Here is a 112,583-nt window from a genome sequence, read left to right as displayed (position 1 = left end):
CGCGTGCAGTTCAAACTCGTTTTGCCACTGGGTGATCATGGTCACCATGCCGGTGTCGTGCGGGCGCGGGCTCACTTCGCTGAACCACACCTGGTCGCCTTTGACGAACAGCTCCACGCCGTACAGCCCCTGGCCGCCGAGGTCGTCGGTCACGGCCTTGGCCACCCGGCGCGACTCGGCCAGCGCAGCCGGCGTCATGGGGTGCGGCTGCCAGCTCTCCACGTAGTCGCCGCTCACCTGCACATGGCCGATGGGGTCGCAGAAGTGGGTTTCGATCTGGCCATTGGCGCCGAGCGCGCGCACGGTGAGCTGGGTGATCTCGTAGTCGAAATCGATGAAGCCTTCCACGATGATGCGGCCCGGGCCGACACGGCCGCCCGACATCGCGTAGTCCCAGGCTTTTTGCACGTCGGCCGGGCCGTCGATCTTGCTTTGACCCTTGCCGCTGCTGCTCATCACGGGTTTGACGATGCAGGGATACCCAATCCCCCCGTCAATCGCAGCCTGCAACTCGTCCAGAGAGTCGCAGAACTTGTACGGGCTGGTGGGCAGACCCAGCGTTTCAGCGGCCAGGCGGCGGATGCCCTCGCGGTCCATGGTCAGGCGCGCGGCGCGTGCGGTGGGGATCACGCGCACCACGCCAGCGGCTTCCAGCTCCTGCAGCATGGGCGTGGCGATGGCCTCGATCTCGGGCACCACCAGGTGCGGGCGCTCGGCCTCGATCAGCGCTTTCAGTTGCGCCGGGTCGCTCATGGTGATGGTGCGGGCGTGGTGCGCCACCTGCTGGCCCGGGGCGTTGTCGTAGCGGTCGACCGCGATGGTCTCCACCCCCAGGCGCTGCAGCGCGATCAGCACCTCCTTGCCCAGCTCACCCGAGCCAAGCAGCATGACCTTGGTGGCCGAGGGGGACAAAGGAGTGCCGAGGGTGGTCATGTGGAGGCTCCAGAAAAAGGAAAAAATCAGAGGGCGCTGCCCATGGCCTCGCCCAGGCGCACGGCGTTGCCGCTCGCCCAGTCGGGGTTGAAGGCGATGGTGTCGCGCGGCCAGAGCAGCACCACGGTGGAGCCGAGCAGGAAGCGGCCCATTTCCTCGCCGCGCTGCAGGTGCACCGGGCTGTCGTCGTAGGTCCACTCGCGCACCGTGCCCGGGCGCGGCGGGTTCACCACGCCATGCCAGGTGGTGGCCATGCTGCCAACAATGGTGGCGCCCACCAGCACCTGCACAAAAGGCACGGTGGTCTCGCCCACCTGCAGGTCGAACACACACACCACGCGTTCGTTGCGCGCGAACAGCCCCGGCACGCCCTGGGCCGTGGCTGGGTTCACGGAAAACAGATCCCCCGGCACATGGACCATGCGGCGCAGCGTGGCCGCCGCCGGCATGTGGATGCGGTGGTAGTCCTTGGGACTGAGGTAAATGGTGGCAAACGCGCCTTCGTCGAACAGCGCGGCCAGCGCGGCATCACCACCGACCAGCGCGCGCGTGCTGTAGGTGTGGCCCTTGGCCTGGTAGATCTGGTCGCGCGTGATCGCGCCAAACTGGCTGATGGCGCCGTCCACCGGGCAGACGAAGGCCGCGTTGGACAGCGGGCGGGCGTCGGTGCGCAGGGCGCGGGTGAAGAACTCGTTGAAGCTGGCGTAGGCCGTCGGTTCCGGGTTCGCGGCCTCGGCCATGTTGACGCCGTACTTGCGGATGAAGCGGCGGATGATCCATTGCGTGATGGCACCCCAGCGGCCGTTGGCGACCCAGCCTCCGAACTCGGTGAGCGCGCGCTTCGGGAACACGTATTGCAGGGAAACGGCGAGGGACATGGGCGTGGAGCAGAGGGGGGCAGGACCCTGGCGGGCGGCCACGCATTGTAGGGGTGGCCCCCGGCGGCACGCGGCCACGGGGCACAATGCCGCAACATGACGCAAGCCCTGTTTGAATGCCACCACCTCGTCAAACGCTACGGCGGGACCACCGTGGTGGACGACCTGAGTTTCTCCCTCGACCCCGGCGAATGCCTGGGCGTGATCGGGCCCAACGGCGCCGGCAAGACCACGACCATCCGCATGTGCCTGGGCCTGACAGCGCCCGACGCCGGCAGCATCACCGCCTTTGGCCTTGACATGCCGCGCGACGCGCTCGCCATCAAGGCGCAGCTGGGCGTGGTGAGCCAGATGGACACGCTGGACCCCGACTTCGACTGCACGGAGAACCTGCTGGTCTACGGCCGCTACTTCGGCCTGCCGGCGGCCCAGGTGCGCGCGCGCATTCCGCAACTGCTGGAGTTCGCCGCGCTCACGCACAAGGCGCAGGCCAGGCCCGGTGAACTCTCGGGCGGCATGAAGCGGCGCCTGTCGCTGGCGCGCGCGCTGGTGAATGATCCCCGCCTGCTCATGCTGGACGAGCCCACCACCGGCCTGGACCCGCAGGCCCGCCACCTGATGTGGGAGCGCCTGCAGATGCTGCTGCAGCAAGGCAAGAGCATCTTGCTGACCACGCACTTCATGGACGAGGCCGAGCGCCTGTGTTCGCGCCTGCTGGTGCTGGACCACGGCCGCAAGATCGCTGAAGGCCGGCCGCGCGAACTGATCGCACAACACCTGGAGCCCGATGTGGTGGAGGTGTACGGCCAGGGCGCGCTCGCGCTGGCCCAGGCCGAAGAACATGCCGCCATCCGCGCACTGGCGGCGCGCGTGGAGGTGAGCGGCGAGACGGTGTTTTTCTACACCGCGCAGGCCATGCCACTGCTGGCCGCGCTGGGCGCGCATCCGCAGCTGCGCACGCTGCACCGGCCGGCGAACCTGGAGGACCTGTTCCTCAAGCTCACGGGCCGACAGATTCGAGAGGATGGCTAGACCATGAACACCACCGCCGTCGCAGCCGCGCCATCGCATTGGTCAGCCCCACGCATCTCCATGAGATGGTGGCCTGTTTTTCTGCGCAACCTGCTGGTCTGGAAGAAGCTCGCCATCCCCAGCTTGGTGGGCAACATCGCAGAGCCACTCATGTGGCTGGTGGCCTTCGGCTACGGCATGGGCGCACTGGTCGGGCAGGTGCCGATGAACACGCCGCAAGGCACCGTGGCCGTGCCCTACATCCTGTTTCTCGCCAGCGGCAGCATCTGCATGAGCGCCATGAACGCGGCCAGCTTCGAGGCCCTGTACTCGGCCTTCTCGCGCATGCACGTACAGAAAACCTGGGACGGCATCATGAACGCGCCGGTGAGCCTGGACGACGTGGTGCTGGCGGAGATGTTGTGGGCCGGCTTCAAGGCCCTGTTTTCGGTCACCGCCATCATGGGCGTGATGCTTGCGCTGGGCATCAGCCATTCCCCAAAACTGCTGCTGGCCTGGCCGGTGCTGCTGGGGGTGGGCATCACGTTCTCGTGCATCGCCCTGGTGTTCAATGCCCTCGCCAAAGGCTACGACTTCTTCACCTACTACTTCACGCTGTTCCTGACGCCGATGATGTTCTTGTCGGGCGTCTTCTTTCCGCGGGAGCAATTGCCGGTGCTGGTGCGGCACATCTCCGACTGGCTGCCCCTGACCAACGCGGTGGAACTGGTGCGGCCCTTGTTCATGGACCAGTGGCCCACACAGGCCTGGCTGCACGGTGGCGTTTTACTCGCCTATACCGTGGGCGCCTTTTGGTTAGCCCTTGCTTTAACTCGCAAACGCTTCGCCAAATGACGCTCAGTGAACCGTCTGCAGCGCAGGCTGGGCGTCCATGTACAGCTCGGCGCCGGAGTCCATGAACTCTTCGGCTTCGATCACGGCATCGAAGTCGCGGGCGGCATCAAAAATCTTGGGGATCAGGGGCTTGTCCAGCGGGCGGCAGACACGGTGGCGCAGGCCGCGCAGGTTGGCGCTGGTCTCCATGGCGTGGATCACAGCTTCCGGATCGAGCATGAGGACGAAGGGATTGAGGCGGCTGGATGGGGTGGACATGGTGGGCTCCTGGGGGAATGAAGCGGGTGTTTCAAATGGGGTGTCGATGAAACAAACTGTATCGGGGCACCCCCGGGGCGTTAAGTCGGCGCAGCCCCATTCCCTCTGTAAGAAGTTGCCTGACACGGCGTCCGGGACACCTACAAGCCCGGCGTGACCAAAGTCACGGGCCGGTGCGCAAGGCTTCCACGCTGGCGCGCACCACCGACTGCACGCTGCCCGACTCCCTGTACTGGTTGCGGAGAAAGGTGGCGTGGTTGCCCACGCGCCCTGCCGTGCGCTCGATCTCGTCGAGTGCGGCCATCGAGTTGAGCGCCTGACCATGCGGCGCAATTTTGCGCAGCGTGGCCAGGATGTCCTCGCGGATGCTGATCTGCTCGCGTGTCTTGGGGTTGACCATCATGCCGTCCAGGCCAAAGCGGCAGGCCTGAAAACGGTTGTAGGTGTAGACGAGGTAATCGTCTTCTTCGGGCGGCGGCTCGCTGCGCTCCAGCAGGTGGCGGCACAGCGCCTGCAGATAACACGCAAGGCTCGCTGCGCGCTCCACAGTGAGCGGCGTGTCGCACACACGAAGCTCGATCGTTCCGTACTCGGGCTTGGGCCGGATGTCCCAGTAAAAGTCCTTCATCGACTTGACCACGCCGGTGCTCTCCATCTTGGTGAAGTACACGTTGGCGAACTCGTCCCAGCTCAGCGTGAACGGTGCGCGGCCGCTGAGCGGAAACGCAAACACCGAGTTCAACCGTGCCGAATCGAACAAGGTGTCCACCCCCTGCGAGAACGGCGACGAGGCCGACAGCGCAATGAAATGCGGCACGTAGCGGTTGAGCGAGTGCAGCAGGAACAGTGCCTCGTCGGCGTTGGAGCAGCCGATGTGCACGTGTTGCCCGAACACGGTGAACTGTTTGGCCAGGTAGCCATAGAGGCCCGAGAGCTCCTGGAAGCGGGGCTTGGAGAAGATGCGCTGCTCGAACCAGCGCTGGAACGGGTGCGTGCCGCCACCCGCGATCTCGATGTTGAGCCGGTCACCGGCGCGCACCAGCGTGTCTCGGATCTGCTGCAGCTGCGCCAGCAGCGGGCCGTGTTCGCGCTGCACATCGGTGGCGATCTCGATCATGCTTTGTGTCATCTCGGGCGTGACCACGCCCGGAAACGGTTTGCGCTTGAGCAGTTCCAGCAGGTCGTTGGCGCTGCTGGAGAGGTCCAGGTCGTAGGTGTTGACGAGCTGCAGTTCGAGCTCCACGCCCATGGTCAGCGAATCGGACGATTTGAATGTTTCCAACGGCATGGGAGCTCCTATTCCTTGGTCACATGGGTTTCATGAGCGGTCATCAGCGCGCGCTGCGTGACCACCGGCCCCAGCAGTTCCTGCACCAGCATCATTCCGGCCATGGCCGAGAGCACCGCCACCGCCGGCGCGAAGCCGTAGAGGCGGGTCTGCTCCAGCAACAAAATGGCAAACGCCGACATGGGCGTGAGCGCCAGGCCCGTGAGCAGGCCCTTGCGCTCGGTGATGCCCGACAGACGCGCGGCCACCAGGTTGCACCCCACCTTGGAGGCCGTGCGCACCGCAATCAGCAGCAGCCCCATGAGCATGCCGGCGCCCACGTCGGCCCAGTTCAGCAGCGAGGCGATGTAGACGAACAGGAAGACCGAGAGCAGGTCGCCCGCAGTGCCGAAGTCGCGCTGCGCGTTGGTGAGGTGCACCCGCCGCTCGCGCGCCACGATGCCGAAGAACAGCGCTGCCAGCAGGGGTGAGAGCTTGAGGCCGTAGGCGGCGGTGGTGAGCAGCAGCACAGCCAGAGCGAACACCACCGTGACGCCGCGCTCGTGGGTGCTGCGCTGGCGCAGCAGCCAGGGCACCGCCACGCCCATCAGCGCGCCCACGGCCACCGAGGTGGCCACCACATACATGCTGCCGAACGCGGCCATCACCAGATCACCCGAGGTGCTGAGGTACCAGTAACCCACCACCAGCTTGAGCGCCACCACCGACAAGATGCAATTGATGGCACACAGGTGCATCACCCGTTCGGTGACCTGGCCGGCGCTGCGCAGCTCGTTGGCCACACGCACCACGCCGGCGGGTGAGGCGGAGATGGAGAGCGCCGCGATGATCAGGCGGTGGTCCACCGGCAAATCAAACCAGCCGCTCACCCAATAGATGACGCCGAAGGTGACGAAGGACTCCACCACGCCGAGCGCCAGCATCCAGGGGTTGTGGCGAAACCAGCGCAGGTTGATGCGGTAGCCCAGCTCGAACAACACCAGCGAGAGCGCCACGTTGGCCAGGAACGGCAGACCCGGCACGTCGGTGGTGAGACCGGGCAGGTTGATCAGGCCGCCCACCAGGCCCACCGCCACATAGCTGGTGACGCGCGGAATGCGCCAGCGCTCGAACAGCAGTTCGGCCAGCAACCAGGCCAGCAACAGCACCAGCGGCCAGGCGATGGACTGCAACAGAAAAGCGAAATCGGTAACCATGGGCAAGCGCTCCTGGATGGGGTCTGTGGGATGGTGGCCTCCGGGGTGCAAACCACCTCGGGACCACCAGGCAAACCGGCATCAGCGTGGCGCTGACTTGTACACCGGGAAGGTGGCAAACAGGCGACCATGTCGGTCGCCGCGATCAATCAGGCCGGTGCGTGCACCGGGCTTGGACCGACCGAAAATCGCGCCTTGAGTTCGGGCAGGCCCAGCTCGTCGAGCACCTGCGTCAATCGCTGCCGGGCCCGCTCGCGCAGCCCGTTTCGGTCGTCGGCCATTCTACGGGCCAGGATCAGTTCGTTCTTCATCGAATGCTCCCAGCCGACGAGCTCGGTCACCGTCACGTTGTAACCATGCGCTTCCAGTTGCAAGCAACGCAACACATTGGTGATCTGGCTGCCGAATTCGCGTGTGTGCAGGGGATGTCGCCACAGTTCGGCCAGCGGTGAGCGCGACAGGCTCAGCGCCTTGTGCTGGCGCAGCACGCCGGCCACCTCGGCCTGGCAGCACGGCACCAGCACCATGTGGCTGGCATGTTTGGCCAGGCCGAAGGCAATGGCGTCGTCGGTGGCGGTGTCGCAGGCGTGCAGCGCAGTCACCATGTCGATGCGCTCGGGCAGGTCGGGGTGTGTGAGCGCCTCCTGCACGGTGGTGGCCAGAAAGTCCATGCGCTCGAAGCCCAGCTTGGCCGCCAGCGCGCGCGACTTGTCGACCAGCTCGGCACGGGTCTCCACGCCGATCACGCGGCCCACCGGCCTGGACTTGAAGAACAGGTCGTACAGGATGAAGCCCAGGTAGGACTTGCCCGCGCCGTGGTCGGCCAGGATCACGTCGCCGCGCGCGGCCAGCACCTCGGCCAGCAACGGCTCGATGAACTGCACCAGGTGGTAGACCTGCTTGAGCTTGCGGCGCGTGTCCTGGTTGAGCTTGCCCTCGCGGGTGAGGATGTGCAGCTCCTGCAGCAAGGCCACCGACTGGCCTTCGCGCAGCTCGGGCAGTTGCTCCTGCAGCGTGGGGACGGCACGGGGGGAAGGTTTCGGTTTTGCCATGGGTCGATGATAGGTGCGCTGCGACGATGGACATGCGTGCAACGGTGACAATTGCCCATGACTTCCGATCACCCAAGCACCCACCCCTACAGCGCCCTCACCCCCGACGTGGTGCAGGACGCGCTGGCCAGCATCGGCCTGTGGGGCGACGGGCGCATGGCCGCGCTCAACAGCTTCGAGAACCGCGTGTACCAGATCCACCTGGAGTCGCCGCTGGACGGCGTGGACCAGGTGGTGGCCAAGTTCTACCGGCCCGGGCGCTGGAGCGATGCGCAGATTGCCGAGGAGCACGCATTTGCCGAAGAACTGGTGGCCGCAGAAATACCGGCCGTGCCACCGCTGCGCGTGCAAGGCGAGACGCTGCACCACTTCGGCGGGTTCACCTTTGCGGTGAGCCCTCGGCGCGGTGGGCGCCGGCCCGAGCTCGACAACTTCGAGGTGCTCGAATGGATCGGGCGCTTCCTGGGGCGCATCCACAGCGTGGGCGCCAGCGAGGCTTTCAAGGTGCGCCCGGCGCTGGACGCCGCCAGCTTCGCCCACGAACCGCGCGACTGGTTAATGGAGCACGCCGCCGTGGCGCCCGAGGTGCGCACCGCCTGGTCGGCCGCGCTGGCCGAAGCACTGGCCCTGATCGAAGCCCACCCGGTGCTCAAACACGGCGCGCTGCTGGACGAAGACAGCATTCGCCGCATCCGCCTGCACGGCGATTGCCACCCCGGCAACATCCTCTGGACACCCGAGGGCCAGCCTGGCGCCGGCCCGCACTTTGTAGACCTGGACGACGCGCGCACCGGGCCGGCGGTGCAAGACCTCTGGATGCTGCTCAGCGGCGACCGCCGCCAGCAGACGCAGCAGCTCGGCGCGCTGGTCGACGGCTACGAGCAGTTCCGCGCGTTTGACCGGCGCGAGCTCGCGCTGATCGAGCCGCTGCGCACGCTGCGCCTGATCCACTACAGCGCCTGGGTGGCGCGCCGCTGGGACGACCCGGCCTTCCCGATCAACTTCCCCTGGTTCGGCAGCCGCGACTACTGGCAGGGACAGGTGGACATGCTGGTGGAGCAGATCGAAGAGATGCAGGGTGCGCCTTTGATGGCGTGAGGTTTGTTTTTGGGGATTTTGTTCGGCGACCTCGCGCCGGGACGGTGGCGGCGCCCAGCCTGGTGAGGCACCTCCCCACCACAGCGGAAAGAAACCCGACAGATCGGCCACCGCAAAACCCGGCAGTCATCGTGGTTGCTCACAATTAAATTGCACACAATTTAATTGCCAACTACATTAACAACCCATGAACACCCCGCGCTTCTCCAGCGACCAGGCCCTCCAGCTCGACCACCAGTTGTGCTTCGCGCTCTACTCGGCCTCGCTGGCCATGACCAAGCTGTACAAGCCGCTGCTCGACGAGCTGGGACTGACCTACCCGCAGTACCTGGCCATGCTGGTGCTGTGGGAACACGACGGCGTGGCCGTCTCCGAACTCGGTGAACGCCTGCACCTCGATTCCGGCACCCTCACGCCGTTGCTCAAGCGGCTGGAGTCCGCGGAACTCGTGACCCGCCTGCGCGACGTGCAGGACGAGCGCCGCGTGCTGATCCGCCTCACCGCCTCTGGCCGCAAGCTCAAGGCCCGCGCCGCGCGCATCCCCGGCTGCGTGCTGCAGGCCACGCAATGCGACGTGTCCGAGGTGCTCGCGCTCACCCGGCAGGTGCAGGCCCTGCGTGACCGCCTCTCCGCCTGATCCAGCTTCCTTTTTTACCCCCCCGCTTCCCGCAAGCGACTCAACCCCCAGGAGCCCCACCATGCCCACTTCCCTCGACAAAGTCGTCTACACCGCCCGCGCCCACACCACCGGTGGCCGCGAAGGCACTTCACGTTCCGACGACGGCATGCTCGACGTCAAGCTCTCGCCCCCCAAAGCCATGGGCGGCTCGGGCGCGGCCACCAACCCCGAGCAGCTCTTCGCTGCCGGCTACTCAGCCTGCTTCATGGGTGCCCTGAAGCACGTGGCCGGCATGAAAAAAGTGGCCGTGCCGGCCGACGCATCGATCGACGCTGAAGTCGACATCGGCCCGATCCCGGCCGGCTTCGGCATCGCCGCCCGCCTCAACGTGAACCTGCCCGGCCTGGACCGCGCCGTGGCGCAGGACCTCCTGGACACCGCCCACCAGGTGTGCCCGTACTCCAATGCCACCCGCGGCAACATCAACGTGACCATCACGCTGGTCTGAGCTTCGGCTCACCCGGCAAAAAGCCCGTCTGGCTTGCGCCAGACGGGCTTTTTTGTGTGCGTTCGGTGCGCTCAGCGGTGCTGATCCGGATCGTAGATGGTGGTGCTGGTGCCCACACCCACACCCACCCGCGCATTGCTGTTGCCGATGGGGGTGCTGGCGCCCACGCCGGCACCGGCGCTCACCGCTCCACGCTGGTTCACCCCCACACCCACGCCGACCGGTCCGACGCCGGTGCTGATGCCGGCATTCACACCGCCGGTGCCCACACCCACGCCAATGGAAAAAGGCCCGATCGGGATGCCCACGCCCACGCCGGCCGAACAGCCGCTGAGCAAAACGCCGGCGCAGAGCCAGGCCGCCAGACGCGACGCGTGTGCGAGCCGCTGATGGGAGAAGTGGGCAAGGTTCATCATGGATTCCCCAAAAAAATCAGGATCGAGGGTACTTCAACCCCTGCCTGCATGACTGTTCCCGCCCGCCGTGGTTCCACCGTTCCGACGAACCGACCTCAGGCCGGGTCTTTACCGAGTCGCTCCATCGCATCGGCCAGCCAGTCCGCACGCAAGGCGTCCGACGCCGTGGGGCGCACCAGCCAGCCGCCCTGCGCGGGTGTCACGCGGGCCAGGCCGGCCTGCCAGAGCAGCCAGGCCAGCCAGGCGCATTGCGTTGCGGTGGGCGTCTCGCCCGCAGGAGACACGAGCAGCGCGGTGAACACGGTGGCGTTGGCCACCAGCACCCCATCGCCGCTGACCTCACCGCCGACCGAGCGCGCCAGCGCCAACAGTGCGTCACCCGCATCGCCCCTCGGGCCCAGCGCCTGCAGGGCCTCACGCAGGTGCGCCGCGATGGCCGCGCCGCGCTGGGCCTCGGCCTGCAGCAGGTCGGCGTGGTCCCAGCGGTTCCAGTCCACCATGGGCTCGGCGCCACCCACCGCGCGCGCCGCCTCGGCGTAGCGGTAGAGCGCCTGTTCATGGCCGTCGGCATGGACAGCCGAACCCACCATGAGCAAGGCGGCAAGCCGATTCGCCAGCAGCCGGCTTTGCTGGGCCAGCAAGCGGTCGCGCATCAGGCCGTCGCGTTCGCTGCGCAAGGCCGCGAGCTCCAGCGCGTTCTTCAGGTCGGCGCGCAGGCTCTCCAGCTCCCAGGGCTTGTTGATGTAGCGGTAAATCTCGCCGGTGTTGATGGCCTCGATCGCGTCGCCCAGTTCCGAGTAGGCGGTGGTCAACATCCGCACGATGCCGGGGTAGTACTCGCGGGCATGGCGCAGCAGCTCGTTGCCGCGTTCGCCGGGCATGCGCTGGTCGCACACCAGCACGGCCACGTCCGCACCATGGGCCAGCAGCACGGCGCGGCCTTCTTCGACCGAGCCGGCGGTGAGCACAGGGGCAAGTGGACTGACCAGGCGCTCGAAGTACTTGAGCGCCATGGCCTCGTCGTCCACGTACAGGATCTTCGTCGGTGTCATCGGGTCTCCTCGACCGGGGTGTCGTCAGGCGACGGTGGGAAATAAAGTGTCACGGTCGTGCCCTGGCCCAGGGTGGAGTGCACGGCGATGTCGCCACCCAGGGTGGTCATCACGCGCTGGCAAAACAGCAGGCCCATGCCGCTGCCGCCGCTTTCCGCACGCGTGGTCACGGGCTCGCGCGTGAGGCGCTTGAGCACCTCGGGCGGGATGCCCGGGCCGTTGTCGGTCACGCGGATGGCCGCCTGAGGGCTCAGGCCAGGCAGCATGGCGAGCTGGTCCAGCGCAATGCGCACCTCGGGCCGCTGGGGTGGCTGGGCGCGCAGGGCGATCAGGGCGTTCTTGACCAGCGTGCAGAGCACGAGGTAGAGCAGGTCGCGGCGACCGGGCAGCGTGAAATCGGTCGCCAGCTCGACGGACAACCAGCCGGCCTCCGTGGTTTCAAAAGGATATTCGTCCTGCACCGCTCGCACGAGTTCGCTGGCGCGCAGGCTGGCCGAGGTATCACCGCGGCTGGCGTCGCGCGCGGTCTGCACGAAGGTGGACACCAGCGATTGCGCGTACTCCGCGCGACGCTGGGCGGCTTCGATCATGAACAGCACATCACCCGGCTTCTGCTGGGCGATGTAGGCCATGCCACCACTGCCTTCGGGGCTGACACGGTGGTTCTCGCGCATGGCCGAGAGGTAGCCGCGCACCGTGGCCAGCGGCGAGGTGACTTCGTGGGCCAGGAAACCCAGCGTCTCGCGCAAGGCCGACTCGCGCCGAGCGATCAGCGAACGCTCGCGGCCGCGGCGCACGCTGGCCTCCAGTGCCTCGCGCAGGGCCTGGCGGGTGATCGTGTCATCCAGGGGCTTTTCCAGGATCTTCTCCACATGGCCCTGGTTCACCGCCGACATGGCGACGTCCTTGTCGGCATAGGCCGACACCAGCAGGCGAGCCACATGCGGGTAGAGCCGCCGCACCTCGCTGAGCAGCGTCACGCCGTCGCGCACCGGCATCGCGTAGTCGGTGAGCAGCACCGCCACCTCGTGGCTGCGCTCTCCAAGCAAGACCAGCGCCTCGTCCACGCTGAAGGCGGTCAACACGGTGAACTCCGTGCCATACAGGCGGGCAAACCATTTGCACGCCTGCGGCTCGTCGTCCACCATCAGGATTGCGTGAGGCCCCTGAAGGCCTCGCACCGCACCGGGGTCTTGCATGTTCATGGTGGCCTCGGCAAATCAAAAGTGAATTCGGTCCAGGCGCCCAGCTCGCTGTCCACCGCCAGGGTTCCGCCATGACGCTGCACGATGCCGTAGCTCACGCTCAGCCCGAGTCCGAGGCCGGCGCCCACATCGCGGGTGGTGAAGAACGGTTCGAACACGCGGCCCACGTTCTCGGGCGCAATGCCCGAACCGTTGTCGCGCACCGACACGACCAGGCGCTTGTCTCGCGAGACCACCGTCACCGCAATGCGCGGCTGCTCGCGCCTGGCCGCCTGCAAGGCATGGGCCGCGTTGCTCAGCAAGTTGATCAACACGCCGATGATGGCCGGCTCGTCGCCCAGCACGTGCGTGTCTTGCGGCAGCTCCACCGGCACGTCGATGCCCTTGAGTTCGTAGCCGGCCAGGCGCAGCGCCGAGCGCAAGGCGTTTCCCAGCAGGAAGGGGCGCTGGGCGTCCTGTCCGGGCTTCTGGTAGGCGAAGGTCTTGAGGTCGGAGACGATGTTCTGGATGCGCTGCATGCCCTCGCGCGCATCGCCCAGGCTCTCCTTGAGCATGGCGTCGCTCTCCACGCCCGGGCAGGTCAGGCCCATGTCGATCGCCATCAGGCTGTAGTTCACCGGGTTGTTGAGCTCGTGCAGCAGGCCGGCCGACAGCGTGCCGATGGCGGCCATCTTTTCGCGCTGGATCAGTTGCCCCTTGACCTCGGTCAAAGTACGGTTGGTCTCTTGCAACCTGGCATTTTGCTCAGCCACCTGCTCCCTCAGGGCAAACAGGCGAAGTCGACTAAGTTCAGCGAAGTAAGTGCAGCCCACACAGATGATCGCCGAGAAAGCCGTGAACAGCAGGTGCGCGATGAACTGACCCGTCGAAACGACGCCGCCCGCGTGCCAGAAGCAAGCAGCCACATAGATGAGACAGGTGAACACCCCGAAGCCCAGACCCTCGAGGTAGCTGATGGGCACAATCATGCCCACCGCGTACAGCGCCAAGTGGAGGCCCACGAAGTAAATGGAGGCTGCACCCTCTGTCTGGGCAATCATCCAAGCAATCATGATCTGCGGAAGGGCAAGCCACAAAAGCGTCAGCACCCTCACGTGGCGCCGTCCGAACTCCCCTTGGATGATCCAAAGGATCAGCAAGGTAGCCACAGCGACCACAGCACGCACGAGAAGGAACGTGGGTGCTTTTTCGGGATAAACGGCCAGGTCCAGACCCACACCAGCCAAGACCAGTACGGCCGATGTCAGGCATCCGGTCTTGCTGAACGCCAGACGCACATCCTCAACGGCCACGCGCAAGGACCGTGCCGTGGCTGCCGTCATCTGACATCTGCCCGCTCAAGTGCGGGCACGAAGAAAGACGCGAACACATTCACACCGGTGGTATCAGTGAAGATTTTCTCGTCGCTGCGACCAGTCGGCAGAACACTTTGCAAGCGGGCTTCATCGCGGTAGATCAGGTACCACTCCAGCACGTGCTCCATCACACCGCGCTGCGAATTGCTCGAATGCACGTTGGTGACCAGGACCTGCCCACCCGGACGTGTCCTGGCGTACAGATACTCCAGCAGACGACTGCAGACCTTGTCGGAGAGGTAGTCGAACAATCCGGCACAGTAGGCAAAGTCATAGGCTTCCGATGCCGGCGATGCATCTGACCTGGTGGCACGCTTGAGCAAGTTGTGAACAGAATCGTTGACGAGTTCAAACCGAACAGGCTTGCCCAAGCGCCGGCCGACTTCCTCCAGCTTTGCGCGTGTGTGTTCCAGGGTCACCTCACTGAAATCCACCAGGGTGAAATGCGCGCTGTCGGGATCTCCACCGCTCAGCAGAAAACGCTCAATTTCAACCGCCGGCCCACAGCCAATGTTGAGCACGCGCAGTGGTCTGCCCAGGGTACGAGCCTGCTCGGTGACATCCTTCAGATGCTTCACCAGAATTTCGATGCGGTTGCGGTGCGCCTGCGCCACTGCAGACTGCAGGAACAAGGCATTGATCATCTGAAAATAAGTTGTACCGCCCTGCTGCGGATCGGACAGGATCTGATTCACCATTTCGTAGTCGCCGGCATAGCCCAACGGCTTGGCGAACGTGCGGTATACGAAAGGTGCACGCAGCAGCAGAGGGTGCAGGGAAGCCTGTGCAAAGTTGCGGTAGGTCGGCAGGTCTCCTTCAGGCACGTCTTGTGTCTCTGCTTCCAGCGCCGCGAAGTAGTTGGACGCAACCAACATCAACGGTGACGATATTTCTTCGAACACCGACGAGATCACTCGCCCATCTTCACCCCTGGGCAAGGCGCTGGAGAAATCGGCATGGTCGGTCCATCGAGACACTTCGGCAAGATAGGCTCGGATCTCGCTCACTGCTACCAGATACCCTCGCTTAATCTTGAACCGCTCGAACCAGCCCTGCACGAACTGCTGGGCCTGTTGACCCACGCCGGCCGACTCACCACGCGTCAAGGTCAAGTCAGACCACTCGTCGATCAGGGCAAGCGACACCACTGCCATCAAGCCGGTGTTCAGCAGACTCACCACCACGGCCTTGCCCTTGTAAATGCTGCGATCCCCTGAGCGGATGGTGAGGTCGCTGAGCACCTCGCTCACTTGCACTATGGAATAGGGGTTGTAGACCTCCATCACCAGCGAGCGGCGCTGCAGGTTGGTCAGCGTTCCTCTGGCACTCTCTCCCTGGCTGTTGCGAAAGGTGACGACGTGGTCGAATGGGCGCTGAAGGTACACGGTGTGAGCGGTTGAGTGCGTGGGGGAACGGGTGCGTTGCCCCATTCCGGAAGGAACCCCCCGGGGCACAGTGTAGTCAACCACCCATGCGCCTTGAGCGCACCGGTCTTTCGGTCAGATCAGCAGGGCATTCACACGCTTGACATACGCCGCCGGATCGTCCGGCAGGCCACCTTCGGCCAGCAGCGCCTGGTCAAACAGGATGTGCGCGAGGTCGTCGAAATGCTCGCTGCTCTCCAGCTTTTTCACCAGCGCGTGCTCGGCGTTCACTTCCAGGATCGGCTTGACCTCGGGCGCGGGCTGGCCGGCTTGCTTGAGCATGCGCGCCAGCTGGGTGGACAGGTCACCGTCTTCCACCACGAGGCAAGCCGGTGAATCCACCAGGCGCGAGGTCACACGCACGTCCTTGGCCTTGTCTTTCAGGCTCTCTTTCAGACGCTCCAGCACGGGCTTGAAAACTTCGGCTGCTGCCTCGGCAGCCTTCTTCTCGTCCTCGTCCTGCAGTGCCCCAAGGTCCACCGCACCCTTGGCCACGCTCTGCAGCGGTGTGCCCTCGAACTCGGTGAGGAATGAGAGCGCCCACTCGTCCACACGGTCGGTCATCAGCAGCACCTCGATGCCCTTCTTGCGGAACACCTCCAGCTGCGGGCTGTTGCGCGCGGCGGCCAGGTTGTCGGCGGTGATGTAGTAGATGGTGGCCTGACCTTCCTTCATGCGGGCCTTGTAGTCGGCCAGCGACACCAATCCATCCGTTCGCCCTGAGCTTGTCGAAGGGCTCGCGGGGGCTTCGACCGGCTCAGCCCGAACGGAACCTGTGCTGGCAAAGCGCAGCAGCTTGGCCAGCTTCTCGCGGTTGGCGAAATCTTCGCCCAGGCCCTCTTTGAGCACCGCGCCGAACTCGGCGTAGAAGCCGGTGTACTTCTCGACGTCCTTGCTCATGTCGTCCAGCATGGCCAGCACACGCCGAGTGTTGCCCTCGCGGATCGCCTTCACGTCGCGGCTCTCCTGCAGCAACTCACGGCTCACGTTGAGCGGCAGGTCGGCCGAGTCGACCACGCCCTTGACCCAGCGCAGGTAGGCTGGCATGAGCGCTTCGGCCTCGTCCATGATGAAGACGCGCTTCACATACAGCTTGATGCCGGCCTTGCGGTCGCGGTTCCACAAGTCCTGCGGCGCCTTGGCCGGGATGTAGAGCAGCTGGGTGTATTCGGTGCTGCCCTCCACGCGGTTGTGGCTCCAGGCCAGTGGCGCCTCGGTGTCGTAGCTCAGGTTCTTGTAGAACTCGGCGTACTGCTCGTCGCTGATGTCCTTCTTGCTGCGCGCCCACAGGGCGTTGGCCGAGTTCACCGCCTCCCATTCGTCCTGCTTCACATAGGCGCTCTTCTCGGCGTCCCATTCTTCTTTCTGCATCAGGATGGGCAGGCTGATGTGGTCCGAGTACTTGGCGATGATGGACTTGAGCTTCCAGCGGTCAAGGTAGTCGCCTGCGTCCTCGCGCAGGTGCAGGATGACGCTGGTGCCCCGAGCGGCACGCTCGATGGTCTCCACTTCGAAGTCACCCGTACCACCACTCACCCAGCGCACACCCTCGGCCGCAGGCAAGCCCGCGCGGCGGCTTTCCACGGTGATCTTGTCGGCCACGATGAAGCCCGAGTAGAAGCCCACACCGAACTGGCCGATGAGCTGCGCGTCCTGCTTCTGGTCACCACTCAGGCGGCCCATGAAGTCCTTGGTACCGCTCTTGGCGATGGTGCCCAGGTGGTCGATGGCCTCCTGCGCGCTCATGCCGATGCCGTTGTCGGTGATGGTGATGGTGCGGGCCTCGGTGTCAAAGGCCACGCGCACGTCCAGGTTGGGTGCGTCTTCGAACAAGGCCGCGTTGTTCAGGCCTTCAAACCGCAGCTTGTCGCAGGCGTCCGATGCGTTGGACACCAGCTCGCGCAAAAAGATGTCGGGGTTGGAATACAGCGAATGGGTGACCAGGTGCAGCAGCTGCGCCACTTCGGCCTGGAACGACAGGGTTTGTTTGCTCATGGGAGTTCGTTGGAAAGAAAGAGGGGGGAGGCCCTGGAGGGCCGGCGCGAGGCGGAATTATGGGCGGCGGCGGTGATTTCAAGCTTCGCGCCGCTCCCCGCAGTCGAGTAAGGCCATTCCAAATTACTGCATCGGTGGTATTTCCGGCATCCCCTCGCCCTCCTAGCCTCCTCTGGCTTTGCGCCAGAAACAAGCCACGAGGGAGGACCGGAATTGTCATCACACCACGATGTGAGGCTCACGCATGCCCTGAGCACGGAAGAAGCCGTCTGGCTGCTGGGCAGCCTGGCGGGCTTGCACCGCAAGCCCTTTGACGTCGAACTGCTGATCAAGCGTTTTGCCCCGCCGTGGGATCTGCCTACGCTGATCGAAGCTCTGGCCGGTCTCGGGCTCAAGGCGCAGACCGTTCCCTGGCCAGACCCTGCGCATCCACCCCCACCTTTTCCGGTGGTTGCCTTTGCGCGCAGCACCGGCAAGGGCAGCGCGGGTCCGCCGCTGCTGATGGCAAGCCGCAGCGACGGGCAACTGGGCTTGTTCCGCCCGTGCGAAGCACCGAGTGAACTGGACGACCTGCACACCCTGAGCCATGAAGCCCAGCCATGGCTCTTGCTCTGCGCCGCGCAAGACCCCACCGCCCCAGCGGGAGACGAAGACGGCGCCACGCACGCCGAAGCGCGCCAAGGCGGCACCGCCAGCCCGGGCAGACGCCCGGGCTTCGGCTTTGCGTGGTTCATCCCCGAACTGCTGCGCCACCGCCGCCTGTGGCGCGATGTACTGCTGGCCAGCCTGGCCATCCAGCTGGTGGGCCTGGCCACGCCGCTTTTCACGCAGGTCATCATCGACAAAGTGATCGCTCACCACAGCGTGAGCACGCTCTGGGTGCTGGGTGTGGCGCTGGTGGTGTTCATGCTGTTCACCAGCACCATGAGCTGGCTGCGCCAATACCTGGTGCTGCACACCGGCAGCCGCATGGACGCTGTGCTGGGCGAACAGGTGATGCGCCACCTGCTGCGCCTGCCCCTGCCCTACTTTGAAGCCCGCCCCACCGGCACGCTGGTGGCGCGGCTGCAGGGCGTGGAGACGCTGCGCGAGTTCGTCTCGGGCGCTGCCGTCACGCTGCTGCTGGACCTGCCCTTCCTGTTCATCTTTCTGGCGGTGATGTTCTGGTACAGCTGGGTGCTCTCGCTGGTGGCGGTCGGCCTGCTGCTGCTCATCGTGGGGGTGAGCCTGCTCATGGTGCCGGTGTTTCGCCAGCGGCTGGGCGTCACGAAGTACGCGAGCGACGATGGTGAATGGCTCTATGGAACGGCGCAGTCTGACCGTCTCATCGGGGGAGAAGGGGATGACCAGCTCTTTGGCAACGGCGGCCACGACAGGCTGGCAGGTGGAGTGGGGTCGGATGGGTACCACGTGGACGCGAGCGCCACGCCCGATGAGCCTGCGCAAACCGTGATCGCCGAGGTCTGGCGCGAGCAAGACAGCAACGTGCTTTTCATTCACGGAGATGTGAGCGGCAGCGACCTGTGGCTGGCGCTGGAGGGAGACGACCTTGTCCTGCGCATGGGTGCAGATGGCGACAGCGTGCGCTTCGTCGGGTTCGATCCGCGCGTTCCCGGCATGCCGGCGCCGGTGGAGCGCATCGAGCTGTGGAACACGGATGAGGCTGTGCAGTTCTCCGACCTGCTGGCGCTGGGCGTGTACGACCCGCAGGCAGACCCTGCGGACTTGGTGGTGAACGTCGGAGATGGCGCGGTCGACATCGACATCGGCAGCGCTGCCTACGAGGCCGGCAGCGTGGCGTTCGGGGACGGGATCGACCCCGGCGACCTTCAGTCCCAGCTGACGTTCGAGGCTGATGGTCGCGGAGGCCATTGGCTGGTGCTCAATTACGGTGAGCCCGGTGATGTGCTGCGCCTCTCGGGCTTCGACCCCGAAGCCGTGCTGGACGGTGGTCATGCCATCGACCGGTTCGAATTCGCCAATGGTGTGGTGTTGGACTACGCCACGCTGGTGTCCGAAGGCTTTTTGGTCGAGGGCAATGCGCAAGCCGACACGCTGCGCGGAACGAACGTCGTGGACAGGCTGTTCGGGAACGATGGCGGCGACGCCCTTGACGGCGGCGCTGGAAGCGATGAACTGCACGGTGGACGCGGCCAGGACCAGCTCACTGGTGGTGACGGCGACGACGCTTACGTCTTTCATTTGGGCGATGGTGTCGACAGCCTCATTGACAGCGGGTCCACCGACTTCAACTTCATCCGCTTCGGAGCGGGCATTCGCCCGGAAGACATTCGTCAAGCGTGGGACGGAACCACCTTGGTCGTGCACTACAGCGATGCGGACACGGTGCGAATCGTCGATTACCGCGGCATGGACGGCAACCCGGCCATCCTGGCCCTGGTGTTCGACGACGGCCAAGTGCGCTCGCTCACAGAGGAGACCAACCGGGCACCCGAGCTGACGGGCTCCCTGCCCAACGCCACGGCCATGGAAGACGCCGTGTTTCAGATGGTCCTGCCGACCGACCTGTTCCGCGATCTCGATGCGGCAGACGAGCTTCGACTGACGATCCGCCGATCCGACGGCAGCCCGCTTCCCGCTTGGTTGAGCTTCAATGCCGAACGCAGAATCTTGAGCGGTCGACCCGACAGCGATGACCTCGGGGTCATGCAGCTCGTGGTGGAGGCGCGGGACCACTTCGGTGCATCGGTTTCCACGGGGTTTTCATTGAACGTGTTGAGTGAACCCACGGGTCATGAAAACAAGGCGCCCGTGGCGGTGCAAGACACCGCCACCCTGCGCGCCAACACCACCGAGCCCGCCACCGGCAACGTGCTCGCGAACGACACCGACCCCGACGGCGAGACGCTCAGCCTGCTGCGTCCGGCGGTGCAACGGGGCATTCTGGGCGTGATCGGTTGGCAGGCTGATGGCGCGTACACCTACTTGCTCAACGACCTGCTGCCGGAGGTTCGCGCGCTCGCTGCCGGCCAGACCGCCACCGATCGCTTTGTCTATACCGTCACCGACGGTCAGGCTCAGGCGCAAGGAAACTTGCTGATCACGGTGCAGGGGGTGAACGATGCACCCACCAGCCAGCAGCCGCTGGGCAACAGGCTGGTGATCAAGAAGGAAACCAGCACATGGTCGGTGCCCGCCTCCGCTTTCACTGATCCGGATCAAGGCGACAGCCTGAGCTACTCGGCAGCGCTGGCCGGGGGCGCGGCTTTGCCTGCCTGGATGGTGTTCGATGCCGCCTCCCGCAGCTTTGTGGCCAAACCACCCGCCAGCGCCAAGGGCGAACTGTCGGTGAAGGTGACCGCCACCGACCTGCACGGCGCAACAGCGTCGCAGGTGTTCCAGGTCCGCGTGGGCAACCCGGGCGACAAGCCCAAGGGCAACGAGGGTCTGGGCAACGGTGAAGACCCACCGCCACCCGGCCACGACACCGACTTCAACGACGGGCCCGGCACGGGCCCAGGGAACCCGGGCACCAGCGAAGGGAGGCATGCTCAGCCAGCTGTCCCGGTTGAGGCCTTGCAGACCGCTATGAATCCTGCGCCTGTTGAACTGGTGGACTGGGCGGCTTGGGACACCCCGCAAGAACCTGCGACAGCCAGCAACGCACCCACGTCGGGCGACGTGGACATCGAACACCACTGGCAGCAACTGCTGGCAACCTTGCAGCAACTGGATGCGCAACGAAGCGCCAACGACTTCTGGAGCGATCCGAACCAGAGCGCGGGCTTCGGTCTGACAGGTCTGGCGGCGGGAGACTCCCAGGTCGGTCTGTCGGGCGCCAGCGCCGTCGGACTCACGGCGGGCTCCGGCACGCACCTGACCAGCTTCAGCGGGTTGAAGGAAGGGCTGGCTAGCCTGGCCTGATGTCCCCAGGCCACAGCGACCCGGTGCCAACAGCCGGGTCGCTGTGGCTGTATCTGAGCCTTGAAACAAGAACAACATGACGAATTCCTCACCTGCCCCATCCACCCATTCAACAAACTCCGATCACCTCGCCTTCCACCCACCCCTGATCCGACTGCAACAGCAAGCCCCCTCCCCCATCGGCCGGCGCGTGCTGTGGTGCCTGCTGGCTCTGCTGGTGTTCCTCATCGTCTGGGCTTCGGTAGGTCGGCTCGACATCGTGGCCGTGGCCGAAGGCAAACTGGTGCCCGAGGACTACCTCAAGATCGTGCAGCCCTCAGAGGCGGGCATCGTCAGCGCCATCCTCGTGCGTGAAGGGCAAACGGTACACAAAGATCAAGTGCTCATGCGCATGGACGCGCTCACCACCGAAACCGATCTCAACGCGCTGACCACCGAGCGTGGGCGCAAGCGGCTTGCGTTGCGCCGCCTGGACGCTGAACTGGCCGAGCAACGGCTGACCATCGACGCAGATGAACCGCAACCCCTGGCGCAAGAGGCCGTAGCCCAACAACTGGCGAACGAAGCGGCACTGGCAAGCGCACTGGCCGAAGAGCGCAGCCGCATGCTCAAGGCGCAGCAAGAGCTGGCTGCCGCTCAGCAGCAAAGCCAGCGGCTGCAGGCGGTGCTGCCCCACTTCCAGGCCCAGGAAACCGCCTACGCACAGCTCGCCGACCAGGGTTTCACTGGCCAACTCATGGTCAGCGACAAGCGCCGCGAGCGCATCGAAAAAGAACAGGAACTCGCCACCCAGCAGCACGTGATCGCCTCGGCGCGGGCGAGCATCGACCAGTCGCTGAAAAAGCTGGAGCAAATCAAGGCCGAGCACCGCCAGCGCCTGCACACCGAGCGCGCGGAGACCCGTTCGCAGCTGGAACGGCTGGAGGCGGACTGGCAGAAACAGCAGCACCGCCGCGCCCTGATGGAGCTGCGCGCGCCACACGAGGGAATCGTGAAGGAGTTGGCCACGCACACCGTGGGCACAGTGGTGCAACCCGGCACCGTGCTGGCCACGCTGGTGCCGCAGCAGGCGCCGCTGAAAGTGGAGGTGTGGGTGTCCAACGAAGACGTCGGCTTTGTTCGGTCGGGCCAGCCGGTCAAGCTGAAGTTTGCGGCCTACCCGTTTCAGAAGTACGGCATGGCACATGGCGAGCTGCAATGGGTCAACGCCGATGCCCAAACCGAAGATCCAGCCAGAGCGACAGCGCCCGATGGCGCGTCACCGCCGCCACGCTACAAGGCCACGGTGGCCTTGAAGGAAGCAGCGCTGGTGCGGGACGATCGGCGCCACGAACTCACCGCCGGCATGCAGGCCCAAGCCGAAATCCTGCTGGGACAACGCACCGTCTTGCAGTACCTGCTGTCACCGGTGCAGCGGGCGTGGCACGAGGCCGGGCGCGAGCGCTGAGACGGCTCAGTCGACTTCAACCATCGACGGTGCCAACCACTGCACCAGCTGCTGCGCCACCACCGCGCTGGAGAGCAACTCCAGGTGACCCGTGCGGTACACGGTGCGCTGGCTGTCCTTGGCAAACACCAGCCTTCGCGCGGCTTCGTCGTGCTGACCCAGCGCGCTGCGCAGCGGCACCAGCCCATCGCCGGTGAGGCGGTCGGCCAGCAGGCCGCGCTGGGGAGCAAGCGTGCCTGCCACGGTGAAGCAGGCCACACCCTCGGGCAGGGGCAAGGGGACGCGGTGGTCGTGGGGGGAATCAAACCGTCCCCGTCCCTGCCAGTCGTCGTCCAGCACATGGCCGTGGCGCAGGTCGGTGATGCCAGCGCTGCGCAGCATGCCCAGGCGTGTGAAGGGCAGGGTGAAGGGCGAGGCCGCGAGCAACACGTCCACCCCATGCCCGGCGCGCTCCAGCGGCGCGCCGTGGTGCGGCGTGCCCAAAAACACCAGGTGCCTGAGTTGCGCGGGCCACCGGTGACCCATCTGGCGGCCATAAAAAACGGCGGCGCGCGCCAGCAGCCCACCCATGCTGTGGCCCAGCACGGTGATGGATTCGATGGCGGGCGACTGCGCGACCAGGCGTTCCAGCTGGCCGGCGAGTTCGCGGCCGTTGATGGAGGTGTGCAGGCCGCTGTTGTAGCGCGCATAAACCGGCGTACAGCCCAGCGCTTGCGCGAGGAAGGCGCCGTGATCGTGGCCACTGCGCAGCCACTGCGTGTCGTTCATGCACAGGCCGTGCACCAGCAGCAGCAGGTGGGGCGAGGCGCCCGCAAGCCGCTCGCGCAACGGTGCGGGTCGGTCCATGGGCAGGGCTTGGCCGGCCAGGCGCAGTTCCATGCGCTGGGCCAGGGGGTTGTCCTGCGCCAGCAGGCGGTCGCCCATCACGCCGTTGAGCGCGGCCAGCACGGCTTCGCGTCCGGGTGAGGGCTCGGGGTGGGTCGACGGGTCGTCCAGCAGCGGCAGCAGGGTCGCGAGCGCCCCGTCCAGCCCGTGACCGACCAGCTCGGTGACGCCACGAATGCCCCGGTAGACCTGACCGGTGAAGCCACCGGTGCGGTCGGGCTCGGTGCCTGCCGACAGGCCCAGCTTGCGGCGCACCGACTGGTGCACGCCCTCGGCAATGCCAATGACGCCGGTGGTGGCCTGCGTGGCGAGCCTCACGGCGGCCTGCAGGTCGCTGGGCCGCAGGTGGCGCAGCACGGCCTGGCGGGTGGCGTTGGGTTTGGGGCGGGTCATGGGCCATTGTGACCCTGGTGTCCCGCCTTTTGCGTGAAAGTGATCGGCTTGCTCGGGTTTCGCGCCGATGTCCAAGCGAGGTCTCGCAGCGAGACCTGAAGGCTCAGAAGCCCTCGTCGGCCCGCAAGTACCGCCACTGCCCCACCGGCAGATTGCCCAGCACCACCCGCCCGATGCGCACACGCTTCAGACCCACCACGTGCAAGCCCACCTGCTCGCACATGCGCCGGATCTGACGCTTCTTGCCCTCGACCAGCACGAAACGCAGTTGCTCGGGGTTTTGCCACTCCACCTGCGCGGGTTTGAGGGGCTGGTCGTCCAGGCTCAGGCCGTGGCGCAGCCGGGCCAGCTGGTGCGGCGGAAAGATCGCCTGCACGTTCTCGGCGATCACGCCCGCGCCCATCGGGCCGTTGGGCGCGAACTGCACGCGCACCAGGTATTCCTTTTCCACACCGCTGCTCTCACCAATCAGCGTGCGCGCCACACGGCCGTCCTGCGTGAGCACGAGCAGGCCGGTGGAGTCGATGTCGAGCCGGCCGGCCGGGGCCAGGCCGCGCGTGTGTTCGGGCGCGAAGCGGCGGCCGTCCGCCGGGTTCTTGGCGTCACCGCGCCACTGGCTGGGCGCGCCGATCAGCGTGGCGGCGGCTTCGTGCCCGTCTTCGGGTTGGCCGCTCACATAACCCACCGGCTTGTGCAGCAGGATGGTGACCTGCCCCGCCTGCTGGTGGCGCGCCTGGGGCAGCACCTCCACTTGCGCATCGGGCGCCACGGGCATGCCCATCACGGCCGGCTCGCCATTGACCAGCACCCAGCCGCGCGCGATCCATTCGTCGGCCTCGCGGCGCGAGCACAGGCCGAGGTCGGCCATGCGTTTGTTGAGGCGGATTTCACCGCGCACGTTGCCGACGCGGGCCAGGTCAGGCCGGTGGGGCGGCGGCGGGCGCGGTGCGGCGGACGGACCGCGCGGTGGGCGCTCAGCGGCACCGAAACGGTCGTCGCCGCGCGGCGCAGCCGCGGGGCCCGAGCGCGGGCGGTCTGCTGCAAAGCGCGGGCGCTCGGAGCGCTCACCCTCGGGGCCACCGCGCGGCGCGCCGTAAGGTTTGGAGGGTTCACGCGGCGGCTTGGGAGCCGAGGCTGAAACGCTTTTGGCGCGCGCCGGGCCGGGTGGGCGCACCGGGGCACGGCGCGGCGCGAAAGGGTCGGCGGGTTTTTTCTGCGCGGCGCCCGGGTTGAGCTTGAGCGTGCGGGCGGGTTTGTCGGTTGTCATGGGTCGATCATCCCAGATGGGCCGCCGCGCCGGGCCGCCTCCAAGCAAGGCCAGCCCCCGCAGGGGGCAGCGACCCGCGCAGCGGTGGAGCGTGGGGGTCACGATTCATCAAGTTGGCCAGATCTCAGGGCGACGAGATCAAGCACGCGCAAACCACCGTACTCCACCCGTATCCATCCCTTGGCGGCCAGCGTGGTGAGCGCCTCGTTGGTGCGCTGGCGCGACAGGCCCACCAGGTAGGCCAGTTCCTGCTGCGTGATGCGCAGAATGCCCCCCACGTTGGGCGAGAGCAGCGGGTGGAACAGCGAAGCCAGGTTGCGCGCCACGCGCAGGTCGGGGCTGTTCAGGCGGTCGATCTCGCGCGCCGCGATGAACTGACCCAGGCGTTCGTTGAGCTGGTGCATCACGAAACGGTTGAAGCCGATCGAGTGGTCGAGCAGCCAGTCAAACGTTTGCACTGGCAGGCCCGCCACGCGGCTCTTGCGCAGCGCCTGGATGTTGTAGCGGTACTGCTCGTGCTTGAGCACCGTGCCTTCGCCAAACCAGCCACCGGGCGCCACGCCGGTGAAGGTGATCACCGGCCCTTGCGAATCGTCGTTGCTCATCTTGAGCAGGCCGTCGACCAGGCCGAACCAGTACGTCACCGGTCGGCCAAAGCGACAGATGTAGTCCCCCGCGTCGGCCTCACCCACCACCAGCGCGTCCACAGCACGCGCCTGCTCGATCGGCGTCAGGCGTTGCAACCACGGAATTTCGGCCAGTTCGGCCTCGGTGGGCGGGCGGGCGCGGTCGCGCAGATCGCTGCCGGAACGGTGGGGCGTGAAGGGGTTCATGGCGGGGTGAGAAGTGCAAACCCGTAGGGGAAAGTCCTAGGAGGGATGACCCGCAATTGTCGTCGCACCGACAACATGACGTCAAATGAAGTCCTACGATCCGCTGCATCAAGACGTGTCCTGTGCGGGACACGCCAGACGCCGGCGGCCCTGATCGGCCCCAGGAGACACACATGCAAACGACGTTCCCCCAGCTGCTGCTGGACCACGCCCAGCGACGCCCCGGCGCCCCGGCGATGCGCGAGAAGGAATACGGCATCTGGCAGACCACCCGCTGGAGCGACATGGCGCGGCTGGTCGAAGCGCTGGCTTGCGGCCTGCACCAGGCCGGCCTGAAGCGCGGCGAACACATGGTGGTGATCGGCGCCAACCGGCCCCGGCTCTACGCCACCATGCTGGCCGCGCAGTCGCTCGGCGCCATTCCGATTCCGCTCTACCAGGACGCGGTGGGCGGTGAATGCGTTTTCCCCATCAACAACGCCGAGGTGCGCTTCTGTGTGGTGGAAGACCAGGAGCAGGTCGACAAGATGCTGGAGATCCGCGATCAGTGCCCGCAGCTCTCGAACATTTACTACGACGACCCGCGTGGCCTGCGCAACTACGACCAGCCCGGCCTGGGCGGCGTGGAAGAGTTGATCGCCGCAGGACAGGCCCACGCCAAGGCGCATCCGCAGCTGTTTCGCGAGCAGGTGGCGGCATGCAAACCCGACGACGTGGCCGCGATGTTCTTCACCAGCGGCACCACCGGCAACCCCAAGGGCGTGGTGCACACCCACCACACGCTGATCAACCGCGCCGACGTGGGCGCGCGCTTCGACAAGCTCACCCCCGCCGACGAAGTGCTGGCCTACATGCCGCCGGCCTGGATCGGGCAGAACATCTTTTCCTATGCGCAGTGGCTGGTGGCGGGCTACGTGGTGAACTGCCCCGAATCCGGCGCCACCGTCACCATCGACCTGAAGGAAGTCGGCCCCACCTATTACTTCGCGCCACCGCGCGTGTTTGAAGGCCTGCTCACCAGCGTGATGATCCGCATGGAAGACGCTGGCGCACTGAAGCGCGGCATGTTCCATTACTTCATGGACGTGGCCCAGCGCGTGGGCCCCGCGCGCATGGACGGCAAGTCCATCGGCCTGGTGGATGCCATCAAATACAAGCTGGGCGACTGGCTGGTGTATGGCCCGCTGCGCAACAACCTCGGCATGAGTCGCGTGCGCGTGGCCTACACCGCAGGCGAGGCCATCGGCCCCGACCTCTTCAGCTTCTACCGCTCCATCGGCATCAATCTGAAGCAGCTCTACGGCTCCACCGAGACCGCCGTGTTTGTCTGCCTGCAACCCGACAACGAGGCCCGCGCCGACACCGTGGGCGTGCCTTGCGAGGGGGTGGAGATCAAGCTCAGCGAGAGCGGCGAGATTCTGGTGAAGTCGCCCGGTTTGCTCAAGGGCTACTACAAGAACCCGACCGCCACCGCCGAGGTGCTCACGGCCGATGGCTGGTACCACACCAGCGACGCCGGCTTCATCGACGCTGCGGGGCACCTGAAGATCATCGACCGCGTGAAAGATGTGGGCCGCATCCTGGGCGGCGTTCACGACGGCGCCATGTTCGCGCCCAAGTACGTGGAGAACAAGCTGAAGTTCTTCTCCTACATCAAGGAGGCGGTGGCCCTGGGCGACAAGCGCGAGCGCGTGTGCGTGATGCTCAACATCGACTTCGAGGCCGTGGGCAACTGGGCCGAGCGGCGCAACCTGTCTTACGCCGGCTACACCGACCTGGCGCAAAAGCCCGAGGTGTACGAACTCATCCGCGACTGCGTGGAAAAGGTCAACGCCGACCTCTCGCGCGACGAGCTGCTCGCGGGCAGCCAGATCAGCCGCTTCCTGGTGCTGCACAAGGAGCTGGACGCCGACGACGGCGAACTCACACGAACGAACAAGGTGCGCCGAGGGTTCATCAGCGAGCGCTACGCCGCGCTGGTGGACGCGCTCTACAGCGACAAGACCGAGCAGTACATCGAGACCCAGGTGAAGTTCGAAGACGGGCGCAGCGGCTCGGTGAGCGCCACCTTGAAGCTGGGTGACGCCAAGACATTTGCCCCGGTAAAAGCCGCAGCCTGAACACCATCCCATGAGCAAAAAAATCGGCGACGTCGTCCTCGACGTCAACAACATCAGCCTTCGGTTCGGCGGCGTCAAGGCGCTCACCGACATCAGTTTCAACGTGCGCGAACACGAGGTGCGCGCCATCATCGGGCCCAACGGCGCAGGCAAGAGCTCCATGCTCAACTGCATCAATGGCGTCTACCAGCCGCAGGAAGGCTCCATCAGCTTTCGGGGCCAGACCTTCAAGCACATGAACAGCCGCCAGGTGGCCGAGATGGGCATTGCGCGCACCTTCCAGAACCTCGCGCTCTTCAAGGGCATGAGCGTGATCGACAACATCATGACCGGGCGCAACCTGCGCATCAAAAGCAACCTCTTTGCGCAGGCGTTCCGCAACCCCTTCGGCATTGGCGGCGCGCAGAAGGAAGAGGAAACGCACCGCGAGTTCGTCGAACACATCATCGACTTCCTGGAGATCCAGGCCTTTCGCAAGACGCCGGTGGGCACCCTGCCCTACGGCCTGCAAAAGCGCGTGGACCTGGGTCGGGCGCTGGCCATGGAGCCGCAGGTGCTGCTGCTCGACGAGCCCATGGCCGGCATGAACCTGGAGGAGAAGCAGGACATGAGCCGCTTCATCCTCGATGTGAACGACGAGTTCGGCACCACCATCGTGCTGATCGAGCACGACATGGGCGTGGTGATGGACATCTCCGACCGCGTGGTGGTGCTGGACTACGGCAAGAAGATCGGCGACGGCACGCCCGAAGAAGTGCGCAACAACGAGGAGGTCATCAGCGCCTACCTCGGAACCTCCCACTGAGCGAGAAACATCATGGCGTTTTTTCTAGAAGCACTTCTCGGCGGCCTGATGGCCGGCATGCTGTATTCGCTGGTGGCGCTGGGCTTCGTGCTCATTTTCAAGGCCTCGGGCGTCTTCAACTTCGCGCAGGGCGCCATGGTGCTGTTCGCGGCACTGGCCATGGCGCGCTTCTCGGGCTGGGTGCCCGGCTGGCTGGGCATCGAGGACAAGTTCCTGGGCAACCTGATCGCCTTCGTGATGGCCGGTGCGCTCATGTTCGTGCTGGCCTGGCTGATCGAGCGCCTGGTGCTGCGCCACCTGGTCAACCAGGAAGGCGTGACGCTGCTGATGGCCACGCTGGGCATCACCTACTTCCTGGACGGCTTGGGCCAGACCATCTTCGGCTCGGACATTTACCAGATCGACGTGGGCATGCCCAAGGACCCGGTCTTCCTGTTCGAGGGCATCTTCGAAGGTGGTGTGCTGGTCAATCTGGAAGATGTGTACGCGGCCTGCGTGGCCGCCCTGCTGGTGGCCGTGCTCTCGCTCTTCTTCCAGAAGACCGCCACCGGGCGCGCACTGCGCGCCGTGGCCGACGACCACCAGGCCGCGCAATCCATCGGCATTCCGCTCAACCGCATCTGGGTCATCGTCTGGTTCGTCGCCGGCATCACCGCGCTGGTGGCCGGGATCATCTGGGGTTCCAAGCTCGGTGTGCAGTTCTCGCTCACCACGGTGGCCCTGCGCGCCCTGCCTGTGATCATTCTGGGAGGCCTCACCTCGGTGCCCGGCGCCATCATCGGCGGCCTGATCATCGGCGTGGGCGAGAAGCTCTCCGAGGTCTACCTCGGCCCCTATGTGGGCGGGGGCATCGAGATCTGGTTTGCGTATGTGCTGGCTCTTGTCTTCTTGCTCTTCAGGCCGCAAGGGCTGTTCGGCGAGAAGATCATCGATCGCGTCTGAGTCCGAATACCTTGTGGGTCAGATCACGATTTGCGCAGCAAATGTGCTCTGACCCCAACTGATTGAAAACACCATGTTCTATCGTGAAAACGGTCAATTCAAGACCTCCTACCGCGCCGACCAGCAGATCTTCCCGATCGCACAGGACCGCTGGGTCATCCTGACCTTCATCGCGTTTGCCTTCATCGGCGTGCCGCTGCTGGTAGACGAGTACATGTTCCGCGCCATCCTGATCCCGTTCCTGATCCTCGCGCTGGCCGCGCTGGGCGTGAACATCCTGGTGGGTTACTGCGGGCAGATCAGCCTGGGCTCGGGCGCCTTCATGGCCGTGGGCGCCTACATGGCCTACAACACCTACATCCGCATCGACGGCATGCCGCTGATCGTGGCTCTGCTCTCGGGCGGTTTCTTTGCCACGCTGGTGGGCATCTTCTTCGGCATTCCCAGCCTGCGCGTGAAGGGCCTGTACCTGGCCGTGGCGACGCTGGCCGCGCAGTTCTTCTGCGACTGGGCGTTCCTGCGCATCGGCTGGTTCACCAACAACACCTCGTCGGGCTCGGTCTCGGTCTCCAACCTCGCCGTGCTGGGCTGGACCATCGACACACCGCTGGAGAAGTACCTCTTCTGCCTGGGCTTTCTGGTGGTGTTTGCACTGCTGGCCAAGAACCTGGTGCGTTCGGCCATCGGGCGCGAGTGGATGGCCATCCGCGACATGGACGTGGCGGCCTCGGTGATCGGCATCCGCCCGATGTACGCCAAGCTCAGTGCGTTTGCCGTGAGCTCTTTCATCATCGGCGTGGCCGGGGGCCTGTGGGGCTTCGTGCACCTGGGCTCCTGGGAGCCGGCGGCCTTCTCCATCGACCGTTCATTCCAGCTGCTCTTCATGGTGATCATCGGTGGCATGGGCTCGATCATGGGCAGCTTCTTCGGCGCGGCCTTCATCGTGGTGCTGCCCATCTTCCTCAACCAGTTCCTGCCCGCCCTGGGCGCACTGGTGGGCGTGGAGATCTCCACCGCTGCCATCTCCCACACCGAATTCATGGTTTTCGGCGCCCTCATCGTCTGGTTCCTGATCGTGGAGCCCCACGGCCTGGCCAAGCTGTGGAGCATCGCCAAACAGAAGTTGCGGCTCTGGCCCTTTCCGCACTGAGGCCGCAGCGGCGCAAGCCGCCCGGCATCCAAGGGTCATGGTGTTTGTGTTGGTCTGTGTGTTTGATTCTTATTAGGAGACAACGAAATGAAGCTGCGAAATCTGGTTCTGTCCGTGTCCATCGCGTGTGCGGGCGTGTCGGCCGCACTGGTGGCACCCTCTGCCATGGCGCAAGCCAAGGAGCAATTCTTCCCCGTGCTGGTCTACCGCACGGGCGCCTACGCGCCCAACGGTGTGCCCTTCGCCAACGGCTACGTCGACTACCTCAAGCTGGTCAACGAGCGTGGCGGCATCAACGGCGTGAAGGTGTCGTTTGAAGAATGCGAAACCGGCTACGCCACCGACCGTGGTGTGGAGTGCTACGAGCGCCTCAAGGGCAAGAACGGCGGCGCCACCGTGTTCCAGCCGCTGTCCACCGGCATCACCTTCGCGCTGACCGAGAAGGCCCCCGGCGACAAGATCCCGCTGATCACCGCCGGCTATGGCCGCAGCGAGTCCGCCGACGGCGGCGTGTTCAAGTGGAACTTCCCGCTGTCGGGCACCTACTGGGTGGCCGCCGACACGTTGATCCAGCACATCGCCAAGAAAGAAGGCGGTTCCGACAAGCTCAAGGGCAAGAAGATCGCACTGGTCTACCACGACAGCCCGTTCGGCAAGGAACCCATTCCGCTGCTGCAGGAACGCGCCGCCATGCACGGCTTCACGCTGAGCCTGCTGCCCGTGACCCACCCCGGCGTGGAGCAGAAGGCCACCTGGCTGCAGATCCGCCAGAACCGCCCCGACTACGTGCTCAACTGGGGCTGGGGCGTGATGAACTCCACCGCGCTGAAGGAAGCGCAGGCCACGGGCTACCCGCGCGAGAAGATGTACGGCGTGTGGTGGGCTGGTGCAGAGCCGGACGTGAAAGACGTGGGCGCGGGCGCCAAGGGCTACAACGCCATCATGATGCAGCACGGCGCCGAACCCGAAGCTGCCGTGGCCAAGGAAATCCTGACCAAGATCCATGGCAAGGGCCAGGGCACGGGACCGAAGGAAGAAGTCGGCCAGGTGCTGTACATGCGCGGTCTGCAGGCGGCCATGCTGGCGGTGGAAGGCGTGCGCGCGGCACAGGACCGCTACGGCAAGGGCAAGGTCATGACGGGTGAGCAGGCCCGCTGGGGTTACGAAAACCTGAACCTCACGCAAGCCAAGCTCGACGCACTGGGCTTCAAGGGCGTGATGCGCCCGATCTCCACCAGCTGCCAGGACCACATGGGTGCCTCGTGGGCTCGCGTGCACACCTGGAACGGCAGCAAGTTCGAGTGGACCTCCGACTGGCTGCAGGGCGATGAGCAGATCATCCGCCCGATGGTCAAGGCCGCGGCCGACAAGTACGCCGCCGAGAAAAAACTGACACGCAGAACGGGTGCCGATTGCCAGAGCTGATGACTGGCTGAACCTGGCGGCTCGCAAGAGCCGCCAATTCAAAGACCTGCACACAGCCGGTCTTTGAATTGGCCACACAGGACACTTCCATGACCACCCCAGAGAGCACCCCCAACACCGTCCTCAACGTTCAAGGCATCGAGGTCATCTACAACCACGTGATCCTCGTGCTCAAGGGCGTGTCGCTCAACGTGCCCGAGGGCAAGATCGCGGCCGTGCTCGGCGGCAACGGCGCGGGCAAGACAACCACCCTGCGCGCCATCTCCAACCTCCTGAAGGCCGAGCGCGGCGAGGTCACCAAAGGCAGCATCGAGCTGCGTGGCGAACGCATCGAAAACCTCAGCACCTCCGACCTGGTGCACCGGGGCGTGGTGCAGGTCATGGAAGGGCGGCATTGTTTTGCCCACCTGACCATCGAGGAAAACCTCATGACCGGCTCCTACACCCGCAAGGACAAGGCCGAGGTCGCGCGCAATCTGGAGAAGGTCTACAACTATTTCCCACGCCTGAAGACCCGGCGCACCAGCCAGGCCGCCTACACCTCGGGCGGTGAGCAGCAGATGTGTGCCATCGGCCGGGCACTGATGACCAACCCCAGCGTGATGCTGCTGGACGAGCCCTCCATGGGCCTGGCGCCGCAGATCGTCGAAGAGGTGTTCGAGATCGTGAAGGACCTCAACCAGAAGGAAAAGGTCACCTTCCTGCTGGCCGAGCAAAACACCAACATGGCGCTGAAGTACGCCGACTACGGCTACATCATGGAGAGCGGCCGCATCGTCATGGACGGCCTGGCCAGCGACCTGCGCAACAACGAGGACGTGAAAGAGTTCTACCTCGGCATGGGCGGCGGCGAGCGCAAGAGCTTCAAGGACGTGAAGAGCTACAAACGCAGAAAGCGTTGGCTGGCTTGACCATCCTGTTCAACACACCGCACCAGACCCCCATGAACGACCACTTCGACTCCCTCGAAACCCGATCGCCCGCCGAGCGCGAAGCGGCCCAGATGGCCGCGCTGTCCACGCAGATCGCGCACGCGCAGCGCAACAGCCCGGCGTTTGCCGACATCCTGAAAGACGTGGACGCCGCCAGCGTCAACAGCCGTGCCGCGCTGGCCCGCCTGCCGGTCACGCGCAAGAGCGAGTTGCTGGAGCGCCAGAAGGCCTCGCGCGCGCAAGGCGGCGATGCGTTTGGCGGCTTTTCCGCACTGGTGCGGGGTCCGGCCATGTCGCGCGTGTTCGCCAGCCCCGGGCCGATCTACGAACCCGAAGGCACGGGGCGCGATTACTGGCGCGCTGGCCGCGCTCTGTTCGCCGCGGGCTTTCGCGCCGGCGAACTGGTGCACAACAGCTTCAGCTACCACATGACCCCAGGCGCGTTCATCCTGGAATCGGGTGCGCACGCCGTGGGTTGCACCGTGTTCCCGGCCGGCACCGGCCAGACCGAGCAACAACTCGACGCGATGGTGGACCTCAAACCAGCGGCATACACCGGCACCCCCAGCTTCCTGCGCATCCTGCTGGAGAAAGCCCGGGATGCTGGCACCGATATCCGCAGCCTCACCAAAGCCTCGGTCGGTGGCGAAGCCTGCCCGCCGAGCCTCACGGCCTGGTTCAAGGAACAGGGCGTGGACGTGTACCAGACCTACGCCACGGCCGACCTGGGGCTGGTGGCCTACGAGACGCAAGCCCGCCAGGGCCTGGTGCTCGACGAGGGGGTGATCGTCGAGATCGTTCGGCCCGGCACCGGCGACCCGGTGCCCGACGGTGAAGTGGGCGAACTCGTGGTGACCACGCTGAACCCGGCTTACCCGCTGATCCGTTTCGGCACCGGCGACCTCTCGGCCATCCTGAGCGGCCAGTGCCCCACGGGCCGCACGGCACCCCGCATCAAGGGCTGGATGGGCCGCGCCGACCAGACCACCAAGGTGCGGGGCATGTTCGTGCACGCCTCCCAGGTGGCCGACATCGCCCGGCGTTTCCCGCAGGTGCACAAGGCGCGCCTGGTAATCAGCGGTGAAATGGCCAACGACCAGATGTGCCTGAAGGTCGAGGCCAGCGAGACCGACGACGCCCTGCGCGGCCTGATCGAGACGGCGGTGCGCGACGTCACCAAGCTGCGCGGCGACGTGCAACTGGTGCCGCCCGGCAGCCTGCCCAACGACGGCAAGGTGATCGAGGACGCACGCAGCTACCAGTAGCAGGCAAGCCACCCAGCGACGCGTGGCGCGTCGGGACGCAGCGCAGCAAAGGGTTTTCCCCGGCGGTCGACTACGTAATTTCCGCGATTTCCCGCTGTCACATGGGGGATACCATCCGGGGTACTTAAACCATCGTTGGAGACTTCCATGAAAAAACTGCTTGCCGTTGTTCTGGCAGCCACTGTTTCGGCTGGCGCTTTTGCGCAAGCCTTCCCAGCGAAACCCATCACCTTCGTGGTGCCTTTCGCCGCTGGCGGCCCGACCGATCTGGTCGCCCGCCGCCTGGCCGAAGCCATGCGCAAGCCCCTGGGCGGCGCCAACATCGTGGTGGAAAACGCAGCGGGCGCAGGCGGCACCATCGCCGGCACCAAAGTGGCCCGTGCCAACCCGGACGGCTACACCCTGCTGGTGTGGCACATCGGCATGGCCGCCACCACCAGCCTGTACCGCAAGCAGCAGTTCAAGCCGCTCGAAGACTTCGAGTACCTGGGCATGATCAACGACGTGCCCATGACCCTGCTGGGCACCAACAAACTCAACGCCAACACCTACCGCGACTTCGAAGCCTATATCCGCGCCAACGGCGGCAAGCTCAACCTGGCCCACGCCGGTCTGGGTTCAGCCTCCCACATCTGCGGCCTGATGTGGCAATCGGCCGTCAAGCTCGACAAGTCCATGACCACCATTGCCTACCGCGGCACGGGCCCGGCCATGAACGACCTGATCGGCGGTCAGGTGGACGTGATGTGCGACCAGACCACCAACACCACCGCGCAGATCGAAGCCGGCCGCGTGAAGGCCTTCGCCGTGACCACGGCCAAGCCACTGTCCAGCCACAAGCTGCTCAAGGACTACCCGTCGCTGCAGGAAATGGGCCTCAAGGGCTTCAACCTGACCATCTGGCACGGCCTGTACGCACCCAAGGGCACACCGGCTGACGTGACCAAGAAGCTCAACGACGCGCTGCTGGTGGCCTTGAAGGACCCCGAGTTCATCAAGAGCCAGGAGGACCTGGGTGCCATCGTCGTGACCGACAACCGTGTCACCCCCGCAGGCCACAAGGCTTTCGTGGCCAACGAGATCAACAAGCTCAAGGCCGCCATCGACGCAGCCGGCCAGTTCGCCGACTGAAGCTTGATCGCCCCCTGAACACAGCCCGCCGATGCGGGCTGTGTTTTTTTGTGCGGCCGGTTCCGCTGTCTCACAGGAGCGTGTGCACTGCGCGCGCAGCCGGTACATTGATCAGTGCAACCACAGCAGGAGACAAACATGACCCTTTCCCGTCGCACCCTCGTCGCACTCACCTTGGCCACCGCCGCCCTCCCGGGCTGGGTCGCCGCCCAGGCCGCCTGGCCGAGCAAGCCGATCCGCATCCTGGTGCCGTTTGCCCCCGGCGGCACCACCGACATCCTGGCCCGCACGCTCGCGCCCGAACTCTCCAGGGCCCTCGGCCAACCGGTGGTGGTGGAAAACCGCGCCGGTGCGGGCGGCAACATCGGCGCCGAAGCGGTGGCCAAGTCACCCGGCGATGGCTACACGCTGCTGATGGGCACCGTGGGCACGCACGGCATCAACAAATCGCTGTACTCGAAGCTGCCCTACGACCCGCAGAAAGACTTTGCCCCCATCACCCTGGTGGCCGGCGTGCCCAACGTGATGGTGATGAACACCAAGCGCGCACAGGAACTCGGCATCAACAACGTGGCCGACTTCGTGAAGTACGCCAAGTCCCACCCTGGCAAGCTCAACATGGCGTCCAGCGGCAACGGCACGTCGATCCACCTGGCGGGCGAGTTGTTCAAGTCGCGTACCGGCATCTTCATGACGCACATTCCCTACCGCGGCTCCGGCCCGGCCATCACCGACCTGCTGGTCGGCGCGGTGGACGTGATGTTCGACAACCTGCCCTCGGCCATGCCGCACATCCAGTCGGGCGGCTTGAAGGCTTTTGCCGTGACGAGCGCGGTGCGCTCCAGCGCGCTGCCCGACACCCCCACGGTGGCCGAGGCCGGTGCACTCGCCGGCTTTGAAGCCAGCTCGTGGTTCGGCCTGCTGGCACCGGCCGGCACACCGCCCGAAGTGGTGAACCGCCTGCAACAGGAAACCGCCAAGGCGCTGGGCCTGCCCGCAGTGAAGGAGCGCCTGGTGGGCCAGGGCGCGATCCCCAGTGGCAACACGCCAGCGGAGTTCACGAAGCTGATCGAAGCCGAGATTGCGAAGTGGGCGCTGGTGGTCAAAGCGTCCGGCGCCAAAGTGGACTAAACAGAAGAAAAGACAACTCCCTCCCCGGCGCGCGTGTCCCACCCCAGGGACACCGCGGGTCCGGCTCCGCCGGCCTCAGGTGTCGCCCCCCTCAGGGGGGTGGCGCCGCAGGCGACGCGGGGGGAGCCACGTTCAGACCCCCCAGACGATGTCGACCGCAGCCTTCTCGCAGCGCTGCATCATCTCGATGAATGGCGCGCTGCGCATGCGCAGGCTGACCTGATCGAACTCGGGGGGCACGTCACCCTTGGCCACGGCTTCTTCGCGCAACCTTTTCTGTTCGGCTTCTTCGAGCACGACGGCATCGCGAATGGCCTGGATGGCGGCCGGCATCTGCTGGTGCAGCACGATCCCCGGACCCGAGGGGTCCTTGCCGAGAATGTCCAACAGGCGCTTGCCGTGCTGCGCCAGCATCACCAGGTCGCCCGTTTCGCGGGACTTGAATCGGTACACAGACATGTTGGCCTCCTTGGGGCTGTGATTCATTGTTGCACCAAAGGCCTCCATACGGGCAGGGGTACCAACAGATTCGGGTAAACCCGATTGAAGCTGAATAATTCATGTCTAAACTAATTAGACATGAACACTCCAGACTCGGCGCTCCAGCGCATCCTGTGCATCGGTGGCGGCCCGGCCGGCCTCTACTTCGCCCTGCTGATGAAGCAGCGCGACCCCACGCTCACCGTCACCGTGGTCGAACGCAACCGCCCGTTCGACACCTTCGGCTGGGGCGTGGTGCTGTCCGACCAGACGCTGGGCAACCTGCGCGCGGCCGACCCCGAATCGGCCACACTCATCGGCGAGGCCTTCAACCACTGGGACGACATCGAGGTCTTCTACAAGGGCGGTCGCGTGCGTTCGGGTGGCCATGGCTTCTGCGGCATCGGACGCAAGAAGCTACTCAACATACTGCAGGACCGTTGCCTGGCCCTGGGCGTGAACCTGGTGTTCGAAACCGATGTGACCGACGACCAGGCGCTGGCCAGGCAGTACAACGCCGACCTGGTGATCGCCAGCGATGGCCTCAACAGCCGCATCCGCACCCGCTACGCCGAGACCTTCCAGCCCGACATCGACACGCGCGAATGCCGCTTTGTGTGGCTGGGCACCAAGAAGACCTTCGACGCCTTCACCTTCGATTTCGTGCAGACCGAGCACGGCTGGTTTCAGGCACACGCCTACAAATTCGACGGCGAGACCTCGACCTTCATCGTGGAAACGCCCGAGTCGGTGTGGAAGGCGCACGGCATCGACCAGATGGAACAGGCCGAGGGCGTGGCATTCTGCGAGAAGCTGTTTGCCGACCGGCTGGAAGGCCACGCACTCATCAGCAACGCGCAGCACCTGCGCGGCTCGGCCAACTGGATCCGTTTCCCGCGCGTGATCTGCAAGACCTGGGTGCATTGGACAGATGTGGCAGGTCGCAGTACGCCCATCGTGCTCATGGGCGATGCGGCCCACACCGCCCACTTCTCCATCGGCAGCGGCACCAAGCTCGCGCTCGAAGACGCGATCGACCTGGCCAACGAGTTCGCGCACCATGCGAACGCCGACGTGGCCGAGGTGCTGCAGGGTTACGAGGCGCGCCGCAGCGTGGAGGTGCTCAAGATCCAGAACGCCGCGCGCAACTCCACCGAGTGGTTCGAGAACGTGGACCGCTACACCGGCATGGAAGTCGAGCAGTTCGCGTACTCGCTGCTCACGCGCAGCCAGCGCATCAGCCACGAGAATTTGCGCTTGCGAGATGCCGGTTGGCTCGAAGGCTACGAACGGTGGCTGGAGGCAAGGGCCGATCCGGCGCCGGGCCGCCCCAAGCCGGATCAGCCCCCTCGGGGGGCAGCGACCCGCGCAGCGGCGGAGCGTGGGGGCTCACACCCGCACCCCACACCACCGATGCTGCTGCCGCTTAAGGTGCGCGGCCTCACCCTGAAGAACCGCATCGTCGTCTCGCCCATGGCGCAGTACAGCGCGGTCGACGGTGCGGTGGGCGACTACCACCTGGTGCACCTGGGCGCGCGCGCGCTCGGTGGCGCTGCGCTGGTGATGGTGGAGATGACCAGCCCCACACCCGAAGGCCGCATCACACCGGGCTGCCCCGGCTTGTGGAACGACGCGCAGCAAGCGGGCTTCAAGCGCATCGTGGATTTCACGCACGCGAGTCACGCACACATCGGCATCCAGCTCGGCCACAGCGGCCCCAAGGGTTCCACGCAGCTCGGCTGGGAGCGTATCGACGAACCCTTGCCCGACGGCAACTGGCCCGTCATGTCCGCCAGCGCCGTGCCCTACGGCCCACAAAACCAGGTGCCGCGCGCCATGACCCGCGCCGACATGGACGCACTCACCGCCGCCTTCGTCGAGTCCACGCAACGCGCCGCCGCTGCCGGCTTCGACTGGCTCGAACTGCACGCCGCGCACGGCTATCTGCTCTCGGCCTTCATCTGCCCGCTGACCAACCAACGCACCGACGGGTACGGCGGCTCGCTGGCCAACCGCTGCCGCTACCCGCTGGAGGTGTTTGCCGCCATGCGCGCCGCGTGGCCGGCGGACCGGCCCATGAGCGTGCGCATCTCCGCGCACGACTGGGCGCCGGGTGGAAACACGCCCGACGACGCGGTTGAAATTGCGCGGCTGTTCAAGGCCGCCGGCTGCGACGTGATCGACGTGTCCTCGGGCCAGACCACGCGCGCGGCCAAGCCCGTCTACGGCCGCATGTACCAGACCCCGTTCGCCGACCGCGTGCGCAACGAGGCCGGCATTTTGACAATGGCGGTGGGCGCTATTCAAGAAGCCGACCACGCCAACAGCATCATCGCCGCCGGCCGCGCCGACCTCTGCGCCGTGGCCCGCCCCCACCTGGCCGACCCGGCCTGGACCCTGCACGAAGCCGCCAAGCTGCAGACCCGCGCCCTGCAGTGGCCCCGCCCCTACGAGAGCGGGCGCGACCAGCTCTACCGCGAAACCGCTCGCCAACAAGCCCTCAACAACAGCGACAAACCATGAACGATTCACCCCTGGATCTGGAAGCCCGGGCCCACAGCGAACACGCGCACGAGTTGCGCCTGTGGCTGCGGTTGCTCACCTGCTCGCAGCTCATTGAAAAACGCGTGCGCGCCGGCCTGCGCGAGCAGTTCGACACCACGCTGCCGCGCTTTGATCTCATGGCCCAGCTCGAACGCCACCCCGAGGGTCTGAAGATGAAGGAGCTCTCGCACCGGCTCATGGTCACCGGCGGCAACGTCACCGGCATCACCGACCAGTTGGTGAACGAAGGCCTGGTGGAACGGCTGGACGTGGACGGCGACCGCCGCGCGTTTCGCGTGGCCCTCACCGAGCACGGCCGCACGACCTTCACCGAAATGGCGCGCCAGCACGAGAGCTGGATCGTGGACGCCTTCGAAGGCCTGAGCCCGCGCGACCTGGAGAGCCTGCACAAGCTGCTGGGCAAGGTGAAAGCGCATCAACTCGACATCAACCAGCGCATCGAAGAATGAAACACCCCATCCCCGACCACAACCCCATGCGCGGCCAGTACTCCGCCATGGCCGATGCACGCCCCAGCCACTTCGCGCTCAGCGTCGCCGATGGCGTGGCCACCGTCACGCTCAACCGGCCCGAGCGCAAGAACCCGCTAACCTTCGAGTCGTATGCCGAACTGCGCGACTGGTTTCTGGCCCTGCAGACAAGCACCGACATCAAGGCCGTGGTGCTCACCGGCGCGGGCGACAACTTCTGCTCCGGCGGCGACGTGCACGAGATCATCGGCCCGCTCACGAAGATGACCATGCCCGAGTTGCTGGCCTTCACGCGCATGACCGGCGCGCTGGTGAGCGCCATGCGCGCCTGCCCGCAGCCCATCGTGGCCGCGATCGATGGCGTGTGCGCCGGCGCCGGCGCCATGATGGCGCTGGCTTCCGACCTGCGCCTGGGCACGCCCACGACGAACACCGCCTTCCTGTTCACGCGCGTGGGCCTGGCCGGCGCCGACATGGGTGCCTGCGCACTGCTGCCGCGCATGATCGGCCAGGGCCGCGCGAGCGAGCTGCTGTTCACCGGCCGCGCCATGACCGCCACCGAAGGCCACGCCTGGGGCTTCTTCAACGCGCTGCACGACAGCGCCGCGCTGCTGCCCGCCGCGCACAAGCTCGCCACCCAACTCGCGCAAGGCCCCACCTTCGCGCACGGCATGACCAAAACCATGCTGCACCAGGAATGGGCCATGACGCTGGACCAGGCGATCGAAGCCGAAGCGCAGGCGCAGGCGATCTGCATGCAGACGCAGGATTTCAAGCGCGCGTACGAAGCGTTTGCTGCCAAGCAGCGCCCGGTGTTTGAAGGAGATTGAACATGGTCGCCTTCGAACACCCCCACGGCATGCACCCACCGCAAGCGCAGTGGGAACTGCCCTTCTTCGACGCGCACCACCGCGCCATGGCGCCGCGCCTGGCCGACTGGGCCGCGCTGCAACACGTGAACGAGAGCGACGACCGCGCCGCCTGCCAGGACTGGGTGGCGCGCCTGGGTGAAGCGGGCTGGCTGCGCTACTGCGTGCCTGCCGCCCACGGCGGCGAACTGCCGGCGCTCGATTCGCGCTCGCTGGTGATCCTGCGCGAGACGCTCGCCTTCCATTCCCCCCTGGCCGACTTTGCGTTTGCCATGCAGGGCCTGGGCAGCGGTGTGATCACGCTCGCGGGCACGCCCGCACAACAAGCCAAGTACCTGAGCGCTGTGGCCAGCGGCCAGAAGATTGCGGCCTTCGCGCTGAGCGAGCCCGACGCCGGTTCTGATGTGGCGGCCATGGCCACACAAGCCGTGCAGACCACCAGCGGCTGGACACTGAACGGCACCAAGACCTGGATCAGCAACGGCGACCTGGCCGATTTTTACGTGGTGTTCGCCAAGACCGATCCGCAGGCTGGTGCGCGCGGCATCAGCGCCTTCATCGTCGATGCAGCGCAGCCTGGCCTGGACAGCAGCGAACACATCCACGTGATGGCCCCGCACCCACTGGCCACGCTGCGGTTTGCCGACTGTGCGCTGGGCACCGACGCCATGGTGGGCTCGCTGCACGGCGGCTTCAAGCTCGCCATGCAGACGCTGGACATCTTCCGCGCCTCGGTGGCCGCGGCCGCGCTCGGCATGGCGCGCCGCGCCTTCGCTGAAGCGGTCGCGCAGGCGAAGCACCGCAAGATGTTCGGCCAGACCCTGGCCGACTTCCAGCTCACACAAGCGCGCCTGGGCGAGATGAGCGCCCTCATCGACGCCGCCGCCCTGCTCACCTACCGCGCCGCCTGGCAGCGCGACTGCAGCACCACACAAGGCATGGGCACGCCGGCCTACACCACGGCCGCCGCAGCCGCCAAGCTCACCGCCACCGAGAACGCACAGCGCGTGATCGACATGGCGCTGCAGATGTTCGGCGGGCGCGGCGTGCAGGTGGGCCAGAAGGTGGAGAGCCTGTACCGCGACATCCGCTCGCTGCGCATCTACGAGGGTGCGAGCGAAGTGCAACTGTTGATCCTGGGCAAGGCAGCACTGCGGTCTTCCTGAATGCACACCACCATGCCCACACGCCTCATCCCCAGCGCACAAGCCGACCACTTCGTGCACGACCACCTGCCCCCGCCCGAGCAATGGCCCGAGCTGCGCTTCGACCGGCCCGAGCTGCAACTGCCCGCGCAAGTGAATGCAGTGCAGGCGCTGTTCGAGCGTGCCATCAAAGCCGGCCACGCCGATCGCCCACTGTTTCGCAGCGACGAGCGCACGCTGAGCTACACGCAGGCGCAGACCGAGGTCAACCGCATGGCCAACGTCTTCACCGTGGAACTGGGCCTCGTGCCCGGCAACCGCGTGCTGCTGCGCGGCGGCAATTCGGTGGCCATGGCGCTGGCCTGGCTGGCCACGGTGCAGGCCGGGCTGGTGGCGGTGGCCACCATGCCGCTGCTGCGCGCCAAAGAGCTGGGCGCCATCCTCAAGAAGGCGCAACCCGTGCTGGCGCTGTGCGATGTGAAACTGCAGGACGAACTCAAGGCCGCGTTGGCGGCCGACCCGACCACCGCCGGCATGACACTGCTGGTGTTCAACACGACAGACGCGGACGTGCCGCACTCGCTGGAAGCCCTGGCCCAGCGCCAGTGCGTGCACAGCGCGCCCTGCCCCACCGCCGCCACCGACATCGCGCTGCTCGCCTTCACCTCCGGCACCACCGGCACGCCCAAGGCCGCCGTGCACACCCACCGCGACGTGTTGGCCGCCTGCGAGACCTGGCCGCGCCATGTGCTGCGCGCCACGCCCGAGGACATCGTGATGGGCTCACCGCCGCTGGCCTTCACCTTCGGCCTGGGTGGCCTGCTGGTGTTTCCCATGTGGGCCGGTGCATCGGTGTATTTCCCGTCCGTGCCCTACACGCCCGAAGGCATGGTGAAACTCATGACCCGCGTGGGCGCGACCATCTGCTACACCGCGCCCACCTTCTACCGCCAGATGGCGGCGTTCGCCAAAACCCACGGCATCGGCAACTTGCGCATCAGCGTGAGCGCGGGTGAGGGCCTGCCGGACGCCACGCGCCAGCTCTGGAAAGAAGCCACCGGGCTGGAGATGCTGGACGGCATCGGCGCCACCGAGATGTTCCACATCTTCATCTCCTCGCCGCCCGAGTCGGTGCGACGCGGCGCCATCGGCCAGGTGGTGCCGGGCTACCAGGCCCGCGTGGTGAACGACGCCGGTGAGCCACTGCCGGTGGGTGAGGTGGGCAAGCTCGCGGTGATCGGCCCCACGGGCTGCCGCTACCTCGACGACCCGCGCCAGACGAACTACGTAAAAGGCGGCTGGAACCACCCCGGCGACGCTTTCCGCATGGATGCCGACGGCTACTTTTTCTACCAGGCCCGCACCGACGACATGATCATCACCGCCGGCTACAACGTGGCCGGCCCCGAGGTGGAAGCCGCCCTGCTGGAACACCCGGCCGTGGCCGAGTGCGGCGTGGTGGGCAAGCCCGATGACGAGCGCGGGCAGATCGTGCAGGCCTTCGTGGTGCTCAAGCCCGGACATGCCGCCGACGCCGCGCAGGTGAAGGCGCTGCAAGACCACGTCAAGCACAGCCTGGCCCCTTACAAATACCCGCGCGAGGTGGTCTTCCTGACCCAGCTCCCTCGCACCGAAACCGGCAAGCTGCAGCGTTTCGCTTTGCGCCAGCAAGCGCGCACAACCCACTGAAAAAAAATCCAGCCTGACATGAAAATTCTTCAACCGCCCAGCTGGGCCACCCCCAAAGGCTACGCCAACGGCATCGCCGCGCGCGGCACCCACGTCTTCGTCGGCGGCCAGATCGGCTGGAACGCCAGCCAGACTTTCGAGAGCGACGACTTCATTGCGCAAACGCGCCAGGCGCTGCTCAACATCCGCGACGTGCTGGCCTGCGCGGACGCGGGGCCACAGCACATGGTGCGCATGACCTGGTACATCACCGACCGCGTGGAATACAACAACCGCCTGCGCGAACTCGGCGAGGCCTACCGCGAGGTGATGGGCAAGCACTTCCCCGCCATGACCTGCGTGGAGGTCAGCGCGCTGGTGGAAGCGCGGGCGAAGGTGGAGATTGAGGTGACGGCGGTGGTGCCTGACTGAGCCCGGACCGGATACCCCAGGGGGTGGAGCACCTGCTCTATCACGGCTGACAGGCGTTTTGAGCGGCGCAACAGTCAATCCCACACCGCCCATGTGGCTTGCATGCAGCCCCTGTTTCCCCCCAGAATGATTTTCTCGAAAAGTAGTTTTCGAGACTTAAATCACACAGAGGAGACAAGCATGACAAGCAAGAAGCTGTTGCTGGCCTTGATGGCCTGCGGCATGGTTACGGGCGCCCTGGCGCAGGCCGGCAAGGACAACCTGGCCACACTCAAGCAGATGAAGGTATCGGGCGTCGACCTGAACATTCCACCGGTACCGCAGGAAGGCAAGAATGCCGATGCGATCCGCGCCAACCTCAAGGCCGTGAAGCTGCCCCCGGGCTTCAAGATCGAGCTCTATGCCGTGGTGCCCGACGCGCGCCACATGGCAGTGGCCCCTTCCACCAACATGCTCTTCGTGGGCACGCGCAAGACCCGTGTGTGGGCCGTGACCGACCGCAACGGTGACGGCACGGCCGACGAGGTCAAGCCCTTCGCGCCGTCGATCAATTTCAAGGTGCCCAACGGCGTGTGCTGGACCAAGGACGGCTTCCTGGTGGTGGTCGAGCACAACCGCGTGCTCAACTTCCCCGCCGCCGAGTTCTTCTACGAGGGCCCGGACGTGGCGGTGATCGAGGTGGTGCCCCAGGGCGGCCTGATCCCGGTGGAAGAGGAGTCGTACAACCACGGCGCGCGCACCTGCCGCGTGGCCGACGACGGCACGCTCTACGTCACCCTCGGTCAGCCGCACAACGTGCAGCCCGCCAACAAGGTCGACCTGTACGACAAGATCGGCATCGGCGGTGTGGTCCGCATGAACGCGTTTGACGGCTCCAAGCGCGAGGTGTTCTCGCGCGGCATGCGCAACTCGGTCGGCATGGACATCAACCCCAAGGACAAGTCGGTGTGGTGGACGGACAACCAGACCGACGGCCTGGGCGACGACATCCCGCCAGGTGAACTCAACCGCGCCACCAAGGTGGGTGAGCACTTCGGCTACCCCTACTGGAACGGCAAGTACAAGGTGGCAGGCTCGCCCGCCGCGCCGGATCTCAAGGACATGAAGGAACCCGCCAACGCGGTCTTCCCGCAAGTGGAGTTCCCGGCCCACCAGGCCCAGCTGGGCATGACCTTCTACAACGGCAAGCAGTTCCCGGCCAAGTACCAGGGCGGCATCTTCGTGGCCTCGCACGGCTCGTGGAACCGCAGCCAGGCCACCGGCGCGCTGATCAACTTCATCCCGCTCAACGCCAACGGCACGGCCGGCAAGGCCGAGGTGTTCGCCGAGGGCTGGCTCGACGGCAACGGCGTGTACAAGGGCCGTCCGGTGGACGTGGCGCCCATGAAAGACGGCTCGCTGCTGATCTCCGACGACTACGTCGGTGCGATCTACCGCGTCACCTACTCGCCGAACTGATCGGGGCCCTTCGCCCGATCCCTCGCGCAGGCGGCCCATGCGGGCCGCCTGCGCTGCCTCACGCTTGAACGGACCGTCCTTTCCCATGCGAATTTCCATCCTGATTGCCGCCGCCCTGAGCGTTGGCACCGCCTCTGCTGCCGACCCCATGGTGGGCCGCACCAAGGCCGCGTCGGCCTGCGCCGTCTGCCACGGCCCCACCGGCATGTCGATGATGCCCAACGCGCCACACCTGGCGGGCCAGCCCGCCATCTACCTCGTCGAACAACTCAAGAACTACCGCAGCGGCAAGCGCACCCACGAGGTGATGGGCGTGATCGCCAAGCCCCTGACCGACACCGAGATCGACGATCTCGCCGCCTGGTATTCGTCGCTGCAGATCAGCGTTCAAGTTCCCTGATATCCAAGCCCTCATCCATCATGCAAGTGCGCTCCCTGGTTCTTTTTCCCCTGGCCGTGCTGCCCGCCTGGCTGCACGCCCAGACCGCCCCCCAACCCGCCAACGCCGATGGCGGTGCGCTCGCGCCGGTGGTCATCACTGGCAGCGGTTCGACCGAGCAGCGCTGGCGAGGCAGCGCAACGGTGGACGTGGTCGATGGCCGCGAGCTGCGCGACGGCCAACTCCAGATCAACCTCTCCGAAGGTCTGGCACGCGTGCCGGGCCTGGTCATCCGCAATCGCGAGAACTACGCACAAGATCTGCAGGTCTCCATTCGCGGCTATGGCGCGCGCTCCACCTTCGGCGTGCGCGGCGTGCGCCTGTTTGTGGACGGCATCCCCGCCAGCGCGCCCGACGGCTCGGGCCAGGCGGCCAACTTCCCGCTGGGCAGCGCCGAGCGGATCGAGGTCGTGCGCGGGCCGTTCTCGGCGCTCTACGGTGCTTCCAGCGGAGGGGCAATCCTGCTCTACACCGAAAACGGTGGCCAGCCGGGTGAACTGCGCGCGGGTGTGGCGGCGGGTGCCAACGGCCTGTGGCGCTTCTCGACCCAGGCCACTGGCCAGACCGGCACGGCAGAAGCGCCCGGCTGGTCGTACACATTGGACGTGGGCAAGTTCGCCACCGACGGCGCACGCCCGCAGTCGGCCGCGCACCGCAGCACGGCCAACGCCAAACTCTCTCGCGCCCATGAAGGCGGGCGCACCACCATCGTGTTCAACCGGCAGAGTGCGTTTGCGCTGGACCCGCAGGGGCTGAGCCGCGCCCAGTTCGATGCCGATTCCGGGCAGACCGCCATCCAGCCCATTCAGTACAACACCCGCAAGTCGGTGTCGCAAACGCAGGCTGGCCTGGCCTGGGACCAGGCGCTGGGCAACGGGCACAAGATCGAGCTCATGGGCTACGCCGGCCAGCGTCGGGTGATCCAGTTCCAGTCGACACCGCCGGTCAACCAGATCGGCGTGGCCGGCAGCTCCGGCGGCGTGATCGACCTGGACCGCGACTACTGGGGCTTCAATGCGCGTTGGCGCCTGCAACGCGAGTGGCAAGGTGGCGAACTGGACCTGAGCGCAGGCCTGGCCGGCGACCGGCAGACCGACCTGCGCCGCGGCTACGAGAACTTCATCGGCACGCCCCCCAACCGCACCCTGGGTGTGCAAGGCGCTCTGCGGCGCGACGAGACCAACCGCGCCACCACGCTCGACCCTTATGTGCGCGCCTCGTGGCAGAAAAAGGACTGGACGCTCGAAGGTGGACTGCGCCGGGTCAACGCGCGCTACGCATCGTCCGACGCGTTTCTGGCCAACGGAGACCAGAGCGGTGGCGTGAGCTTCAGCGGTTATTTGCCGGTGGTGGGCGCTCGCTGGCAGCTCGCGCCCCAGTTGCAGGCCTTCGCCTCCGTGGGGCGGGGCCTGGAAACACCCACCCTCAACGAAGCGGCGTACCGCAGCGATGGCGGTGCCGGCCTCAACACCGACCTCAATGCATCGCGCAGCACCAGCGCAGAGATCGGCCTGCGCGGACGCAACGCAGCAGGGCTGTGGAACGCAACCCTGTTCGACATCCGCACCCGCGATGAGATCGTCTCGGCCGGCACGATCGATGGGCGCGCCACCTTCACCAACGGCGGCAACACGCATCGCCAGGGCCTGGAGCTTTCGGCCGAGTACAGCATGGGCAGCGTCACGCTGAGCAGCGCCTACACCTACTTGCGCGCGCGCTACGGCAGCGGCACCGCCAGCATTCCCGCCGGCAACCGCATGCCGGGCCTGCCCGAACACCAGCTCTTCGCGCAGCTGGCGTGGGCACCGGCCCTGGCCTCGGGCATTGGCGGCGTCTTCACGCTGGAGGCGCGGCACACCGGCAGCGTGTTTGCCAACGACGCCAACAACCGCCTCACCGCGCTGGCGGAAAAGCACACCCTGTTCGGCATCGGCGCCCGCTTCGAACAGACCACCGGCGCCTGGACCTGGCGCGAGTTCGTGCGCATCGACAACCTCACCGACAAGAAGCACGCCGGCTCGGTCATCGTCAACGACGGCAACAGCCGCTTCTTCGAACCCGGCCTGGGCCGATCGCTGTCGGCCGGCGTGGAGCTCTCGCGGCGCTTCTGAGCGAAGGCCGCCTCAAGCCTGCAGGCGGCCGAACTCGCTCTCGGGGTCGATGACCTGCGCGGGCAGGCTGATGGCAAAGGTGCAGCCCGCGCTGGACGCCGCTTCGCACCAGATGCGCCCGCCGTGGCGCTCCACAATGCGCTGCGCCAGCGCCAGACCGGTGCCGATGCCCTCGTAGTCCATGGAGTGGTGCTGCCGCTGGAACAGGGCAAACAGGTTGGGCGCGTGCTCCAGGTCGAAGCCCACGCCGTTGTCCCGCACGAACACCACCCGCTCGCCGGTGCTGTCGGTCCACTGGCCCACTTCAATGCGGGCCTCGGCCTTGGCGCGCGTGAAATTCACCGCGTTGTCCAGCAGGTTGCGCAACACCTCGGCCAGCAGGATCGCGTCGCCACGCACCTGGGGCAGGTCGTCGTCGATCACCCACTCGATCGAGCGCGCCGGGTGTTCGGCCTGCAGGTGCCGCACCACGCCATGCACCAGCGGGCTCAGGGGCACCTGCTGGCGCGCCAGCGACACGCGCCCCATGCGCGCGTATTCCAGCAAGCCCTCGATCATCAGACCCATGCGTTTGCTGGCCTTGGCGATGGAGGCCTGGTACTGCAGCAGCTGGCTGTCCCCGTTGGGGCCCAGGCGTTCCTGTGCCAGCGCCACGAAGCTGGAGATGTGGCGCAAGGGCGCGCGCAGGTCGTGCGAGACGCTGTGCGAGAACACGTCGATGTCCTTGTTCGCCGCCACCAGCTGGTTGGTGCGCCGGGTCACGCGCTGCTCCAACTCACGCCTGAGCCGGGCCACCTGGTGTTCGGCTTCGCTGCGCGCGGTGGCATCGAGCACCACCGCGCTGGCGCACAGAAAGTGTCCACTGGCATCGAGCACCGGGTGGGTGCCGATCTCGGCCCGGAACACCTGGTCGTTCGGACCGGGGATGTCCAGCTCCAGCGGCGCACCCAGGCCGCCGCGCGAGAGCATGGCCAGGTACGAACCCAGCAAAGCACGGGAGTGCGCATCGGTCAGGCCCACGAGGCTCAGGAAATCCGTGGCCTGCGTGGGCCGGCCTTCCTTGAAAGCGCGCTCATCCAGCCCCAACCACCCGATCAGCGTCCGGTTGATGTGGACCACGCGCAATTCCGCGTCGATGGAGACGAGTCCACACGGCACGAGGTCGTACAGGTCACCAGCGCGGGTGGTGCGTTCGGGGGAAACTGACGTGTTGTCCATGGCGTCTCGCTGGGGAAGGGACACAGGGAGGGCAATCAGCGACCGCGCGGGCCAACCACGCGGGGTCTGCGGGTGCGGCTCTGAATTTCAGTATCGGACAAAAGCCTGCGTGGCGGTGCGTCTTTTTTGTCAGGGTCCGGCCGCCCGAGCAGGCCCGTCAGAACTCACTTGGGCTTGAGATCCCAGGAGGGAATCTCGGTCGGTGCGGGCATCACGTTGCGACCGTCCAGCCGCATGGCGGTGAGCTTGGCCGTCATCTCCAGGGTCCTGAGGTCGTCCGGGTTCGGCTTGTCGTGCGGGCTGAAGGAAAAGCTGCACAAGGTGCCATACACCTCGCCGTTCTTCAGCACGATCGGTGTGCTGATGTGGGTGCCGATGGGAAACGGCAGTGGCTCCAGCAACACGCTGGCCACCGGGTCCAGCCGGGCGTCGGCCAGGTAACGCGGCAGGCGGCCGTCTACCACGCGCTGGCACCAGCTTTCTTCCAGACCGTCCGACTGACCCACGGAAATGGTCGGCCGCACATCGGTGGTCGCCACCTGGCGGAACACCCGCCGTCCGTCCACGAATTCCGAGCAGAAGACCACGTCCATCTTCAACCGGTCGCGCAGCGTCCTGAGCACCTCGGTGATGGTGCGGTCCAGCATGTCGTCGGACTGGTCGGCGGAGGCCACCATCAGCTCGGAGATGGTCACATGCAGATCGCTGGGTTCGTAGTCGAGTTCGTGAAGCTTGAAGGTCATGGTGTCGATTGTCTGCCCGATCCCCGCACCGCGAGGCTGGCCCGCCTGTTTCCAGGTGTGAGGAAAAGTCTCAAATGTCGTCGGCGCTGATGAGGCCTTCGCGGATCGCCAGGCGCACCAGCGCCGGCACGTCGTGCACGTCGAGCTTGGCCATGATCCTGCTGCGGTACGACTCCACCGTCTTGGGTGAGAGGTGCAACTGCTCGCTGATGGCCACGCTGGTCAGGCCACGCACCACCAGCTGGATCACCTGGCGCTCGCGCCCGGACAGCGCGTCGATCGGGGTGGGCGCGGCGTCCTGCGTCATCACCTCGATGGCCAGCTGCGCCACTTCGGGACCGAGGTGCTTGCGCCCCGAGGCCACCGCCTCCACCGCCTTGAGCACCTCGCTGGCCGGCGAGCCCTTGAGCACATAACCGGCTGCGCCCAGGCGCAAGGCCTCGGCCACATGGCGCGGCTGGGCCGACATGGTCAACACGATGGTGCGCGCGGTGGACTTGCGCTTGTGCAGTTGCTCCAGCACCTCGAAGCCCGAGCGTTGACCCAGGTTCAGATCCAGCAGCACCACGCTGGGCGAGAGGCGCAGCACTTCCGACAGCGCATGGGTCGGCTGGTCGGACTCACCCACCACGTGGTGCCCCGCGTCCTCCAGCACGGCCCGCAGGCCGTCGCGCACCATCGCGTGGTCATCAATGAGGTAAATGTCGCTCATGGGTTCAGATTAGTGCAGAAAAGTGTTCAGTCAATGACACCGGTGCGGGCATCACCCACAACTCGTGTCCACGCCAGCGAGATCACGGTGCCGCCCGTGGGCGATGCCTTCACCGCCAGATGCCCGCCGATGGCCAGCGCCCGCTCGCGCATGCCCACCATGCCCAGGTGCCCGGGGCGGCCAAAGCTCAGGCTGTCGTGCAGCCCGATGCCGTCGTCGCTCACCCACAAGCGAAGCTCGTCGGCACTGCCTTCGAGGTGCAGCTCGATCGAGCTGGCCGAGGCGTGCAGCAGGGCGTTGCCGGTGGCTTCGCGCGCGATCATGAAAGCCGCGTATTCCACCTCGGCGGGCCAGCGCAGTCCTTCGGTGCTCGTGCCCACATCCAGCGTGAGCACCACCGACTCGGCCTCGCCCGAGCGCACCCGCACCTCGTTGTCGAGCGCGGCTTGCAGGCCCAGCTCCTGCAGCAACGGCGGGCGCAGTTCCACCAGTGCCTGGCGCACCTCCTGCACGGCCTGCACGATCAGCTGGCCGATCGATCGCATGCGGTCCTGCTCACGGGGTTCGAGCTGGTCGACCGCGCGGCGGCTGAACAGGTCAAACGACAAGCGGGTGGCGCTCAAGGTCTGGCCCAGCTTGTCGTGCAGGGTCTGGGCCAGGCGCTGGGTGGTGACCTTTTCCTGGTCGAGCAGACGCTGCGCGAGATCGGAGAGTTCCGTGCGGTACTGGTCCATGGCCTGCTCCGCGCGCACCCGTTCGGTCACGTCGCGCAGGATCGCCGTGAGCAGTTTCTTCCCGCGCACCGTGACCTGCGAAATGGACGCCTCCAGCTCCAGCACCTGGCCGTCCGCGCGCAGGCCACGCACCTGGCCAGCGGCCATGGGGCGGGTGGTGGCGCGGGAATCGGCAAACCGTTGCATGTAACCCCGGTGGTGGTGACGGTCGGCACCGGGCAGCAGGACGTCCAGGTTCTGGCCGATCATGGTGTCGGCCGGGCGCCCGAAGATGCGCTCGGCGGCGGGGTTGAAGAGGCTGATGCAGCCTTCGACATCGACGCTGATGACCGCATCGCTGGCCGAGTTGATCACCGCCGCGAACACCTCTCCCTGCTCGCGCACGCGCCGCTCGGCCGTGAGGTCGTGCACCTGCGCCATCACGCCGAACGAGCGACCATCGACCCCAAGCACCTTGATCAGGCGCCACTCGCCCCACATCTCGCTGCCGTCGCGGCGCAGCATGTGGCCCACGAATTCCCACGGCCCGCGGCCCGCGGCGACCTCGGCGCGAACGGCTTCGCGCTCGGTCCCACCCGAGGCGCTGGGCAGCAGCTCGGAGACGTGTCGGCCATGCGCCTCGGCCGCCGTCCAGCCAAACACCTTCTCGCACGCCAGGTTCCAGAACACCACGCGAAAATCATCGTCCGCCAGATAGACCGGCGCGGGCAGGTTCTGCAGCACGGCCAGCAGGCGGCTGGTGTCGTGCAACACCTGCACCAGCATCTGTTCGCCGCGCGACTCGCCCGTGTCGGGCTTGGGCAGGCGGCGCAACTGCTCGGCAATCACCCGCAGGTAGGTGTCGGGGGTGTCGGTGGTTTGTGGGCCGAGCTGGTCGGCCACGGCGTCCAGCATCTGGCTGTAGGGGCGCGCCAGCCGGCGCGACAGCCAGAAGCCGACCGCTCCCATGATCAGCACGGTGGCACCGCCGAGCAGCAGCACGGTGCGCTGCAACTGCGCCACCGGCAACAGCACCGCGTCCAGCGGCTGGCTGGCCACCACCCGCCACCCGGGGCGCAGACTCGAGTCCGCCGGGTTCACCGGGTTGAGCGAGAGCACGTGCCGCCGGCCATCGCTTCCCTGGTGCACCAGCTGCTTGTCGGGCTCCGCTGTCAGCGCGTCGCGCCAGGTCTCACCCATGCCGGGTTGCAGCGCCCCCAGCAGCAGCGCTCCTTTTTCGTCGATCAGGGCCAGCTGCAAGGAGCGCTGCGCGGATTCGGGCCCCAGGGCCTCCTTGCGCAGGTCGTCGAAGTAGCTGGCATCCAGGTGCGCCGCCACCACGCCGCGCAGCAAGCCGTTGGCCCCCAACACCGGCATCGCCAGATCGGCCAGCTCGGCGGGCACCGGCAGATTGGCGCGCCTGAGCGGCTCGATGAGCGCCTTGGGCGGATGAAAGCTGCCAAACCACAGGCCCTGGCTGCCGTTGATGAAAACCGGGCGCTGACCGATCGTGTTCCCTTGCAGCAAGCCGTCGGTGGCCAGGCGAACCACGCCCTGCAGATCGGTCACACCGATCCACACATACGCATCGGTGATGGCTTTGAGCCGGTCCAGCTCCGAGCGCAGCAGATCGGGCGGCACGTCGGTGCCGGCCAGCAGGGCGACCAGTTCGAGCTCGACGGCGCGGCGCGCCAGCACGCGTTCGATGCGGTCGGCGTACAGCTGGGCCGTCTGCTCCACGCGGTACTCGGCACGGCGCTTGAGCTCGCTGCCGACGATCCGGTCGGTGGCCATCACCAGCAGCCCCAGCAGCAGCAAAGCCAGCAGAGCCGGCAGCAGGGGCAGCAGCCAATGGACGGAACGCTGGCGTTGTCGGATGGCGGCCATGGGGGAAGCAAAACTCCTGGGGATGGGCCGGACAGGCCCGGAAAAACCGTTGCAGATCATCATGCCGCAAAACCGGGGCGGGTATTTCCGGCGCGAAAAATCCAGCTTTCCCCACACAGGTTGCACTGCAGCATGCCGATCCAGTCTGCATGTGCCAGAGAAGACCCGCGGAGGGCGCCAGGGCACCCACCCGGCCTTGCGCTGTCCTGAAGGGAATCTGAACATGACGAACCGCCTCGCATCACTGCCCCATCCGGCCCTCAGGGGCCTGCGGCACACCCTGAGCCTCCTGGTCCTGCTGACCTTGCTGGTTGTTGCCCAGACCGCCCGGGCCCAGACCAGCACCTCGACCTTCACCGTCACGGCCACCGTGTTGCCCAGCTGCACCGTGGCAGGCGGCGTGCCGCTGGCCTTCGGGGTGGTCACCCCCGGCATCCAGCAGGACGGCAGCGTGCTCATCTCGGCCATCTGCACCGTGGGCACACCCTTCACGCTGGGGCTGGACGCGGGCACCGGCGCCGGCGCCACCGTGGCCGCCCGGCGCATGACCAGCGGTGGCGACACCCTCGAATACGCCCTGTTCCAGGATGCTGCCCGCACCACGCAATGGGGCGACGGCACGGCCGGCACCAGCACCCGCAGCAGCACCGGCACCGGTCTGCAACAGACCTTCACGGTGTATGGCCGGGTACCTTCCAGCGCCGCCGCGGCGGTGGGAACGTACACCGACACCATCACCGTGACCGCCACGTACTGAGCCCGCCATGACTGCCCGTGCCCCGCTTGCGCACTGGTTGGGCGCCGCGGCGCTGGCGTTGCTCGTGGCAGCTGCCGGGTGGCCCGCGCAGGTCCATGCGTTTCAGGTGCGCCCGGTGCGCCTGGACCTGGGCAACCGGCAGCCCACCGCCCAGCTGATGGTGTCCAACCCCACCTCGCGCCCACTGCTGATCCAGGCCGAGGCTTTCGACTGGTCGCAGGAGCAAGACCGCGACCAGCTCCAGCCGAGCCAGGACCTGATCGTGAATCCCCCCATCTTCGAACTCGCCCCCGGCGCCCAGCAGGTGGTGCGGGTGGGTTTGCGACGAGCGGCGAAAGACGGTGTGGAGCGACCCCACCGCATCTGGCTCACCCAGGTGGCCACCACGTCCGACGAAGGCGACAACGGCGTGCAGATGCTGCTGCGCCTGAGCCTGCCGGTGTTCGTGACCGGCACCGGCACCGGCGCGGCGCTGGCCGAGTGGCAGCGCCATGCCCAGGATGGCGTGGTGGAGCTCAACAACCCCGGCGCTCGCCACCTGCATGTGCGCGAACTGCGCCTGCTCGCCGACGACGCCACCCCCACCAGCCTGGGGCCTTGTTATGCGTTGCCCGGCGGGCGCTGCCGCTGGCCACTGCCGACAGCGCTGCGCCACAAGACCTTGCGCATCGAGGCCGACAGCGATGCCGGCACCCTGCGCAGCCAGTTCGATGCCGTGGCTGCGCAATGAGCGACGGGTCGCTCTGACCGCCGCACTGCTGATCGGGCCGGGCCAGGTGCTCGCCGCTCAGCAGGTGCGCCTGCTCGATGTCTGGATCAACGGCCAGTCGGCCGATGCCAACGCCTTCATCGTGGAAGAAGACGGCCGGTTCTTTGCCTCGGCCAAGGCCATGGCCGCCTGGCGCCTCAAACCCGTCGACCTGGCGCGCACCATCGACGGCGAGCCCCACCATGGCCTGTATGCCTGGAAACCCCAGCTGCGCGCGAGCACCCAGCGCCTGGAACTCAGTGCCGCCTCCGCCGCGTTTGCGGGCCAGGTGATGAACATGACCGAGGCGGTCAACGGGGCCGCCGAGCTCAGCCAGAACGCATTGGGTCTGGCGCTGGACTACACCCTCAACATGGACCGCGACAACAACGGCAGCCAGTCCACCGCGTTCCTCGACCTGCGCGCCTTCGGCCTGCTGGGCCAGGGCGGACTGCGCCACAGCGGCTTGCTGCAACTGGGCTCGCTGCCTGGCAACGAGGCGCGTTTTCGCCGACTCGACACCGCCTGGCACCACGCCGAACCCGACACCTTGTGGCGCACCACGGTAGGCGACACCCTGAGCTGCGGCGGCGACATCGCCCCCACGCTGCGGTATGCCGGCGTGCAGGTGCGCTCCGACTTCGGCCTGCGCCCCGAGCAGGTGCACCACCCGCTGCCCTCGGTGCAGGGCAGCGCCCAGGTGCCCAGCGGCATCGACCTGCTCATCAACGACCGCCCCGCGGGCAGCGTCGCCGTGGGCTCGGGCCCGTTCTCGCTGGAGACCCTGCCCACCGTGACCGGCGCGGGCGAGATCCGCATCGTGCAGCGCGACCTGCAGGGCATCGAGCAGGTGCGCTCGGTGCCCTACTACACCAGCCCCCGGCTGCTGCGCGCGGGTCTCACCGACAGCTGCTATGAGGCCGGCGTGCTGCGGCTGAACTACGGCCTGCCCAGCGACCAGTACGAGGGTCGTTTTGCCGCGGCCTCGGTGCGCCACGGCTGGAGCAACACCGTCACCACCCAGGCGCGCGTGGAGACCAGCGACCTGGTGCGCAGCCTGCGCCTGGGCGGGCACTGGATCCCGTCGCAATGGGGCGTGCTCAGCGGCCAGACCGCACTCAGCCAGACCGACGGCGTGGGCACGGGCCACAGCTTTCGGCTGGGGCTGGAGCGCATCACGCGCCAGTACCACCTGAACGCCAGCATCGAAACCGCCGACGACCACTTCCGCCAGCTCGACGGCAGCCGCGCACCCGCGCGGCGCACCGCCCTCTTCGGCGGCTGGACCGTGGGCCAGACCAGCTGGTCGGCCGGTGGCATCTGGCAGACCGGCGCCACCGGCCTGCGCACCCGCGTGTTCACCGCCTCGATGCAGCGGCGCATGGGCGCCGACTGGCACATGGGCCTGAGCGCACTGCAGCGCGAACGGCGCTGGAGTCTGGCCATGATGCTCACCCGCCAGATCGACCGCGAAACCACGGCGGCCGTGCGCGCGCAAGGCGGTACCGACGGTTCCCTGGCGGTGCAGGCGCAACGGCACGAACCGGCCAGCGGCGGACAAGGCTGGCGCGTGCAGGCCGGCACCGGCCAGGCGCGCGCGCTGGGCGCCTTGAGCTGGCTGGGCGAGGCCGGGCGCGTGGAAGTCCAGGCGGCGCGCCTGGGTGGCACCAACGCCACCGCCCTGCGCGCCACCGCCAGCGGCGGCGTGATCTGGTTCGGCGGCATGCCGGTGGCCGGTCGCGCACTGGGCGAAGGCGTGGCTGCGCAGATCGAGGTCGAAGGCATGCCGGGCGTGGGTATCCAGCTCAACCACCGCGACGTGGCCGTGACCGACGCCACCGGACGCGCCTGGGTCTATGGTTTGCAGCCCTGGGAAGACAACGTGATCGGCGTCTCGGCGGAAGCTCTGCCCATGGACATGCTGCTGTCGTTTCCCCAGATGCGCCTGCGCCCGCGCGCCCAGTCGGTCGTGCGGGCGAAATTTCCTGCCCGGCGCAGCCGCTCGGTGCTGCTGGAGGTTCGGCTCCCCAGCGGCGAGCCCGTGGCGGCCGGCTCGCGGGCGCGCCGCGCCGACGAAGCCCCCGGCAGCGGCGCACCGTTTGCCCAGGGTGGCAAGGTCTACCTGAACGACGTCGAAGACCTCAACCGCATCCGCATCGACGGCCCGCAGGGCGTCTGCCACCTGCTGTTCCAAGCGCCAGACGCGGCCATCATCCAGCCCGAGATCGGCCCCCTGACCTGCCAGGCGCACCCGCTGTGATGAAACGCCTGTGGCTCACCTGCCTGTTGCTGCTCGGCGCCCTGGGCGCCGTCGACGCCCGCGCGAGCACTTGTGCAGTGGCGGTGACGCCGCTGGCCTTCGGCGCCTACACCTCGCCCGGCGGACCCCGCGTGGACAGCTCGGCCAGCGTGATCGTGACCTGCACACCCACCTACCTTCTGCTGGCCTGCAACGTGGCCTACACGCTCTCGCTCTCCAACGGCCTGGTGGGCAGCCCCGGCGACCGGCAAATGGCCAGTGGGGCGGGTCGCCTGCATTTCACGCTCTACAGCGACGCGGCCCGCAGCACGCCCTGGGGCGATGGCGGGGCCAGCGGCGGCACCGTCGGGGGCTCCCTCTCCACCAGCCTGCTGGGGCTGTTGTGCCTTCAGGGCACCCGCAACCACACGGTGTACGGCCGCATACCGGCCAACCAGAGCGTGCCGGCGGGCACCTACCTGGATCAGGTGACGCTGACCATCACTTATTGAAGTACCGGTGACCTCTGCGCGGCGTGCGCCTGCGCATCAAAGTGGCGCTGCACCCACCAGCCCGTGGCCCTGGGCAGCTCCGACCAGTGCCAATGGCTGCAACGGGCCTGACTCTCCTGGCGGCAGGGCTCGTCGAAGTTCATCACCACCAGGTCGGGGCGTCCGCGGCGCAGACGCTCGCTCAGTGCGAGGTCGCAAGCCCGGTCCAGCCGAGCGTCCACGATGACCAGGTGCGGCGGACAGGCCAGCGCCCAGCGCATGGCATCTTCGGGATCGGAGGTCCAGTGCACGTGCGCCGCCTGCGGCCAGCCGCTGGTGAGGCTGCGCACCCGCTGCAAGTGCTCCCCGCGTGGGCATACCAGCAAAACTTGAAGCGAAGGGGCATCGGGCAGGGTGGCGGCGGTGGCTTGCATGGCGGACTTTCTCGACACACGCCGGGTAACAAAATGCAACCCGGCTGGTCTGCAATGTCGCGCGCATCGGTTCGCCGGGATGCCGGGAATGCTGGATCGCCGCCGCCGGGATGACCCGCCATCTCGGGCCTGGGCAGTCAGCCCTGATACTTCATTAGCAATTCTGATGAAACAGGCGTTTTAGGCCGTAAAAACATAAAATACGGGTTAACCCTTAGAGAGTTCCCATGTTGAAGTATTTACTGACCTTGTTCCAGACACCCCGTTTCCCGGTGGGCGTTCGTGTCAACCGCCTCCACCAGGGCAGCCTGGACCGCACCGATGGCCGCGTCGTGGCCCAGACCGCCCAAGGCGTGCTCGTCGAGTGGCCGCGCAACGGCTCCGGATGGGAACACCCGGACGCCCTCTGTCAACAGGCCTGATCCCGGCCCGGCTGCGCACCCTCAGGTGCGCACGCGTCCATCGCCCGTGAGCATGGACAGCTCGGCGTAGCGCGAAGCCACGTGGTTGGTCGGGCTCAGCGACACCGAGTAACCGCCGATGGAGGTGGTGCCGATCGACTCCAGCCCGCTGATGAGGCTGTCGCGCGTGATGCGCGAACCCGCGCGGCGCAGTCCCTCGGTGAACAGCTTGGCGGCCAGGAACCCCTCCATGCTGGAGAAGTTGGCCTGCACCTTGTTGCCGCCCTTGCCGATGGCCTCCTGAAACTCGCGCGAGATCGGCTTGGAGGCCGTGTAAGGCGTGGGCATCACCTGCGACACCACCACACCCGCGCCATCCTTGCCCAGCTCGTCGGCCAGCGCCTGCGTGCCCACGAATGACACGTTGTAGAACGTGCCACCGTAGCCGGCCGCCTTGGCCGCGCGGATGTAGGCCGCGCACGACTTGTACGCGCTGATCTGCACCACCGCGTCGGGCTTGGCTGCGTTGATCTTCTCCACCGCCTGCGCCACCTCGACCGAATTGCGCTCCACCGTGGCCGTGGCCACCGGCTCCAGGTTGCGCGACTTGAGCGCCAGCACGGTACCGTCCAGCCCGGCCTTGCCGTAGGCATCGTTCTGGTGGAACACCGCGATCTTCTTCAGGCCCAGGTTGGTAAGCTGGCGCACGATGAGCTCGGTCTCGTCGTTGTAGGACGCGCGCAGGTGGAAGGCGAGCCGGTTGAACGGCTGGCGCAGGCCCATGGCGCCGGTGAAGGGCGCGAAGAAGGGCACCTCGGCCTTGAAGGCCAGCGGCAATGCGGCCACGCTGGTGGGCGTGCCGATGTAGCCAAAGAGCGCAAACACGTCGGCCGCGATGAGCTTGTTGGTGTTCTCGACGCAGCGCTCGGGCTCATAGCCGTCGTCGAGCTGCATGATTTCAATCCGCTGCTGGTTCACGCCGCCCTGGCCATTGAGCTGGTCGAAAAACAGCTTGGCCCCCGCATGGAACTGGATGCCGAGCTGCGCGGCAGCCCCGGTGAACGCAGCCGACTGCCCCAGCACGATGCGGTTGCCCGACTGCGCGCGCAAGCTGGGCGCGCCGAGCGTGGCCATGCCGGCAACGAAACCGCTGAAACGGCGGCGCGAGATGCCGGGAGCAGAGGTGAGTTTCATGGGGTGGTCGGCTCCGGAAAAGGCAGCAGAGGCAGGCGCAATCTGCACCTGGTCCCCGACGGCATTGCAAGAATGTGTATTTGTTGATGCTACCCACCCCGGTACCGTAACAAGACGCACTTGGTCCAGCCAGTGCGCCGCTCATCGGGCTGTGGGCGCCACAAGCCCCTGCACGGTCGGGGCTTCAGTCGTCCTGGCGCAGGTTCGGAAAGTCGCTCTCCAGATACTCGCCCGCCCCGCGCGCGCCGGCCGCCTGGCGCTCCACCTCCTGCGCGCGCAACTGCACGCGGCGGATCTTGCCCGAGATGGTCTTGGGCAATTCGGTGACGAACTCAATGCGCCGCACACGCTTGTAGGGCGCGAGCTGTTGCCGCGCGAACGCGAAGATCGCTTCGGCCAACGCCGGCTCGGGCGTGAAGCCGGGTGCCAGCAGCAGGTAGGCCTTGGGCACGGCCGTGCGCACCGGGTCCGGGCACGGCACCACGGCCACTTCCACCACCGCTTCGTGCTCGATGAGCGCGCTCTCCAGCTCGAACGGACTGATGCGGTAACCCGAGGCCTTGAACACATCGTCGGCACGGCCCACGAAGGTGAGGTAGCCGTCGGCATCGCGCGCGGCGGTGTCGCCCGTGTGGTAGTGGCCGCCGCGCATGACCTCCGCGTTTTTCTCAGGCGCGTCGAGGTAGCCCACCATCAGGCCCAGCGGGCGCGCACTCAGATCAATGCAGACCTCGCCTTCGTCGGCCTCATGGCCATCGGCGTCGAGCAGGGTGATCTTGTAGCCCGGCAGCGGCAGGCCCATGGAGCCGGGCTTGAGTGGCAGGCCCGGCGCGTTGCCGACCTGCGCGGTGGTTTCGGTCTGGCCATAGCCATCGCGCAGCGTGAGGCCCCAGGCTTTGCGGATCTGCTCGATGATTTCCGGGTTCAGCGGCTCGCCCGCACCGATCACTTCGCGCAGCGCGAGGCGCCCTTGCCAGGCGGCCAGGTCTTCCTGGATCAGCATGCGCCACACCGTGGGCGGCGCACACAGGCTGGTGACTCGGCAGCGTTCGAGCACGGCCAGCAGCCCCTGCGAACTGAAGCGGGGCGTGTTGTAGATGAAGACACAGGCGCCCGCGTTCCACGGCGCGAAGAAACAACTCCAGGCGTGCTTGGCCCAGCCCGGCGAAGAGATGTTCATGTGCATGTCGCCGGCCTTCAACCCGAGCCAGTACATGGTGGAGAGGTGGCCCACGGGGTAGCTCTGGTGCGTGTGCAGCACCAGCTTGGGCTGCGAGGTGGTGCCCGAGGTGAAGTACAGCAGCATCGGGTCGGTGGCGCGGGTCGTGCCTTGCGGGTCGAACGCGGTCGCCTCGCCGCTCGATGCGGCGAAGTCCACCCAGCCCGGCTGCGGCGCACCCACGCAGATGCGCGAGAACGGGCCCGCGATCGTCTCGAACTTGGGCACCTGCACGGCACCCACCACCACATGCTTCACGTCGCCGCGCGCGATGCGGTCACGCAGGTCCTCGGGCGTGAGCAGGGCCGTGGCCGGGATCAGCACCGCGCCGAGCTTGATGGCCGCCAGCATGGTCTCCCACAGCGCGATTTCGTTGCCCAGCACCATGAGCACGCGCTCGCCGCGTTTCACGCCCTGCGCGCGCAGGAAGTTGGCCACCTGGTTGGAACGCTGCGCGAGCTGGGCAAAGGAATACCGCTCTTCGCTGCCGTCGGCGTCCACGATCCACAGCGCGGCGGCATCAACGCTGCGGGCCATGGCATCGAAGTGGTCCAGCGCCCAGTTGAAGTCGGTGAGCTCGGGCCAGCGGAACCGCGCGCTGGCAGCGGCGGGATCGCCACGCAAGGCGAGCAACTGGTCGCGCGCGTCCAGGAAGGCTTGGGCGCAGGGGGTGGTCAGGTCGGTCATGGTGTGTCAATCATGTTGGGAAGCGACGGATCGAGCCATCGTAGACGCCGGACATGCGCGACAGCCGCTCAGTATTTTCCCTAGCGCGCATGTGTGCCACGTCGGTACACAGTCGCTCACAACCGGCATGCAACACCCACCCAAGCTCCCTTCAACGTTCGGCCACGCCGCACCACCGCGCACCGCAGGCCTGTTCTTTGCCACGCCCGAGCAGCGTGTGGCACTGGCGCGCGAGATGTTTTTTGACGAAGGCCAGCGCCCCTCGGGGCTGGTGCCCGAGCTGGTGATCCAGTCGTGGATGCGCTGCACGGTGGCCAACCGCCGCCCTGGCGAGCCGGTCAACCTGGAGCCGGTGACCAAGGCGCGCATCGCCAGCGCGCTGGCACGCAACCGCCTGCTGCTGCAAGCCGCCAGTCACGACCTGCAGCAACTCGACGCCGCCCTGGCCGGCACGCCGTGCAAGGCCTTGCTCACCGGGCCCGATGGCGTGCTGATCCAGGCCACGCCCACGGTGCGCGGCGAAGGCGACCTGATGCCGCATGTGGCGCGTGTGGGTGTCAACCTCAATGAAACCCACATGGGCACCACTGCCCCCAGCGTGGTGGCGCGCACCGGAGAGGCCTGCGTGGTGCGAGGCGCCGAGCATTTCTTCACCGGCGTCTCGATCATGCAATGCGCCGCCGCGCCGATCCGCAACGCGCGCGGCGATCTGGCCGGCGTGCTGGACCTCTCCACCGAAGGCGAGGCCTTTCGCTTCGATGCCGCCGCCATGGTGCGGCTGTACGCCACCGCCATCGAAAACCGCCTGTTTGAAGCGCAATCGGCCGCGCTGGTGCTGCTGCGTTTCCAGTCCAGCCCGGCGCTGCTGAACACCCCGCTGGAAGGCCTGGCCGCGGTGGACGGCAACGGGGGCGTGGCCTGGCTCAACCAGACCGGGGCGAGCCTGCTCGGCACCGAACGCGTGCCCGCCCGACCGACCGATGCCGAGTCCCTGTTCGGACTCGGCCTGGAAGACCTGCTGGCACTGTCCCACCGGGGCCAGGCGCAACCGCGCCAGCTGCCCAACGGCCTGACCCTGTGGATACAGGCGCGCCACGATGCCCCCAGGGCGCCCGCCATCGAGCTGGCGCCCGAGCCGGAGATCGACACGCCAGCCGATGTGCCCGCCATCCCGACCCTGCACCACGCCAACCGTGCGCTGATCGAATCCACGCTGGCGGCCTGCGACGGCAACGTCTCGCGCGCCGCGCGCCAGCTGGGTGTCTCGCGCGGCCTGTTGTACCGGCGCCTCGGCGAGTGGCGCGGCGAACACTGAAACTGTTCCACACCAGAACAGTTCACCGGGTGGGAAAACCCGAGGTGGTGAGCATCGGGAAAACGGTTGACCATGCAAAGGTCCACCCACGGTGACAGACGACTTCCGACCACAAAACTGGAGACAACGACATGAACCTGAAACGCCAGATCATGAGCGGTTTGATGATGGCCTCCCTGCTGGGCGGCGTGCAGGCCCAGAGCCTGACCGACCTGCAGAAGGACAACCTCACGCCCGGCGACGTGCTGACCTACGGCATGGGCTACAACAACCAGCGCTACAGCCCGCTCAAGCAGATCAACACCGGCAACGCAGCCAAGCTGCGTCCGGCCTGGGCCTACAGCCTGAACAACCCGCAAGGCCAGGAGTCGCAGCCCATCGTGCATGACGGGGTGATGTACATCACCACGCACAACACCACGGTGGCGCTGAACCCGCTCACCGGCAAGCAGATCTGGAAGCAGGAAATCGAACTGCCGCAGGACGTCTTCAAGATGGCCTGCTGCGGCATCCTGAACCGCGGCGCGGCCATCTTCGACGGCAAGCTCTACCGCAGCACGCTGGACGCCCACGTGATCGCGCTCGACCTCAAGACCGGCAAGCAGCTCTGGAAGAGCAAGGCCGCCGACTACCTGGACGGTCAGGCCATGACCAGCGCCCCCCTGATCGCCAACGGCGTGGTGCTGACCGGCATCGCCGGTGGCGAATACGGCACGCGCGGCTTCATCGACGGCTGGGACCCGGCCACCGGCAAGAAACTCTGGCGCTTCTTCACCACCGCGGCACCCGGCGAGAAGGGTGGCAACACCTGGCCCGGCGACACCCACCTCAAGGGCGGCGCCCCCACCTGGCTGACCGGCGCCTACGACCCCGAGCTCGACCTGGTGTACTGGGGCACCGGCAACGGCGGCCCGTGGAACCCCAACGCCCGCGTGGGCGACAACCTCTACATCAACACCGTGCTGGCCATCCGGCCCAAGACCGGTGAGCTGGTGTGGCACTACCAGTTCTCGCCCAACGATCCCTACGACTACGACTCCACCGAAGTCGGCATGCTGGTGGACATGAAGATCGGCGGCAAGGACCGCAAGGTGCTCACCCAGGCCAACCGCAACGGCTTCTTCTACGTGCTCGACCGGGCCACCGGCGAGCTGCTCGCCGCCAACCCGTACGTCAAGGTCAACTGGGCCGAGCGCATCGACCTCAAGACCGGCCGCCCCGTGCTCAGCGCGGTTGACGCCAAGGCCCGCGCCGGTGAAGACGTGGAGATCTTCCCCTCGGTGCTCGGCGGCAAGAACTGGACCCCGATGTCGTGGAACCCGTCCACGGGACTCGCCTACGCCAACACCCTCAACATCAGCTGGCCCTACCAGCTGGCCAAGCCCGAATACAAAAAGGGCGAGTGGTACCTGGGGGTCAACTTCCGTGGCGTGAACATGCCCAAGGACCAGCCCCACGGCTACCTCAGCGCCATCGATCCCATGACCGGCAAGAGCAAGTGGCAGATGGCCTGGCCCGGCCAGCCGAGCATGGCCGGCACGCTGTCCACCGCGGGCAACCTGGTGTTCACCGGCGCGGCCACGGGTGAGTTCATGGCGGTGGATGCGCGCAACGGCAAGAAGCTGTGGGAGTTCCAGACCGGCTCCGGCATCATCGGCCTGCCCGTGACCTGGGAGCACAAGGGCAAGCAGTACGTGAGCGTGGTCTCGGGTGCTGGCGGCGTGTGGGCCCTGCTGGGAGACGAGCGCATGGCGCAAACCCCCGCTGGTGGATCGCTCTGGACCTTCTCGCTCAATTGACGATGCACAAACCGCTGATGTGGTTGTGCGGCGCGGCCCTGATCGGGGCCGCGCACGCACAGACCAACCCGCCCACCTTCGATCTGGCGGCCATTGAAAAAGGCCGCGAGCAGTACCACCGCACCTGTGCCCAGTGCCACGGCCGCAACATGGTCAACGCAGGCACCACCGTCTACGACCTGCGCCGCTTCCCGCAAGACCAGCCCGATCGCTTCACACAGTCGGTGGTCAACGGCAAGGGCAACATGCCCTCGTTCAAGGAAGCACTCGACATGCAAGCCGTGCAGGCCCTGTGGGCCTACGTGGGCTCGCGTGGCGGCAAGGAGCCCTGAGATGAAGCATTTCCTGTCCGGTGTTGTGCTGAGCCTGGCCACCTGCGCCGCCCACGCCGCCGAACCACTGACCGTGTGCATGAGCGAGGACAACGCGCCGCTGTCCTACGCATCCAAAGGCCAGGTGGCCGGCTTTGACGTGCTGCTGGCGCGCGCCGTCGCCACCGAACTCGGGCGCGAACTGCGCGTGGTGCCGTTCGAGTCCGAGGTGGAGAAAGAGACGATGCTGACCCACGAGGTCAACGCCCTGCTCTCGGCCGGCATCTGCGATCTGGTCAGCGGCTTTCCGCTGCTGGCCAGCGACCTCGGCGCACCCACGCGCGAGCGCTTCAAGACACCCGACTACCCCGGCGCCAAACGCCAGCGCGACCGCCCCTTCGTGCCACTGGGCACGCTGGTGGCCAGCCGCCCCTACCAGGGCACGGCGCTGTCCATCGTGCAGCGGCCCGGGCAAGCGCCCGTGCGCACGCTGGCCGACCTGCGCGGACGCAAGGTGGGTGCGGTGGCCGGCACGCTCGAAGGCACGCTCATTTCCATGTACCGGGGCGGCTACCTGCACACCAGCATGGTCTCGATGGGGCAACGCGAGGACGCCTGGGGCGCACTCGACAGCGGCCGTGTGGACGCCATGCTCATGACCAGCACCGCGGTGGATGCGCACCGCGTCCGACAACCCGCCAGCCCCGTGCAGCTCGCCGATTTCCAGCGCCCGCTGGGCATCAACCTCGGCTTTGTCGCGCTGCAGGGCCAGGGCGCGCTGCTGGACGCCACCAACCGCGTGATCGCCCGCAGCCAGACCAGCGGTGATCTGCAGCGCTGGGCGCAAGAGGCCGGCCTGCGGCTGCAACCGCCCAGCCAGCCCGATGTGGCCAGCACGCTGTCGCTGCCGGCGCTGATGGCCGACTGACCACACCGCCGCCCGCCGTTTCATCCCCCACCTGTGGTGGGCGATGACGCAGCAGCGTGATAGGTTTGGCACTTCGCTTCAGCGCAATGCCGCCACATGAACCTTCAACGCTTCCTCGACGCCCAGAACCCCGTCTACGACCAGGTGCTGGAAGAGCTCAAGGCCGGCCAGAAGCAAAGCCACTGGATCTGGTTCATCTTTCCCCAGCACCGTGGCCTGGGCAGCAGCCAGCGGGCCCAGTTCTACGGCATCGAATGCCTGGACGAGGCCCGGGCCTACCAGAAGCACCCCGTGCTGGGCCCGCGCCTGAACGAATGCACCACCGCCGTGCTGCGCCACACCCAGAAGTCGGCCAGCCAGATCCTGGGCGTGCCCGACGACATGAAATTCTTCTCGTGCATGACACTGTTCAGCGAAGCCGCGCCCGAAGAACTGGTGTTTCGCCTCGCGCTGCAAGCCTTCTTCAACGGCGCCAAGGACCCGGAGACCTTGCGGCTCTGCGGACTGACCTTGCGCCAGTCCGCGGCTGCGCGGGCCGCCCCGGCAGGGCCCCAACACACCCTGTCTGCGACGTTGCCGCTGCCCATGCGCTGAGGCGTGCTGGCGGCGTCCCCACGGCGCTATGGCTTTCATTGCCAAAATTGCATTGATCGATCGGGGGGCAAACACTAAAGTCGACGAGGTCATCCACAGCCCACACAGGAGATCACCTTGTCCAGCGAATCCAAATGCCCCTTCTCGGGCAGCGCCCCCAAGAATGCCACCGCCGGCACGGCCACCAACGCCAACTGGTGGCCCAACCAGCTCAACGTCAAGTTGCTCAACCAGCACTCCCCGTTGAACGACCCCATGGGCGAGGACTTCAACTACGGCGAGGCGTTCAAGAGCCTCGACCTCAATGCCGTGATCCAGGACCTGCGTGTCCTGATGACGGACTCGCAAGACTGGTGGCCTGCTGATTACGGCCACTACGGCCCCTTCTTCATCCGCATGGCCTGGCACAGCGCAGGCACCTACCGCATCGCCGACGGCCGCGGTGGCGCGGGCTCCGGCACGCAGCGGTTCGCGCCGCTCAACAGCTGGCCCGACAACGGCAACCTCGACAAGGCGCGCCGCCTGCTGTGGCCCATCAAGCAGAAATACGGCAACAAGCTCTCCTGGGCCGACCTGATGATCCTGACCGGCAACGTCGCCCTGGACTCGATGGGCTTCAAGACCTTCGGCTTCGCCGGCGGGCGCGCCGATGTCTGGGAGCCGGAAGAGATTTACTGGGGTCCTGAAGCCGAGTGGATGGGCGACCAGCGCTACACCGGCGACCGCGAGCTGGAGAACCCGCTGGGCGCCGTGCAGATGGGCCTGATCTACGTGAACCCGGAAGGCCCCAACGGCAAGCCCGACCCGCTGGGCTCGGCGCGGGACATCCGCGAGACCTTCGCCCGCATGGCCATGGACGACGAAGAAACCGTGGCACTGACCGCTGGCGGCCACACCTTTGGCAAGGCCCACGGCGCGGCCGACCCGGGCCAATACGTGGGCCCCGAGCCCGAAGGCGCGGGCATTGAAGAGCAGGGCCTGGGCTGGAAGAACAGCTTTGGCAGCGGCAAGGGCGTGCACACCATCACCAGCGGCATCGAGGGCGCGTGGACGCCCACCCCGATCCAGTGGGACAACAGCTATTTCGAGACGCTGTTCGGCTACGAATGGGAGCTCACCAAAAGCCCCGCGGGCGCCCACCAGTGGACCCCCAAGGACCCGGCGGCCAGGACCACCGTGCCTGACGCGCACGACCCGGCGAAGCGCCACGCCCCGATGATGACCACGGCCGACATGGCCATGCGCGTGGACCCGGCCTACGAGAAAATCTCGCGCCGCTTCATGGCCGACCCTCAGGCGTTCCAGGACGCGTTTGCCCGCGCCTGGTTCAAGCTCACGCACCGCGACATGGGCCCACGCGCTCGCTACCTCGGCCCGCTGGTGCCGGCCGAAGCGCTGATCTGGCAAGACCCGGTGCCCGCCGTCGACCACCCGCTGGTCAACGAGCAGGACATCGCCGCCCTGAAAGCCCAGCTGCTGGCATCCGGCCTGTCGATTGCGCAGCTGGTCAGCACGGCCTGGGCGTCCGCCTCCACCTTCCGTGGCTCCGACAAGCGCGGTGGCGCCAACGGCGCACGCATCCGCCTGGCGCCCCAGAAAGACTGGGCCGTCAACCAGCCGGCCGAACTGGCCCAGGTGCTGGCCAAGCTCGAAGCGGTGCAGCAAGCGTTCAACGCCGCACAGTCGGGTGGCAAGAGAATCTCGCTGGCCGACCTGATCGTGCTGGGCGGCTGCGCAGCGGTCGAGGCCGCGGCGAAAAAGGCCGGTCAAGATGTAAAAGTGCCCTTCACGCCCGGCCGCACCGACGCCACGCAGGCCCAGACCGACGCGGATTCGTTCGCACCGCTGGAGCCGGTGGTGGACGGTTTCCGCAACCACGCACCCAAGGGATTTGAGGGCTCGGCGGCCGAGCGCCTGCTCGACAAGGCGAACCTGCTCACGCTGACCGCACCCGAGATGACGGTGCTGGTCGGTGGCCTGCGCGTGCTCAACGCGAACACCGGGCGCGCCAGTCACGGCGTCTTCACCACGCGCCCCGAAACCCTGAGCAACGACTTCTTCGTGAACCTGCTCGACATGGGCACCGTGTGGAGCAAGTCCACCACCGACGGTGTGCTGGAAGGCCGCGACCGGGTCACTGGCAGCATCAAGGGCACGGGCACGGTGGTGGATCTCGTGTTCGGCTCCAACTCGGTGTTGCGCGCCCTGGCCGAGGTCTACGCCAGCAGCGACGCCCAGCCGAAGTTCGTGCGTGATTTCGTGGCGGCCTGGAACAAGGTGATGAACCTGGATCGCTTCGATCTGGCGTGATCGCACAGGGCGAAACGAGGAAAGGGGCCGAAAGGCCCCTTTTTTTCGTCTGCAGCGCGCACAGGTGTCCAGCTTTCCCCACACAAGCCAGGCCATGGGTGGTCGATACGAAGTCACAACCCACAAAAATCTGGAGCTTCCATGCGACTGAACACCCCCGTCACCCAGCGCGAGTACGAATTTCCGGACAACGCAACCCTGATGTCGACCACCGACACGCAGAGCCACATCACGTATGCAAACGCGGCTTTTGTGGATGTGAGCGGTTTCACGCTGGAAGAAATCCAGAACCAGCCGCACAACCTGGTGCGCCATCCCGACATGCCCAAGGAAGCCTTTGGCGACATGTGGGCCACGCTCAAGGGTGGCGAGCCCTGGACGGCGCTGGTGAAGAACCGCCGCAAGAACGGCGACCACTACTGGGTGCGCGCCAACGCCACCCCGGTGATCCGCAACGGCCAGCACCAGGGCTACATGTCGGTTCGCACCAAGGCCACCCGCGAGGAAATCGCGGGCGCCGAGCGCCTGTACGCCGACATGCGCGAAGGCCGCGCCGGCAACCTCAAGCTGCACAAGGGTCTGCTGCTGCGCACCGGCCTGATGGGCTTCACGTCGATGTTCAAGACCATGCGGGTGCGCACGCGCATCCGCCTGCCGCTGCTCGCCCTGCTGGGAGCGATGTTGGGCGGCGCCTGGGGCCTGGGCCTGAGCGGTGTGCAATGGGCCGAGTTCGCGGCGCTGTCCACCGTCGGCGTGGGTCTGGCCGCCTGGTTCCTGGAGAGCCAGATCGCCGGCCCGCTGGAAGAACTGCGTGCCCAGGCCCTGCGCGTGGCCAGCGGCGAAAGCCAGAAGGCCGCCCACATGGACCGGGTCGACGAGATCGGCATGACCCTGCGCAGCATCAGCCAGCTGGGCCTGATGTTCCGCTGGCTGATCGATGACGTGAGCGCCCAGGTGATGACGGTGCAGACCGCCGTGAGCGAAATCGCCCAGGGCAACAACGACCTGAGCCAGCGCACCGAGCAGGCCGCCTCCAGCCTGGAGGAAACCGCGGCCTCGATGGAGGAGATGACGGCCACGGTGCGGCAAAACGCCGACACCTCGCGCCAGGCCAACCAGCTCTCGGGCACGGCCAGCGAAGCTGCCTCGCGCGGCGGCCAGGCCGTGGCGCAGGTGGTCACCACCATGACCGACATCAGTGAGAGCTCACGCAAGATCGCCGACATCATCGGCGTGATCGACGGCATCGCCTTCCAGACCAACATCCTCGCGCTCAATGCCGCCGTGGAAGCGGCCCGCGCCGGTGAACAGGGCCGGGGCTTTGCGGTGGTGGCCGGCGAGGTGCGCAACCTGGCCCAGCGCAGCGCCGCAGCCGCCAAGGAGATCAAGGGCCTGATCGGTGCCAGCGTGGACAAGGTGGAAGCCGGCTCACGCCTGGTGAACGACGCCGGCAAGACCATGGACGACATCGTCCAGCAGGTCAGCCGCGTGTCCGATCTCATCAGCGAGATCAGTGCGGCCACCATCGAGCAGAGCGGTGGCATCCAGCAGGTGAGCCAGGCGGTGGGCCACCTCGATCAGGTGACGCAGCAGAACTCGGCCCTGGTCGAGCAGGGCGCGGCGGCCTCGGCCAGCCTGCAGCAGCAGACGAAACGCCTGGTCGAAGCGGTCAGCGTGTTCCGCTAGGCAAGACCTGCAGCAGGATGGCCGACCAGATCACGCGCTGGTCGGCCTCGCTGAGCGGCTCCGCGCCCTGGCGCCCGAGAAACCACCCGATGTGCTCGTCGAAGCGCCGGTGGTTTTTGTCGTTGGGGCTGTAGATGTAGAGCGGCCATTCGCGCTCGACCTCGCAGCCGGTGACGATGGTGACGTTGCGGTGGGGCAGGATGTCCAGAGGCTCCAGGTGCACCAGGGCCAGTTCCCTGGCCCGGTTGTCGTGCTCGATGACGACCCGGGTGCAGGCCAGTTCGGGAATGCCCTCTGCCCGGGCCGCCGCCGGCGTGGGCTGCCGCGCCACCGACAGGATGCGCCCCGCCACGACGCGGACAGGAAAATCGCCGCGAGCGGTCTGGGCCAGCCGGATCATCGGCGGGATGCCGGACGGATCAACCAGGGGACGGTATTCAGGGTCATGGGGCGTTCTCGATCTTGTGTTTGTCACACAAGGTAACCCACACCGCCCCCGCATCCCCCGTCCGAGGGACGCTTTGGGTAATGGATCACACAAGTTGCCCCAGACGGCGTTCAGGCGGTGGCGATTTCCTGCAACCCCAGCTTCTCCACCATGGCCTTGCGCAACACGAACTTCTGGATCTTGCCGGTGATGGTCATGGGAAAGGCGTCCACGAACTCGATGTAGCGCGGCACCTTGTAGTGTGCGATCTGCCCCTGCGCAAACGCCTGCAACTCTTCGGGCGTGGCGCTCTGCCCGGGCTTGAGCACCACGCAGGCGCACAGCACCTCGCCGTAGCGCACGTCGGGCACACCGACCACCTGCACATCCTGCACCTTGGGGTGGCGGTAGTAGAACTCCTCGATCTCGCGCGGGTACACGTTCTCGCCGCCACGGATCACCATGTCCTTCAGGCGCCCGACGATGTTCACATAGCCCTCGTCGTCCATGGTGGCGAGGTCGCCGGTGTGCATCCAGCCCGCCAGGTCGATGGCTTCGGCGGTCTTCTCCGGGTCGCCCCAATAGCTCTTCATCACGGAATAACCACGCGTGCAGAGTTCGCCCACCACACCGCGCGCCACGCACTGGCCGTCGGTGTCCACGATCTGCACCTCCAGGTGCGGCTGCACGCGCCCCACCGTGGACACGCGGCGCTCCAGCGGGTCGTCCACCGCGCTCTGGGTCGACACGGGCGAGGTCTCGGTCATGCCGTAGGCAATCGTCACCTCGCGCATGTTCATGGTGGTGGCCACGCGCTTCATCACCTCGATCGGGCACGGCGAGCCGGCCATGATGCCGGTGCGCAGGCTGCCCAGGTCGGTGGCGGCGAACTGCGGGTGGTCGAGCACCGCGATGAACATGGTGGGCACGCCGTAGAGCGAGGTGCAGCGCTCGGCCTGCACCGTCTGCAGCACCGCTGCCGGATCAAACGCTTCCGACGGGTACACCATGGTGCAGCCGTGCGCAAGGCAGGCGAGGTTGCCCATGACCATGCCGAAGCAGTGGTACAGCGGCACGGGAATGCACAGCCGGTCCTCGGGCGTAAGGCGGATCGCCTCGCCCACGAAGTAGCCGTTGTTGAGGATGTTGCGGTGGGTGAGCGTGGCGCCCTTGGGAAAGCCGGTGGTGCCCGAGGTGAACTGGATGTTGATCGGATCCGTGGGCAACAGCGTGGGGCCGATGCCGGCCAGCTGGCTGGCGTGTTCCGGGCCGGCCCGCGCCGGCACGTCATGGAAATTGAGCATGCCCGGCGTGTGCTCGTCCCCCAGGCGAACCGCCCAGCGCAGGTGCGGCAGCTGCCCGGCCACCAGCTCACCAGGCGCGCTGCTGTCGAGCTCGGGCGCGAGGCTGCGCAGGATGTCGATGTAGTTGCTGGTCTTGAGCGCAGGAGCCATCACCAGCGCGGTGCAGGCCACCTTGTTGAGCGCGTAGGCCAGTTCGCTGGCGCGGTAGGCCGGGTTGATGTTGACAAGGATCAGCCCGGCGCGCGCGGTGGCGAACTGCATCAGCGTCCACTCGGCGCAGTTGGGCGCCCAGATGCCCACGCGCTCGCCAGGTTGCAGGCCCAGCGCCAGCAGGCCGGCGGCCAGCGCGTCGGTGCGCTGCAGCAGTTCGCTCCAGGTCCAGCGCACGCCCTGGTGGGGCACCACCAGGGCTTCGCGTTCGCCAAAACGCTGCGCGGTGTGCGCCAGCGCCTGGCCAATGGTGAGTTCGAGCAGGGCGGGTGTGGTGGCGCCCCGGGCATAAGCCGGTTCGGGCGTGGGTGCGGCGGGCATGGGTGTCTCCTGGTGGTGATCGCACGCGACAGCGCGCATGCGCAGGATCATGGCCCGCCCAGGCAGCGCCCACACGCCCGGACTTTCCCTGACGGCGGGTTGTTCCGTTTCGTCACAACCCGGGGCGGCCCACCCTCAGACGATGCTGGCCTGACCGACGAGTTCGGCCGCGCCCTCGAAGTCCAGCGCGTCGAGCAAGCGCTCCATGCGCTGCACCGCGTCCGTGCCCAGGCGAGCGCTCAGGGCGGCCTGGTGCTCGGCAAAGAACGCGAGCGCATCCAGGTCCTGGCCCAGCAGCATCCGGCGAAACGCCGCCAGCGCCTCGTCCCCTATCGCCGGGCCATCGTGCGCGGTCGGCGCAGGTGCAACGACCGTGGCGCGCAGCCCGCGCACGCTGTCTTCGAGTTCGGCCATGGCCTCGCGCAACGGCTGCCACAGCAACACCACCGAACGCTCGGGCGCCTGCGCGCGCAAAAGATCTTCGAGGCCACGCGCCACGGTGTAGATGCGTCGCGCCTCCACCAGACCGGCCACCCCTTTGAGCTTGTGCATGTGCGAGGCCAGCGCAGTGCGCGCGGCTGCATCCAGGCCGGCGGGCGCTGGCGTGTGCCGAAGCGGGCCGAACTCTTCCAGCATGCGGCGCAGGGCATTCAGCAGCAACGCCTGGTCACCGCCCATGCGCTCCAGGGCAGCGCGGTGATCGATGCAGCTCACGGCGGCCCAGGTCCCGTCGTCCGGCGCAACGGCCACCGGCGTGGGCAGCGGTGGCACCGGGTCGTCCACCAGCGCCAGCCAGGTGCCGCCGCGCGCGCGCTCGATGTGCTCGCGCAGCAGGCCCGGCAGCTGCCGGGGGTTGAGCTGTTTGTGGAGGTAATCGTTCATGCCCGCGGCCATCGCCTGGTCGCGGTCTTCGGTGTTCGTGCCCGCACTCAGGGCGATCACGGGCAGGTGCGCCAGCGCCAGCTCGTCGCGGATGCGCCGGGTGGTTTCCAGGCCGTCCATCTCGGGCATCTGCACGTCCATCAACACCACGTCGAAGCGCTGGGGCCATCGCCTGAGCTGATCCAGTGCCTCTTCGCCCGACGCCGCACAGGTGGCCTGCGCCCCCAGCTGCTCCAGCTGATGGCTGGTCACGGCCAGCTGGATGTCGCTGTCGTCCACCACCAGAATGTGCAGGTCGTTCAGGTCGTTTCGTGCGCTCGCCGCCGGGGTCGGGGTGGTGGGCTCGCCCTGGGGCCGGGACACCGGCTCCCGCAAGGCCGCGAGCAGCGCCACCAGGCCATCGAGGCTGAAGTCGACCAGCCGCTTCAGGGGCTCTTCCACGTGGGCGGCCATGCGAGCGGCGGCCAGCGCCTTCTCGGCCCGGAAGCTGAGTTCCACCAGCGGTGTGATGCCCAGGGTGCCCGCCAGTCCCTTGAGGGTGTGGGCCACGCGCGCGCTCGACTTGAAATCGTCCGCCGCCAGGCGGGTCTGCAGCTCGGTGATCTGCCGGGGATGGTCTTCGATGAATCGTTCCAGAAAGCGGGCGTAGGCCTTGGTGCTGCCGCCCAGGCGACCGAGCGCGGCCGTCAGCTCCACGCCCTGCACGCGGGCCAGCGCCAGCGCGGCGGCGGGTGCATCACACGTGGCGGGCGCGGGCACCTCGTCGGCCACTGGTGGCGCGAGCGCCTGCTGGTCCGCTGCATGCGGGATGTGCTGCCGGATGGTTCGCAGCAACTGGGCCAGGTCAAACGGTTTGCCCACGTGGTCGCTCATGCCCGCCTGCAGACAGGCCTCGCGGTCGCTGGCCATGGCGTTGGCGGTCATGGCGATCACGGGCAGCGCGCGCAGGCCGAGTTCATCGCGAATGCAGCGCGTGGCGGTGTAGCCGTCCATCACGGGCATCTGCACGTCCATGAGCACCAGCTCGAAGGCCGCGCTGTCGGCCGCCAGCATGTCGACCGCGACCTGACCATTGCCCGCCACCGTGACGCGCGCACCCTCGCCGGCAAGCAGCTCGCAGGCCACTTGCTGGTTGGTCTCGTTGTCCTCCACCAGCAGGATGCGCATGCCCTCCAGCACGCCGAGGCGTTGCGCTCGGGCGGCGGGCGCCAGCACGCCGTCGCGCTCGTCGCGGGCCGCCTTCACGGCATCGACCAGCATGGAGCCGGTCACAGGCTTGATCAGGTAGCCGTCGAGCAGGCTCTTCTCCGCCAGGTCCTGGCGCTCCAGCAGTTCGCGGCCGTGGGCCGTGACCATGATCAGCAGGTCCAGGGCATCGCACAGTGGCGCCGACTTGAGCTGGCGTGCTGACTCCCAGCCGTCCAGACCGGGCATGTGCCAGTCCATGAACACGGCGTCATAGCGCCGCCCGCTGCGCCGCGCCTGCGCCAGCCGCTCGATGGCCTGCTCGCCACTGGCCACCTTCTCGGCCCGCCACCCGTTGGCCTGTGCCATCACGGCGAGCGTGTCTCGGGCGATGTCGTTGTCGTCCACGATCAGCACGTCCAGCACCGGCGTGCCGGGTGCAACACTGCCTTCGTCCACCAGCAGCACAGGCACGTCCAGCGCCACGGAAAAGCGGAACTCCGTGCCGCGCCCGAGTTCGCTGTGCAGCGCCAGCTCCCCACCCATGAGGGCCACCAGCCGCTGGCAGATCACCAGCCCCAGGCCGGTACCGCCAAAACGGCGTGTGGTGGTGGCCTCGGCCTGGGTGAAGCCCGCAAAAATGCGCGCCTGGTTCTCCGGCGCAATGCCGATGCCGGTGTCGCGCACGCTCACGTCCAGCATCACCTGGGAAGCGCCGGTGTGCCGGGCTTGCAGCGAGATCACCACCTCGCCAAATTCGGTGAACTTGATCGCGTTGCCCGCCAGGTTCACCAGGATCTGGCGCAGGCGCAAGGCGTCGCCCAGCAGCACCGGTGGCACGGCCGGGTCGATGTCGAACAACACCTCGATTTCCTTCTCCCCCACGCTGGCCGAGAGCACCACCGCCAGCTCGCGGAACAGGCGATCGACCTCGAACGGATGGGGGTCGAGCGTGAGCTTGCCGGCCTCGACCTTGGAGAAATCCAGGATGTCGTTGAGCAGGCCAAGCAACGAGCGCGCCGCGTTTTCGGTCTTGCTGGTGTAGTCGAGCTGGCGAGGCGTGAGCCCGGTTCGCTGGAGCAGCGAGAGCATGCCCAGGATGGCGTTCATCGGTGTGCGGATCTCGTGGCTCATGTTGGCCAGGAACTGGCTCTTGGCCTGCGAGGCCGCCTCGGCGGCCTGGGCCGCCTGGATGACCTGGGTGATGTCGAAACGGAAGCTCACCACGTGGCCATCGGGCATGGCGCGTTCCACCACCCGCAGCGTGCGCCCGTCGGGAATGCCGCGCTCCCAGTCGCCGCCATGGCGGTGGTCGCGCACCCGCTGCGCGACCCACTCCTCGTTGCGCCCGCGCGCCGCGGGCGGCTCGTGCAGCGCCAGGCTGGCGCGCACGACGGTCTCGAACTTCACGCCCGGTTTGAGCAGGTCGTTGATCTCGTGGTAGAGCTCGCGGTAGCGGTCGTTGCAGAACACCAGTTCGTCGTCCGCGTCGAAGATCACCACGCCGGCGCCGGTGACTTCGAGCGCGCTGGACATGAGCTCGTTGGAGCGGCGGGCTTGCGCCTCGGCTTCGCGGCGCGCGGAGATGTCCGCGTAGGTGCTCACGAAGCCGCCCTGGCTCATCTGGCCCCGTCGCAGTTCGATCACCTCCCCGCCCGGCAGGGTGCGTTCGGTGAGCTGATTGCGACCCGTTGTCTGCGCCGCATGAACCAATTCACGTATCTGCTGTTCAACGTCGCCGGGGCCGAAGTCGCCCCGCTCCACATTGAAACGCACGATGTCCTCGAACCGGCTCACGCCAGGCTGGCACAGGTGGGCAGGCAGGCCAAAGAGGCGGCCAAACTCGGTGTTGGCCACCTGCAGGCGGCCGTCGGCGTCGATCACGCTGAGCGCGCACGGCAGGCTTTCGATGACTTGGGTGAGCAGTTCGTTGCTGCGCTCCATGGCTTCCGACAGATGCTTGGCGGCGGTGATGTCCTGCATCGCGCCGACCAGGCTGCGCGCCACGCCGTCACGCACATCGAGCTGCCCCACCACGCGCACCCAGATCGCCCGACCCACGGCGGTGACCAGCGGCAGTTCGAAGTCGAACGCCAGCCCGGTTTCCAGTGCCTGCTTGAAGCCGGCTTCAATCTCGACCCGCGCCCGGGCCGGGTAAAACGACAAGGCCTCCTTCAGCGTGGGCTGGCGCCCGGGCTCGCAGTCGTGGATGCGGCAGGTCTGGTCCGTCCAGCGGATCTCCCGGGTGGCCAGGTCCATCGACCAGCCACCCACGCCTCCGATGCGCCCGGTGCGGTCCAGGAGCGCCTGGCTCGCCTGCAATGCCTCTGCACTCTGGCGGCGTTCGGTGACGTCGTTCTGGATCGCCATGAAGCCCATGAATTCACCCGACTCGGATTTCAGGGGCTGGATTTCCAGCTCGATCCAGTATTCCCGGCCGGACTTGCTGCGGTTGAGCAGCTCACCATGGAAGGGCAGCTCCGCGTTCAGGGTGTCCCTGATGCGGGCCAGCTGCAGCACGTCGGTCCCTTCGAACTGCACGAATTCGCCGGGTCGGCGCCCCACCACCTCACCCATGCTGTAACCGGTGATGCGCTCGAAGCCGTCGTTGACCCAGGTGATGCGGCGCGTCGTGTCGGTGATCACCACCGCGTTGGATGTCCGCCGTGCCACCACCGCCAGGCGTTCGAGGTTGATCGTCATCGAGCGCGCCAGCGCCTCGGCCCTCAGCCGCGCACGCACCGACTGGGTGGACATCCACGCCAGCAGCAGCGTGAGCAGCAGGCCCACCCCGAGCACCACGTAGGCCGGCAGCTGGTTCAGTGTGGCTTCGAAGGCGTTCGTGCTGCTGGTGTGCAGCACGAACTGCTGCCCGAACACCTCGAAGCGCAACTGCTGGGTATAGGCCGCCGCCTGGGGCATCCGGGGCTCGGGCGTGCGACCAATGCCCTGGCCGCCCTGGATGGCATGAAAGCCCATGATCCAGCTCTCCAGCGAAGGCTCGGCATGGCCCCCATACAACTGGACCGTGATCAGGTCGTCGGTCACGCCAGTGATGCCGGCAAACAGTTCCCTGGCAACCAGCGGGGCGTACAACACCCCCTTGAGCTGCTCCCGGCGCTCGACCTCGGTGCCCGGCGCCACGCCCCCGGCATAGACCGGCACGAACATCAACAAGCCCGGTGAACGCTCGCCCTCGCGCGTCAGGGGCACGGGGGGACTGAGGGTGGCCTCACCGGAGTCGATCGCCCGCTCGATCGCCAGGCGTGCGCGGGAGTCGCTGCCCAGGTCGACGCCCGGGGCGTCGGGGCTGAGCGCCAGAGGCTCGATGTAGCGCACCACATAGAGCACATCGCGCGCATTTTCGCTGAGGGCACGGATGGCCAGGCCCGGTGTGTCGCCCGCACCCACCTCGCGCAGGTAGCCGGGCAGGTTCCTGCGCTCCACGCGATCCACCCAGCCAAAGCCCCGGTTGCCGGGAAACTCGCGCCGCAACTCCATCGACTCCACGAAAGCCTTGAACTCGCCGCGGTCAACGCGGTCACTGGCCGCGTAGGCCCCGCGCGCGCCCTTGAGGCCATACACCGGCGAGGTCAGGCGCTGCATGATCTCGTTGGTGATCAGTTCGCTCTTGCGCGCAAAGTCGGTCTGGGCATCGGCCAGTGTGCGGCGCGCCATGGACCAGGCGCCCAGGCCACTGACGATCAGGCCCAGGCAGACGATCGCCACGGTCAGGCTGAAGGTGGCGAGGGTCCTCTGGCGAGTGAGCTGGTCTGGGTTCATGGGTGCGGAATCTGATGGATCAGGACACTCCAGTGTCTTGCCGCGGCCTGCGGCCAAAGCCCTGAATAAGTGCCACTGCAACCCCCAGTTGCGGCGATCACGCCGCCGATGCGGTGATTTGCGGGTGGCCGGTGCCGCTTTTCCGGGCTTTTCTTGCCGCTCAAAGGCGGAGCATCAGCACCTCAACCAACTGGAGAACCAGTGAACCCGTCAACCCCCAATGCCACACCCGAACGCCGCCGGGTGCTGATCGTCGATGACGATCCGACCATGGTGCATGTGCTTGCGCGCACACTGATGGACTGTGCTCAGCTGTATTTCTCGGTGCGCGGTGAAGACGCCCTGAAAAAACTCGACGCGCACCAGCCCGACCTGATGCTGATCGACGTCGACATGCCCGACCTGAACGGCTACGAGGTGATGCAGCGCATGCTGCAAAACCCCAGGACGCAGGGCACGCAGGTGATCATGGTGACCTCGCACACCGAAGAAAGCTTTCGCCGCCGGGCGATGGAGCTTGGCGCGGTGGACTTCTTCCTCAAGCCGGTCAACCGGGCCGAAGTGCGCGAGCGTGTCGATCAGCTGATCAACCAGCAGGTCGAGACGATCGAGCTCAGTTTTTCGGACCGTGGCGACTTCACCAGCAAGACCGGGCGTGCCGCCGAAGCCGATGTTCGCCGCCCCCCACAGAGCCCGCGGGCGGCCCAAGAGTCCGATTTCGCACCGACCGACATCCTGGAAGCGTTCACCACACCCTTGCCCCTGCTGAACCTGCCACCCACGCCGGTGAAGCCACTGAAGCCGGTGAAGCAGGCGACCCCGCCCAAGCCCCAGGTCGCACAGGGCACCGACCAGATCACCTCGGAGCTCTTCGAGCGCATGTCGGCCATCCTGGAGCAGACCGAATCGATCCGCCACACCGACCAGAAGACCCTGTCACCGGCCGTGTCCCACCGCATCGCCCGCATCGAGGAAGAGTGCGCCGAGGTGATCCAGCTGCTGGTGACCCTGAGCGACGCGCAGGCTTGAGGTAGCCCCCACGCTCAGCCGCTTCGCGGGTCGCTGCCCCCCGAGGGGGCTGGCCCCGCCTTGGGGCGGCCCGGCGGCGGGTCTGTTCCCACCCCCACGCTCCGCCGCTTCGCGGCTAGTGTCCTGTCCCGTTAATTCGTCCGCATAGCCGGGCGAGCTTTTCGAGGATCGAGTCGGCTGTTGCCATCCAGGTGAAGGGCTTGCAGTTCTCGTTGTATTGACTGACGAATGAGTTGATCTTGTTCGTCAGCTCCTTGACGCTTTTGAACGAGCCGCGACGGATCGCCTTGTCGGTGATGATGGCGAAGAAGCGTTCGACCTGATTGAGCCAGCTCGAGTAGGTCGGCACGAAGTGCATATGCCAGCGTGGCCGCTGTGCGAGCCAGGCGCGCACCTTCGGGTGCTTGTGGCTGGCGTAGTTGTCGGCGATGCAGTGCACGTCCAGTGCCTGCGGCACCGCCTTGTCGATCGTGCGCAGGAAGTCCAGAAACTCCTGGTGCCGGTGCCTCGGGCGGCATTGCGCCAGCACCTGCCCATTCATCACGTTGAGCGCGGCAAACAGCGTGGTCGTTCCATGGCGCACATAGTCGTGGGTCACGCCTTCCACATAGCCCAACCCCATCGGCAGCATGGGCTGAGTGCGCTCCAACGCTTGGCACTGACTTTTCTCATCGACGCATAGCACCAGCGCGTTCTCAGGAGGATTCAGGTACAGCCCGACCACATCGCGAAGCTTCTCGATGAACAGGGGATCGGTCGACAACTTGAAGCTCTCCACACGGTGCGGCTTGAGTTGGAACGCCTGCAGGTAGCGCGCCACCGTGCTCTTGCTGATGCCTGTCTCGCCCGCCAAGCCCCGAGTGCTCCAGTGCGTCGAGCCATCTGCAGGCTTGGTGTGCAATGTCTTGGTGATCAGCTGCGCGACTCGCTCATCATCGACCGTGCGCGGCCGTCCCGGGCGCAACTCATCGTACAGACCAGCGATGCGATCTCGCACATACCGACCGCGCCACTTGTTCACCGTGTTTCGATCCAGCCCTAGCGCTTTGGCAACCTGCGTGCTCGCAATGTCCGATCCTTCACAGGCCAGCACAATCCGCGCTCTCAAGGCAAGGGCAGCAGGCAGCGAGCGCGATCTCGCCATCGAGGTCAATTCGGCACGCTCCATCTCGGTCAGCGTGACCACATTGGTACGGGTGTATGCGTTGGGCATAGGGCATCTCCAAGGATGCTTCATCCCATGCAGTTTCTGTGCCTACGAATTAACGGGACAGGACACTAGGGCGCCACGCGCGCCAGGAAATGCGCCAGTGACTTGATGTCGGCGTCGGACACGCCATACAGCGAGGCGGCCATGATGGTGTCGCGCCCGATGGCCTGGTTGTTCTTGAACTGTTGCATCGAGTACAGCAGGTAGTCCTCGCGCTGCCCGGCCAGTCGCGGCATCTGTTCGCGCCCGCGGTAGTCCGGCAGGTGGCAGATGCCGCAGCGCATGCCCTCGGCCAGCACCTTGCCCTGCGCCAGGAGCTCGGGGTCGCCCGGTGGCGGCACGCTGCGCGCCGGCAGCTTGGCAAAGTGCACCGCCATGGCGGTGATCTCCGCGTCGCTCACACCGTCGAGCAGGCCCTTCATGGCCGGGATCTCGCGCAGCCCCTCGCGGATGATCACGAGCTGGTTTTCAACGAACACCTTGGGCTGCCCGGCCAGCGACGGGATGTTGGGCAAGCGCGAGTTGCCGTCCGCCCCGTGGCAGGCCGCGCAGGCCATCAAGCGCGCCGAGATGTCTTGCGCCCACGCCGGGGAGCCGACCCACAGAACCAGCCCCAGGAGTGCAGGCACTCCCCGCGCAAGTGACATCTTCACCATGGCTTATTTCGCGTACGAGACGCGGTAGATCGCGCCCAGCTGCTCGTCAGACACCAGCAGCGAGCCGTCTTTCATCTGCAGCATGTACGCCGGGCGGCCCCAGAACGACTGGTCGGCTTCGTTCATGAAGCCGGTCATGAACGGCACCACCTGGCTGTTCTTGCCATCGGCGCTGGCCTTGACCATCACGATGTCGTAGCCGATCTTCTTGGTGCGGTTCCACGAACCCTTGCGCGCGTTGAACAACACGCCCTTGTACTCAGGCGGAAACATGTTGCCGGTGTAGAAGGTCATGCCCATGCTGGCGGCGTGCGGGCCCATCAGCGCCACGGGTTGTTCGACGCCGGCACAGGCGTTGTCTTTCTTCACGTCGGGGTCCGGCAGGTTGCCCTGGTGGCAGGAGGGGAAGCCGAAGTTCAGGCCGACCTTGTGCATGCGGTTGACGGTGTCGTTGGGCGTGTCGTCACCCAGCCAGTCGCGGCCGTGGTTGCTGAACCAGAGTTCCTGCGTGCCGGGGTGCCAGTCAAAGCCCACGCTGTTGCGCACGCCGGTGGCCACCACCTCCATGCCCGAGCCGTCGGGGTTGTAGCGGCGGATCTGGGCGTACTCGGGCGAGGGCAGCGCGCAGATGTTGCACGGCGCGCCGAAGGGCACGTAGAGCTTGCCGTCCGGGCCAAAGGCGATGAACTTCCAGTTGTGGTGCTGCTCCTTGGGCAAGTTGAAGGCGGCCGTCATGTCCACCGGCACGGCGGCGGGGTTGGTGGCAATGCCGTCGAAGCGCAGCACCTTGTCGATGGCCATGACGTACAGCGAGCCCTTGTTCCAGGCCACGCCGGCGGGCTGGTTGAGCTTGTCAACCACGGTGCGCACGCTGCGTGAGGTGCCGTTGTCGGACACCTCGTACACGCGGCCCAGGCCACGCGTGCCCACGTAGATCTTGCCCTCGTCACCCTGCGTCATGGCGCGTCCACCAGGCAGGCCGGTGGCCCAGATCTCGGCCTTGAAGCCCGGTGGCAGCTTGATCTTGTCGACCGGGATGTCGGCCGCTGCGGTGGCCGTGTTCTTGCCGGCCAGCGGCGCCAGCGTGGAGGTGGCCATGCTCTCGGGCATGCCCTGTTTCCAGGCGGGTGCCGGCGCGGCGGCGGGAGCGGCGGTCTGCGCCAGCGCGGCACCAGCGCCCAGTGCGAGGCCCATGGCAAGCGCCACCGAAGTCATGCGGTGAAGGGGGTTCATGTCTTGTCTCCTGTGAATTTTTGATGAGGCACTTTGAGCAACGAAGCACGGGCGAAGGGCCACACCCGACCTCGCCAGCTTCTCCGAAGCGGCGCGATTGTGAGCATGGTAACGGTCGCACCAAGGCCTGTGAAGCGACTTCGATGCTGCACTGCGGCTACAGTGCATCGACCCTCATCCCAACCCGCAGGACACCCCATGACGGACACCGCACGCTTCGACCTCTACGCTTTCTGGCGCACCTCGGCCACCTACCGCGTGCGCGTGGCGTTCAACCTCAAGGGCGTGCAGCCCAACGAGATCAACGTCAATCTGGAAGCCGGCGAGCAGCGCGGCGCGGCCTTCCTCAAGATCAATCCCATGGGGGCGATCCCGGCGCTGATCGACCACGCGCCCGACCAGCCGCACACCCCCATCACGCAGTCGCTCGCCATCCTCGAATTCATCGAGGAAACCCATCCCACGCCGGCCCTGCTGCCAGCCGATGCCCATGGCCGTGCCCGCGTGCGCTCGCTCGCCGCCCTGCTGGCCGCCGACACGCACCCGCTGATCACGCCCCGGGTGAAGAAGTACCTCACCAGCGTGGGCGGCTTTGACGAGGCCGCCTGGCGCGCCTGGCAGATCCAGTGGTTCGGCACCGGCCTGCAGGCGCTGGAGCAACGCCTGGCCAGCGAACCCGGGACCGGCACCTTCTGCCACGGCCACACGCCCACGGTGGCCGACATCTGCCTGGCCAGCATCGTGGTCATGACGCGCCTCTTCAAGATCGAGGTACCCGACATCCCCAACGTGCAACGCATCATGGCGGCCTGCGAGCAGCTCGACGCATTCGCGCGCGCCGCCCCCGGCCTGCAGGCCGGCGCACCGAAGGCCTGACCCGCCCGTGTCACTCCGGGTTTTGCAGTTTCTGCAAATTTGATTTCCAGCCCGGGGGTTCATTCCCTCTTGTGATCGACATACAGTGCGCCAACGCCCGGCGTTGGCCCGGGCCTGCGTGCGCGCTGCCGCATGCCACCACAACAAACGAGGAGACACCACATGAACGAAGACCTGAACGACCAGTTGCTGATCCGCCAGATGGTGGAGCGTTGGGCGGTGTGGCGCGACGCTGGCGACTGGGCGCGTTTCGCCACCGTCTGGCACCCGCAGGGCGTGATGATGGCCACCTGGTTCCAGGGGCCGTTTGCGGACTTCATCCGCGTCACTCAAGAGGGCTGGGCCAAGGGCGTGAGCATCCTGCATTTCCTGGGTGGCTCGGCCATTGAAGTGGCCGGGGACCGCGCAATCGCGCAGACCAAGATGACGATCTCGCAGCGCGGCATGGTCGAGGGTGAAAGTGGCCCGGTGCTGTGCGACGTGGTGTGCACCGGCCGTTTCTACGACTTCGTGGTGAAGGTCGACGGCCAGTGGAAGCTGCTGCACCGCCAGCCCATCTACGAGAAGGACCGCATCGACGCAGTCGACCCCGCCGCCCAGCTCTCGCTGGACCAGCGGGCCCTGGCCGGTTTCCCCGAGGGCTACCGCCACCTCGCCTACATCCAGACCCGCATCGGCTACACGGTCAAGCTCGACATGCCCATGCTCAAGGGCGAGCAGGTGCAGGACCTGTACCGCCGTGGCGCAGCCTGGCTGGCCGGTGGCCCGCTGGAGCGGGAGATCAACCCCGACTGAGTCCGCGTCCCCGCCGCATCGGTTCACAACAAGACAGGAGACAGACATGCCAGACCACCACGCCCTCTCGACCTCGCGCCGCCACCTGGTGGCCGCCCTGCCCGCGGCCTGCCTGCTGGGCGTGTTCGCGCCAGCGGCCTGGGCGCAGGCCGACTTCCCTTCGCGCTCGCTGCGCGTGATCGTGCCGCAGCCACCGGGCGGCGGCTTTGACTTCGTGGCGCGCGCCCTCGGCGAGCGCCTGGCCAAACGCCTGGGCCAGCCGGTGGTGGTGGAGAACCGCACCGGTTCGGGCACGTTGATCGGCACCGACGCGGCGGCCAAGGCAGCACCCGACGGCTACACCCTGCTCACCGGTTCGGTGTCGAACATGGTGCTCAACATGGGGCTGTACAAAACCCTCGCCTACGACAGCCTGCGCGACTTTGAACCCGTGGGCCTGGCGGTGAGCTATAGCTACACGCTGATCGCCCGCGCGGACCTGCCGTTCAAGACGCTGGCCGAGGTGGTGGCGCACGCCAAAGCCAACCCCGGCAAGCTCACCTACGCCTCGGCAGGCAACGGTTCGGGCCAGCACGTGCTGGCCGCCGCGCTCTGGCAACTCGCCGGCGTGGAGATCACCCATGTGCCCTACCGTGGCGCCCAAGCCGCCTACACCGACCTGCTCGGTGGCCGGGTCGACATGTTCTTCGACCTCACGCCCACCACCCGCGCGCACATCGAGTCGGGCAAGGTGTTCCCGCTCGCGGTCTCGGGCGCCGAGCGCAACGCCATGCAGCCCACCGTGCCCACGCTCAACGAGACCGGTGTGGCCAGGCTCGATCTCGAATCGTGGTTCGGCTTCTTTGCACCGCGCGGCACGCCGCCGCAGGCCCTGCAGCGCCTGCGCACCGAACTGGCCGCCGTGATCGCCGATCCCGAACTGCGCGAGGTCTTCACCAAGGCCGGCGGCAAGCCCATGACGATCAGCGTGGAGCAGACATCTGCCATGCTCAGGCGCGACGTGGATCGCTGGACTTCGCTCATCCGCGCGGCCAACATCTCGCTCGACTGATTTTCTTCACCTTCAGGAAACCCCATGACGTTTCAAGTCGTTGCCATCTCCGGCAGCCTTCGCAAGAGTTCCACCAACACCATGGCGCTGCGCGCCGCGCAGCGCCTGGCGCCCGAGGGCATGGCGATCGAGATCGTCGACATCGCCGACATCCCGCTCTACAACGACGACGTGCGCGCGGCCGGCGAGCCCGCGTCGGTGAGCGCCCTCAAGGCGAAGATCGCCGCTGCCGACGCGGTGCTGATCGCCACGCCCGAATACAACTTCTCCATCCCCGGCGTGCTCAAGAACACGCTGGACTGGATGTCGCGCCCACCCACGCCACCATTCGACGGCAAACCGGTGGCCATCCTGGGGGCGAGCCCTGGCCCGGTGGGCACGGCCCGCGTGCAGTACCACCTGCGCCAGGTGATGGTGTTCCTCAATGCCTTCACACTGAACAAACCCGAGGTCTTCATCAGCCACTCGGGCAGCAAGTTCAACGCCGAAGGCGAGCTGACCGACGAGACCACGGCCAAGTTCATCGGCGAGCAGCTGGTGGCCTTGCGCACGCTGGCCGAGCGCGTGGCGCCGCGCTGAAGGTCCGCGGGGCCAAGCCCCCGCGACAGCAAAAACCACATGGTCTGATTAAGATTCACCGGCCTTTCAAAACACCGGAGACACCATGTTCGACACCGCAATCGCAGGCAGCCTGCCCAAACCGGCCTGGCTGGCCGAAACCGAAAAACTCTGGCCGCAGTGGAAGGCGCAAGGCGCCGAGCTGCAACAAGCCAAGGCCGATGCCACGCTGCTGTGGATCAAGGCGCAGGAGGACGCGGGCCTGGACGTGATCGGTGACGGCGAGCAGGCGCGCCAGCACTTCGTGCACGGCTTCGTGGAGCAGGTCGAGGGCATCGACTTCGAGCACAAGGTGACCATGGGCATCCGCAACAACCGCTACGACGCGCAGGTGCCGCAGGTGGTTGCCCCCTTGCGCCTCAAAGGTCGCGTGCACGCGTTTGAAGCCCAGCTCGCGCGCAAGCACACGAAGAAAAAACTCAAGTTCACCCTGCCCGGCCCCATGACCATCGTGGACACCGTGGCCGACCGCTACTACGGTGACAAGGTCAAGATGGCGATGGCTTTTGCCGAGCTGCTCAACCAGGAAGCGCTGGCACTGCAGGCCGATGGCGTGGACATCATCCAGTTCGACGAACCGGCCTTCAACGTCTACATGAAAGACGCAGCCGACTGGGGCGTGGCCGCGCTCGAAGTGGCCGCGCGCGGTCTCACCTGCACCACGGCGGTCCACATCTGCTACGGCTACGGCATCAAGGCCAATGTGGACTGGAAGCAGACGCTGGGCGAGGAGTGGCGCCAGTACGAACAGGTGTTTCCGGCGCTGGCCAGGAGCAGCATCCAGCAGGTGAGCCTGGAGTGTTTCCACTCGCACGTGCCGCCCGAGCTGATGCAGTTGCTCGAAGGCAAGGACGTGATGGTGGGCGTGATCGACGTGGCCAGCGACGTGATCGAAACGCCCGAGCAGGTGGCCGACACCATCGGCCTGGCACTCAAGTACGTGCCCAGAAAACACCTGATCGCCTGCACCAACTGTGGTCTCGCGCCCATGAGCCGCGAGGTCGCCATGGCCAAGCTCGAAGCGCTGGCCCAGGGCGCCGCGCTGGCGCGCCAACGCTACGGGGTCTGAATGCGCGCACCCCTGCCACCGGCCGAACTGGCCGACCTGGGCCTGAGCCCCGAGCGCATGCGCCACCTGGTGGGCGTGTTGCAGGCCGACGTGGAGCGCGGCCGCCTGCCCGGCGCGGTGGTGGTGCTCGCGCGCCACGGCCGCATCGCGCTCATGGAGGGCATCGGCCGGCTCGACCCGGCGCGTGACGCGCCCATGGCGCGCGATGCCGTGTTCCGCATCTACTCCATGACCAAGCCCATCGTGTCGGTGGCGGTGATGATGCTGATCGAACAGGGCCGCCTCAAGCTGGCCGACCCGGTGCACTTGCACCTGCGCGAGTACGCGAATCAGCAGCTGGCCGTGCAGACGCCCACCGGCGTGGCGCTGCGCCCGGTGCAGCGGCCCGCCACGGTGCAGGACCTGCTGCGCCACACCGCCGGCCTGACCTACGAGTTCCTCGGCGACTCCGCCGTGCAGCAGATGTACCGGAAGGAAGACATGGGCACCCGCTCGCGCAGCAATGCCGAGTTCAGCCACGCGCTCGCGGCCCTGCCCCTGATGTTCGAGCCCGGGCGCGAATGGGCCTACAGCCGCGCCACCGACGTGCTGGGCCGCCTGGTGGAAGTGATCACCGGGCAGCCACTGGGCGAGCACCTGCGGCAGGCCATCCTGGCACCACTGGGCATGACCGACACGGCGTTCGTGGTGCCCGAGGCCGACCACGCCCGCATCGCCGAGCCGTTTGCGCACGATCCCGATGGCGGAATCCCGCTGCGCCTGATCGACCCGCGCGAAACGCCGGCGCTGCAGAGTGGTGGCGGCGGGCTGATGTCCACCGCCGCCGACTACGCGCGCTTCCTGCAGTTCATGCTCAACAAGGGCACGCTGGGTGGGGTGCGGCTGCTGGGGCCACGCACGGTGGACTTCATGACGGCCGACCACCTGGGAACCATCCCCGGCAACGACCCGGCCTTGCTGCCGCCAGGCCATGGCTTCGGCCTTGGGTTCGCGGTGCGCACCGCCGCCGGCGTGGCGCCCATGCCGGGCTCGGTGGGCACCTACCACTGGAGCGGCATCGGGGGCACCAGCTTCTTCGTCGATCCTGCGGAGCAGCTCTTCGGCATCTTCCTCGCGCAAGCACCCAACCAGCGCGAGCACTACCGCGCGCTGTTTCGCACGCTGGCCTACGCCGCCCTGGTGGACTGAACCCGGTTCGCGCGGCTCAGCCGTGCGGGCGCGGGGGCAGCGCCTTGAGGTGGAGGTAGAGGGCGCGCAGGTCGGTCTCGCTCATCTCGCGCAGCGAACCGAAGGGCATGACCGGGATGGCCGAACCGTCGGGCCGTTTGCCCGAGCGGAACATCGCAATCAGCGCATCGGCGTCGGGGTAACGGCCCATGACGCTGCCTTCGCCCGGCGTGAGGTTCGCCGCAGGCGGCCAGTCGGGTGGACCACCCGGTATCTTGCCGCCGGCCAGGGCTTCGCCGTGGCAGCCCAGGCACATGTTGGCTACGTACTGGCCGTGCGCGGCGGTCGCGCCCTCGGGCACCGGCTGCTGGGGCGGCAAGCTGTGGTCGATGCGCGCGGCCGCGTCCTTGATGAGGCCAAAGCCGTAAAGCACACGCACCGGCAAGGGCAGCTCCACGATCGCGCCCCGCCCCGCTCCGGGGGGCAGCGAACGCACATAGGCCACGAGCGAGGCGAGGTCGTCGTCCGTGAAGCGGTTGTAGTCCTCGCTGGGCATGATCATCAGCGCGCGGCCCTGCGGGTTCACGCCGTGGCGGATACTACGCACCCAGTCCACCGGCTGGTAAGCCGCCACCATGCCGCCGGCGCCGGTGGTGATGTTGGGGCCGGCGATGCGCAGGCCGTTGGCTTCCTCCACGAAGACGCGCCCGGTGCCGGTGCTGCCATGGCACTCCACACAGCCGCGCGACGCAAACAGGTACTTGCCACGCTCGATGGCCGTGGTGTCGCTGCGGTAGGCCACCGGCTGCACGGGAGGCTCCACGCGGCGCTGCATCTTCTGCTGCGCCAGGTACAGGCCCAGGGCTCCCGCCCCGACCGCCAACATCACCAGCGCACCGAGCCCCGCCAGCAGCGCGCGCACCCAGGTCTTGTTCATGCTCACTCCTCGTTGTGTTCCCGAGGAGATTTCATGACCAGGACCGCGCGGCGTCAAGTGCCCGGTTGAACCTTGGCTGGCGGCTGCCAGCGGAAGAACACCGGATGGACCTTCTCCACCACCGGGCCGTTGAAATCCCAGGCCAGGCACTGGCCGAGGTGGGGCGGCGGGCTGCCGTCGGCCGGTGGGGCGAACGAGGCCGAGCGGGTCTGGAACGCGGCGGTGGCCAGGTTGAACAGCAGTTCGCGCAGGTGGGTGCAGCCCTGGATGCCGCCCAGGTGGCGCTGGATGGTGTGGCGCCAGCCCTTGCCCAGCACCTCGCCCACCATGCGCTGCATGGGCACCATGGCCTCGGGGCAAGGGCCGTGCGGGTGCGCGTCCATGACCACCGCGATTTCGCGGATCACCATGGACTCGTCGACCGTGACGCGGATGTGCATGTGGTGCACCGGCTCACCCGCGGCCCAACTGCGCTCGCCCTCGATCTCGAAATCGTGCGGCTTGCTGTCGTGCAGCGTGCCCTCGATGTCCCACAGACCGTCGTCGCGGTGAAAGCCCCGGTATTCGACGCGGCGGGTGTGCATGGCGGTGCGGGGCTGGGGTGGGGGCAGGGGCAAGACGGGTTCTCCAACAGGGGCGAGTCAAACAGGTGATTTTCAGGCATGGGCAGGGGTGGCACACTGAACCCTCCATCGCCCCGGAGACACGCCATGTCACACGATCACGACCATTCCCACGAACACGCACCGGCCTGGAAGCACGACGGCGTGCGCGTGGTGCCCGGCAACCAGCTCGACAGCAACGTGCCCTCGACCCCGGGCATGGACCGCAAGGCCGCGATCAACTTCGCGCGCGTGGGCGCGCAGAAGCTCTGGGCCGGCACGGTCACCATTCACGCCAACGCCAAGACTGGTGCCCACCACCACGGCCCGCTGGAGAGCGTGATCTACGTGGTCAAGGGCCAGGCGCGCATGCGCTGGGGCGAACACCTGGAATTCACCGCCGAGGCCGGCCCGGGCGACTTCATCTATGTGCCGCCGTACGTGCCGCACCAGGAGATCAACGCCAGCGCCACCGAGGTGCTGGAGTGCGTGCTGTGCCGCAGCGACGGGCAGGCAGTGGCGATCAACCTGGACATCGAGCCGGTGGAAAAACCCGAGCAGGTGCTGTGGGTGGACCCCACGCACCCCACCGGCGGCGTTTGAACTCTCGAATCAGCCGCGCACCGAGGCTTCCAGCTGCAGTGCCGCGCTCAGCGCACGGGCATCGCGCCAGCGCGGCCCGATCACCGTCACACCCACCGGCATGCCGTGGCTGCCCACCCCCGTGGGCACGTGCACGCACGGCACCCCCAGCAGGCTCCAGAGCCGGCTGAAGATCGGGTTGCCGGTGGCGTCCAGCCCCAGGGGCGCTTCGCCAGTGGCACTCGGTGCGATCAACACATCGACCTGCTTGAGCAGGTTCTCGATCTCGCCGCGCGCATGAATGGCCAGCGCATGCGCCGCCACAAGGCGCTCACCATCCACCGCCGCACCGCCGGCCAGCACCTCGGCGAAGGCCGGGCTGAACTGGCTGGCGTGGCTGCGGCGTTCCGGCGCGAAGGCGGCCCAGGCCTCAAAACCCATGATGTCCATCTGCGCCTGCGCCAGTCCCACCCAGGCGCCGGGCACCACCGCCTCGACCACACGCGCACCGAGCTTGTCGAAGTGGCGCGCGGCGTCTTGCAGCGCACGGCGCGCCTCCGGCGTGGCCAGCTCCCAGTGCGGCGTGTGACAGATCCCCACGCGCCAGCCCTTGACAGGGCTCAGGGCCAGCTCGATGCGCGAAAGCGTGCTGACAAAAAAGGCCGCATCGTCCACCGAGCGGGCAAACACGCCAGCGGTGTCCAGCGTGGGCGAGAGTGACTTGATGCCCGCCATCGGCAGCAGGCCGAAGGTGGGCTTGTAGCCGACCACGCCGCAGTAGGCCGCGGGGCGGATCACGGAGGCCGCCGTCTGCGTGCCGAAGGCCAGCGGCACCATGCCGGCGGCCACCGCCGCAGCCGAGCCGCTGGACGAACCGCCGGGGGTGCGTGGCGCATCGGCGCTGGCGCGCGGGTTGCGCGTGACACCGGGCTTGAAGGTGGCGAACTCGGTGGTGACGGTCTTGCCCATGACCACGCCGCCGGCTTCACGCACGCTGGCGACCACGGCCGCGTCCACCGCCGGGCGGTGCCCCGCGTAGATCGGCGATCCGTAGGTGGTGGGCATGTCGGCGGTGTCGATCAGGTCTTTCACCGCAATGGGCACGCCGGCCAGCGGCCCCTGGGCACCCGAGCGGTCGAGCGCCTGCGCCTGCGCGATGACTTGCTCGGCGTCAAAGTGCTGCCAGGCCAGGATCGCAGGATCCAGCGCCTGCACACGCTCGACAAACGCCCGCGCCACCGCTTCGGCGCTGACTTCGCGCCGTGCCACACGCGCGGCGATTTCGCGCGCGGACACATCTTCGATCTTCTGCATGCCCATGCCTTCATCACGCGAGCCGAACAGCCGGCCCGTCAGCCCTGCATTTTGCGGGGCAGTTCGGCGGATGCAAGCCCCAGAAGCGACAGCCGTGGCGGGTTTTCCGGCTCCAGCGCCAGCGCTCGCCGGTACGATCTGCGCATGAACTACGAACACATCCTCCTCGAACAGTCGGAAGCCTTTGCCCTGCACCTGGGTCAGCACATCGAGCTCATGACCGACCGCGGCGACAGCCACCGCGAACTGGCCACGGGATTCGCCTGCGAACTCAGCATCGAACACGCCTACGCGCTGCGCATCATGTTTGCCACCGGCGCCCAGAACGCGGCCTGCGCCTTGCTGCAGGTCCAGTACGACGCGCTGGTGCGCGCCGCCTGGTACGCCTATGTGGCCAGCGAGGCGGATTTCATCGCCATGGCCGACCCAGCCAGCGGATTCGCCCTGCCCCACCCCGGACGCATGGTGCACGGCCTCAAAGCGCGACTGGCGGACGAACCGGGCCTGGCTGGCCTGGTGGTGCCCCTGCTGGCCATGAACGACGCCTTCACCTCGGCACTGGGCCATCACGAGTACGGCGGCATCAACCCGATGCTGCGCGATGGCACCGGCTTCCCGGCAGAGCTGTATGACACGGTGGTGCGCAGCTCCAACGGCCTCATGTACCTGGCGTTCCGGCTGCTGGCGCGCCAAGGCCCACCCAGCGATTTCATCCAGAGCGTCGACGCGGCCTTGGCTGGCTTTGAACATGCGCTGCCGATGGCCTGCTTCCAGGACCCCGCGCTAACGGACTGATTCCGCGGATCGGGACTGCCCCCTGACGATCAGCGCGGCGGGCGCTGGATACGGATGGATTGCACGGCACCCGAGCGGATGCGCACCGTGGCCGTCGGGTTGCCGCGGCCGCGGTCGTAGATCCAATCGTCGATCTGCTCGCAGGGCGCGGCGCTGCCGGCCAGCGGGGCGGGCACCAAAGACTTGTTCTGGAACACCGGTGCGCAGAAGCTGTCCTGCAACTGGGGCGGGCCGCACTTCTGCAGCAAAGTGGCGCGCGGGTCGCCCTCTTCCACGGTGCCGCCGCTGCAGCGCAGCGAGTCGGCTTGCGCCGGCCACGACAACAGCAGCAACACCGCTGCGAACAAGCCCACGCGAATCTGCGCACCCATGACAACCTCCGACAAGCAAGGCCGTTCAGTGTGCGCCGGGAGTGTGTCTGCATTGTGTGTGCGAGGCAACGCATTGACACCGGGCGCGCCGGTCTCTGCCCCGGACACCGCTCACCAGAGCGCGGAGTCGCGCATGTCCTCGATCTTGCGGCGGCTGCGGCTGCGCCAGACGCTGAGCCCCACGCCCAGGGCCACCATCAGCAGCAGGCTGGCCGCCACCAGCTCACCCCAGCCCAGGTGACGCCCCCACCAGACCGACATCAGCCACGAGAAGGCGAGCAGGCACACAGCGATGCCGGCGGCGGTGAGCGCAATGTAGGGAAGGGAACGCAGCATGGACAGTGAAACGGGGGGAGTTCCGAAGAATGGGCAACGGCTCGGAACAGGCGCATTGCCGACCCCCTCCGCTGGATTTTGCATTCTCGCATCAAGGTGACGCATTGCGTCACTACACTCGGCGCTCCCTGTGTGACCGGTTGGCCACACCTGACCAACCTCAACCATGCCCAACCCAGGGCGGCAACAAGGCGATGGACTTGCGATGGATGCGCTGATTCTGGTGATGCTGGCGGCCTCGGGCCTGTGGTTCTTGCGCTCGAACGAGCAAAGGCGCCGCATTGCCCTGCTGGGCAGTTTTCTGGGCAAATACCAGATCGAGGTGCTGATGGAAAATCTCACCCAGGGCTATCTGCGTGCGCTGGGCGAAGACGACCCCGCCAGGCGCGAGCAGATCCTCAACATGCTCAATGCGGCCGAGCAATCGGTGGCGCAGCAGTTCGGCAGTTTCGCGGCCGAATTTTCAAGGCTCGACGAGGCGCAGACCCGGGTGAGCACGCTGCGCGTGGCGCTGCCCTTTGCCGACCGCCTGTTTCCCAAGGCCACGTTCGACGTGCGCGAGGCCTTCCGCGTTCATGCCCGAGGTCTGGCGGACGCAGCCCGCAACGACCTCAACCGCTCACCACGGGACAAGGCCTACACGATGTCGGCCGAGCTGCTGCTGATGCAACACACCTGCCACTGGTTTTGCCGCTCGCTGACCACCGCTTCGGCGCGCACGCTCGTGCGCCACCAGACGCCTTACGCGCAGCTGGTGGCCTCGGTGGGCCCAGCCACCCGCCGGGACTACGAGGCCCTGGTGCGCGGCTGATCGACCGCAGCAGACCGGCTCAGGCCCGACCGATACCGCTGAGCTGACCCGATTCCAGCTGCGCCAGCATGTCGCGCAGAACACGCGCATTGCCGGGATCCTGGGCGCTGTCGAGCGCATCGACCAGCACATCGCGGATGGCATCGGCATCGACCCGCTCCATGTCCCAGTCGGGGAACAGCCGCTCGCGCACTTCTTCCCCCGAGGCCAGCAGCACCACCGTGTGGTGCCGCGCATCGGTCTTGAGCAGGGCCATGAGCGCCTGCACGTTGTCGCGCGGGCCTTCGAGCCACTGAAAAAAGATGCCGCTGCCGAACACCAGCAGGCCGGTGATGCCGGCCTGGGGATTGCGGCGGCGCGACGACTCGATGATCCGCTGCACCGTGGCGTCGTCCACCTCGGCCACCGCGCGGCTGCAATACACGAGGTTGTAGAGCAGCGGCAGCGCGTGCCCGGGCTTCGGTTCGTCGCCCTGGGGGGTTTGGCTGGCGCTCATGGCTCAGCCCCCCAGACCGGCGAACACGTTCTGCACGTCTTCGTTGGCGTCCAGCGCCGCCAGAAACGCCTCCACCTCTTCCAGGTGTTCGGCGCTCAGGCTGCTTGGGTCGATCGGGTTCTTGGGCTTGTAGCCGAGCTTGGCCGAGAGCACGGTGAAGCCGTGCGCCGGCAGCGCGCGGCTGACCAGGTCGAGATCGGTGGGGTCGGTGAGGAACACCACCACGCCGTCTTCGTCGGCCGGATGGAAGTCTTGCGCACCGGCCTCGATGGCGGCGAGTTCGGGGTCGGCGCCTTTTGTGCTGGCTTCTGCCTCGATGATGCCGAGGTGGTCGAAGTCCCACGACACCGAGCCCGAGGTGCCCAGCTGACCCTTGCGAAACAGCACTCGCATGTCGGACGCCGCGCGGTTCACGTTGTCGGTCAGGCACTCGACCATGACCGGCACGCGGTGCGGCGCAAAGCCTTCGTAGATCACGTGCTCGAAGTGAACGGTTTCACCGGTGAGCCCGGCACCCTTCTTGATGGCGCGGTCCAGCGTTTCCTTGGGCATGGAGACCTTGCGCGCCTGCTCCACCACCAGCCGCAGCCGCGAGTTCGCAGCCGGGTCGGCGCCGTGGCGCGCGGCGATCATGATGTCCTTGGCCAGCTTGCCGAACAGCCTGCCCTTGGCGTTGGCCGCCAGATCCTTGTGTTTTGCTTTCCACTGCGCGCCCATGGCCATGTTCCTTTGAGTTGACGCGCGAGTTTACGCGTCAGGCGGCCTCGGGAGCCAGCTGTTGAATGGCCTGGAAGTGCGTCAGGAACACCTGGCCGCCGAGGTTGCGCAGCAGGTGCGTGCGCCGCAGCCGGTCCATCACCGGGCCTTTCACTTCGCTCAGGTGCAATTGAAGGCCCGCGTCGCGCAAGCGGTGGTTGATGGCCTCCAGACTCTCCAGCGCGCTGGCGTCGATGTCGTTGATGGCCGAGCATTGAAGCACCACGTGTTTGAGCTCAGGGTGCGAGGCCACGGCGTCGTTGACGCGGTCCTCCAGGGCGCGCGAGTTGGCGAAATAAAGGCTTTCGTCCACCCGCAGGCTGAGCACCCGCGGGCTCACCAGCACGGCGTGGCGCAGCACGTTGCGAAAATGCTCGGTACCCGGCACCCGGCCCACCTCGGCGATGTGCGGGCGGCTGGTGCGGTAAAGGTGAAGCGCCAGCGACACCCCCACGCCCACCACCAGCCCAAGCTCGACGCCTTGCAGCAGCGTCACCAGCAAGGTGGCAAGCACGGCCATGAAGTCGGGTTTGGAATACGCCCAGGTCGTCCTGAAGATGCTGAAGTCCACCAGTGACAGCACGGCCACCACGATGGTGGCGGCCAGCGTGGCCTGCGGCAGGTGGTACAGCGCGGGGGTGAGGAAGAGCGAAGCGAGCAAGATGCCGATGGCGGTGAACACGCCAGCGGCGGGCGTCTGCGCGCCGGCGTCGAAGTTCACCACCGAACGGGCGAAGCCGCCGGTGACTGGAAAGCCGCCGGTGAAGGCTGCACCCAGGTTGCTCGCTCCCAGCGCCACCAGTTCCTGGTCGGGTTCGATGCGCTGACGCCGCTTGGCCGCCAGCGTCTGCCCGACCGACACCGATTCCACGAACCCCACCACGCTGATGAGCAAGGCGGGCACCAGCAGCGATTGCCACAGGGCCAGGTCGAACAGCGGCAGGGTCAAGGGCGGCAGGCCTTGCGGCACGGTGCCCACGATCTTCACGCCCTGCGCCTGCCACTGCAGCGCCCACGTCAGCACGGCGGTGACGGCGATCGCCGCCACCGGGCCCGTCTTGGCGATCACGTCGGCCGCGCGGGCTGGCAGGCCAAGGCGCACGAGCAGGGGTTTGAGGCCGCTGCGCACCCAGAACAGGAAGGCCACGGTGAGCCCGCCAATGGCCAGTGTGAGGACGTGTGTCTGGCCGGCCTGCGACCACAGCGACAGGCCCAGATCAACGAAGTTGTGGCCCTCGGCCTTCACGCCCATCAATGTCTTGAGCTGGCTGGCCGCAATCAGCAGGCCCGAGGCCGAAATGAAGCCCGAGATCACAGGATGGCTCAGGAAATTGGCCAGAAAGCCCAGGCGCAGCAGGCCCATGAGCAGCAGCAATGCGCCCGAGAGGAACGCCAGCGTGATGGCCACCGCCCAGTACTCGGGTGTGCCAGCTGCGGCGTGCTGACCAATGGCCGCGGCCGTCATGAGCGAGACCACCGCCACCGGCCCCACGGCCAGCACGCGGCTGGTGCCGAACACGGCATAGAGCAGCAGCGGCGCCACGCTGGCATAGAGGCCCACTTCGGGCGGCAAGCCCGCGAGCATGGCGTAAGCCAGGCTCTGGGGAATCAGCATGACGGTGACGATGAGCGCCGCCACACCGTCGCCAAGCAGCGTGTCGCGGGAGTACTGGCGGCCCCACTGCAGCACGGGCAGCGAGGGCAACCACTGGCGCCAGTTTGTCGTCATGTTTATCGCGTCAGTGGGCCGCTTGCGGGCGGTGCAGCGTGCGGTCGGCGACCTCGTACAGCGCCATGCCGGCCACCATGGCCGCCACGAATACCGCCGCCTTCACCTCGCCCGAGGCCATGGACACGATGCCCGGGCCTGGGCAGAAACCCGCCAGCCCCCAGCCCGCGCCGAAGGTGAGGCCGCCGAGCACCAGGCGCTTGTCGATCTGGGTCGACTTGGGCAGATGCAAGGCGCCGCCGAGGAAGCTGGTGGTGCGCTTTCTGGCCAGCGCGAAGGCAAAGAAGCCCACCGCGATGGCGCCACCCATGACGAATGCCAGCGACGGGTCCCAGGTACCGAAGAGGTCCAGGAAACCCAGCACCTTGGCCGGGTCGGTCATGCCGGAGAGCAACAGGCCCAGGCCAAACAGGAGGCCGACGAAAAATTCGGTGATGCGGTGCATGTGTGTGCTCCTTACAGAACGTGGCGAACCACGAAGACCATGGCGAAACCCGCGCCCATGAAAGCGAGCGTGGCGACCAACGAACGCGGCGACAGGCGCGAGAGTCCACACACGCCGTGCCCGCTGGTGCAGCCCGAGCCATAGCGTGTGCCCAGCCCGACCAGCAAGCCAGCCGCGACGATGGCGGCGAATCCCGCGTCGATGGTCGGCACGCGTGCGAAGCCCTGGGGAGCCAGCAGCCCGTAAACCAGCGGAGCGCTCAACATGCCCAGCAGGAAGGCAATGCGCCACCCCACGTCGCTTCGCTTGGGCGGCAGCAGGCCCCCCAGGATGCCGCTGATGCCCAGCACCCGGCCATTGACGAGGATGAAGAGTGCCGAGGCCACGCCCAGCAGAATGCCGCCGGACAACGAGGCCCAGGGGGTGAAATTTGCCCAATCGATGCTCATGAGTGTCTCCTTGGAGTTCCGCAAAACTGTGCGTACAGCACCTGCATCACCGCCAGCGCCTGTGGGCTGTCGAGCAGGTAATAGATGCTTTTGCCCTCGCGGCGCGTGCTCACCAACGCCTCATCGCGCAACACGGTGAGCTGCTGCGACAGGGTGGGCTGCACGATGCCCAGCCGCTCTTCGAGCTCGCCCACGCGGTGCTCGCCTTGCGAAAGCTGGCAGAGGATGAGCAGGCGGTCCGGGTTGGACAGCACCTTCATCAAGCGACAGGCGTCGGCAGCGGCGGCTTGCATGTCTTCCAGCTCCAGGGTGGCGTGTTTCATCGTGTGGGCTCTCTGGTTGAACGATGGCCACAGTTTATTGACAAACAATCTATCCGTCAATAAACTATTGGAAACTTATTTGAAGGAGCCCTTCATGACCGCAACCTCCCTCCAGCCCCAGGTCCATGGCATGTTCGACCCCGCCACCTGGACCGTGACCTACGTGGTCCACAACGGACCTGGCAGCGAATGCGCCATCATCGATTCGGTACTCGACTACGACCCGAAGTCGGGCCGCACGCGCCACACCTCGGCCGACCGGGTGATCGCCTACGTGCACGCCAACGACCTGCAGGTGAAGTGGATCCTGGAGACCCACGCGCACGCCGATCACCTCTCGGCAGCGCCCTACTTGCGCACGCAGCTCGGCGGGCAGATCGCCATCGGCGGTCGCATCACAGACGTGCAGAAGGTGTTCAAGGGCATCTTCAACCTGGAGCCCGGCTTCAAGCTCGACGGCTCGCAGTTCGATCACCTGTTTCACGATGGGGACACCATCGAACTGGGTGAGCTGCGCGGCAGCGTGATGGAGGTGCCCGGCCACACCCCGGCCTGTGTGGCCTACCGGTTTGGCGATGCGGTGTTCGTGGGCGACACACTCTTCATGCCCGACGTGGGCACGGCGCGCTGCGACTTTCCCGGCGGTGACGCCAAGGCGCTCTACGCGTCCACCCGCAAGCTGCTGAGCCTGCCGCCGCAGACCCGCCTCTTCATGTGCCATGACTACCCTCCCACCGACCGGCCTGTGGCCTTCGAGACCACGGTAGCCGCGCAGCGCGCGAACAACATCCATGTGCACGACGGCGTGAGCGAGGCGGCGTTCGTGGCCCTGCGCACGCAGCGCGACGCCACGCTGGAGATGCCCACCTTGATCCTGCCCTCGGTGCAGATCAACATCCGCGCGGGCGAGTTGCCGCCGAAGGAAGCCAACGGCGTGGCCTACGCCAAAATCCCGCTCAATGTGTTGTGAGGCACACGGAACTCGACATGGGCCAAGAATGGGCTACAGAACCCGGAAAACAAAAAAGCCCTCGTTTCCGAGGGCTTCAGTGACAAGCAAGTGCTTGATTTGGTTGGTTGCGCGGGCAAGATTTGAACTTGCGACCTGGGTTATGAGACGGGACTTTCTACTGTGTAGACGCATTGGCTTTCAACGAATTCGGTAGGCCTCAATCGTTGATGAAAACACTGACAAAGAAAAACCTGAGCCAAAACAACCACTTACACCGGCACCTAAGAATCAACACCTGACAACGGTTGAGCACCCGAAACGTCGACTCGCCTCTTCTGTCATCTTGGTGCGCCAAACTATGGCCTTCGAGACCTTCTTCGAGCATTGTAACTTGTGACTTTTGGGTAGCAAGTGGAGACGTCTCAACCACATGCGGCGAGGTCCTTCTGGATTGCCCCTCGTTCGCCATCCCCCTCTTCAAGATGCAATCAGCGAAAAGGCTGTCCATTCGTCATGGATTAAGGAAACTTGGGTGGTGCATCCCTTTGCACGGTGTGTCCTCGCTCATGCACTCCATACCGCGATCAGACGCCCCCAACGCGCCTGTGGAGAACGTGCGCATCTGACACACGCATTAGTAGATGCCCCGCAAGTCCCCACAGCTTTCCAAGCAAGACGACAGTTGACCAAATAGTGCACCGAGCTGAGCACCTTCGCTTCGCTCTTCTTCCCACCGTGGCGGTTCTCCTTCGATGGTCTCAATGAGGATGACGCGTCGATCAAGTCATGCAGAGGTGACCTGACTTCACAAAGGTGACGACCAGAGTCAGCTGCTCCTGATTCCTAAGTTTGGGTGTAAGTGATATCACTCTTTGGGTGTAAGTGATATCACTCTTTATTACCCGAATTCGACTTGGCTCCCAAGGCCTTACTCCCCTAAAGTTTACAAAGCACTGGTCGATCTTTTTGGGGAGGCACTTCCGCCCGAGGCATCACCCAATGACCACATCTCATCGCTTCTCAAGATCACACAACGAGACAACTGCTGAGCACAACCGAGCGCATTCGTGGACACGCGTCTGGCCTTCATGCTGGCTCAAGGCCCAAGCGGGCGCGTCACAAGGGATAGCGACATACGACAGCTGTACGCCGGCCGCACCCACATTCAGGTGGCTCTCTTTGGAGGAGGGAAGCCAATGAACACCAAGCTTCACTCAAGGGCCTCAACCCTGCAGGACATCACCAGCAGCTCGACTGCAGGGTTGATCACAACCGAAAGCGCCAACACCAACAATCTTCACGAAAGACTGGTCCAGTACCTGAAGGCGGTCGACAAGGCCCCTTGCTCTCTGGCTAATGCGAGTCACCCGGCAGGGCTGGAAACAGCTGCTCTGCGCCTTCACGCTGTGCTGGGCAGGCGCGGCGTCTGCCGCAGACCCCTCCTGGTTCGACGGCGACCGTCTGGGACTGCCTGCGATGCAGGCGCTGGCGCTATTGCGCGATGCGCCCAGCCACGGGCTGGATCCGCAGGACTATGGGGTCGATGCACTCGCATCGGCCATTGATGCTGCGATGCGCCGGCCCGGTGCCGTCCCGGGGCGGGAACTGCTGGCGCAGGCGATCACCAACGCCATGGAGAGCTACCTGAACGACCTGCACATGGGTCGGATCGACCCACGCCAGATCTACCAGAAATACCGCATGCCGCAGCGCAACGGGTTCGATGTCGGCGCCGAACTGCAGCGCGCGCTGGTGGCCGGACGCCTGGAAGATGCCGTGCGCCATGCGGCGCCCCAGGTGTCGCAGCACGAGCGCCTGCGCGAGGCCCTGGCGCAGTACCGCGCTTGGACGGGCCACCCGGCCTGGCAGCAGCCGCTGCCGGCGCTGCCGCTGGCGCGTCAGGGTCTCACGCGCAAGCTTGAACCCGGGCAGCCCTGGACGGGGCTTGTGCCGCTGTCGCAGCGCCTGCCGCTGTCGCAGCGCCTGGCGCTGCTCGGCGACCTGCCTCCCGCGGTGCCGATACCCGCGCTTTACGAAGGCGTGCTCATGGAGGCTGTGCAGGCGTTCCAGCGGCGGCACGGCTTGACAGTCGACGGGGTGATCGGCAGGGCCACACTGGCCCAGCTGGAGGTCACGCCGGAGGCGCGGGCGCGCCAGATCCGACTGAACCTCGAGCGCCTGCGCTGGACGCCGGTGCTGCAGGCGCGGCGCATGGTGGTCATCAACGTGCCCGAATTCGTCCTGCGTGCCTACGAAGTGCAAGACGGCCGCATCCGCGTGCGCCGGAGCATGAAGGTCATAGTCGGCAAGGCGCTGGATACCCGCACCCCGCTCATCGATGTCGACATGCGCTACATTGAGTTCAGTCCCTACTGGAACGTGCCATCGTCGATCGCACGCGAGGAGACGGTGCCCCGCCTGCGGCGCGACCCGGGCTACTTCGACCGTGAGGGCTTCGAGTTCGTCACACCCGCCGGTCAGGTCGAGACCAGCCTGAGCGCTGCCAGTCTCGATGCCGTGATGGCGGGCGCCCTGCGCATCCGCCAGCGACCCGGCCCGCGCAACGCGCTGGGTGACATCAAGTTCGTGTTTCCCAACAGCGAGGGCATCTTCCTGCACCACACCCCTTCTGTCAGCCTCTTCGAACGCGAGCGGCGCGATTTCAGCCACGGGTGCATCCGGGTGGAACGGCCGGTGGACCTCGCCTCGTTCGTGATGGAAGGCATGCCCGGGTGGAGCGAACCCGCCATCGTCGAAGCCATGGCCCTGGGCACGTCATCGACCGTGCGCCTGGCCGAACCAGTGCCGGTGCTCATCGCCTACGGCACGGCACTCTTCAAGGAAGGGCGCATGCATTTTTTCGAGGACATCTATGGCCACGACCGCCTGCTCGAAGCCGCCCTGTTGATGCGTCCCGCAGCACCATCACGACCAGACCGTAACTGATGCCCCATGATCCACAGGCCTACTTCCCGCCGTCCAGCACCTCCATCAACAGACCACCAGATCCGTGTGCCCGAATCCCTTCTTGTAGTCCAGCACGGAAATGAGGAGCGGCGTCACTCGGAAGATGCGGACCTCGTCCGGCGTCGGCATCTTGAAGGGCAGCGGTTGCCTCTGCGATTGCGGGTACCTCAGCGGCATCAGGCGCAAGGCCTCCTCTGCCTCTGCGCGGTCGTGCACCACCCGGGCGCGTGCGGCCATGGACAGGCCAGTGATCACCATCAGTTCCGGTGTGTCGTGGTCGATCGTCAGCGAGATCCGATCGTCCCGCATCAGGTTGTTCGCTTTCTGGCTTTCCAGGCCGCACAGGAAGTAAAGCGTTAGGTCCTTGTTCACGTAGCCCACGGTGGTGGCCTGGGGCCAACCGTCGGGGCGCAGTGTCGCCACCGTCATGATCCGGTGCTGCTCCAGAAGCTCCAAGATTTTGTTTCGAATCGCGGTATCCATGGCTGCACTGCTCCCAGTGAGTTCAGACGGCGGCCCAACCCACCGTCTGGGCCAGCACGATGCGCTGGGTGGGCCGCAGACCCAGATCGCCAGCGAGTTGCCGACGGTCCATCAGGCCCCGCACCACGGTGGCCATGCCCGTGCCGGCGCAGTACAAGTAAACGTTCTGGGCGATGCAGCCGGCGTCGGCCCCCGCGAGGAAATGCCGCTCTTCGTCCGTAGCACCGGTCATGCGGTCGAAGTTCGCCACGTACACCAGGTTCACCGGGGCCTCGCCCACAAAGTCCTGCGTGCCGGTGGCACCGCGCAGGTCCTCGGCCTTCACCAGGTCGAGCCGATGGTTGTGCGCGTCGAAGCGGTAGCTGCCCTGGGCCAGCACCACGAAAATGTCGATTTCCTGCCAGTTGCGTGCCGACGGCGCCGTGCGGTGGTGGGTGGACGGCCGGTTGATGCCGAAGGCGGCCCAGAGAAGGGCCGAGAGCATCTCCGCCGACACGGCTTCGGTGGAATACGCGCGGACCGAACGCCGCTGACGCAGCGCCTCGGCCAGCGCGATCTGTGGTGCCACCACGGGCGCGGGCAGCACGAACAGGTCGGACTGCAGGTCGAGTGCGATCTGTCCCATGTCAGCCGTTGGCCTTGACCACACCGTATTTCACCGCCAGGCCGATGTGGGCCGCGTCCGACGCTGACTCCCATTCGAGTCCGGCCTCGACGTCTTGCTTGCGATGTGCATGGGTTTTCATGACAGTCATCTCCTTGGACAAGTCATTGTTGATGGCCGCCTTTTCGATGCATTGAGTCTGCGCAATGCACAAGTGGTTGCCGCCATCCGGCCCTCCGGGACGTTGATCATGCTCAACGCCCCAAGACATGCCCGCCTTAGGCTGGTGTCTTTCGAGGGCCAGGTTTTTGGCCCGCACAGCCGCAAACGCTGGCTTGTGTGCACGAACCCACCGTTCTTGAGAAACCGGATCGATCATGACCGCCAGACAACTGTTGTTCCGCGACGAAGCCCGCGCGCGCATCCGCCGTGGGGTGGATACCCTGGCCGAAGCCGTTCGGGTGACGCTGGGGCCCCGTGGGCGTACCGTCATCCTGGAACGCGACTTCGGTCCGCCACAGATCGTCAACTCGGGTGTCATCGTGGCGAAGTCGGTTGAGCTGGAGGACCGCTTCGAGAACATGGGCGCCCAGTTGTTGCGCGAGGTGGCCTCGCGCACCAGCGACATGGCCGGTGACGGCACCACCACCGCCACCGTGCTGGCCCACGCCATGATCCAGCACGGCCTGCGCTACCTCTCGGGCGGCATGAACGCCATGGAACTCAAGCGCGGCATGGAGCAGGCCATCGAAGCCGTGGTGACCGAGCTGCGCAGCATGGCCCGGCCCTGCGCCGACTCGCAGGAGATCGCGCACGTGGCCTCCATCTCGGCCAACAACGACCGTTCCATCGGCGAACTGCTGGCCCAGGCCATCGACAAGGTCGGACGCGAGGGCGCGATCTCGATCGAGGACGGCTCCGGTCTGAGCAGCGAGCTCGAAGCGGTGGAAGGCCTGCAGTTCGACCGCGGTTTTCTCTCGCCGTATTTCATCAACAACCCGGAGCGCCAGACCGCCCTGCTTGACGAGGTGCTGATCCTGCTGTGCGACAAGCGACTTTCATCGCTGAAGGACCTTCTGCCATTGCTGGAAGAAGTGGTCAAGAGTGGACAGCCGCTGCTGGTGATCGCCGAAGACATCGACAGCGATGCGCTGGCGACCCTCGTCATCAACACCATGCGCGGCACGCTCAAGACCTGCGCGGTCAAGGCGCCCGGTTTCGGGGACAGGCGCAAGGCCATGCTGCAGGACATCGCCGTGCTCACCGGCGGCACGGTGGTGAGTGACGAGCTCGGCCTGTCGCTGGCCAAGCTCCAGCTCACCGACCTGGGCCGGGCCAAACGCGTGGAGGTGGGCAAGGACGAGACCACGCTCATTGGCGGCGCCGGCAACCCGCAGGCGATCGCCGAGCGTGTGGCCAACCTGCGCAAGGAGCGCACCACCACGACCTCCGATTACGACCGCGAGAAGCTCGACGAGCGCATCGCCAAACTCTCGGGCGGTGTGGCGCTGATCAAGGTCGGCGCGGCCACCGAAACCGAGCTGAAGGAACGCAAGATTCGCGTGGAAGATGCGCTGCACGCCACGCGCGCCGCGATCGAGGAAGGCGTGGTGCCCGGCGGTGGCGTGGCGCTTCTGCGGGCGCGCCGCGTCTTGCAGGCCCTGCACGGACCGACGCTCGACCACGACTCGGGCATCCGCCTGGTGGAGCAGGCCTTGCAGGAGCCGCTGCGCTGCATCGCGGGCAACGCCGGCGTGGAGCCCTCGGTGGTGGTGCAACGGGTGGAGGACAGCACCGAGCGCAGCCACGGCTACAACGCCGCCACCTTGGTCTACGGCGACATGCTGCAGATGGGCGTGATCGACCCGGCCAAGGTGACGCGGCTGGCGCTGCAGAACGCGGGATCGATCGCTGCGCTGGTGCTGACCACCGACTGCATGATCGCCAACGCGCCCAAGTCCAAAACTCGCGGCGAGGCCGGCGGTACCGAAGCGGCCCTGCCTGACTTCTGAACCCACACGTGTCGATTCAGCGGGAGGCCCTGATGCCCAAGCGCAAACCCATTCATTGGCGCAAACCGGCTCGCGCTCTCCGAGAGGACGAACAGCCGGACAACGCCGCGCCCGAAGCTGCGCTGCGCCCGCAGCGCACAGCTTCGAGCGACATGGAGCGCGCCTTGCCGCACCCGGCCAGCTCGGAGGAGACCGGCGGGCATACCGACCGTGACGATCCGGGTGTGTCCGGTTTCCTGGAACCCGGAACACCCGGTGCCGACGCGCCGCAGAGCCCGGCCGGATGAACAGCTGGCCGGTGCACCACACATTCCACGGCCGGCTGGTGCTGCTCGGGGGCGGTGCCATCGGTCAGGCGGTGTTGCCGCTGCTGCTGCGACACATCGGCATGGCGCAGGGACAGATCACCGTGGTCAAGGCAACCGATCGGGATGCCGGCCTGTTCCATGGGCGGGGCGTGGACCTGCGCGTGGCACCGCTGACAGCCCGCAACCTGCCCGAGGTGCTCGAGCCCCTGCTGGGGCCGGGCGACTTTCTGCTCAACCTGTCGGTCGATGTGAGCAGCATCGACCTCATCGCGCTGTGCCAGCGGCGCGGCGCGCTCTACCTCGACACCTGCATCGAACCCTGGGCCGGTGGCTACACCGACCCCGCGCTCACGTTGGAGCAGCGCACCAACCACGCCCTGCGCGAACAGGCCCTGGCCCTGCGCCGCCCCGGCGCCGTCCAGCCCACGGCCTTGCTGACCCATGGCGCCAACCCGGGACTGGTGTCGCACTGGGTCAAACAGGCCTTACTGGACATCGCGCAGGCCTGCCTGCCGGAGCACACCCGCCCGCCCGACCGCGAGGGATGGGCTCAGCTGGCGCAGCGCCTGGGGGTGCGCGTGATCCACATCGCCGAGCGCGACACCCAGACCGGCCGCGAGCGCAAGCGCCCCGGCGAGTTCGTCAACACCTGGTCGGTGCACGGCTTCATGTCCGAGGCCGGCCAGCCCGCCGAACTCGGCTGGGGCAGCCACGAACGGCACTGGCCGACGGACGCCTGCCGGCACACAGAGGGCTCTTCTGCGGCGATCTACCTCAGGCGTCCCGGTGCCACCACACGGGTGCGCAGCTGGACCCCGCTGGCCGGGCCCCAGCAGGCCTTTCTGGTCACGCACGGCGAGTCGATCTCGATCGCCGATCACCTCACCCTGGGCGATCCAGAACGCCCCAACTACCGGCCCACGGTGCACTACGCCTACCACCCGTGTGACGATGCGGTGCTCTCCCTGCACGAATGGGTCGGGCGCGATGGGGAGCCGCAGGCGGCCCGGCGCATCCTGCGCGACGACATCATCGAAGGGCATGACGAACTGGGGGTGCTGCTCATGGGGCATGGCCGCAACAGCTACTGGCTGGGTTCGCTGCTCACCATCGACGCAGCGCGTGCACTGTGTCCGGACAACAGTGCCACCACGCTGCAGGTGGCCGCCGGCGTGCTGGCCGGCGTTGTCTGGGCGATGCGCCATCCGAACGAAGGTGTGGTGGAGCCTGACGTGCTGCCGTTCGACGAGATTCTGAGCCTGTGCACTCCCTACCTGGGCGATGTGCGCGGCGTGTTCAGCGACTGGCAGCCTCTGGCCCGGGCCGGTCGACTGTTCGAGCAGCCGCAAGACACCAGCGACCCCTGGCAATTCCTCAACTTCCGCATGGCATGAAGCTTCATTGAGCATGCTCAATCGGCCCGCCACCGGGATTGCGCACACTGCAATTGCCGATGTTGCTCCGGATAGAACCGGAACACAAAGGACAGGTGAGGATTCCCCCTGAGGGGGGCGTTTTCAGAGTGTGTTTCCCACGCTCTGAGGGATGAAGGCAACCTCAGACCGGCTACACCCGAGAGGGCATCGCCGGGGACCTTCACCATGGCCCGCCCTCCGTAAGGATGGCGGGCCATCTTTTTTCCGGAACCCCTCCAACGATCCAGCAGAAAGGTCAGACATGAAATCCGATGCGCAACTTAAGAAGGACGTGGAAGCCGAGCTCGAATGGGATCCCTCGATCAACGCGGCCGAAGTGGGTGTGGCGGTGAAGGACGGTGTGGTGACGCTCTCGGGGCACCTGAACACGTTCGTGGAGAAGTACGAGGTGGAGAAGGTGGCGCAGCGCGTGGCGGGCGTGCGCGCCGTGGCGATCGAGATCGACGTCAAGCTGACGGCCGGCAGCGCACGCAGCGATTCCGAAATCGCCCACGCCGTGGAGACTGCATTCCAATGGCACAGCTCGGTGCCGGCCGAGCGCATTCAGGTGAAGGTCGAGAAAGGCTGGGTCACCCTCACTGGTGAAGTCGACTGGGAGTTTCAGCGCGCTGCCGCCGCCAACCTGGTGCGGCCGCTGGTCGGTGTAGTGGGTGTCAACAACGCCATCGTGCTCAAACCCCGAATCGCGCCGGACAACATCGGCAAACGTATCCGGGATGCGCTCACACGCCAGGCCGAGCGCGAGGCCAAGGGGATCGAGGTGCATGTCAACGGCTCCACCTCCGTGCTGCGGGGCTCCGTGCATTCGTTGGCCGAGCGTGTGGCGGCTCAGGGCGCGGCCTGGTCGGCGCCGGGCATCACGCGGGTCGACAACGAACTGCGCATCAGCCCTTGAACCAGGACCGCTGCGGCCTTGTCTCGTCCACCCGGGCCGGAGAGCAACATGCGTGAAAAAATGCTGGCAGGCGATGTCTGCAACCGCATCGTGGTGTTCGCCGAGCGCGACCTGTCGCTGGTGCAGGCCGCGCAGCTCATGCGCAGACGGCATGTGGGTTGCCTGGTCGTGGTCGACGAGACCGGCGCGGGCCGCCTGGTGGTGGGCATGCTCACCGACCGCGACATCGTGACCGCCGTGGTTGCGCGCGAACTCGATGCCACCCAGCTCACCGTGGGCGATGTGATGAGCCGTGAACTCATCAGCGCACTGGAAGACGACTCGGTCAAGGACATGCTCGTGACCATACGCCGCAAGGGCATTCGCCGCCTGCCGGTGGTCACATCGCAAGGGGTACTGGTCGGCCTGGTGACGCTGGACGACGTGCTTGCCCTGTTGGCCGAGCAGCTGCGCGAGATGGCATCCGTGATCGAGACCGAAGCCCTGCGCGAGCGACGCGAGCGGGCCTGATGAAGCGCCAGTGGTTGCGTGTCCCTGCATTGCGTTGACTCAATGGCGGGGGGACGCTACCGGCGCAACATGGCTCTGGCGTCGGCACCGCGCCGAATGCATCTGGCCCCGGCGGGCGTCCCTCTTTCACTGTTCTCAAGGAGCATCACCATGAATGAACTTCGCACCATTGACCCGTTCGCCCTCGACCCCTTCGACGACACCTTCCGTTCTCTCATGCGCCCATGGCGCTTCGAGATGCCGGAAGCCGCGCCGCGCATCAAGCTCGATCTCTCCGAGCAGAACGGCAGCTACGCCGTCAAGGCCGAGATTCCCGGCGTGAAGAAGGACGACATCGACGTGCGCGTCGACGGTAACGTGGTCACCATCAGCGCCGAGGTGAAGACGGAAAAGCAAGAAAAGGACAACGGTGGTCGCATGCTGCGCCAGGAACGCCAGGAGGGCTACGCCAGCCGCAGCTTCACACTGGCCTGTCCGGTGGATGAAGCCAAGGTGCAGGCCAGCTACCAGGACGGCATCCTGGCGCTGACCCTGCCCAAGAAGGCCGACACCTCCAGCAAGCGCATAGCGGTTCAGTGACGCCATGAACACGCTCACAGCACCTTGGCGACAGGGCGTGCAACACGCGTGGGCTTCGCTGGCAGAAGGTTGGCGTGACCTGCGTCGGCGCGCTGGCGGGGCGCTTACGCGTTTCCGCCACGACGCTGCGCCGGACAACAAGGCCGGCGCAGCCTGGGGGCTGGTATTCGCCGACCTTCGGGTGGAGGACGACCGCATCATCGTGCGCATGGAACTGCCCGGCATGAACCGTGAAGACCTGCAGATCGATATCGACGGTGACCTGCTCAGTGTCTCCGGTGAAAAGCGTATCGAGCAAGAGAGTGGCGACGGTGGCTACCGTTTGATGCAGTGTGCTTACGGCAGCTTCCGGCGCGACGTTAGCTTGCCGCACAGAGTCGACGCGCAGCACACCCAGGCCCACTACCGCAACGGCGTTTTGCGAATCGACATGCCGCGTGTAGACCGCGACCGGGGCCGGCGCATTCCCGTGCACGGCGCCTGAGGGAATGTAACCAGGAGGCCAGCATGAACACCATGAGACCCTGTTGGATCGTGTCGGCCCTGCTGCTAGCGCTGATGGCTTCCGCCCAGGCTCAGCCTCGAGCGGGCCCGGGGCGCTGGGACTACCAGAACAGTTGTGCCAGTTGCCATGGGGCCAGTGGACGTGGGGATGGACCTCTGACGCGCTATCTCGTGACTCCGCCCACCGACCTCTCCCGGCTGGCGCAACGCAACGGCGGCGTGTTTCCGCGCGAACGGCTGGTTGCGTTGATTGACGGGCGCGGTTCGACCGACATCGGCCCGCACGGCTCGCGTGAGATGCCGGTCTGGGGCAACACCTATGTCGAGCGCTTCACGCAGGCCGGAGGCAACCCACAACTCGCGGAAGATGCAGCGCGCCGACGAATCCTGGACTTGGTGAATCACCTCGAACGGCTCCAGCAATAGCCGACACGACGGGGGACGTTGAGTCGTGAGCTCCAGCGCAAACTTGACCAGCGCCGACACCAGCCACGAGTTGGCCCTGGTCGCTCTGCAATCGAGCGCCCAGCCCGGCGAATTGGAGGTGATCGAGACCCACATGTCGTGGGTGTTTCTTTTGAAGGATCAGGTGCTCAAGCTCAAGAAGCCGGTGCGCCAAGCCTTTCTGGATTTCACCCAGCTCGGCTATCGCGAGGCCTTCTGCCGCGAAGAGGTGCGTCTCAATGCCCGCCTGGCGCCGGGCATCTACCAGGGCCTGATGGCCTTGACGCTCGTGGACGGTCGACCTTTGCTGGTCAACGAGCCACTGGTGCATCGGAGCAGTTATGTGGTGGACTGGCTGGTTCACATGAAGCGGTTACCCCGGGCCCGCATGCTGGACGAAGCCATGGCCCACCGCACGGTCCTGGAGGGCGACGTTGATGCCTTGGTGCGGATATTGGCCGACTTCTATCGCACCGCTGTGCCGGCCAACATCTCACCCATGCATCATGTCGATCGCATGCTGCAGGAGTTGCGCCTCAGCAGCCGTGTGCTGTTGGACCCGCGTTGGGTGGTCCCAGGCGCTGCGCAGGCGATTCAACAAATGAGGACGGGACTCGCGTTGCACCAAGCAGCCCTCGGAATTCGTGCCCTGTCGGGACGAATCGTTGATGGGCATGGCGACCTTCGGCCCGAGCATGTGTGCCTTCTGCACCCACCCGTGGTCATCGACTGCATTGAGTTCAGCGCATCGCTGCGGCAGGTCGATCCGTTCGACGAGTTGGCTTTCCTTGCGCTCGAATGCCGCATGGCCGGTGCTGGATGGATCGGAGAGCGCGTTATGAGTGGATGTGAACGAGCGCTGGGCGACAGGCCTACCCACACGGTGCTGCAGCTGTACACCGCCCACCGTGCCCTAGTGCGAGCGCGCCTTTCGGTGGCGCATCTATTGGACCCACAGCCTCGCACGCCCGAGCGGTGGATGCCGCAAGCAGGGCGCTATGTGATGCATGCTCAAATGGCCTTGGACGCCCTCTTGCTCAACGAATCGGTGGAGCCGCCGGAATCGACGAGCAGCGCTCGCTGACGGCCTCCGAAAAGAGGGCGGCGGCCGACACAACCGTCAGCTTGCCCGCCAAGGCCGAATCCGCCGGTACGCGGAATGACGGCACGCTGTTGGTCACCACCACCCGACTGATGGCTGGGTCGCCAAGAACAAGGCAGGCGTCGCCCGTGAACAGGCCATGGGCGGCGAACGCCACTACCTCGCGCGCGCCGGCCAGGCGCAATGCGATGGCAGCCCTCACCATGGTCTCGCCGCTGGCGATGAGGTCGTCGAGCAGCAGCACGGTACAACCCTCCACGTCACCCGCCACCAGATGCTGACCTGTGACCTGACCCGCCCTGCGCCGCTTGTCCACCACGGCAAAGCCCAGAGGTTGTGAGAGCTCAGTCTCCAGTGCCTCTCGCCACAGCTGTGCCCGTTTCACCCCTCCCGGGTCGGGAGATGCCACTGCGCATGGTCCATGTTCTGCAATGGCTCGGGCTACGGTCTGAAAAGCCTGATGGGCCTCCAGCAGTTGGGTTGGTACCCGAAACGCGTTCTGAAGGGCCGCTGAATTGTGCGCATCGAGCACCACCAACTCGTCGGTGCCGACCGCTTCGAACATTTGAGCCACGTATCGAAGTGCCAGCGGATCGAATGGTTGCGTCCGGCGGTCCTTGCGCGCATAGGCCAGATAGGGCACCAGGGCCGTGATGCGCGCCGCGCCGTGGTCGCGCAGCGTACCGATGAACATCAACAGCCGGCACAGGGCGTCGTGCGGGCTCGCGTCGGGGCGGCCGTGCAGGCTGGCCAGCACGAACACCTGCTGCGCGCGCGGGTCACACAGCGGGCGCCACTTGTGTTCGCCGTCTTCGAAGGCGCGGTCCTCGAAGTCGGCCAGCGGCTGCGCCAGCCGGGTGCTCAGGGCGCGCGCCAGATCGGTGCCTCCGTCGAGCGAAAAGATCAGCATGGGGCTTCCCAGCGCGCCTGCGACAGTGAGCGCACAAAAGGGTCCAGCGCGTCCGCGGGCAGGGCGTCGATGCCGGCGGCAGCGGCCCGCCCGCTGCCACCAAAGGCCTGGCACACCGTGTGTGCGCCATGGGGTGACGTGCGCGGCGCGCGAACACTGACCGTGTAGTGGCCGTCGTGCCGCTCGGTGAGCACGGCCTGGGCCTGGCCGGGGTGCACCGCCGCCAGCGCGTTGGCCAGGAAACCCGAGACCCGGCGGCTCCAGGGTGCCGAGGGCAGCACCACCACGCGGGCCTGCGCGCTTTCCCAATGGGGCTGGACCCCCATGGCCACCCGGAA

Annotated in this window: 103 protein-coding genes (2 of these 103 only partly in view); 58 read left to right on the top strand and 45 right to left on the bottom strand. The window is 66.6% G+C overall.

Features of this window, described 5'->3' with window-relative positions; translation table 11 throughout:
• Both purT and asd read right to left on the bottom strand, forming a co-directional pair.
• A protein-coding gene (purT, locus tag F9Z44_RS03205) for a formate-dependent phosphoribosylglycinamide formyltransferase (protein WP_159603528.1) crosses the window boundary here: on the bottom strand, positions 1-933 show its 5' portion. It extends 270 nt beyond the left edge of the window; 933 of the gene's 1,203 nt are visible here — the first part of the coding sequence; the start codon lies at positions 931-933; the stop codon falls past the left edge of the window.
• Between the two features lie 26 nt (positions 934-959).
• On the bottom strand, positions 960-1,811 hold the full coding sequence (gene asd / locus F9Z44_RS03200) for an archaetidylserine decarboxylase (protein WP_159603526.1): 852 nt from the start codon (positions 1,809-1,811) through the stop codon (positions 960-962).
• A gap of 96 nt (positions 1,812-1,907) precedes the next feature.
• On the opposite strand from asd, the gene F9Z44_RS03195 reads away from it, so the two are divergent.
• Both F9Z44_RS03195 and F9Z44_RS03190 read left to right on the top strand, forming a co-directional pair.
• A complete protein-coding gene (locus tag F9Z44_RS03195) occupies positions 1,908-2,843 on the top strand; it encodes an ATP-binding cassette domain-containing protein (protein ID WP_159603524.1) in 936 nt (311 codons plus the stop codon).
• A 3-nt stretch (positions 2,844-2,846) separates the two neighbouring features.
• Complete coding sequence (locus F9Z44_RS03190; protein ID WP_159603522.1) at positions 2,847-3,677, top strand: ABC transporter permease; 831 nt, start codon at positions 2,847-2,849, stop codon at positions 3,675-3,677.
• A gap of 3 nt (positions 3,678-3,680) precedes the next feature.
• Here the strand turns inward: F9Z44_RS03190 and F9Z44_RS03185 are convergent, their stop codons facing one another.
• From F9Z44_RS03185 to F9Z44_RS03170, 4 genes are all read right to left on the bottom strand, one after another.
• Positions 3,681-3,935, bottom strand: coding sequence for a hypothetical protein (locus F9Z44_RS03185; RefSeq protein ID WP_159603520.1), 255 nt, complete (start codon positions 3,933-3,935; stop codon positions 3,681-3,683).
• A gap of 163 nt (positions 3,936-4,098) precedes the next feature.
• Complete coding sequence (locus tag F9Z44_RS03180) at positions 4,099-5,223, bottom strand: YbdK family carboxylate-amine ligase (protein WP_159603518.1); 1,125 nt, start codon at positions 5,221-5,223, stop codon at positions 4,099-4,101.
• An 8-nt stretch (positions 5,224-5,231) separates the two neighbouring features.
• Positions 5,232-6,419: a cation:proton antiporter gene (locus tag F9Z44_RS03175; RefSeq protein WP_159603516.1), complete on the bottom strand. Its 1,188-nt coding sequence runs from the start codon at positions 6,417-6,419 to the stop codon at positions 5,232-5,234.
• Positions 6,420-6,568: 149 nt separating this feature from the next.
• Positions 6,569-7,471, bottom strand: coding sequence for a class I SAM-dependent methyltransferase (locus F9Z44_RS03170; protein ID WP_159603514.1), 903 nt, complete (start codon positions 7,469-7,471; stop codon positions 6,569-6,571).
• A gap of 57 nt (positions 7,472-7,528) precedes the next feature.
• Between F9Z44_RS03170 and F9Z44_RS03165 the strand changes: the two genes are divergently transcribed.
• The 3 genes from F9Z44_RS03165 (at position 7,529) to F9Z44_RS03155 (ending at position 9,696) form a co-directional block, all read left to right on the top strand.
• The gene (locus F9Z44_RS03165; RefSeq protein ID WP_159603512.1) at positions 7,529-8,569 is read left to right on the top strand and encodes a serine/threonine protein kinase; all 1,041 of its coding nucleotides are present in this window, start codon (positions 7,529-7,531) and stop codon (positions 8,567-8,569) included.
• Positions 8,570-8,756: 187 nt separating this feature from the next.
• A complete protein-coding gene (locus F9Z44_RS03160; RefSeq protein ID WP_159603510.1) occupies positions 8,757-9,206 on the top strand; it encodes a MarR family winged helix-turn-helix transcriptional regulator in 450 nt (149 codons plus the stop codon).
• 61 nt (positions 9,207-9,267) lie between these two features.
• Positions 9,268-9,696 carry an organic hydroperoxide resistance protein gene (locus tag F9Z44_RS03155; RefSeq protein WP_159603508.1) on the top strand — a complete coding sequence of 143 codons (429 nt, stop codon included), beginning with the start codon at positions 9,268-9,270 and terminating at the stop codon, positions 9,694-9,696.
• Between the two features lie 71 nt (positions 9,697-9,767).
• Here the strand turns inward: F9Z44_RS03155 and F9Z44_RS03150 are convergent, their stop codons facing one another.
• The 6 genes from F9Z44_RS03150 to htpG form a co-directional block, all read right to left on the bottom strand.
• Positions 9,768-10,112 (bottom strand): hypothetical protein, encoded by a 345-nt coding sequence (locus F9Z44_RS03150; RefSeq protein ID WP_442907238.1) that lies wholly within the window; start codon positions 10,110-10,112, stop codon positions 9,768-9,770.
• Between the two features lie 95 nt (positions 10,113-10,207).
• Positions 10,208-11,164 (bottom strand): response regulator, encoded by a 957-nt coding sequence (locus F9Z44_RS03145; protein WP_159603506.1) that lies wholly within the window; start codon positions 11,162-11,164, stop codon positions 10,208-10,210.
• The gene (locus F9Z44_RS03140; protein ID WP_236574238.1) at positions 11,161-12,369 is read right to left on the bottom strand and encodes a hybrid sensor histidine kinase/response regulator; all 1,209 of its coding nucleotides are present in this window, start codon (positions 12,367-12,369) and stop codon (positions 11,161-11,163) included. Before F9Z44_RS03140 ends, F9Z44_RS03145 begins: the two co-directional genes overlap by 4 nt.
• A complete protein-coding gene (locus F9Z44_RS03135; RefSeq protein ID WP_159603504.1) occupies positions 12,366-13,691 on the bottom strand; it encodes a sensor histidine kinase in 1,326 nt (441 codons plus the stop codon). The genes F9Z44_RS03140 and F9Z44_RS03135 overlap by 4 nt, the downstream gene beginning before the upstream one ends.
• Complete coding sequence (locus tag F9Z44_RS03130; protein WP_236574237.1) at positions 13,688-15,109, bottom strand: class I SAM-dependent methyltransferase; 1,422 nt, start codon at positions 15,107-15,109, stop codon at positions 13,688-13,690. Before F9Z44_RS03130 ends, F9Z44_RS03135 begins: the two co-directional genes overlap by 4 nt.
• Positions 15,110-15,223: 114 nt before the next feature.
• On the bottom strand, positions 15,224-17,143 hold the full coding sequence (gene htpG / locus F9Z44_RS03125; protein ID WP_159603499.1) for a molecular chaperone HtpG: 1,920 nt from the start codon (positions 17,141-17,143) through the stop codon (positions 15,224-15,226).
• 213 nt (positions 17,144-17,356) lie between these two features.
• Between htpG and F9Z44_RS03120 the strand changes: the two genes are divergently transcribed.
• Together F9Z44_RS03120 and F9Z44_RS03115 are read left to right on the top strand one after the other, a co-directional pair.
• Positions 17,357-21,028 carry a putative Ig domain-containing protein gene (locus tag F9Z44_RS03120; RefSeq protein WP_159603497.1) on the top strand — a complete coding sequence of 1,224 codons (3,672 nt, stop codon included), beginning with the start codon at positions 17,357-17,359 and terminating at the stop codon, positions 21,026-21,028.
• Between the two features lie 76 nt (positions 21,029-21,104).
• Positions 21,105-22,475, top strand: coding sequence for an HlyD family type I secretion periplasmic adaptor subunit (locus tag F9Z44_RS03115; RefSeq protein ID WP_159603495.1), 1,371 nt, complete (start codon positions 21,105-21,107; stop codon positions 22,473-22,475).
• Between the two features lie 6 nt (positions 22,476-22,481).
• On the opposite strand, the gene F9Z44_RS03110 is transcribed toward F9Z44_RS03115, so the two are convergent.
• The 3 genes from F9Z44_RS03110 to F9Z44_RS03100 all read right to left on the bottom strand — a co-directional run bounded on the left by F9Z44_RS03110 (position 22,482) and on the right by F9Z44_RS03100 (position 25,853).
• Positions 22,482-23,753 carry an esterase/lipase family protein gene (locus F9Z44_RS03110; protein ID WP_159603493.1) on the bottom strand — a complete coding sequence of 424 codons (1,272 nt, stop codon included), beginning with the start codon at positions 23,751-23,753 and terminating at the stop codon, positions 22,482-22,484.
• Between the two features lie 103 nt (positions 23,754-23,856).
• Positions 23,857-25,020 (bottom strand): pseudouridine synthase, encoded by a 1,164-nt coding sequence (locus F9Z44_RS03105; protein ID WP_159603491.1) that lies wholly within the window; start codon positions 25,018-25,020, stop codon positions 23,857-23,859.
• A gap of 98 nt (positions 25,021-25,118) precedes the next feature.
• A complete protein-coding gene (locus tag F9Z44_RS03100; protein ID WP_159603489.1) occupies positions 25,119-25,853 on the bottom strand; it encodes a Crp/Fnr family transcriptional regulator in 735 nt (244 codons plus the stop codon).
• Positions 25,854-26,026: 173 nt separating this feature from the next.
• Here F9Z44_RS03100 and F9Z44_RS03095 point away from each other — a divergent pair, with 173 nt between their 5' ends.
• The 9 genes from F9Z44_RS03095 (at position 26,027) to F9Z44_RS03055 (ending at position 36,754) form a co-directional block, all read left to right on the top strand.
• A complete protein-coding gene (locus tag F9Z44_RS03095; protein WP_159603487.1) occupies positions 26,027-27,973 on the top strand; it encodes an AMP-dependent synthetase/ligase in 1,947 nt (648 codons plus the stop codon).
• A 10-nt stretch (positions 27,974-27,983) separates the two neighbouring features.
• Positions 27,984-28,778, top strand: a complete 795-nt coding sequence (locus tag F9Z44_RS03090; protein WP_159603485.1) for an ABC transporter ATP-binding protein — start codon at positions 27,984-27,986, stop codon at positions 28,776-28,778.
• A gap of 12 nt (positions 28,779-28,790) precedes the next feature.
• Positions 28,791-29,720 (top strand): branched-chain amino acid ABC transporter permease, encoded by a 930-nt coding sequence (locus F9Z44_RS03085; protein ID WP_159603483.1) that lies wholly within the window; start codon positions 28,791-28,793, stop codon positions 29,718-29,720.
• 73 nt (positions 29,721-29,793) lie between these two features.
• Positions 29,794-30,870, top strand: a complete 1,077-nt coding sequence (locus F9Z44_RS03080; RefSeq protein WP_159603481.1) for a branched-chain amino acid ABC transporter permease — start codon at positions 29,794-29,796, stop codon at positions 30,868-30,870.
• A gap of 87 nt (positions 30,871-30,957) precedes the next feature.
• Positions 30,958-32,295, top strand: a complete 1,338-nt coding sequence (locus tag F9Z44_RS03075) for an ABC transporter substrate-binding protein (RefSeq protein WP_159603479.1) — start codon at positions 30,958-30,960, stop codon at positions 32,293-32,295.
• Positions 32,296-32,384: 89 nt separating this feature from the next.
• A complete protein-coding gene (locus F9Z44_RS03070; RefSeq protein ID WP_159603477.1) occupies positions 32,385-33,206 on the top strand; it encodes an ABC transporter ATP-binding protein in 822 nt (273 codons plus the stop codon).
• Between the two features lie 32 nt (positions 33,207-33,238).
• Positions 33,239-34,492: a phenylacetate--CoA ligase family protein gene (locus F9Z44_RS03065; RefSeq protein ID WP_159603475.1), complete on the top strand. Its 1,254-nt coding sequence runs from the start codon at positions 33,239-33,241 to the stop codon at positions 34,490-34,492.
• A 147-nt stretch (positions 34,493-34,639) separates the two neighbouring features.
• Positions 34,640-35,623: a tripartite tricarboxylate transporter substrate-binding protein gene (locus F9Z44_RS03060; protein ID WP_159603473.1), complete on the top strand. Its 984-nt coding sequence runs from the start codon at positions 34,640-34,642 to the stop codon at positions 35,621-35,623.
• 138 nt (positions 35,624-35,761) lie between these two features.
• On the top strand, positions 35,762-36,754 hold the full coding sequence (locus F9Z44_RS03055; RefSeq protein WP_159603471.1) for a Bug family tripartite tricarboxylate transporter substrate binding protein: 993 nt from the start codon (positions 35,762-35,764) through the stop codon (positions 36,752-36,754).
• 132 nt (positions 36,755-36,886) lie between these two features.
• Here the strand turns inward: F9Z44_RS03055 and F9Z44_RS03050 are convergent, their stop codons facing one another.
• On the bottom strand, positions 36,887-37,213 hold the full coding sequence (locus tag F9Z44_RS03050; protein WP_159603469.1) for a DUF1840 domain-containing protein: 327 nt from the start codon (positions 37,211-37,213) through the stop codon (positions 36,887-36,889).
• Between the two features lie 120 nt (positions 37,214-37,333).
• Between F9Z44_RS03050 and F9Z44_RS03045 the strand changes: the two genes are divergently transcribed.
• The 9 genes from F9Z44_RS03045 (at position 37,334) to F9Z44_RS03005 (ending at position 48,391) form a co-directional block, all read left to right on the top strand.
• Complete coding sequence (locus F9Z44_RS03045) at positions 37,334-39,757, top strand: bifunctional salicylyl-CoA 5-hydroxylase/oxidoreductase (RefSeq protein WP_159603467.1); 2,424 nt, start codon at positions 37,334-37,336, stop codon at positions 39,755-39,757.
• A gap of 11 nt (positions 39,758-39,768) precedes the next feature.
• Positions 39,769-40,248: a MarR family winged helix-turn-helix transcriptional regulator gene (locus tag F9Z44_RS03040; RefSeq protein WP_159608557.1), complete on the top strand. Its 480-nt coding sequence runs from the start codon at positions 39,769-39,771 to the stop codon at positions 40,246-40,248.
• Entirely contained in the window at positions 40,245-41,099 is an 855-nt protein-coding gene (locus tag F9Z44_RS03035; protein ID WP_159603465.1) for an enoyl-CoA hydratase family protein, read from the top strand. The genes F9Z44_RS03040 and F9Z44_RS03035 overlap by 4 nt, the downstream gene beginning before the upstream one ends.
• 2 nt (positions 41,100-41,101) lie before the next feature.
• Positions 41,102-42,304: an acyl-CoA dehydrogenase family protein gene (locus F9Z44_RS03030; protein WP_159603463.1), complete on the top strand. Its 1,203-nt coding sequence runs from the start codon at positions 41,102-41,104 to the stop codon at positions 42,302-42,304.
• A 12-nt stretch (positions 42,305-42,316) separates the two neighbouring features.
• Positions 42,317-43,972: an AMP-binding protein gene (locus tag F9Z44_RS03025; protein WP_159603461.1), complete on the top strand. Its 1,656-nt coding sequence runs from the start codon at positions 42,317-42,319 to the stop codon at positions 43,970-43,972.
• Positions 43,973-43,990: 18 nt separating this feature from the next.
• The gene (locus F9Z44_RS03020; RefSeq protein WP_159603459.1) at positions 43,991-44,383 is read left to right on the top strand and encodes a RidA family protein; all 393 of its coding nucleotides are present in this window, start codon (positions 43,991-43,993) and stop codon (positions 44,381-44,383) included.
• 180 nt (positions 44,384-44,563) lie between these two features.
• Entirely contained in the window at positions 44,564-45,841 is a 1,278-nt protein-coding gene (locus tag F9Z44_RS03015) for a PQQ-dependent sugar dehydrogenase (protein ID WP_159603457.1), read from the top strand.
• A gap of 85 nt (positions 45,842-45,926) precedes the next feature.
• Positions 45,927-46,241, top strand: coding sequence for a c-type cytochrome (locus tag F9Z44_RS03010; RefSeq protein ID WP_159603455.1), 315 nt, complete (start codon positions 45,927-45,929; stop codon positions 46,239-46,241).
• 20 nt (positions 46,242-46,261) lie between these two features.
• Positions 46,262-48,391: a TonB-dependent receptor family protein gene (locus F9Z44_RS03005; RefSeq protein ID WP_159603453.1), complete on the top strand. Its 2,130-nt coding sequence runs from the start codon at positions 46,262-46,264 to the stop codon at positions 48,389-48,391.
• A gap of 12 nt (positions 48,392-48,403) precedes the next feature.
• Here F9Z44_RS03005 and F9Z44_RS03000 read toward each other — a convergent pair whose 3' ends face one another.
• From F9Z44_RS03000 to F9Z44_RS02985, 4 genes are all read right to left on the bottom strand, one after another.
• On the bottom strand, positions 48,404-49,609 hold the full coding sequence (locus F9Z44_RS03000) for a sensor histidine kinase (protein ID WP_159603451.1): 1,206 nt from the start codon (positions 49,607-49,609) through the stop codon (positions 48,404-48,406).
• Between the two features lie 164 nt (positions 49,610-49,773).
• A complete protein-coding gene (locus F9Z44_RS02995; RefSeq protein WP_159603449.1) occupies positions 49,774-50,352 on the bottom strand; it encodes a GAF domain-containing protein in 579 nt (192 codons plus the stop codon).
• A gap of 70 nt (positions 50,353-50,422) precedes the next feature.
• Positions 50,423-51,064, bottom strand: coding sequence for a response regulator (locus tag F9Z44_RS02990; protein ID WP_159603447.1), 642 nt, complete (start codon positions 51,062-51,064; stop codon positions 50,423-50,425).
• 26 nt (positions 51,065-51,090) lie between these two features.
• Positions 51,091-53,664 carry a sensor histidine kinase gene (locus F9Z44_RS02985; RefSeq protein WP_159603445.1) on the bottom strand — a complete coding sequence of 858 codons (2,574 nt, stop codon included), beginning with the start codon at positions 53,662-53,664 and terminating at the stop codon, positions 51,091-51,093.
• A gap of 223 nt (positions 53,665-53,887) precedes the next feature.
• On the opposite strand from F9Z44_RS02985, the gene F9Z44_RS02980 reads away from it, so the two are divergent.
• From F9Z44_RS02980 to F9Z44_RS02965, 4 genes are read left to right on the top strand one after another with little or no spacing between them, the layout of a single operon-like run.
• A complete protein-coding gene (locus F9Z44_RS02980; protein ID WP_159603443.1) occupies positions 53,888-54,421 on the top strand; it encodes a Csu type fimbrial protein in 534 nt (177 codons plus the stop codon).
• Positions 54,422-54,428: 7 nt separating this feature from the next.
• Positions 54,429-55,151 carry a fimbrial biogenesis chaperone gene (locus tag F9Z44_RS02975; RefSeq protein ID WP_159603441.1) on the top strand — a complete coding sequence of 241 codons (723 nt, stop codon included), beginning with the start codon at positions 54,429-54,431 and terminating at the stop codon, positions 55,149-55,151.
• Complete coding sequence (locus F9Z44_RS02970; protein WP_162147747.1) at positions 55,132-57,429, top strand: fimbria/pilus outer membrane usher protein; 2,298 nt, start codon at positions 55,132-55,134, stop codon at positions 57,427-57,429. The genes F9Z44_RS02975 and F9Z44_RS02970 overlap by 20 nt, the downstream gene beginning before the upstream one ends.
• The gene (locus tag F9Z44_RS02965; RefSeq protein WP_159603437.1) at positions 57,429-57,920 is read left to right on the top strand and encodes a Csu type fimbrial protein; all 492 of its coding nucleotides are present in this window, start codon (positions 57,429-57,431) and stop codon (positions 57,918-57,920) included. The genes F9Z44_RS02970 and F9Z44_RS02965 overlap by 1 nt, the downstream gene beginning before the upstream one ends.
• Here F9Z44_RS02965 and F9Z44_RS02960 read toward each other — a convergent pair.
• Positions 57,914-58,333, bottom strand: coding sequence for a hypothetical protein (locus tag F9Z44_RS02960; RefSeq protein ID WP_159603435.1), 420 nt, complete (start codon positions 58,331-58,333; stop codon positions 57,914-57,916). The genes F9Z44_RS02965 and F9Z44_RS02960 overlap by 7 nt on opposite strands.
• 227 nt (positions 58,334-58,560) lie before the next feature.
• Between F9Z44_RS02960 and F9Z44_RS02955 the strand changes: the two genes are divergently transcribed.
• Positions 58,561-58,755 (top strand): hypothetical protein, encoded by a 195-nt coding sequence (locus tag F9Z44_RS02955; protein ID WP_159603433.1) that lies wholly within the window; start codon positions 58,561-58,563, stop codon positions 58,753-58,755.
• Between the two features lie 21 nt (positions 58,756-58,776).
• Here the strand turns inward: F9Z44_RS02955 and F9Z44_RS02950 are convergent, their stop codons facing one another.
• Together F9Z44_RS02950 and F9Z44_RS02945 are read right to left on the bottom strand one after the other, a co-directional pair.
• On the bottom strand, positions 58,777-59,928 hold the full coding sequence (locus F9Z44_RS02950) for an ABC transporter substrate-binding protein (protein WP_201450000.1): 1,152 nt from the start codon (positions 59,926-59,928) through the stop codon (positions 58,777-58,779).
• Positions 59,929-60,112: 184 nt separating this feature from the next.
• Positions 60,113-61,834 (bottom strand): AMP-binding protein, encoded by a 1,722-nt coding sequence (locus tag F9Z44_RS02945; RefSeq protein WP_201449999.1) that lies wholly within the window; start codon positions 61,832-61,834, stop codon positions 60,113-60,115.
• Positions 61,835-61,961: 127 nt separating this feature from the next.
• On the opposite strand from F9Z44_RS02945, the gene F9Z44_RS02940 reads away from it, so the two are divergent.
• The 7 genes from F9Z44_RS02940 to F9Z44_RS02910 all read left to right on the top strand — a co-directional run bounded on the left by F9Z44_RS02940 (position 61,962) and on the right by F9Z44_RS02910 (position 70,777).
• The gene (locus F9Z44_RS02940) at positions 61,962-63,149 is read left to right on the top strand and encodes a helix-turn-helix domain-containing protein (protein WP_159603431.1); all 1,188 of its coding nucleotides are present in this window, start codon (positions 61,962-61,964) and stop codon (positions 63,147-63,149) included.
• A 131-nt stretch (positions 63,150-63,280) separates the two neighbouring features.
• Complete coding sequence (locus F9Z44_RS02935; RefSeq protein ID WP_201449998.1) at positions 63,281-64,948, top strand: PQQ-dependent dehydrogenase, methanol/ethanol family; 1,668 nt, start codon at positions 63,281-63,283, stop codon at positions 64,946-64,948.
• A gap of 2 nt (positions 64,949-64,950) precedes the next feature.
• Positions 64,951-65,280, top strand: coding sequence for a c-type cytochrome (locus tag F9Z44_RS02930; protein WP_159603429.1), 330 nt, complete (start codon positions 64,951-64,953; stop codon positions 65,278-65,280).
• A 1-nt stretch (position 65,281) separates the two neighbouring features.
• A complete protein-coding gene (locus tag F9Z44_RS02925) occupies positions 65,282-66,187 on the top strand; it encodes a substrate-binding periplasmic protein (RefSeq protein WP_159603427.1) in 906 nt (301 codons plus the stop codon).
• Between the two features lie 96 nt (positions 66,188-66,283).
• Positions 66,284-66,781 (top strand): DUF1810 domain-containing protein, encoded by a 498-nt coding sequence (locus tag F9Z44_RS02920; RefSeq protein ID WP_159603425.1) that lies wholly within the window; start codon positions 66,284-66,286, stop codon positions 66,779-66,781.
• Between the two features lie 117 nt (positions 66,782-66,898).
• Positions 66,899-69,091, top strand: a complete 2,193-nt coding sequence (gene katG / locus F9Z44_RS02915) for a catalase/peroxidase HPI (protein WP_159603423.1) — start codon at positions 66,899-66,901, stop codon at positions 69,089-69,091.
• A gap of 141 nt (positions 69,092-69,232) precedes the next feature.
• On the top strand, positions 69,233-70,777 hold the full coding sequence (locus tag F9Z44_RS02910; RefSeq protein WP_159603421.1) for a methyl-accepting chemotaxis protein: 1,545 nt from the start codon (positions 69,233-69,235) through the stop codon (positions 70,775-70,777).
• On the opposite strand, the gene F9Z44_RS02905 is transcribed toward F9Z44_RS02910, so the two are convergent.
• From F9Z44_RS02905 to F9Z44_RS02895, 3 genes are all read right to left on the bottom strand, one after another.
• Entirely contained in the window at positions 70,761-71,177 is a 417-nt protein-coding gene (locus F9Z44_RS02905) for a hypothetical protein (RefSeq protein WP_159603419.1), read from the bottom strand. The two genes, F9Z44_RS02910 and F9Z44_RS02905, sit on opposite strands and share 17 nt — an antisense overlap.
• A gap of 158 nt (positions 71,178-71,335) precedes the next feature.
• Positions 71,336-73,039: an AMP-binding protein gene (locus F9Z44_RS02900; protein ID WP_159603417.1), complete on the bottom strand. Its 1,704-nt coding sequence runs from the start codon at positions 73,037-73,039 to the stop codon at positions 71,336-71,338.
• 135 nt (positions 73,040-73,174) lie between these two features.
• On the bottom strand, positions 73,175-78,889 hold the full coding sequence (locus F9Z44_RS02895; protein WP_159603415.1) for a response regulator: 5,715 nt from the start codon (positions 78,887-78,889) through the stop codon (positions 73,175-73,177).
• Positions 78,890-79,090: 201 nt separating this feature from the next.
• Between F9Z44_RS02895 and F9Z44_RS02890 the strand changes: the two genes are divergently transcribed.
• Positions 79,091-79,918, top strand: a complete 828-nt coding sequence (locus F9Z44_RS02890) for a response regulator (RefSeq protein ID WP_159603413.1) — start codon at positions 79,091-79,093, stop codon at positions 79,916-79,918.
• A 115-nt stretch (positions 79,919-80,033) separates the two neighbouring features.
• Here F9Z44_RS02890 and F9Z44_RS02885 read toward each other — a convergent pair whose 3' ends face one another.
• From F9Z44_RS02885 to F9Z44_RS02875, 3 genes are all read right to left on the bottom strand, one after another.
• Positions 80,034-81,131 (bottom strand): IS630 family transposase, encoded by a 1,098-nt coding sequence (locus tag F9Z44_RS02885; RefSeq protein WP_159602847.1) that lies wholly within the window; start codon positions 81,129-81,131, stop codon positions 80,034-80,036.
• Positions 81,132-81,196: 65 nt separating this feature from the next.
• A complete protein-coding gene (locus F9Z44_RS02880) occupies positions 81,197-81,784 on the bottom strand; it encodes a c-type cytochrome (RefSeq protein ID WP_236574236.1) in 588 nt (195 codons plus the stop codon).
• Between the two features lie 3 nt (positions 81,785-81,787).
• Positions 81,788-83,017 (bottom strand): PQQ-dependent sugar dehydrogenase, encoded by a 1,230-nt coding sequence (locus F9Z44_RS02875; protein ID WP_159603411.1) that lies wholly within the window; start codon positions 83,015-83,017, stop codon positions 81,788-81,790.
• 198 nt (positions 83,018-83,215) lie between these two features.
• On the opposite strand from F9Z44_RS02875, the gene maiA reads away from it, so the two are divergent.
• The 6 genes from maiA (at position 83,216) to F9Z44_RS02845 (ending at position 88,614) form a co-directional block, all read left to right on the top strand.
• Positions 83,216-83,893 (top strand): maleylacetoacetate isomerase, encoded by a 678-nt coding sequence (gene maiA, locus F9Z44_RS02870; protein WP_159603409.1) that lies wholly within the window; start codon positions 83,216-83,218, stop codon positions 83,891-83,893.
• Positions 83,894-84,055: 162 nt separating this feature from the next.
• Positions 84,056-84,688, top strand: coding sequence for a nuclear transport factor 2 family protein (locus F9Z44_RS02865; RefSeq protein ID WP_159603407.1), 633 nt, complete (start codon positions 84,056-84,058; stop codon positions 84,686-84,688).
• A gap of 46 nt (positions 84,689-84,734) precedes the next feature.
• A complete protein-coding gene (locus F9Z44_RS02860) occupies positions 84,735-85,739 on the top strand; it encodes a Bug family tripartite tricarboxylate transporter substrate binding protein (RefSeq protein WP_159603405.1) in 1,005 nt (334 codons plus the stop codon).
• Positions 85,740-85,763: 24 nt separating this feature from the next.
• Positions 85,764-86,318, top strand: a complete 555-nt coding sequence (locus tag F9Z44_RS02855) for an NADPH-dependent FMN reductase (RefSeq protein WP_159603403.1) — start codon at positions 85,764-85,766, stop codon at positions 86,316-86,318.
• An 85-nt stretch (positions 86,319-86,403) separates the two neighbouring features.
• Positions 86,404-87,426, top strand: coding sequence for a methionine synthase (locus F9Z44_RS02850; protein ID WP_159603401.1), 1,023 nt, complete (start codon positions 86,404-86,406; stop codon positions 87,424-87,426).
• Positions 87,427-88,614, top strand: a complete 1,188-nt coding sequence (locus F9Z44_RS02845; protein ID WP_159603399.1) for a serine hydrolase domain-containing protein — start codon at positions 87,427-87,429, stop codon at positions 88,612-88,614.
• A 16-nt stretch (positions 88,615-88,630) separates the two neighbouring features.
• Here the strand turns inward: F9Z44_RS02845 and F9Z44_RS02840 are convergent, their stop codons facing one another.
• Together F9Z44_RS02840 and F9Z44_RS02835 are read right to left on the bottom strand one after the other, a co-directional pair.
• Entirely contained in the window at positions 88,631-89,530 is a 900-nt protein-coding gene (locus tag F9Z44_RS02840; RefSeq protein ID WP_159603397.1) for a c-type cytochrome, read from the bottom strand.
• A 53-nt stretch (positions 89,531-89,583) separates the two neighbouring features.
• The gene (locus F9Z44_RS02835) at positions 89,584-90,114 is read right to left on the bottom strand and encodes a DUF2889 domain-containing protein (protein WP_236574235.1); all 531 of its coding nucleotides are present in this window, start codon (positions 90,112-90,114) and stop codon (positions 89,584-89,586) included.
• Between the two features lie 126 nt (positions 90,115-90,240).
• On the opposite strand from F9Z44_RS02835, the gene F9Z44_RS02830 reads away from it, so the two are divergent.
• Positions 90,241-90,735 carry a cupin domain-containing protein gene (locus F9Z44_RS02830; RefSeq protein ID WP_159603393.1) on the top strand — a complete coding sequence of 165 codons (495 nt, stop codon included), beginning with the start codon at positions 90,241-90,243 and terminating at the stop codon, positions 90,733-90,735.
• Positions 90,736-90,744: 9 nt separating this feature from the next.
• Here F9Z44_RS02830 and F9Z44_RS02825 read toward each other — a convergent pair whose 3' ends face one another.
• Positions 90,745-92,028 (bottom strand): amidase, encoded by a 1,284-nt coding sequence (locus F9Z44_RS02825; protein ID WP_159603391.1) that lies wholly within the window; start codon positions 92,026-92,028, stop codon positions 90,745-90,747.
• A 144-nt stretch (positions 92,029-92,172) separates the two neighbouring features.
• Here F9Z44_RS02825 and F9Z44_RS02820 point away from each other — a divergent pair, with 144 nt between their 5' ends.
• Positions 92,173-92,823, top strand: a complete 651-nt coding sequence (locus F9Z44_RS02820) for a DUF6988 family protein (RefSeq protein WP_159603389.1) — start codon at positions 92,173-92,175, stop codon at positions 92,821-92,823.
• Positions 92,824-92,852: 29 nt separating this feature from the next.
• Here F9Z44_RS02820 and F9Z44_RS02815 read toward each other — a convergent pair whose 3' ends face one another.
• Positions 92,853-93,194 (bottom strand): DUF2845 domain-containing protein, encoded by a 342-nt coding sequence (locus F9Z44_RS02815; protein WP_159603387.1) that lies wholly within the window; start codon positions 93,192-93,194, stop codon positions 92,853-92,855.
• 111 nt (positions 93,195-93,305) lie between these two features.
• Positions 93,306-93,530, bottom strand: coding sequence for a hypothetical protein (locus tag F9Z44_RS02810; protein ID WP_159603385.1), 225 nt, complete (start codon positions 93,528-93,530; stop codon positions 93,306-93,308).
• A 205-nt stretch (positions 93,531-93,735) separates the two neighbouring features.
• Between F9Z44_RS02810 and F9Z44_RS02805 the strand changes: the two genes are divergently transcribed.
• Entirely contained in the window at positions 93,736-94,341 is a 606-nt protein-coding gene (locus F9Z44_RS02805; protein WP_159603383.1) for a hypothetical protein, read from the top strand.
• A gap of 19 nt (positions 94,342-94,360) precedes the next feature.
• On the opposite strand, the gene F9Z44_RS02800 is transcribed toward F9Z44_RS02805, so the two are convergent.
• Genes F9Z44_RS02800 through F9Z44_RS02775 form a run of 6 tightly spaced genes read right to left on the bottom strand, consistent with a single transcriptional unit; the run spans position 94,361 to position 98,539 of the window.
• On the bottom strand, positions 94,361-94,837 hold the full coding sequence (locus F9Z44_RS02800) for a BLUF domain-containing protein (RefSeq protein WP_159603381.1): 477 nt from the start codon (positions 94,835-94,837) through the stop codon (positions 94,361-94,363).
• Between the two features lie 3 nt (positions 94,838-94,840).
• Positions 94,841-95,554, bottom strand: coding sequence for a YebC/PmpR family DNA-binding transcriptional regulator (locus F9Z44_RS02795; protein WP_159603379.1), 714 nt, complete (start codon positions 95,552-95,554; stop codon positions 94,841-94,843).
• 37 nt (positions 95,555-95,591) lie between these two features.
• Complete coding sequence (locus F9Z44_RS02790; RefSeq protein WP_159603377.1) at positions 95,592-97,322, bottom strand: SulP family inorganic anion transporter; 1,731 nt, start codon at positions 97,320-97,322, stop codon at positions 95,592-95,594.
• A gap of 10 nt (positions 97,323-97,332) precedes the next feature.
• Positions 97,333-97,767: a YeeE/YedE family protein gene (locus F9Z44_RS02785; protein ID WP_159603375.1), complete on the bottom strand. Its 435-nt coding sequence runs from the start codon at positions 97,765-97,767 to the stop codon at positions 97,333-97,335.
• A gap of 11 nt (positions 97,768-97,778) precedes the next feature.
• The gene (locus F9Z44_RS02780; protein ID WP_159603373.1) at positions 97,779-98,216 is read right to left on the bottom strand and encodes a YeeE/YedE family protein; all 438 of its coding nucleotides are present in this window, start codon (positions 98,214-98,216) and stop codon (positions 97,779-97,781) included.
• Positions 98,213-98,539, bottom strand: coding sequence for an ArsR/SmtB family transcription factor (locus tag F9Z44_RS02775; protein WP_159603371.1), 327 nt, complete (start codon positions 98,537-98,539; stop codon positions 98,213-98,215). Before F9Z44_RS02775 ends, F9Z44_RS02780 begins: the two co-directional genes overlap by 4 nt.
• A 94-nt stretch (positions 98,540-98,633) precedes the next feature.
• On the opposite strand from F9Z44_RS02775, the gene F9Z44_RS02770 reads away from it, so the two are divergent.
• Positions 98,634-99,509, top strand: coding sequence for an MBL fold metallo-hydrolase (locus F9Z44_RS02770; protein ID WP_159603369.1), 876 nt, complete (start codon positions 98,634-98,636; stop codon positions 99,507-99,509).
• A 1,338-nt stretch (positions 99,510-100,847) separates the two neighbouring features.
• Entirely contained in the window at positions 100,848-102,437 is a 1,590-nt protein-coding gene (locus F9Z44_RS02765; protein WP_159603367.1) for a L,D-transpeptidase family protein, read from the top strand.
• Between the two features lie 45 nt (positions 102,438-102,482).
• Here the strand turns inward: F9Z44_RS02765 and F9Z44_RS02760 are convergent, their stop codons facing one another.
• From F9Z44_RS02760 to F9Z44_RS02750, 3 genes are read right to left on the bottom strand one after another with little or no spacing between them, the layout of a single operon-like run.
• Positions 102,483-102,941, bottom strand: a complete 459-nt coding sequence (locus tag F9Z44_RS02760) for a pyridoxamine 5'-phosphate oxidase family protein (RefSeq protein WP_159603365.1) — start codon at positions 102,939-102,941, stop codon at positions 102,483-102,485.
• Between the two features lie 22 nt (positions 102,942-102,963).
• Entirely contained in the window at positions 102,964-103,566 is a 603-nt protein-coding gene (locus tag F9Z44_RS02755) for a SagB/ThcOx family dehydrogenase (protein WP_159603363.1), read from the bottom strand.
• A 1-nt stretch (position 103,567) separates the two neighbouring features.
• Positions 103,568-103,924: a hypothetical protein gene (locus F9Z44_RS02750; RefSeq protein ID WP_162147746.1), complete on the bottom strand. Its 357-nt coding sequence runs from the start codon at positions 103,922-103,924 to the stop codon at positions 103,568-103,570.
• Here F9Z44_RS02750 and groL point away from each other — a divergent pair.
• The 9 genes from groL to F9Z44_RS02705 all read left to right on the top strand — a co-directional run bounded on the left by groL (position 103,923) and on the right by F9Z44_RS02705 (position 111,317).
• Complete coding sequence (gene groL / locus F9Z44_RS02745; protein WP_159603361.1) at positions 103,923-105,557, top strand: chaperonin GroEL; 1,635 nt, start codon at positions 103,923-103,925, stop codon at positions 105,555-105,557. The genes F9Z44_RS02750 and groL overlap by 2 nt on opposite strands.
• 32 nt (positions 105,558-105,589) lie before the next feature.
• Positions 105,590-105,844: a hypothetical protein gene (locus F9Z44_RS02740; RefSeq protein ID WP_159603359.1), complete on the top strand. Its 255-nt coding sequence runs from the start codon at positions 105,590-105,592 to the stop codon at positions 105,842-105,844.
• Complete coding sequence (locus F9Z44_RS02735; protein ID WP_159603357.1) at positions 105,841-107,259, top strand: homospermidine synthase; 1,419 nt, start codon at positions 105,841-105,843, stop codon at positions 107,257-107,259. The genes F9Z44_RS02740 and F9Z44_RS02735 overlap by 4 nt, the downstream gene beginning before the upstream one ends.
• A gap of 283 nt (positions 107,260-107,542) precedes the next feature.
• Positions 107,543-108,196, top strand: a complete 654-nt coding sequence (locus F9Z44_RS02730) for a BON domain-containing protein (RefSeq protein WP_159603355.1) — start codon at positions 107,543-107,545, stop codon at positions 108,194-108,196.
• A 48-nt stretch (positions 108,197-108,244) separates the two neighbouring features.
• Positions 108,245-108,706 carry a CBS domain-containing protein gene (locus tag F9Z44_RS02725; RefSeq protein WP_159603353.1) on the top strand — a complete coding sequence of 154 codons (462 nt, stop codon included), beginning with the start codon at positions 108,245-108,247 and terminating at the stop codon, positions 108,704-108,706.
• 150 nt (positions 108,707-108,856) lie between these two features.
• Positions 108,857-109,285, top strand: a complete 429-nt coding sequence (locus F9Z44_RS02720; RefSeq protein WP_159603351.1) for an Hsp20/alpha crystallin family protein — start codon at positions 108,857-108,859, stop codon at positions 109,283-109,285.
• A 4-nt stretch (positions 109,286-109,289) separates the two neighbouring features.
• Entirely contained in the window at positions 109,290-109,769 is a 480-nt protein-coding gene (locus F9Z44_RS02715; protein ID WP_159603349.1) for an Hsp20/alpha crystallin family protein, read from the top strand.
• 23 nt (positions 109,770-109,792) lie between these two features.
• The gene (locus tag F9Z44_RS23225) at positions 109,793-110,215 is read left to right on the top strand and encodes a c-type cytochrome (RefSeq protein ID WP_159603347.1); all 423 of its coding nucleotides are present in this window, start codon (positions 109,793-109,795) and stop codon (positions 110,213-110,215) included.
• Between the two features lie 43 nt (positions 110,216-110,258).
• Positions 110,259-111,317 (top strand): hypothetical protein, encoded by a 1,059-nt coding sequence (locus F9Z44_RS02705; RefSeq protein WP_159603345.1) that lies wholly within the window; start codon positions 110,259-110,261, stop codon positions 111,315-111,317.
• Here F9Z44_RS02705 and F9Z44_RS02700 read toward each other — a convergent pair.
• A complete protein-coding gene (locus F9Z44_RS02700; protein ID WP_159603343.1) occupies positions 111,271-112,245 on the bottom strand; it encodes a ribose-phosphate diphosphokinase in 975 nt (324 codons plus the stop codon). The genes F9Z44_RS02705 and F9Z44_RS02700 overlap by 47 nt on opposite strands.
• Positions 112,239-112,583, bottom strand: partial view of a hypothetical protein gene (locus tag F9Z44_RS02695; protein WP_159603341.1) — the final stretch only. Its footprint extends 660 nt past the window's final position; the window shows 345 of its 1,005 coding nt (coding positions 661-1,005); its start codon lies beyond the right edge, outside the window — the gene reads right to left on this strand; it ends in the stop codon at positions 112,239-112,241. Before F9Z44_RS02695 ends, F9Z44_RS02700 begins: the two co-directional genes overlap by 7 nt.

The organism is Hydrogenophaga sp. PBL-H3, from assembly GCF_010104355.1.
Lineage (GTDB): Bacteria > Pseudomonadota > Gammaproteobacteria > Burkholderiales > Burkholderiaceae_C > Hydrogenophaga.
Note: the sequence above shows the minus strand (reverse complement) of the source record. Positions and strands in the feature narration are given on the sequence as shown.

What these genes read in the sequence shown, in the direction of transcription:
- F9Z44_RS02955 (WP_159603433.1), top strand. Translation starts at nt 58,561, where the DNA reads ATGTTGAAGTATTTACTGACCTTGTTCCAGACACCCCGTTTCCCGGTG.
- F9Z44_RS02965 (WP_159603437.1), top strand. Translation starts at nt 57,429, where the DNA reads ATGAAACGCCTGTGGCTCACCTGCCTGTTGCTGCTCGGCGCCCTGGGC.
- F9Z44_RS03035 (WP_159603465.1), top strand. Translation starts at nt 40,245, where the DNA reads ATGAAACACCCCATCCCCGACCACAACCCCATGCGCGGCCAGTACTCC.
- F9Z44_RS02950 (WP_201450000.1), bottom strand. Translation starts at nt 59,928, where the DNA reads ATGAAACTCACCTCTGCTCCCGGCATCTCGCGCCGCCGTTTCAGCGGT.
- F9Z44_RS03110 (WP_159603493.1), bottom strand. Translation starts at nt 23,753, where the DNA reads ATGACCCGCCCCAAACCCAACGCCACCCGCCAGGCCGTGCTGCGCCAC.
- F9Z44_RS02885 (WP_159602847.1), bottom strand. Translation starts at nt 81,131, where the DNA reads ATGCCCAACGCATACACCCGTACCAATGTGGTCACGCTGACCGAGATG.
- F9Z44_RS02985 (WP_159603445.1), bottom strand. Translation starts at nt 53,664, where the DNA reads ATGGCCGCCATCCGACAACGCCAGCGTTCCGTCCATTGGCTGCTGCCC.
- F9Z44_RS02820 (WP_159603389.1), top strand. Translation starts at nt 92,173, where the DNA reads ATGAACTACGAACACATCCTCCTCGAACAGTCGGAAGCCTTTGCCCTG.
- F9Z44_RS03055 (WP_159603471.1), top strand. Translation starts at nt 35,762, where the DNA reads ATGACCCTTTCCCGTCGCACCCTCGTCGCACTCACCTTGGCCACCGCC.
- F9Z44_RS02945 (WP_201449999.1), bottom strand. Translation starts at nt 61,834, where the DNA reads ATGACCGACCTGACCACCCCCTGCGCCCAAGCCTTCCTGGACGCGCGC.
- F9Z44_RS02845 (WP_159603399.1), top strand. Translation starts at nt 87,427, where the DNA reads ATGCGCGCACCCCTGCCACCGGCCGAACTGGCCGACCTGGGCCTGAGC.
- F9Z44_RS03105 (WP_159603491.1), bottom strand. Translation starts at nt 25,020, where the DNA reads ATGACAACCGACAAACCCGCCCGCACGCTCAAGCTCAACCCGGGCGCC.
- F9Z44_RS03045 (WP_159603467.1), top strand. Translation starts at nt 37,334, where the DNA reads ATGAACACTCCAGACTCGGCGCTCCAGCGCATCCTGTGCATCGGTGGC.
- F9Z44_RS02785 (WP_159603375.1), bottom strand. Translation starts at nt 97,767, where the DNA reads ATGCACCGCATCACCGAATTTTTCGTCGGCCTCCTGTTTGGCCTGGGC.
- F9Z44_RS03115 (WP_159603495.1), top strand. Translation starts at nt 21,105, where the DNA reads ATGACGAATTCCTCACCTGCCCCATCCACCCATTCAACAAACTCCGAT.
- F9Z44_RS02700 (WP_159603343.1), bottom strand. Translation starts at nt 112,245, where the DNA reads ATGCTGATCTTTTCGCTCGACGGAGGCACCGATCTGGCGCGCGCCCTG.
- F9Z44_RS02815 (WP_159603387.1), bottom strand. Translation starts at nt 93,194, where the DNA reads ATGGGTGCGCAGATTCGCGTGGGCTTGTTCGCAGCGGTGTTGCTGCTG.
- F9Z44_RS03165 (WP_159603512.1), top strand. Translation starts at nt 7,529, where the DNA reads ATGACTTCCGATCACCCAAGCACCCACCCCTACAGCGCCCTCACCCCC.
- F9Z44_RS02830 (WP_159603393.1), top strand. Translation starts at nt 90,241, where the DNA reads ATGTCACACGATCACGACCATTCCCACGAACACGCACCGGCCTGGAAG.
- F9Z44_RS03140 (WP_236574238.1), bottom strand. Translation starts at nt 12,369, where the DNA reads ATGAACATGCAAGACCCCGGTGCGGTGCGAGGCCTTCAGGGGCCTCAC.
- F9Z44_RS02780 (WP_159603373.1), bottom strand. Translation starts at nt 98,216, where the DNA reads ATGAGCATCGATTGGGCAAATTTCACCCCCTGGGCCTCGTTGTCCGGC.
- F9Z44_RS02930 (WP_159603429.1), top strand. Translation starts at nt 64,951, where the DNA reads ATGCACAAACCGCTGATGTGGTTGTGCGGCGCGGCCCTGATCGGGGCC.
- F9Z44_RS02825 (WP_159603391.1), bottom strand. Translation starts at nt 92,028, where the DNA reads ATGCAGAAGATCGAAGATGTGTCCGCGCGCGAAATCGCCGCGCGTGTG.
- F9Z44_RS02725 (WP_159603353.1), top strand. Translation starts at nt 108,245, where the DNA reads ATGCGTGAAAAAATGCTGGCAGGCGATGTCTGCAACCGCATCGTGGTG.
- asd (WP_159603526.1), bottom strand. Translation starts at nt 1,811, where the DNA reads ATGTCCCTCGCCGTTTCCCTGCAATACGTGTTCCCGAAGCGCGCGCTC.
- F9Z44_RS03085 (WP_159603483.1), top strand. Translation starts at nt 28,791, where the DNA reads ATGGCGTTTTTTCTAGAAGCACTTCTCGGCGGCCTGATGGCCGGCATG.
- F9Z44_RS02925 (WP_159603427.1), top strand. Translation starts at nt 65,282, where the DNA reads ATGAAGCATTTCCTGTCCGGTGTTGTGCTGAGCCTGGCCACCTGCGCC.
- F9Z44_RS02750 (WP_162147746.1), bottom strand. Translation starts at nt 103,924, where the DNA reads ATGATCGATCCGGTTTCTCAAGAACGGTGGGTTCGTGCACACAAGCCA.
- F9Z44_RS02990 (WP_159603447.1), bottom strand. Translation starts at nt 51,064, where the DNA reads ATGAGCGACATTTACCTCATTGATGACCACGCGATGGTGCGCGACGGC.
- F9Z44_RS02940 (WP_159603431.1), top strand. Translation starts at nt 61,962, where the DNA reads ATGCAACACCCACCCAAGCTCCCTTCAACGTTCGGCCACGCCGCACCA.
- F9Z44_RS02800 (WP_159603381.1), bottom strand. Translation starts at nt 94,837, where the DNA reads ATGAGCGCCAGCCAAACCCCCCAGGGCGACGAACCGAAGCCCGGGCAC.
- F9Z44_RS03025 (WP_159603461.1), top strand. Translation starts at nt 42,317, where the DNA reads ATGCCCACACGCCTCATCCCCAGCGCACAAGCCGACCACTTCGTGCAC.
- F9Z44_RS02910 (WP_159603421.1), top strand. Translation starts at nt 69,233, where the DNA reads ATGCGACTGAACACCCCCGTCACCCAGCGCGAGTACGAATTTCCGGAC.
- F9Z44_RS23225 (WP_159603347.1), top strand. Translation starts at nt 109,793, where the DNA reads ATGAACACCATGAGACCCTGTTGGATCGTGTCGGCCCTGCTGCTAGCG.
- F9Z44_RS02875 (WP_159603411.1), bottom strand. Translation starts at nt 83,017, where the DNA reads ATGAACCCCCTTCACCGCATGACTTCGGTGGCGCTTGCCATGGGCCTC.
- F9Z44_RS02980 (WP_159603443.1), top strand. Translation starts at nt 53,888, where the DNA reads ATGACGAACCGCCTCGCATCACTGCCCCATCCGGCCCTCAGGGGCCTG.
- F9Z44_RS02900 (WP_159603417.1), bottom strand. Translation starts at nt 73,039, where the DNA reads ATGCCCGCCGCACCCACGCCCGAACCGGCTTATGCCCGGGGCGCCACC.
- F9Z44_RS03190 (WP_159603522.1), top strand. Translation starts at nt 2,847, where the DNA reads ATGAACACCACCGCCGTCGCAGCCGCGCCATCGCATTGGTCAGCCCCA.
- F9Z44_RS02935 (WP_201449998.1), top strand. Translation starts at nt 63,281, where the DNA reads ATGAACCTGAAACGCCAGATCATGAGCGGTTTGATGATGGCCTCCCTG.
- F9Z44_RS02850 (WP_159603401.1), top strand. Translation starts at nt 86,404, where the DNA reads ATGTTCGACACCGCAATCGCAGGCAGCCTGCCCAAACCGGCCTGGCTG.
- F9Z44_RS03185 (WP_159603520.1), bottom strand. Translation starts at nt 3,935, where the DNA reads ATGTCCACCCCATCCAGCCGCCTCAATCCCTTCGTCCTCATGCTCGAT.
- groL (WP_159603361.1), top strand. Translation starts at nt 103,923, where the DNA reads ATGACCGCCAGACAACTGTTGTTCCGCGACGAAGCCCGCGCGCGCATC.
- htpG (WP_159603499.1), bottom strand. Translation starts at nt 17,143, where the DNA reads ATGAGCAAACAAACCCTGTCGTTCCAGGCCGAAGTGGCGCAGCTGCTG.
- F9Z44_RS03000 (WP_159603451.1), bottom strand. Translation starts at nt 49,609, where the DNA reads ATGGACAACACGTCAGTTTCCCCCGAACGCACCACCCGCGCTGGTGAC.
- F9Z44_RS03015 (WP_159603457.1), top strand. Translation starts at nt 44,564, where the DNA reads ATGACAAGCAAGAAGCTGTTGCTGGCCTTGATGGCCTGCGGCATGGTT.
- F9Z44_RS03095 (WP_159603487.1), top strand. Translation starts at nt 26,027, where the DNA reads ATGCAAACGACGTTCCCCCAGCTGCTGCTGGACCACGCCCAGCGACGC.
- F9Z44_RS02970 (WP_162147747.1), top strand. Translation starts at nt 55,132, where the DNA reads ATGCCGTGGCTGCGCAATGAGCGACGGGTCGCTCTGACCGCCGCACTG.
- F9Z44_RS02855 (WP_159603403.1), top strand. Translation starts at nt 85,764, where the DNA reads ATGACGTTTCAAGTCGTTGCCATCTCCGGCAGCCTTCGCAAGAGTTCC.
- F9Z44_RS02975 (WP_159603441.1), top strand. Translation starts at nt 54,429, where the DNA reads ATGACTGCCCGTGCCCCGCTTGCGCACTGGTTGGGCGCCGCGGCGCTG.
- F9Z44_RS02790 (WP_159603377.1), bottom strand. Translation starts at nt 97,322, where the DNA reads ATGACGACAAACTGGCGCCAGTGGTTGCCCTCGCTGCCCGTGCTGCAG.
- F9Z44_RS03150 (WP_442907238.1), bottom strand. Translation starts at nt 10,112, where the DNA reads ATGATGAACCTTGCCCACTTCTCCCATCAGCGGCTCGCACACGCGTCG.
- F9Z44_RS03075 (WP_159603479.1), top strand. Translation starts at nt 30,958, where the DNA reads ATGAAGCTGCGAAATCTGGTTCTGTCCGTGTCCATCGCGTGTGCGGGC.
- F9Z44_RS02920 (WP_159603425.1), top strand. Translation starts at nt 66,284, where the DNA reads ATGAACCTTCAACGCTTCCTCGACGCCCAGAACCCCGTCTACGACCAG.
- F9Z44_RS02795 (WP_159603379.1), bottom strand. Translation starts at nt 95,554, where the DNA reads ATGGGCGCGCAGTGGAAAGCAAAACACAAGGATCTGGCGGCCAACGCC.
- F9Z44_RS03195 (WP_159603524.1), top strand. Translation starts at nt 1,908, where the DNA reads ATGACGCAAGCCCTGTTTGAATGCCACCACCTCGTCAAACGCTACGGC.
- F9Z44_RS03020 (WP_159603459.1), top strand. Translation starts at nt 43,991, where the DNA reads ATGAAAATTCTTCAACCGCCCAGCTGGGCCACCCCCAAAGGCTACGCC.
- F9Z44_RS02770 (WP_159603369.1), top strand. Translation starts at nt 98,634, where the DNA reads ATGACCGCAACCTCCCTCCAGCCCCAGGTCCATGGCATGTTCGACCCC.
- F9Z44_RS03050 (WP_159603469.1), bottom strand. Translation starts at nt 37,213, where the DNA reads ATGTCTGTGTACCGATTCAAGTCCCGCGAAACGGGCGACCTGGTGATG.
- F9Z44_RS03145 (WP_159603506.1), bottom strand. Translation starts at nt 11,164, where the DNA reads ATGACACCGACGAAGATCCTGTACGTGGACGACGAGGCCATGGCGCTC.
- F9Z44_RS02715 (WP_159603349.1), top strand. Translation starts at nt 109,290, where the DNA reads ATGAACACGCTCACAGCACCTTGGCGACAGGGCGTGCAACACGCGTGG.
- F9Z44_RS02810 (WP_159603385.1), bottom strand. Translation starts at nt 93,530, where the DNA reads ATGCTGCGTTCCCTTCCCTACATTGCGCTCACCGCCGCCGGCATCGCT.
- F9Z44_RS03090 (WP_159603485.1), top strand. Translation starts at nt 27,984, where the DNA reads ATGAGCAAAAAAATCGGCGACGTCGTCCTCGACGTCAACAACATCAGC.
- F9Z44_RS02720 (WP_159603351.1), top strand. Translation starts at nt 108,857, where the DNA reads ATGAATGAACTTCGCACCATTGACCCGTTCGCCCTCGACCCCTTCGAC.
- F9Z44_RS03100 (WP_159603489.1), bottom strand. Translation starts at nt 25,853, where the DNA reads ATGAACCCCTTCACGCCCCACCGTTCCGGCAGCGATCTGCGCGACCGC.
- F9Z44_RS03080 (WP_159603481.1), top strand. Translation starts at nt 29,794, where the DNA reads ATGTTCTATCGTGAAAACGGTCAATTCAAGACCTCCTACCGCGCCGAC.
- F9Z44_RS02995 (WP_159603449.1), bottom strand. Translation starts at nt 50,352, where the DNA reads ATGACCTTCAAGCTTCACGAACTCGACTACGAACCCAGCGATCTGCAT.
- F9Z44_RS02880 (WP_236574236.1), bottom strand. Translation starts at nt 81,784, where the DNA reads ATGGTGAAGATGTCACTTGCGCGGGGAGTGCCTGCACTCCTGGGGCTG.
- F9Z44_RS02960 (WP_159603435.1), bottom strand. Translation starts at nt 58,333, where the DNA reads ATGCAAGCCACCGCCGCCACCCTGCCCGATGCCCCTTCGCTTCAAGTT.
- F9Z44_RS02760 (WP_159603365.1), bottom strand. Translation starts at nt 102,941, where the DNA reads ATGGATACCGCGATTCGAAACAAAATCTTGGAGCTTCTGGAGCAGCAC.
- F9Z44_RS03170 (WP_159603514.1), bottom strand. Translation starts at nt 7,471, where the DNA reads ATGGCAAAACCGAAACCTTCCCCCCGTGCCGTCCCCACGCTGCAGGAG.
- maiA (WP_159603409.1), top strand. Translation starts at nt 83,216, where the DNA reads ATGACGGACACCGCACGCTTCGACCTCTACGCTTTCTGGCGCACCTCG.
- F9Z44_RS03005 (WP_159603453.1), top strand. Translation starts at nt 46,262, where the DNA reads ATGCAAGTGCGCTCCCTGGTTCTTTTTCCCCTGGCCGTGCTGCCCGCC.
- F9Z44_RS02865 (WP_159603407.1), top strand. Translation starts at nt 84,056, where the DNA reads ATGAACGAAGACCTGAACGACCAGTTGCTGATCCGCCAGATGGTGGAG.
- F9Z44_RS03070 (WP_159603477.1), top strand. Translation starts at nt 32,385, where the DNA reads ATGACCACCCCAGAGAGCACCCCCAACACCGTCCTCAACGTTCAAGGC.
- F9Z44_RS02735 (WP_159603357.1), top strand. Translation starts at nt 105,841, where the DNA reads ATGAACAGCTGGCCGGTGCACCACACATTCCACGGCCGGCTGGTGCTG.
- F9Z44_RS02730 (WP_159603355.1), top strand. Translation starts at nt 107,543, where the DNA reads ATGAAATCCGATGCGCAACTTAAGAAGGACGTGGAAGCCGAGCTCGAA.
- F9Z44_RS03060 (WP_159603473.1), top strand. Translation starts at nt 34,640, where the DNA reads ATGAAAAAACTGCTTGCCGTTGTTCTGGCAGCCACTGTTTCGGCTGGC.
- F9Z44_RS03030 (WP_159603463.1), top strand. Translation starts at nt 41,102, where the DNA reads ATGGTCGCCTTCGAACACCCCCACGGCATGCACCCACCGCAAGCGCAG.
- F9Z44_RS03160 (WP_159603510.1), top strand. Translation starts at nt 8,757, where the DNA reads ATGAACACCCCGCGCTTCTCCAGCGACCAGGCCCTCCAGCTCGACCAC.
- F9Z44_RS02775 (WP_159603371.1), bottom strand. Translation starts at nt 98,539, where the DNA reads ATGAAACACGCCACCCTGGAGCTGGAAGACATGCAAGCCGCCGCTGCC.
- F9Z44_RS02805 (WP_159603383.1), top strand. Translation starts at nt 93,736, where the DNA reads ATGGATGCGCTGATTCTGGTGATGCTGGCGGCCTCGGGCCTGTGGTTC.
- F9Z44_RS02905 (WP_159603419.1), bottom strand. Translation starts at nt 71,177, where the DNA reads ATGATCCGGCTGGCCCAGACCGCTCGCGGCGATTTTCCTGTCCGCGTC.
- F9Z44_RS02895 (WP_159603415.1), bottom strand. Translation starts at nt 78,889, where the DNA reads ATGAACCCAGACCAGCTCACTCGCCAGAGGACCCTCGCCACCTTCAGC.
- F9Z44_RS02755 (WP_159603363.1), bottom strand. Translation starts at nt 103,566, where the DNA reads ATGGGACAGATCGCACTCGACCTGCAGTCCGACCTGTTCGTGCTGCCC.
- F9Z44_RS03010 (WP_159603455.1), top strand. Translation starts at nt 45,927, where the DNA reads ATGCGAATTTCCATCCTGATTGCCGCCGCCCTGAGCGTTGGCACCGCC.
- F9Z44_RS03180 (WP_159603518.1), bottom strand. Translation starts at nt 5,223, where the DNA reads ATGCCGTTGGAAACATTCAAATCGTCCGATTCGCTGACCATGGGCGTG.
- F9Z44_RS03175 (WP_159603516.1), bottom strand. Translation starts at nt 6,419, where the DNA reads ATGGTTACCGATTTCGCTTTTCTGTTGCAGTCCATCGCCTGGCCGCTG.
- F9Z44_RS03065 (WP_159603475.1), top strand. Translation starts at nt 33,239, where the DNA reads ATGAACGACCACTTCGACTCCCTCGAAACCCGATCGCCCGCCGAGCGC.
- F9Z44_RS02860 (WP_159603405.1), top strand. Translation starts at nt 84,735, where the DNA reads ATGCCAGACCACCACGCCCTCTCGACCTCGCGCCGCCACCTGGTGGCC.
- F9Z44_RS02835 (WP_236574235.1), bottom strand. Translation starts at nt 90,114, where the DNA reads ATGCACACCCGCCGCGTCGAATACCGGGGCTTTCACCGCGACGACGGT.
- F9Z44_RS02840 (WP_159603397.1), bottom strand. Translation starts at nt 89,530, where the DNA reads ATGAACAAGACCTGGGTGCGCGCGCTGCTGGCGGGGCTCGGTGCGCTG.
- F9Z44_RS02765 (WP_159603367.1), top strand. Translation starts at nt 100,848, where the DNA reads ATGCGAGTCACCCGGCAGGGCTGGAAACAGCTGCTCTGCGCCTTCACG.
- F9Z44_RS03155 (WP_159603508.1), top strand. Translation starts at nt 9,268, where the DNA reads ATGCCCACTTCCCTCGACAAAGTCGTCTACACCGCCCGCGCCCACACC.
- F9Z44_RS02740 (WP_159603359.1), top strand. Translation starts at nt 105,590, where the DNA reads ATGCCCAAGCGCAAACCCATTCATTGGCGCAAACCGGCTCGCGCTCTC.
- F9Z44_RS03135 (WP_159603504.1), bottom strand. Translation starts at nt 13,691, where the DNA reads ATGACGGCAGCCACGGCACGGTCCTTGCGCGTGGCCGTTGAGGATGTG.